Annotated in this window: 127 protein-coding genes, 7 tRNA genes, 6 pseudogenes and 2 riboswitches (2 of these 142 running past the window's edge); of the genes and pseudogenes, 106 read left to right on the top strand and 34 right to left on the bottom strand. The window is 42.5% G+C overall.

What is annotated here, in order from left to right; translation table 11 throughout:
• Positions 1–549, bottom strand: partial view of a copper resistance CopC/CopD family protein gene (locus V6D42_RS17345; protein ID WP_333514064.1) — the 5' portion only. 1,077 nt of this gene lie to the left of the window's left edge; 549 of the gene's 1,626 nt are visible here — the first part of the coding sequence; it begins with the start codon at positions 547–549; its stop codon lies off the left edge, out of view.
• Positions 550–583: 34 nt separating this feature from the next.
• Positions 584–1,156: a copper uptake transcriptional regulator YcnK gene (gene ycnK / locus V6D42_RS17340; RefSeq protein WP_326201341.1), complete on the bottom strand. Its 573-nt coding sequence runs from the start codon at positions 1,154–1,156 to the stop codon at positions 584–586.
• A gap of 161 nt (positions 1,157–1,317) precedes the next feature.
• On the opposite strand from ycnK, the gene V6D42_RS17335 reads away from it, so the two are divergent.
• From V6D42_RS17335 to V6D42_RS17305, 7 genes are all read left to right on the top strand, one after another.
• Positions 1,318–1,671, top strand: coding sequence for a hypothetical protein (locus tag V6D42_RS17335; RefSeq protein ID WP_326201338.1), 354 nt, complete (start codon positions 1,318–1,320; stop codon positions 1,669–1,671).
• A 367-nt stretch (positions 1,672–2,038) separates the two neighbouring features.
• Positions 2,039–3,472, top strand: coding sequence for a PTS mannitol transporter subunit IICB (locus V6D42_RS17330; protein ID WP_333514063.1), 1,434 nt, complete (start codon positions 2,039–2,041; stop codon positions 3,470–3,472).
• 24 nt (positions 3,473–3,496) lie between these two features.
• Positions 3,497–3,928, top strand: coding sequence for a PTS sugar transporter subunit IIA (locus V6D42_RS17325; protein WP_059291950.1), 432 nt, complete (start codon positions 3,497–3,499; stop codon positions 3,926–3,928).
• A gap of 1 nt (position 3,929) precedes the next feature.
• The gene (locus V6D42_RS17320) at positions 3,930–5,051 is read left to right on the top strand and encodes a mannitol-1-phosphate 5-dehydrogenase (protein ID WP_333514062.1); all 1,122 of its coding nucleotides are present in this window, start codon (positions 3,930–3,932) and stop codon (positions 5,049–5,051) included.
• A gap of 87 nt (positions 5,052–5,138) precedes the next feature.
• The gene (locus tag V6D42_RS17315) at positions 5,139–6,203 is read left to right on the top strand and encodes a tartrate dehydrogenase (protein WP_333514061.1); all 1,065 of its coding nucleotides are present in this window, start codon (positions 5,139–5,141) and stop codon (positions 6,201–6,203) included.
• A gap of 123 nt (positions 6,204–6,326) precedes the next feature.
• Positions 6,327–6,887, top strand: a complete 561-nt coding sequence (sipU, locus tag V6D42_RS17310) for a signal peptidase I sipU (RefSeq protein WP_333514060.1) — start codon at positions 6,327–6,329, stop codon at positions 6,885–6,887.
• A gap of 69 nt (positions 6,888–6,956) precedes the next feature.
• Positions 6,957–7,337 (top strand): 3-hydroxyacyl-ACP dehydratase FabZ family protein, encoded by a 381-nt coding sequence (locus V6D42_RS17305; protein ID WP_333514096.1) that lies wholly within the window; start codon positions 6,957–6,959, stop codon positions 7,335–7,337.
• A gap of 37 nt (positions 7,338–7,374) precedes the next feature.
• Here the strand turns inward: V6D42_RS17305 and V6D42_RS17300 are convergent, their stop codons facing one another.
• Positions 7,375–7,539, bottom strand: coding sequence for a hypothetical protein (locus V6D42_RS17300; RefSeq protein ID WP_010333048.1), 165 nt, complete (start codon positions 7,537–7,539; stop codon positions 7,375–7,377).
• A 130-nt stretch (positions 7,540–7,669) separates the two neighbouring features.
• Between V6D42_RS17300 and V6D42_RS17295 the strand changes: the two genes are divergently transcribed.
• From V6D42_RS17295 to V6D42_RS17255, 9 genes are all read left to right on the top strand, one after another.
• Positions 7,670–8,419 carry a Cof-type HAD-IIB family hydrolase gene (locus V6D42_RS17295; protein WP_333514059.1) on the top strand — a complete coding sequence of 250 codons (750 nt, stop codon included), beginning with the start codon at positions 7,670–7,672 and terminating at the stop codon, positions 8,417–8,419.
• A gap of 206 nt (positions 8,420–8,625) precedes the next feature.
• Entirely contained in the window at positions 8,626–9,393 is a 768-nt protein-coding gene (locus tag V6D42_RS17290; RefSeq protein WP_333514058.1) for a 5-oxoprolinase subunit PxpA, read from the top strand.
• Positions 9,394–9,410: 17 nt separating this feature from the next.
• On the top strand, positions 9,411–10,625 hold the full coding sequence (locus V6D42_RS17285; protein WP_333514057.1) for an NRAMP family divalent metal transporter: 1,215 nt from the start codon (positions 9,411–9,413) through the stop codon (positions 10,623–10,625).
• A 5-nt stretch (positions 10,626–10,630) separates the two neighbouring features.
• Complete coding sequence (locus V6D42_RS17280; RefSeq protein ID WP_268471677.1) at positions 10,631–11,422, top strand: putative hydro-lyase; 792 nt, start codon at positions 10,631–10,633, stop codon at positions 11,420–11,422.
• 44 nt (positions 11,423–11,466) lie between these two features.
• Positions 11,467–12,189 (top strand): 5-oxoprolinase subunit PxpB, encoded by a 723-nt coding sequence (pxpB, locus tag V6D42_RS17275; RefSeq protein ID WP_333514056.1) that lies wholly within the window; start codon positions 11,467–11,469, stop codon positions 12,187–12,189.
• Between the two features lie 2 nt (positions 12,190–12,191).
• Entirely contained in the window at positions 12,192–13,199 is a 1,008-nt protein-coding gene (locus V6D42_RS17270) for a biotin-dependent carboxyltransferase family protein (RefSeq protein WP_333514095.1), read from the top strand.
• Between the two features lie 16 nt (positions 13,200–13,215).
• Entirely contained in the window at positions 13,216–13,968 is a 753-nt protein-coding gene (locus V6D42_RS17265) for an IclR family transcriptional regulator (protein WP_326231913.1), read from the top strand.
• A gap of 63 nt (positions 13,969–14,031) precedes the next feature.
• Positions 14,032–14,673, top strand: coding sequence for a GDSL-type esterase/lipase family protein (locus V6D42_RS17260; RefSeq protein ID WP_333514055.1), 642 nt, complete (start codon positions 14,032–14,034; stop codon positions 14,671–14,673).
• A 172-nt stretch (positions 14,674–14,845) separates the two neighbouring features.
• Positions 14,846–15,091, top strand: a complete 246-nt coding sequence (locus V6D42_RS17255; RefSeq protein ID WP_333514054.1) for a YczI family protein — start codon at positions 14,846–14,848, stop codon at positions 15,089–15,091.
• A gap of 2 nt (positions 15,092–15,093) precedes the next feature.
• On the opposite strand, the gene V6D42_RS17250 is transcribed toward V6D42_RS17255, so the two are convergent.
• Entirely contained in the window at positions 15,094–15,384 is a 291-nt protein-coding gene (locus V6D42_RS17250) for an antibiotic biosynthesis monooxygenase family protein (RefSeq protein ID WP_010333058.1), read from the bottom strand.
• A 151-nt stretch (positions 15,385–15,535) separates the two neighbouring features.
• On the opposite strand from V6D42_RS17250, the gene V6D42_RS17245 reads away from it, so the two are divergent.
• The 4 genes from V6D42_RS17245 to V6D42_RS17230 all read left to right on the top strand — a co-directional run bounded on the left by V6D42_RS17245 (position 15,536) and on the right by V6D42_RS17230 (position 22,537).
• Positions 15,536–17,542, top strand: a complete 2,007-nt coding sequence (locus V6D42_RS17245) for a penicillin-binding transpeptidase domain-containing protein (RefSeq protein WP_333514053.1) — start codon at positions 15,536–15,538, stop codon at positions 17,540–17,542.
• Between the two features lie 97 nt (positions 17,543–17,639).
• On the top strand, positions 17,640–18,542 hold the full coding sequence (locus V6D42_RS17240; protein WP_333514052.1) for an aldo/keto reductase: 903 nt from the start codon (positions 17,640–17,642) through the stop codon (positions 18,540–18,542).
• 188 nt (positions 18,543–18,730) lie between these two features.
• On the top strand, positions 18,731–20,815 hold the full coding sequence (locus tag V6D42_RS17235) for a BglG family transcription antiterminator (RefSeq protein WP_333514051.1): 2,085 nt from the start codon (positions 18,731–18,733) through the stop codon (positions 20,813–20,815).
• A gap of 210 nt (positions 20,816–21,025) precedes the next feature.
• The gene (locus V6D42_RS17230) at positions 21,026–22,537 is read left to right on the top strand and encodes a class I adenylate-forming enzyme family protein (RefSeq protein WP_333514050.1); all 1,512 of its coding nucleotides are present in this window, start codon (positions 21,026–21,028) and stop codon (positions 22,535–22,537) included.
• A gap of 17 nt (positions 22,538–22,554) precedes the next feature.
• Here the strand turns inward: V6D42_RS17230 and V6D42_RS17225 are convergent, their stop codons facing one another.
• A complete protein-coding gene (locus tag V6D42_RS17225; RefSeq protein ID WP_333514049.1) occupies positions 22,555–23,151 on the bottom strand; it encodes a class I SAM-dependent methyltransferase in 597 nt (198 codons plus the stop codon).
• A 151-nt stretch (positions 23,152–23,302) separates the two neighbouring features.
• Between V6D42_RS17225 and V6D42_RS17220 the strand changes: the two genes are divergently transcribed.
• From V6D42_RS17220 to amj, 5 genes are all read left to right on the top strand, one after another.
• A complete protein-coding gene (locus V6D42_RS17220; protein WP_168746957.1) occupies positions 23,303–24,163 on the top strand; it encodes an SDR family oxidoreductase in 861 nt (286 codons plus the stop codon).
• Between the two features lie 14 nt (positions 24,164–24,177).
• Positions 24,178–24,681, top strand: a complete 504-nt coding sequence (gene lyxE / locus V6D42_RS17215) for a D-lyxose ketol-isomerase (RefSeq protein ID WP_045383391.1) — start codon at positions 24,178–24,180, stop codon at positions 24,679–24,681.
• 90 nt (positions 24,682–24,771) lie between these two features.
• Positions 24,772–25,323: a GNAT family N-acetyltransferase gene (locus tag V6D42_RS17210; protein ID WP_333514048.1), complete on the top strand. Its 552-nt coding sequence runs from the start codon at positions 24,772–24,774 to the stop codon at positions 25,321–25,323.
• Between the two features lie 77 nt (positions 25,324–25,400).
• Positions 25,401–25,823, top strand: coding sequence for a pyridoxamine 5'-phosphate oxidase family protein (locus tag V6D42_RS17205; protein WP_333514047.1), 423 nt, complete (start codon positions 25,401–25,403; stop codon positions 25,821–25,823).
• A 508-nt stretch (positions 25,824–26,331) separates the two neighbouring features.
• A complete protein-coding gene (gene amj / locus V6D42_RS17200) occupies positions 26,332–27,141 on the top strand; it encodes a lipid II flippase Amj (protein ID WP_333514046.1) in 810 nt (269 codons plus the stop codon).
• 38 nt (positions 27,142–27,179) lie between these two features.
• On the opposite strand, the gene V6D42_RS17195 is transcribed toward amj, so the two are convergent.
• The 4 genes from V6D42_RS17195 to V6D42_RS17180 all read right to left on the bottom strand — a co-directional run bounded on the left by V6D42_RS17195 (position 27,180) and on the right by V6D42_RS17180 (position 28,798).
• Complete coding sequence (locus V6D42_RS17195; RefSeq protein WP_333514045.1) at positions 27,180–27,617, bottom strand: carboxymuconolactone decarboxylase family protein; 438 nt, start codon at positions 27,615–27,617, stop codon at positions 27,180–27,182.
• A 126-nt stretch (positions 27,618–27,743) separates the two neighbouring features.
• The gene (locus V6D42_RS17190) at positions 27,744–28,034 is read right to left on the bottom strand and encodes a DUF3817 domain-containing protein (RefSeq protein WP_010333070.1); all 291 of its coding nucleotides are present in this window, start codon (positions 28,032–28,034) and stop codon (positions 27,744–27,746) included.
• A 102-nt stretch (positions 28,035–28,136) separates the two neighbouring features.
• The gene (locus tag V6D42_RS17185; protein WP_333514044.1) at positions 28,137–28,601 is read right to left on the bottom strand and encodes a DUF6773 family protein; all 465 of its coding nucleotides are present in this window, start codon (positions 28,599–28,601) and stop codon (positions 28,137–28,139) included.
• Positions 28,598–28,798, bottom strand: a complete 201-nt coding sequence (locus V6D42_RS17180; protein WP_101864010.1) for a helix-turn-helix transcriptional regulator — start codon at positions 28,796–28,798, stop codon at positions 28,598–28,600. The genes V6D42_RS17185 and V6D42_RS17180 overlap by 4 nt, the downstream gene beginning before the upstream one ends.
• Positions 28,799–28,948: 150 nt before the next feature.
• Here V6D42_RS17180 and lrpC point away from each other — a divergent pair, with 150 nt between their 5' ends.
• The 10 genes from lrpC (at position 28,949) to V6D42_RS17130 (ending at position 43,438) form a co-directional block, all read left to right on the top strand.
• Entirely contained in the window at positions 28,949–29,383 is a 435-nt protein-coding gene (gene lrpC / locus V6D42_RS17175; RefSeq protein WP_333514043.1) for a transcriptional regulator LrpC, read from the top strand.
• Positions 29,384–29,447: 64 nt separating this feature from the next.
• Positions 29,448–31,631: a DNA topoisomerase III gene (locus tag V6D42_RS17170; RefSeq protein ID WP_333514042.1), complete on the top strand. Its 2,184-nt coding sequence runs from the start codon at positions 29,448–29,450 to the stop codon at positions 31,629–31,631.
• 200 nt (positions 31,632–31,831) lie between these two features.
• A complete protein-coding gene (locus tag V6D42_RS17165; protein ID WP_333514041.1) occupies positions 31,832–32,926 on the top strand; it encodes a lipoprotein YdaJ in 1,095 nt (364 codons plus the stop codon).
• Positions 32,907–33,758, top strand: coding sequence for a diguanylate cyclase domain-containing protein (locus V6D42_RS17160; protein ID WP_333514040.1), 852 nt, complete (start codon positions 32,907–32,909; stop codon positions 33,756–33,758). Before V6D42_RS17165 ends, V6D42_RS17160 begins: the two co-directional genes overlap by 20 nt.
• Positions 33,748–35,478, top strand: a complete 1,731-nt coding sequence (locus V6D42_RS17155) for a DUF2334 domain-containing protein (protein ID WP_333514039.1) — start codon at positions 33,748–33,750, stop codon at positions 35,476–35,478. Before V6D42_RS17160 ends, V6D42_RS17155 begins: the two co-directional genes overlap by 11 nt.
• A complete protein-coding gene (locus tag V6D42_RS17150; RefSeq protein ID WP_333514038.1) occupies positions 35,471–36,733 on the top strand; it encodes a glycosyltransferase family 2 protein in 1,263 nt (420 codons plus the stop codon). Before V6D42_RS17155 ends, V6D42_RS17150 begins: the two co-directional genes overlap by 8 nt.
• A 5-nt stretch (positions 36,734–36,738) precedes the next feature.
• Entirely contained in the window at positions 36,739–38,850 is a 2,112-nt protein-coding gene (locus tag V6D42_RS17145; protein ID WP_333514037.1) for a cellulose biosynthesis cyclic di-GMP-binding regulatory protein BcsB, read from the top strand.
• Positions 38,851–38,986: 136 nt separating this feature from the next.
• A riboswitch (cyclic di-AMP (ydaO/yuaA leader) is annotated at positions 38,987–39,131 on the top strand.
• Positions 39,132–39,319: 188 nt separating this feature from the next.
• Positions 39,320–41,143, top strand: coding sequence for a potassium transporter KimA (gene kimA, locus V6D42_RS17140; RefSeq protein ID WP_168746966.1), 1,824 nt, complete (start codon positions 39,320–39,322; stop codon positions 41,141–41,143).
• A 55-nt stretch (positions 41,144–41,198) separates the two neighbouring features.
• The gene (locus V6D42_RS17135; protein WP_333514036.1) at positions 41,199–41,651 is read left to right on the top strand and encodes an NUDIX hydrolase; all 453 of its coding nucleotides are present in this window, start codon (positions 41,199–41,201) and stop codon (positions 41,649–41,651) included.
• A gap of 62 nt (positions 41,652–41,713) precedes the next feature.
• Positions 41,714–43,438 carry a pyruvate oxidase gene (locus V6D42_RS17130; RefSeq protein ID WP_333514035.1) on the top strand — a complete coding sequence of 575 codons (1,725 nt, stop codon included), beginning with the start codon at positions 41,714–41,716 and terminating at the stop codon, positions 43,436–43,438.
• A gap of 214 nt (positions 43,439–43,652) precedes the next feature.
• Here the strand turns inward: V6D42_RS17130 and V6D42_RS17125 are convergent, their stop codons facing one another.
• The 4 genes from V6D42_RS17125 to V6D42_RS17110 all read right to left on the bottom strand — a co-directional run bounded on the left by V6D42_RS17125 (position 43,653) and on the right by V6D42_RS17110 (position 46,328).
• Positions 43,653–43,922: a hypothetical protein gene (locus tag V6D42_RS17125; RefSeq protein ID WP_010333081.1), complete on the bottom strand. Its 270-nt coding sequence runs from the start codon at positions 43,920–43,922 to the stop codon at positions 43,653–43,655.
• Positions 43,923–44,030: 108 nt separating this feature from the next.
• On the bottom strand, positions 44,031–45,308 hold the full coding sequence (locus V6D42_RS17120; protein WP_168746967.1) for an Nramp family divalent metal transporter: 1,278 nt from the start codon (positions 45,306–45,308) through the stop codon (positions 44,031–44,033).
• A 232-nt stretch (positions 45,309–45,540) separates the two neighbouring features.
• Positions 45,541–45,798, bottom strand: a complete 258-nt coding sequence (locus V6D42_RS17115; RefSeq protein WP_010333083.1) for a GlsB/YeaQ/YmgE family stress response membrane protein — start codon at positions 45,796–45,798, stop codon at positions 45,541–45,543.
• A 77-nt stretch (positions 45,799–45,875) separates the two neighbouring features.
• Positions 45,876–46,328, bottom strand: coding sequence for a DUF2188 domain-containing protein (locus V6D42_RS17110; protein ID WP_326204201.1), 453 nt, complete (start codon positions 46,326–46,328; stop codon positions 45,876–45,878).
• A gap of 117 nt (positions 46,329–46,445) precedes the next feature.
• On the opposite strand from V6D42_RS17110, the gene V6D42_RS17105 reads away from it, so the two are divergent.
• From V6D42_RS17105 to V6D42_RS17085, 5 genes are all read left to right on the top strand, one after another.
• Positions 46,446–47,264, top strand: coding sequence for an EcsC family protein (locus tag V6D42_RS17105; protein ID WP_326204200.1), 819 nt, complete (start codon positions 46,446–46,448; stop codon positions 47,262–47,264).
• Positions 47,265–47,393: 129 nt separating this feature from the next.
• Entirely contained in the window at positions 47,394–47,765 is a 372-nt protein-coding gene (gsiB, locus tag V6D42_RS17100) for a glucose starvation-inducible protein GsiB (RefSeq protein ID WP_010333086.1), read from the top strand.
• A gap of 139 nt (positions 47,766–47,904) precedes the next feature.
• Positions 47,905–48,246 (top strand): cupin domain-containing protein, encoded by a 342-nt coding sequence (locus V6D42_RS17095; protein WP_333514034.1) that lies wholly within the window; start codon positions 47,905–47,907, stop codon positions 48,244–48,246.
• Positions 48,240–48,602 (top strand): YdbC family protein, encoded by a 363-nt coding sequence (locus tag V6D42_RS17090; RefSeq protein WP_326204196.1) that lies wholly within the window; start codon positions 48,240–48,242, stop codon positions 48,600–48,602. The genes V6D42_RS17095 and V6D42_RS17090 overlap by 7 nt, the downstream gene beginning before the upstream one ends.
• Positions 48,603–48,739: 137 nt before the next feature.
• Positions 48,740–49,126, top strand: coding sequence for a VOC family protein (locus V6D42_RS17085; protein WP_333514033.1), 387 nt, complete (start codon positions 48,740–48,742; stop codon positions 49,124–49,126).
• A 41-nt stretch (positions 49,127–49,167) separates the two neighbouring features.
• On the opposite strand, the gene V6D42_RS17080 is transcribed toward V6D42_RS17085, so the two are convergent.
• Both V6D42_RS17080 and dctB read right to left on the bottom strand, forming a co-directional pair.
• Positions 49,168–49,989: a manganese catalase family protein gene (locus tag V6D42_RS17080; RefSeq protein WP_010333090.1), complete on the bottom strand. Its 822-nt coding sequence runs from the start codon at positions 49,987–49,989 to the stop codon at positions 49,168–49,170.
• Between the two features lie 84 nt (positions 49,990–50,073).
• The gene (gene dctB / locus V6D42_RS17075) at positions 50,074–51,126 is read right to left on the bottom strand and encodes a C4-dicarboxylate TRAP transporter substrate-binding protein DctB (RefSeq protein WP_333514032.1); all 1,053 of its coding nucleotides are present in this window, start codon (positions 51,124–51,126) and stop codon (positions 50,074–50,076) included.
• Between the two features lie 70 nt (positions 51,127–51,196).
• Here dctB and dctS point away from each other — a divergent pair, with 70 nt between their 5' ends.
• From dctS to V6D42_RS17030, 9 genes are all read left to right on the top strand, one after another.
• Complete coding sequence (gene dctS, locus V6D42_RS17070; RefSeq protein ID WP_333514031.1) at positions 51,197–52,804, top strand: two-component system sensor histidine kinase DctS; 1,608 nt, start codon at positions 51,197–51,199, stop codon at positions 52,802–52,804.
• Positions 52,794–53,474: a response regulator gene (locus V6D42_RS17065; RefSeq protein WP_333514030.1), complete on the top strand. Its 681-nt coding sequence runs from the start codon at positions 52,794–52,796 to the stop codon at positions 53,472–53,474. The genes dctS and V6D42_RS17065 overlap by 11 nt, the downstream gene beginning before the upstream one ends.
• Positions 53,475–53,593: 119 nt before the next feature.
• On the top strand, positions 53,594–54,859 hold the full coding sequence (gene dctP, locus V6D42_RS17060; RefSeq protein WP_010333094.1) for a C4-dicarboxylate transporter DctP: 1,266 nt from the start codon (positions 53,594–53,596) through the stop codon (positions 54,857–54,859).
• A 148-nt stretch (positions 54,860–55,007) separates the two neighbouring features.
• Positions 55,008–56,060, top strand: a complete 1,053-nt coding sequence (locus V6D42_RS17055; protein ID WP_333514028.1) for an AI-2E family transporter — start codon at positions 55,008–55,010, stop codon at positions 56,058–56,060.
• Between the two features lie 48 nt (positions 56,061–56,108).
• Positions 56,109–56,240, top strand: a riboswitch (cyclic di-AMP (ydaO/yuaA leader).
• Between the two features lie 72 nt (positions 56,241–56,312).
• On the top strand, positions 56,313–57,551 hold the full coding sequence (locus V6D42_RS17050; RefSeq protein WP_333514027.1) for a dicarboxylate/amino acid:cation symporter: 1,239 nt from the start codon (positions 56,313–56,315) through the stop codon (positions 57,549–57,551).
• A 90-nt stretch (positions 57,552–57,641) separates the two neighbouring features.
• Positions 57,642–58,568, top strand: coding sequence for an ABC transporter ATP-binding protein (locus V6D42_RS17045; protein ID WP_333514026.1), 927 nt, complete (start codon positions 57,642–57,644; stop codon positions 58,566–58,568).
• Positions 58,561–59,328, top strand: coding sequence for an ABC transporter permease (locus V6D42_RS17040; RefSeq protein ID WP_333514025.1), 768 nt, complete (start codon positions 58,561–58,563; stop codon positions 59,326–59,328). The genes V6D42_RS17045 and V6D42_RS17040 overlap by 8 nt, the downstream gene beginning before the upstream one ends.
• Positions 59,329–59,423: 95 nt before the next feature.
• On the top strand, positions 59,424–59,759 hold the full coding sequence (locus V6D42_RS17035) for a hypothetical protein (protein WP_003225151.1): 336 nt from the start codon (positions 59,424–59,426) through the stop codon (positions 59,757–59,759).
• A 128-nt stretch (positions 59,760–59,887) separates the two neighbouring features.
• Positions 59,888–61,030 (top strand): acyl-CoA dehydrogenase family protein, encoded by a 1,143-nt coding sequence (locus V6D42_RS17030; protein WP_333514023.1) that lies wholly within the window; start codon positions 59,888–59,890, stop codon positions 61,028–61,030.
• Between the two features lie 28 nt (positions 61,031–61,058).
• Here the strand turns inward: V6D42_RS17030 and fbpB are convergent, their stop codons facing one another.
• A complete protein-coding gene (gene fbpB, locus V6D42_RS17025; protein ID WP_010333101.1) occupies positions 61,059–61,205 on the bottom strand; it encodes a Fur-regulated basic protein FbpB in 147 nt (48 codons plus the stop codon).
• Positions 61,192–61,357: pseudogene (locus V6D42_RS17020) on the bottom strand (Fur-regulated basic protein FbpA). The gene fbpB and the pseudogene V6D42_RS17020 overlap by 14 nt, the downstream one beginning before the upstream one ends.
• A gap of 248 nt (positions 61,358–61,605) precedes the next feature.
• Between V6D42_RS17020 and V6D42_RS17015 the strand changes: the two are divergent.
• Entirely contained in the window at positions 61,606–62,478 is an 873-nt protein-coding gene (locus V6D42_RS17015) for a cation diffusion facilitator family transporter (RefSeq protein WP_333514022.1), read from the top strand.
• A gap of 14 nt (positions 62,479–62,492) precedes the next feature.
• On the opposite strand, the gene V6D42_RS17010 is transcribed toward V6D42_RS17015, so the two are convergent.
• Complete coding sequence (locus V6D42_RS17010) at positions 62,493–62,813, bottom strand: thioredoxin family protein (RefSeq protein ID WP_333514021.1); 321 nt, start codon at positions 62,811–62,813, stop codon at positions 62,493–62,495.
• 153 nt (positions 62,814–62,966) lie between these two features.
• Here V6D42_RS17010 and V6D42_RS17005 point away from each other — a divergent pair, with 153 nt between their 5' ends.
• From V6D42_RS17005 to V6D42_RS16985, 5 genes are all read left to right on the top strand, one after another.
• Complete coding sequence (locus V6D42_RS17005; protein WP_168746982.1) at positions 62,967–64,052, top strand: D-alanine--D-alanine ligase; 1,086 nt, start codon at positions 62,967–62,969, stop codon at positions 64,050–64,052.
• Positions 64,053–64,126: 74 nt separating this feature from the next.
• The gene (locus V6D42_RS17000; protein ID WP_333514020.1) at positions 64,127–65,500 is read left to right on the top strand and encodes a UDP-N-acetylmuramoyl-tripeptide--D-alanyl-D-alanine ligase; all 1,374 of its coding nucleotides are present in this window, start codon (positions 64,127–64,129) and stop codon (positions 65,498–65,500) included.
• 422 nt (positions 65,501–65,922) lie between these two features.
• The gene (cshA, locus tag V6D42_RS16995; protein WP_168746984.1) at positions 65,923–67,407 is read left to right on the top strand and encodes a degradosome RNA helicase CshA; all 1,485 of its coding nucleotides are present in this window, start codon (positions 65,923–65,925) and stop codon (positions 67,405–67,407) included.
• Positions 67,408–67,588: 181 nt separating this feature from the next.
• On the top strand, positions 67,589–68,068 hold the full coding sequence (locus tag V6D42_RS16990) for a PH domain-containing protein (protein WP_333514019.1): 480 nt from the start codon (positions 67,589–67,591) through the stop codon (positions 68,066–68,068).
• A complete protein-coding gene (locus V6D42_RS16985; protein ID WP_333514018.1) occupies positions 68,058–69,539 on the top strand; it encodes a PH domain-containing protein in 1,482 nt (493 codons plus the stop codon). The genes V6D42_RS16990 and V6D42_RS16985 overlap by 11 nt, the downstream gene beginning before the upstream one ends.
• On the opposite strand, the gene V6D42_RS16980 is transcribed toward V6D42_RS16985, so the two are convergent.
• Positions 69,536–70,135, bottom strand: a complete 600-nt coding sequence (locus V6D42_RS16980) for a rhomboid family intramembrane serine protease (RefSeq protein WP_333514017.1) — start codon at positions 70,133–70,135, stop codon at positions 69,536–69,538. The genes V6D42_RS16985 and V6D42_RS16980 overlap by 4 nt on opposite strands.
• A gap of 94 nt (positions 70,136–70,229) precedes the next feature.
• On the opposite strand from V6D42_RS16980, the gene acpS reads away from it, so the two are divergent.
• The 14 genes from acpS to V6D42_RS16910 all read left to right on the top strand — a co-directional run bounded on the left by acpS (position 70,230) and on the right by V6D42_RS16910 (position 81,143).
• Positions 70,230–70,595, top strand: coding sequence for a holo-ACP synthase (gene acpS / locus V6D42_RS16975; protein WP_333514016.1), 366 nt, complete (start codon positions 70,230–70,232; stop codon positions 70,593–70,595).
• 165 nt (positions 70,596–70,760) lie between these two features.
• Positions 70,761–71,777, top strand: coding sequence for a LolA family protein (locus V6D42_RS16970; protein ID WP_333514094.1), 1,017 nt, complete (start codon positions 70,761–70,763; stop codon positions 71,775–71,777).
• A gap of 116 nt (positions 71,778–71,893) precedes the next feature.
• Positions 71,894–73,063 carry an alanine racemase gene (gene alr, locus V6D42_RS16965; protein ID WP_333514015.1) on the top strand — a complete coding sequence of 390 codons (1,170 nt, stop codon included), beginning with the start codon at positions 71,894–71,896 and terminating at the stop codon, positions 73,061–73,063.
• Between the two features lie 117 nt (positions 73,064–73,180).
• A complete protein-coding gene (gene endB / locus V6D42_RS16960; RefSeq protein WP_003225183.1) occupies positions 73,181–73,462 on the top strand; it encodes a type II toxin-antitoxin system antitoxin EndoAI in 282 nt (93 codons plus the stop codon).
• A 4-nt stretch (positions 73,463–73,466) separates the two neighbouring features.
• Positions 73,467–73,817, top strand: coding sequence for a type II toxin-antitoxin system endoribonuclease NdoA (gene ndoA, locus V6D42_RS16955; protein ID WP_003156187.1), 351 nt, complete (start codon positions 73,467–73,469; stop codon positions 73,815–73,817).
• 116 nt (positions 73,818–73,933) lie between these two features.
• Positions 73,934–74,758, top strand: coding sequence for an RsbT co-antagonist protein RsbRA (rsbRA, locus tag V6D42_RS16950; protein ID WP_333514014.1), 825 nt, complete (start codon positions 73,934–73,936; stop codon positions 74,756–74,758).
• 4 nt (positions 74,759–74,762) lie between these two features.
• Positions 74,763–75,128, top strand: coding sequence for an RsbT antagonist protein RsbS (rsbS, locus tag V6D42_RS16945; protein WP_010333115.1), 366 nt, complete (start codon positions 74,763–74,765; stop codon positions 75,126–75,128).
• A 3-nt stretch (positions 75,129–75,131) separates the two neighbouring features.
• A complete protein-coding gene (gene rsbT / locus V6D42_RS16940) occupies positions 75,132–75,533 on the top strand; it encodes a serine/threonine-protein kinase RsbT (protein ID WP_010333116.1) in 402 nt (133 codons plus the stop codon).
• An 11-nt stretch (positions 75,534–75,544) separates the two neighbouring features.
• Positions 75,545–76,552 (top strand): phosphoserine phosphatase RsbU, encoded by a 1,008-nt coding sequence (gene rsbU / locus V6D42_RS16935; protein WP_010333117.1) that lies wholly within the window; start codon positions 75,545–75,547, stop codon positions 76,550–76,552.
• 61 nt (positions 76,553–76,613) lie between these two features.
• Positions 76,614–76,943: an anti-sigma factor antagonist RsbV gene (gene rsbV, locus V6D42_RS16930; protein ID WP_333514013.1), complete on the top strand. Its 330-nt coding sequence runs from the start codon at positions 76,614–76,616 to the stop codon at positions 76,941–76,943.
• Complete coding sequence (gene rsbW / locus V6D42_RS16925) at positions 76,940–77,422, top strand: anti-sigma B factor RsbW (RefSeq protein WP_010333119.1); 483 nt, start codon at positions 76,940–76,942, stop codon at positions 77,420–77,422. The genes rsbV and rsbW overlap by 4 nt, the downstream gene beginning before the upstream one ends.
• Positions 77,388–78,176: an RNA polymerase sigma factor SigB gene (gene sigB / locus V6D42_RS16920; protein WP_333514012.1), complete on the top strand. Its 789-nt coding sequence runs from the start codon at positions 77,388–77,390 to the stop codon at positions 78,174–78,176. Before rsbW ends, sigB begins: the two co-directional genes overlap by 35 nt.
• The gene (rsbX, locus tag V6D42_RS16915) at positions 78,176–78,775 is read left to right on the top strand and encodes a phosphoserine phosphatase RsbX (protein WP_010333121.1); all 600 of its coding nucleotides are present in this window, start codon (positions 78,176–78,178) and stop codon (positions 78,773–78,775) included. Before sigB ends, rsbX begins: the two co-directional genes overlap by 1 nt.
• 208 nt (positions 78,776–78,983) lie before the next feature.
• Positions 78,984–81,143: a Tex family protein gene (locus tag V6D42_RS16910; protein ID WP_333514011.1), complete on the top strand. Its 2,160-nt coding sequence runs from the start codon at positions 78,984–78,986 to the stop codon at positions 81,141–81,143.
• A 9-nt stretch (positions 81,144–81,152) separates the two neighbouring features.
• On the opposite strand, the gene cmpA is transcribed toward V6D42_RS16910, so the two are convergent.
• Positions 81,153–81,266, bottom strand: a complete 114-nt coding sequence (cmpA, locus tag V6D42_RS16905; protein ID WP_003225207.1) for a cortex morphogenetic protein CmpA — start codon at positions 81,264–81,266, stop codon at positions 81,153–81,155.
• 102 nt (positions 81,267–81,368) lie between these two features.
• Here cmpA and V6D42_RS16900 point away from each other — a divergent pair, with 102 nt between their 5' ends.
• The 9 genes from V6D42_RS16900 (at position 81,369) to V6D42_RS16860 (ending at position 83,393) form a co-directional block, all read left to right on the top strand.
• Positions 81,369–81,821: a SprT family protein gene (locus tag V6D42_RS16900; protein WP_333514010.1), complete on the top strand. Its 453-nt coding sequence runs from the start codon at positions 81,369–81,371 to the stop codon at positions 81,819–81,821.
• A 122-nt stretch (positions 81,822–81,943) separates the two neighbouring features.
• Positions 81,944–82,018: transfer RNA gene (locus V6D42_RS16895), tRNA-Asn, on the top strand.
• Positions 82,019–82,023: 5 nt separating this feature from the next.
• Positions 82,024–82,114: transfer RNA gene (locus V6D42_RS16890), tRNA-Ser, on the top strand.
• Between the two features lie 29 nt (positions 82,115–82,143).
• Positions 82,144–82,215 (top strand) — tRNA-Glu (locus tag V6D42_RS16885).
• 12 nt (positions 82,216–82,227) lie between these two features.
• Positions 82,228–82,302 (top strand) — tRNA-Gln (locus tag V6D42_RS16880).
• A 27-nt stretch (positions 82,303–82,329) separates the two neighbouring features.
• Positions 82,330–82,405: transfer RNA gene (locus tag V6D42_RS16875), tRNA-Lys, on the top strand.
• 11 nt (positions 82,406–82,416) lie between these two features.
• Positions 82,417–82,498 (top strand) — tRNA-Leu (locus tag V6D42_RS16870).
• A gap of 77 nt (positions 82,499–82,575) precedes the next feature.
• A tRNA-Leu gene (locus V6D42_RS16865) sits at positions 82,576–82,659 on the top strand.
• Positions 82,660–82,898: 239 nt separating this feature from the next.
• The gene (locus tag V6D42_RS16860; RefSeq protein ID WP_333514009.1) at positions 82,899–83,393 is read left to right on the top strand and encodes an arsinothricin resistance N-acetyltransferase ArsN1 family A; all 495 of its coding nucleotides are present in this window, start codon (positions 82,899–82,901) and stop codon (positions 83,391–83,393) included.
• Between the two features lie 33 nt (positions 83,394–83,426).
• Here V6D42_RS16860 and V6D42_RS16855 read toward each other — a convergent pair whose 3' ends face one another.
• Positions 83,427–84,722, bottom strand: a complete 1,296-nt coding sequence (locus tag V6D42_RS16855) for an NAD(P)-binding domain-containing protein (protein WP_333514008.1) — start codon at positions 84,720–84,722, stop codon at positions 83,427–83,429.
• Between the two features lie 60 nt (positions 84,723–84,782).
• Positions 84,783–85,103: an ArsR/SmtB family transcription factor gene (locus V6D42_RS16850; RefSeq protein ID WP_333514007.1), complete on the bottom strand. Its 321-nt coding sequence runs from the start codon at positions 85,101–85,103 to the stop codon at positions 84,783–84,785.
• A gap of 181 nt (positions 85,104–85,284) precedes the next feature.
• Between V6D42_RS16850 and V6D42_RS16845 the strand changes: the two genes are divergently transcribed.
• From V6D42_RS16845 to arsC, 3 genes are read left to right on the top strand one after another with little or no spacing between them, the layout of a single operon-like run.
• Positions 85,285–85,632: an ArsR/SmtB family transcription factor gene (locus V6D42_RS16845; protein ID WP_333514006.1), complete on the top strand. Its 348-nt coding sequence runs from the start codon at positions 85,285–85,287 to the stop codon at positions 85,630–85,632.
• 11 nt (positions 85,633–85,643) lie between these two features.
• Positions 85,644–86,942, top strand: coding sequence for an arsenic transporter (locus tag V6D42_RS16840; RefSeq protein WP_333514005.1), 1,299 nt, complete (start codon positions 85,644–85,646; stop codon positions 86,940–86,942).
• Between the two features lie 21 nt (positions 86,943–86,963).
• On the top strand, positions 86,964–87,383 hold the full coding sequence (gene arsC, locus V6D42_RS16835) for an arsenate reductase (thioredoxin) (protein WP_333514004.1): 420 nt from the start codon (positions 86,964–86,966) through the stop codon (positions 87,381–87,383).
• Between the two features lie 187 nt (positions 87,384–87,570).
• On the opposite strand, the gene V6D42_RS16830 is transcribed toward arsC, so the two are convergent.
• Positions 87,571–88,128 (bottom strand): recombinase family protein, encoded by a 558-nt coding sequence (locus V6D42_RS16830; RefSeq protein WP_333514003.1) that lies wholly within the window; start codon positions 88,126–88,128, stop codon positions 87,571–87,573.
• A gap of 217 nt (positions 88,129–88,345) precedes the next feature.
• Between V6D42_RS16830 and V6D42_RS16825 the strand changes: the two genes are divergently transcribed.
• The 8 genes and pseudogenes from V6D42_RS16825 (at position 88,346) to speE (ending at position 93,077) form a co-directional block, all read left to right on the top strand.
• Positions 88,346–89,812, top strand: a complete 1,467-nt coding sequence (locus V6D42_RS16825) for a SulP family inorganic anion transporter (protein ID WP_333514002.1) — start codon at positions 88,346–88,348, stop codon at positions 89,810–89,812.
• Between the two features lie 17 nt (positions 89,813–89,829).
• Complete coding sequence (locus tag V6D42_RS16820; protein ID WP_333514001.1) at positions 89,830–90,249, top strand: universal stress protein; 420 nt, start codon at positions 89,830–89,832, stop codon at positions 90,247–90,249.
• A gap of 498 nt (positions 90,250–90,747) precedes the next feature.
• A pseudogene (locus tag V6D42_RS16815) lies at positions 90,748–90,980 on the top strand (lysozyme family protein); the annotation flags it as partial.
• Positions 90,966–91,124: pseudogene (locus V6D42_RS16810) on the top strand (tetratricopeptide repeat protein); the annotation flags it as partial. The pseudogenes V6D42_RS16815 and V6D42_RS16810, both read left to right, overlap by 15 nt.
• Positions 91,081–91,200: a phosphatase RapI inhibitor PhrI gene (gene phrI, locus V6D42_RS16805; protein WP_010886415.1), complete on the top strand. Its 120-nt coding sequence runs from the start codon at positions 91,081–91,083 to the stop codon at positions 91,198–91,200. The pseudogene V6D42_RS16810 and the gene phrI, both read left to right, overlap by 44 nt.
• An 82-nt stretch (positions 91,201–91,282) precedes the next feature.
• On the top strand, positions 91,283–91,663 hold the full coding sequence (locus tag V6D42_RS16800) for a hypothetical protein (RefSeq protein ID WP_333514000.1): 381 nt from the start codon (positions 91,283–91,285) through the stop codon (positions 91,661–91,663).
• A 2-nt stretch (positions 91,664–91,665) separates the two neighbouring features.
• Entirely contained in the window at positions 91,666–91,968 is a 303-nt protein-coding gene (locus V6D42_RS16795; protein ID WP_333513999.1) for a hypothetical protein, read from the top strand.
• 278 nt (positions 91,969–92,246) lie between these two features.
• Positions 92,247–93,077: a polyamine aminopropyltransferase gene (gene speE, locus V6D42_RS16790; RefSeq protein ID WP_333513998.1), complete on the top strand. Its 831-nt coding sequence runs from the start codon at positions 92,247–92,249 to the stop codon at positions 93,075–93,077.
• Positions 93,078–93,152: 75 nt separating this feature from the next.
• Here speE and V6D42_RS16785 read toward each other — a convergent pair whose 3' ends face one another.
• Positions 93,153–93,467, bottom strand: a complete 315-nt coding sequence (locus V6D42_RS16785) for a DMT family transporter (RefSeq protein ID WP_333513997.1) — start codon at positions 93,465–93,467, stop codon at positions 93,153–93,155.
• The gene (locus V6D42_RS16780) at positions 93,467–93,811 is read right to left on the bottom strand and encodes a DMT family transporter (protein ID WP_333513996.1); all 345 of its coding nucleotides are present in this window, start codon (positions 93,809–93,811) and stop codon (positions 93,467–93,469) included. Before V6D42_RS16780 ends, V6D42_RS16785 begins: the two co-directional genes overlap by 1 nt.
• A 147-nt stretch (positions 93,812–93,958) precedes the next feature.
• Here V6D42_RS16780 and V6D42_RS16775 point away from each other — a divergent pair, with 147 nt between their 5' ends.
• From V6D42_RS16775 to V6D42_RS16755, 5 genes and pseudogenes are all read left to right on the top strand, one after another.
• Positions 93,959–94,798, top strand: coding sequence for a MerR family transcriptional regulator (locus V6D42_RS16775; RefSeq protein ID WP_333513995.1), 840 nt, complete (start codon positions 93,959–93,961; stop codon positions 94,796–94,798).
• A 77-nt stretch (positions 94,799–94,875) separates the two neighbouring features.
• On the top strand, positions 94,876–95,781 hold the full coding sequence (gene speB, locus V6D42_RS16770) for an agmatinase (protein ID WP_333513994.1): 906 nt from the start codon (positions 94,876–94,878) through the stop codon (positions 95,779–95,781).
• 469 nt (positions 95,782–96,250) lie between these two features.
• Positions 96,251–96,471 (top strand): annotated as a pseudogene (locus tag V6D42_RS16765) (lysozyme family protein); the annotation flags it as partial.
• A pseudogene (locus tag V6D42_RS16760) lies at positions 96,459–96,548 on the top strand (hypothetical protein); the annotation flags it as partial. The pseudogenes V6D42_RS16765 and V6D42_RS16760, both read left to right, overlap by 13 nt.
• Before the next feature lie 192 nt (positions 96,549–96,740).
• Entirely contained in the window at positions 96,741–97,265 is a 525-nt protein-coding gene (locus V6D42_RS16755; protein WP_333513993.1) for an NAD(P)H-dependent oxidoreductase, read from the top strand.
• Between the two features lie 411 nt (positions 97,266–97,676).
• On the opposite strand, the gene V6D42_RS16750 is transcribed toward V6D42_RS16755, so the two are convergent.
• Positions 97,677–98,084: an SMI1/KNR4 family protein gene (locus V6D42_RS16750; protein WP_333514093.1), complete on the bottom strand. Its 408-nt coding sequence runs from the start codon at positions 98,082–98,084 to the stop codon at positions 97,677–97,679.
• Positions 98,085–98,398: 314 nt separating this feature from the next.
• On the opposite strand from V6D42_RS16750, the gene V6D42_RS16745 reads away from it, so the two are divergent.
• Both V6D42_RS16745 and V6D42_RS16740 read left to right on the top strand, forming a co-directional pair.
• Positions 98,399–98,632: a helix-turn-helix transcriptional regulator gene (locus V6D42_RS16745; RefSeq protein WP_003240464.1), complete on the top strand. Its 234-nt coding sequence runs from the start codon at positions 98,399–98,401 to the stop codon at positions 98,630–98,632.
• The gene (locus tag V6D42_RS16740; RefSeq protein WP_333513992.1) at positions 98,629–98,985 is read left to right on the top strand and encodes a DUF2178 domain-containing protein; all 357 of its coding nucleotides are present in this window, start codon (positions 98,629–98,631) and stop codon (positions 98,983–98,985) included. Before V6D42_RS16745 ends, V6D42_RS16740 begins: the two co-directional genes overlap by 4 nt.
• Positions 98,986–99,184: 199 nt before the next feature.
• On the opposite strand, the gene V6D42_RS16735 is transcribed toward V6D42_RS16740, so the two are convergent.
• Complete coding sequence (locus tag V6D42_RS16735; protein ID WP_333513991.1) at positions 99,185–100,213, bottom strand: fatty acid desaturase; 1,029 nt, start codon at positions 100,211–100,213, stop codon at positions 99,185–99,187.
• Positions 100,214–101,051: 838 nt separating this feature from the next.
• On the opposite strand from V6D42_RS16735, the gene cspC (V6D42_RS16730) reads away from it, so the two are divergent.
• Entirely contained in the window at positions 101,052–101,255 is a 204-nt protein-coding gene (gene cspC / locus V6D42_RS16730; RefSeq protein ID WP_010333136.1) for a cold shock protein CspC, read from the top strand.
• A gap of 739 nt (positions 101,256–101,994) precedes the next feature.
• Positions 101,995–102,198 carry a cold shock protein CspC gene (gene cspC / locus V6D42_RS16725; RefSeq protein ID WP_010333137.1) on the top strand — a complete coding sequence of 68 codons (204 nt, stop codon included), beginning with the start codon at positions 101,995–101,997 and terminating at the stop codon, positions 102,196–102,198.
• Positions 102,199–103,140: 942 nt separating this feature from the next.
• Here the strand turns inward: cspC (V6D42_RS16725) and V6D42_RS16720 are convergent.
• The gene (locus V6D42_RS16720) at positions 103,141–103,602 is read right to left on the bottom strand and encodes a CarD family transcriptional regulator (protein ID WP_326139668.1); all 462 of its coding nucleotides are present in this window, start codon (positions 103,600–103,602) and stop codon (positions 103,141–103,143) included.
• 362 nt (positions 103,603–103,964) lie between these two features.
• Complete coding sequence (locus tag V6D42_RS16715) at positions 103,965–104,348, bottom strand: VOC family protein (protein ID WP_193660144.1); 384 nt, start codon at positions 104,346–104,348, stop codon at positions 103,965–103,967.
• Positions 104,349–104,801: 453 nt separating this feature from the next.
• On the opposite strand from V6D42_RS16715, the gene V6D42_RS16710 reads away from it, so the two are divergent.
• The 3 genes from V6D42_RS16710 (at position 104,802) to V6D42_RS16700 (ending at position 107,032) form a co-directional block, all read left to right on the top strand.
• Positions 104,802–105,179: a hypothetical protein gene (locus tag V6D42_RS16710; RefSeq protein ID WP_333513990.1), complete on the top strand. Its 378-nt coding sequence runs from the start codon at positions 104,802–104,804 to the stop codon at positions 105,177–105,179.
• Between the two features lie 276 nt (positions 105,180–105,455).
• Complete coding sequence (locus V6D42_RS16705; protein ID WP_333513989.1) at positions 105,456–105,929, top strand: hypothetical protein; 474 nt, start codon at positions 105,456–105,458, stop codon at positions 105,927–105,929.
• Positions 105,930–106,438: 509 nt separating this feature from the next.
• A complete protein-coding gene (locus V6D42_RS16700; RefSeq protein WP_333513988.1) occupies positions 106,439–107,032 on the top strand; it encodes a YdeI/OmpD-associated family protein in 594 nt (197 codons plus the stop codon).
• A 202-nt stretch (positions 107,033–107,234) separates the two neighbouring features.
• On the opposite strand, the gene V6D42_RS16695 is transcribed toward V6D42_RS16700, so the two are convergent.
• From V6D42_RS16695 to V6D42_RS16685, 3 genes are all read right to left on the bottom strand, one after another.
• The gene (locus tag V6D42_RS16695; RefSeq protein ID WP_333513987.1) at positions 107,235–107,942 is read right to left on the bottom strand and encodes a hypothetical protein; all 708 of its coding nucleotides are present in this window, start codon (positions 107,940–107,942) and stop codon (positions 107,235–107,237) included.
• 4 nt (positions 107,943–107,946) lie between these two features.
• Positions 107,947–108,072: a hypothetical protein gene (locus tag V6D42_RS16690; RefSeq protein WP_333513986.1), complete on the bottom strand. Its 126-nt coding sequence runs from the start codon at positions 108,070–108,072 to the stop codon at positions 107,947–107,949.
• A gap of 182 nt (positions 108,073–108,254) precedes the next feature.
• Positions 108,255–108,899, bottom strand: coding sequence for a YczE/YyaS/YitT family protein (locus V6D42_RS16685; protein WP_333513985.1), 645 nt, complete (start codon positions 108,897–108,899; stop codon positions 108,255–108,257).
• Between the two features lie 114 nt (positions 108,900–109,013).
• On the opposite strand from V6D42_RS16685, the gene V6D42_RS16680 reads away from it, so the two are divergent.
• The 4 genes and pseudogenes from V6D42_RS16680 to V6D42_RS16665 all read left to right on the top strand — a co-directional run.
• Positions 109,014–109,466 carry a MarR family winged helix-turn-helix transcriptional regulator gene (locus tag V6D42_RS16680; protein ID WP_333513984.1) on the top strand — a complete coding sequence of 151 codons (453 nt, stop codon included), beginning with the start codon at positions 109,014–109,016 and terminating at the stop codon, positions 109,464–109,466.
• Positions 109,467–109,489: 23 nt separating this feature from the next.
• Positions 109,490–110,008: a GNAT family N-acetyltransferase gene (locus V6D42_RS16675; protein WP_333513983.1), complete on the top strand. Its 519-nt coding sequence runs from the start codon at positions 109,490–109,492 to the stop codon at positions 110,006–110,008.
• A gap of 23 nt (positions 110,009–110,031) precedes the next feature.
• On the top strand, positions 110,032–110,655 hold the full coding sequence (locus tag V6D42_RS16670; protein ID WP_333513982.1) for an FMN-binding negative transcriptional regulator: 624 nt from the start codon (positions 110,032–110,034) through the stop codon (positions 110,653–110,655).
• Between the two features lie 17 nt (positions 110,656–110,672).
• Positions 110,673–110,846, top strand: a pseudogene (locus V6D42_RS16665) (MFS transporter); the annotation flags it as partial.
• 171 nt (positions 110,847–111,017) lie between these two features.
• Here the strand turns inward: V6D42_RS16665 and V6D42_RS16660 are convergent.
• Positions 111,018–111,908 carry a DMT family transporter gene (locus V6D42_RS16660; RefSeq protein WP_333513981.1) on the bottom strand — a complete coding sequence of 297 codons (891 nt, stop codon included), beginning with the start codon at positions 111,906–111,908 and terminating at the stop codon, positions 111,018–111,020.
• Positions 111,909–112,397: 489 nt separating this feature from the next.
• Between V6D42_RS16660 and V6D42_RS16655 the strand changes: the two genes are divergently transcribed.
• The gene (locus V6D42_RS16655; RefSeq protein ID WP_333513980.1) at positions 112,398–113,030 is read left to right on the top strand and encodes a type 1 glutamine amidotransferase family protein; all 633 of its coding nucleotides are present in this window, start codon (positions 112,398–112,400) and stop codon (positions 113,028–113,030) included.
• Positions 113,031–113,406: 376 nt separating this feature from the next.
• On the opposite strand, the gene V6D42_RS16650 is transcribed toward V6D42_RS16655, so the two are convergent.
• Positions 113,407–113,427, bottom strand: the end of a protein-coding gene (locus V6D42_RS16650; RefSeq protein ID WP_333513979.1) for a DMT family transporter. Its footprint extends 843 nt past the window's final position; 21 of the gene's 864 nt are visible here — the last part of the coding sequence; the start codon falls outside the window, past its right edge — the gene reads right to left on this strand; the stop codon is at positions 113,407–113,409.

Genomic DNA, 113,427 nt, shown 5'->3' with positions numbered 1-113,427 from the left:
GATGACAAGCAAACGCTTCGTCCGTTTGGCGAGGTTTTTTCCGTCCCCTTTATACCAGAAGAGATGGAAGAAAACGGTCCCGATAAACAGAGAAAAGGCTGTATACAGAATGGCACGATCTGCAGCTGTTCCCGGATTAAGCGCTGAGCTCGATGTTTTCTGGCTGCTGAACCCTCCTTCCGCTTTGCCGATGCTGAACGGAATGACGCCGGAAACAGGGTGCCCGTCTGCCGAAACGGCATTCCATTCCGCTCTGTACACGTCATGAGGCAGATTTTTTTTCAGCTTCACGGTCATGATGTGATTGTTGTCTTTTTTGATTTCTGTTTTGTCCGTATCCACCCGGTCACCGTCTGAATTATAGACTTTAATGTAGTGAAAGCCTTCTTCAACAGGTTCATTAAATTCAATGTCCACCTGTGCGGGAGCGCTTTTTAATTCACTGTTTTCTCCGGGTGAAGATTTGACAATATAGGCGTGAGCAAAGCTTGTTTTCGGCAGGAAAACAAGAAAAAGCAGAAGGAAGATCCACCATCTGTTTCGTTGCATTACTCAGACACCACCTTCCGCTAGTTATGTTGTGTTATTTCTTGGTGCAGGTGCAGCGTTTTTTTCTGTCCCGTAGCATGTCTTCCAGCGCTTGATCGAAAGTGCGGACGGCTCCGCCGAATCCTTTTTGAAACCGTTCAGCATGGTCAAGAGTCGCAAACGGTATGGCCTGCGGCTGGCAGCAGTGCAGATTTAATTCGGCGTTTACAACAAAATAAGCCGAAGCGGCACTGACCGTAGTTTGTAACAGAAAGTCTCTGCAAATCAAATGAGAAACCTCTTCCGTTTTATCTGCATACCGCAAAAACGCGCAATGTGCGCAGCACAGCTGTTCAATGTCTTGTGTCACCGTGATCAGCTGGACCGAATAAGCTTGATTCGCTGGCTTCAGGCAATAGCTGCACATGTGATCAGTCTGAGGCGCTCGGACTGGGAGTGTGATGCCGCCGGCTGTTTTCATCACCTGGTTTGATTGGACGAGCTGATTCACATCTCTGTATACCGTCATTTCTGACACACCGAACCGTTGACTGATATCAGAAATTCTTAGGGCGCCTTCTTCTTTCAGCCACTCAAGTATGTGCTGCTGTCTATTAATCGGAAGCATTCATACATCCCCTTCATTAAGATCTTCTTAAGCGTAGAGGATTTCAGAGACCGAGACAAGTATGCTGATGATAAAAAATGTGAAAATGTGTTGAACGGTAACAAAACGAAACATAATGGTCTCTGGTATAATGGACATATGAATGGAGAGTGAAATACCATATGAAAGAAACTGTATGCCCGAACTGCGGCAAACCTTTGACAGGCGATATGGTCAGATCGTCGAATGTCCCGTGCCAATTTCGCTGCGGACACTGCCGGGAACGGCTTTATGAATATAAAGTATCAGCACCGATTATGCTGGTATCATTAGCAGTCATCGTGCTGCTCATTTATCTGATGCTGCTCCTTCGCAATGCGGCAGGCTCAATGATTCCGGCTGTTCAGCATGTGCCGATGGCTGTTTTTGCACTTGTGTGCGCCTATCCCGTTTTTATTGTAAGTGAGCGGATGATCGCAAAGTACGTAATTCAAAACGGAAACATTATTTATAGAGGAAAGAGAAAAGGCTCCTGATATCAGGAGCCTTCAGCGTGTCGACAAACCCTCGCATTCGTTGTCAGGCCTGCGCGTCGGTGCTCACGAATTAGAACATTCGCTGTGCTCCGATGCTCGTCCTTCCTAGACTTCAAGGGTTTTCAATCACGCTGAGAAGATGACAAAATGCTAAAATGAAAACCATTTTAGCATTTTGTCAACAATTTGTAGGCTCCTGATACCAGGAGCCTTTTTATTTTTAAAAAATTGTCACACCCATGTGCCAAAGTCCTCTTTACTTTCAATTGTATAGGGACTGTAAGCGTTTTAATATAGAGTCAAAGGGAAGCATCATTCTCTGACATTATCATTCTTTTAGCGACAAACAAAACAGGGAGGTTTATATATGCAGCAAGAACAGCAGCAAGGCGGCATGAAAGTGAAAGTTCAGCGTTTCGGCAGTTATTTGAGCGGAATGATTATGCCAAATATCGGCGCGTTTATCGCTTGGGGCATCATTACCGCGCTGTTTATTCCGGCGGGATGGTTTCCGAATGAACAGCTGAATACACTTGTCAGCCCGATGATTACGTATTTACTGCCGCTTTTGATAGCGTATACAGGCGGAAAAATGATTTACGACCACCGCGGCGGAGTCGTCGGAGCGACAGCGGCGATCGGTGTGATTGTCGGATCGGATATTCCAATGTTTTTAGGTGCAATGATCATGGGGCCGCTTGGCGGATACCTCATTAAACAGATTGATAAATTGTTCAAGGATAAAGTCAAACAAGGCTTTGAAATGCTGATCAACAACTTTACGGCAGGGATAGTCGGTGCGGCTTTGACGATTCTCGCGTTTTACGCCATCGGTCCGGTTGTCCTGACGTTAAACAAATTGCTGGCAGCTGGTGTGGAAGTCATTGTACACGCTAATTTGCTGCCTATTGCAAGTATTTTTGTAGAGCCGGCGAAAGTGTTGTTCCTAAATAACGCCATTAACCATGGAATCTTAAGCCCAATCGGAATCGAGCAGGCAGCCCAAACGGGAAAGTCGATTCTGTTCTTAGTAGAAGCAAACCCTGGGCCAGGACTCGGCATTTTACTCGCGTATATGTTCTTTGGCAAAGGATCTTCAAAATCAACGGCTCCTGGAGCGGCAATCATTCACTTCTTCGGAGGGATTCACGAAATTTACTTCCCGTATATTTTGATGAAACCGGCCTTGATTCTGGCAGCGATTGCGGGCGGAGCAAGCGGACTCCTAACGTTCTCTATCTTTAATGCCGGTCTAGTTGCAGCTTCGTCACCGGGCAGCATTATCGCATTGATGGCAATGACGCCAAGAGGCGGATACCTCGGCGTATTGGCGGGTGTATTAGTAGCTGCGGCTGTTTCGTTCATCGTATCAGCAGTGATCCTGAAATCCTCAAAAGCAAGCGAAGAAGACCTCGCTGCCGCAACAGAAAAAATGCAGTCCATGAAGGGGAAGAAAAGCCAAGCAGCAGCTGCTTTAGAGGCGGAACAAGCCAAAGCAGAGGAAGCGTCTGAGCTGTCTCCTGAAAGCGTGAACAAAATTATCTTTGCGTGTGATGCGGGAATGGGATCAAGTGCGATGGGGGCATCCATCTTAAGAAACAAAGTGAAAAAAGCGGAGCTTGACATCAGTGTGACCAACACGGCCATTAACAATCTGCCAAGCGACGCGGATATTGTTATCACCCACAAAGATTTAACAGACCGCGCGAAAGCAAAGCTGCCGAACGCGACGCACATCTCAGTGGATAACTTCTTAAACAGCCCGAAATACGACGAGCTGATTGAAAAGCTGAAAAAGTAATCTTATAGAAAGAGAGTGATACTCATGCAAGTACTCGCAAAAGAAAACATCAAACTCAATCAAACGGTTGCAACAAAAGAAGAAGCGATCAGATTGGCCGGCCAAACACTGATTGACAACGGCTACGTGACAGACGATTATATTGAAAAAATGTTTGAACGGGAAGAAACATCTTCTACCTTCATGGGGAATTTTATTGCCATTCCCCACGGCACAGAAGATGCCAAAAGCGAAGTGCTTCACTCAGGAATTTCTATCATTCAAATTCCTGGCGGAGTAGAGTATGGAGAAGGAAACACAGCTAAAGTCGTATTCGGCATTGCCGGAAAAAATAACGAGCATTTAGACATTTTGTCAAACATCGCCATCATCTGCTCAGAAGAAGAAAACATTGAACGCCTGATTTCTGCGAAAAGTGAAGAAGATTTGATCGCGATTTTCAACGAGGTGAACTAGCATGATTGCCTTACATTTCGGTGCGGGAAATATCGGGAGAGGCTTTATCGGTGCGCTGCTTCACCACTCCGGCTATGAAGTGGTGTTCGCGGATGTAAATGACACGATGGTCGGCCTCCTTAATGAAAAACGGGCATACACTGTTGAACTCGCAGAAGAAGGGCGTTCGTCAGAGGTGATCGGCCCGGTCCGCGCCATCAACAGCGGCAGCCAGCCGGAGGAGCTGTATCGGCTGATCAATGAGGCGGCGCTCATCACAACGGCGGTCGGCCCGAATGTGTTAAAGCTAATTGCTCCGTCCATCGCAGAAGGTTTAAGACGGAGAAGCTGTACTGACACGCTGAATATCATTGCCTGTGAAAATATGATTGGCGGAAGCAGCTTCTTAAAAAAAGAAGTATACAGCCACTTAACAGAGGCGGAGCAGGAGGCTGTCGGCAAAACTATCGGATTCCCGAATTCCGCCGTTGACCGAATCGTGCCGATTCAGCATCATGAAGATCCGCTCAAAGTGTCGGTTGAGCCGTTCTTTGAATGGGTCATCGACGAATCAGGCTTTATCGGGGAAACACCGGCAATAAAAGGTGCGCTGTTTGTTGATGATTTAACGCCGTACATCGAACGAAAGCTGTTTACCGTTAATACCGGCCATGCTGTAACGGCCTATGTCGGCTATCAGCGCGGATTAAAAACGATAAAAGAAGCGATCGATCACCCGGAGATCCGCCGAGTTGTTCACTCGGCGCTGCTTGAAACCGGTGATTATCTCATCAAAACGTACGGATTTAAGCAATCAGAGCACGAGCAATATATTAAAAAAATCATCGGCCGCTTTGAGAATGAATTTATCACTGACGATGTGACCCGTGTGGCGAGATCGCCGCTCAGAAAGCTTGGAGAAAATGACAGGCTTGTAGGTCCGGCGAAGAAAATCAAAGCGCCGAATGCACTGGCTGAAGGCATTGCGGCGGCGCTGCGATTCGACTTTGCCGGTGATCCGGAAGCGGTCGAGCTGCAAGCGCTGATCGCGGAAAAAGGATACAGCGGAGTGCTTCACGAGGTATGCGGTATCCCGTCCCATGAACCGCTCCATGCCATCGTTTTAAAAAAACTGAATCAATAACCGACCCGTGACAGCACGTCACGGGCTTTTTTTACCATCTCGCAATCTAGTATAATAGAAAACGCTTACGATAACAGGGGAAGGAGAATGGCGATGAAACAATTCGAGATTGCGGCAATACCGGGAGACGGAGCAGGAAAAGAAGTTGTGGCGGCTGCGGAGAAAGTGCTTCATACAGCTGCTGAGGTGCACGGAGGTTTGTCATTCTCATTTACGTCATTTCCATGGAGCTGTGACTATTACATGGAACACGGCGAAATGATGCCTGAGGACGGAATACATACACTCACTCAATTTGAAGCGGTATTCTTAGGGGCAGTTGGAAATCCGAAGCTTGTTCCCGACCATATCTCATTATGGGGGCTGCTCCTGAAAATCCGGAGAGAACTCGAGCTTTCTATTAATATGAGACCTGCCAAACAAATGGCGGGCATTACGTCGCCGCTTCTGCATCCAAATGATTTTGACCTCGTGGTGATTCGCGAGAACAGTGAAGGTGAATACAGTGAAGTCGGCGGACGCATTCACAGGGGCGATGATGAAATCGCCATCCAGAATGCCGTGTTTACCAGAAAAGCGACAGAGCGAGTCATGCGCTTTGCCTTCGAATTGGCGAAAAAACGGTGCGGCCATGTGACAAGTGCAACAAAGTCTAATGGCATTTATCACGCGATGCCGTTTTGGGATGAAGTCTTTCAGCAGACTGCCGCTGATTACAGCGAGATTGAAACGTCATCCCAGCATATTGATGCGCTGGCCGCTTTTTTTGTGACGCGTCCGGAAACGTTTGATGTCATTGTGGCAAGCAACCTGTTTGGTGATATTTTAACCGACATCAGCTCGAGCCTGATGGGAAGCATCGGCATTGCGCCGTCTGCGAACATCAATCCGGACGGCAAATACCCGTCTATGTTCGAACCGGTTCACGGCTCAGCTCCCGACATTGCCGGTCAGGGTCTTGCCAATCCAATCGGCCAAATTTGGACAGCGAAGCTGATGCTTGACCATTTCGGAGAGGAAGAGCTGGGGGCAAAGATCCTCGATGTGATGGAACGAGTAACGGCTGACGGCATCAAAACACGCGACATTGGCGGGCAAAGCACAACGGCTGAGGTCACGGACGAAATCTGTGCGCGGTTAAGAAATCTATAACCATGTAGGCCGGGGCGAAGTTGCTCCGGCCACTTACAACATTTCAACAGATTCCTAACCAAGAAGATCCCAAATGCTGTATAATGACATGGAATTCTTTAGGAAGGTATCAGGTGAAAGAAGTTGAACGCAAAAACGATCACATTAAAAAAGAAATCAAAAACCAAATTTATTGTACTCAGTATCGCATGTATCCTGGCTTTCATATTCATGATTAGAATGGCATTTTATATTCCCTATCTTGTTGAAGGTTCATCAATGGCTCCGACGCTAAAAGACTCAGAACGGATTTTGGTGGACAAAGCAGCCAAATATACAGGCGGATTTCAGAGAGGCGACATCATCGTGATTCATGACGAAAAGAGCGGCCGTTCATTTATAAAACGGTTAATCGGCTTGCCGGGCGACTCAATTATCATGAAGGATGATCAGCTATACATAAACGGTAAGAAAGTCGACGAACCGTATCTAAAGGAACATAAACAAGAAATGCAAGCGTTAGGGGAAAATCTCACGAATAATTTTGAAGCTGAGGTGCCTTCCGGCAAATATTTTGTCATGGGAGATAACCGTCTCAATTCGGTGGACAGCAGAAATGGAATAGGTATGCCTTCTGATGAAGATATCATTGGTACTGAGTCTCTTGTCTTTTATCCGTTCGGTGAGATGAGACAAGCAAAATGAATACATACGCAAAAAAGAGATGATGCTTGATGAAATGAAAGAAAGGGTGGAGAAATGGTGAAACCTGATATGCTGCCTCATCGCTATCCGTTTTTGTTTATTGATGGCGTGATTGAAAGTGAGCCCGGGAAACATGCAGCTGCTTATAAGCTGGTCAGTGAGAACGACTGGTTTATCACGGACATGCAAACAGAAATGCCGTTTTCACTTGTGATTGAAGCACTTGCGCAAACCGCGGCTTTTACAGGGATTACAGATGAGAACAGCTTGGGCTTATTGTCATCCGTGAAGAAAGCGGAAAAGCTGGGCGCGGCCGTACCGGGCGACCGGCTTGATCTATCGTTTGAAGTCACACGAAATCGCCGCGGGTTTGTGTTTGGACATGCGAAGGCGTCAGTGGGCGGGCGGCCTGTTGCGGAAGCTGAAATCGGCATCTATATTGAAAAATGAAAAAAACCCTTCACAACGATTTTTGTGAGGGGTTCTATTATTTCGTATCGTAATCTCGTTCACTTTGTGAGTCATCTCTTTGCTGGCGTTTGTGTTTTTCATCATTCATGTTTTCCTTCAGCTCTTCATTCGGTATCGGATCGGTTAAGTCATTATGTTCGGGATTTTCATTTGGGCGGTTCTGCTGTTTTCTTTCTTTCATGTTTGATCACCTCACTATTTGTTTTCCTCTTATCAGTGCACCTCAAACATGTGAAATCGCTTTTTTGTTCTGCTCGGTGTAATGTATTAGAATAGAAAGAAGCACAATTAAGATAAAGAGAGGTACATATATGTCTGTTCAAAGAGAAAGTGTAGATATCAAGCTGATCGCAATTGATATGGATGGAACGCTGCTGAATGAAGAGCAGCTGATCTCGGATGAAAACCGTAAAGCCATTCGTGAAGCAGAGGATAAAGGCGTGTATGTGGTGATCAGCACGGGCCGTACGCTGATGACGTGCCGGGAACTGGCTGAGTCGCTGGAGCTGTCGTCTTTTTTAATCACGGCTAACGGAAGCGAAATCTGGGATTCGAATTTTCATTTAGTGGAACGTAAGCTGCTCCACACGGATCATATCAAAATGATGTGGGATTTGCGGAATAAACATAACACCAATTTCTGGGCTTCAACCGTTAACAAGGTGTGGAGAGGCGAGTTCCCGGAAAACATCACCGATCATGAATGGCTCAAATTCGGATTTGACATAGAGGATGACGATATTCGAAACGAAGTGCTGGCGGAGCTTAGAAAAAATAAAGAGCTCGAAATCACAAACTCAAGCCCGACAAACATTGAGGTTAACGCGCTCGGCATCAACAAAGCCGCAGCCCTTGCGAAGGTTTCTGAAAAACTCGGCTTTACGATGGAACATGTCATGGCGATGGGCGACAGCTTGAATGATATCGCGATGATCAAAGAAGCGGGGCTGGGCGTAGCGATGGGCAATGCTCAAGACATCGTGAAAGAAACGGCTGATTGGATCACTGACACAAATATAGAAGATGGAGTCGCTAAAGCGATACGCCATTGGGTACTATAAGAAAAAGAGTCCTGAGATAAGGACTCTTTTTCTATTTAATCAGGGAGAGTTTCTTCTAGGTCCATGGTAGGTTTTCTAACAAATTTATTTCACAAACTAATATGATTGAATATAATGAAATAAAGTTCAAAAATTCGGAATAGTCGTTCCGAATTTCGGAACAATAAAATACATAAAGCAATCGTTTGCTTGGCAGGAGGGATTCTGTGTTTCAAGTTGATTTAAATTGTGATTTAGGGGAAAGCTTCGGAGCCTATACGATAGGTCTTGATCAAGATATTTTAGAGTTTGTCACATCGGCGAATGTCGCATGCGGATTTCATGCAGGGGATCCCGGTGTCATGCGGAAAACAGTTGCCCTTGCTGCTGAAAAAGGCGTGAAAATCGGCGCGCACCCGGGACTTCCGGATTTGCTCGGCTTCGGCCGCCGGAATATGGCGATTTCTCCAGAGGAAGCGTATGATCTTGTGGTTTATCAAATTGGCGCCTTGTCAGGATTTTTAAAAGCGGAAGGGCTTCACATGCAGCACGTCAAGCCGCACGGCGCTTTGTACAATATGGCTGCAGTCGATCAGAAGCTATCGGAAGCCATTGCAAAAGCCGTCTACAAGGTTGATCCAGGACTGATTCTTTTCGGCCTTGCTGAGAGCGAGCTTGTAAAAGCGGGAGAACGGATCGGGCTGCAAACAGCAAGCGAAGTATTCGCCGACAGAACATACCAAGCGGACGGCACACTGACACCGCGCTCCCAGCCGGACGCACTCATTGAAAGCGATGATGCCGCCGTCACTCAGGTGATCAAAATGGTGAAAGAAGGGGCGGTCAAATCTCAGCAAGGCCAAGATGTGTCCTTAAAAGCAGATACGGTTTGCATTCACGGAGACGGTGCCCATGCGCTGACGTTTGCGCAAAAAATCCGAAAAGAGCTTACATCGGCCGGAATCGAAGTGACTGCTATTTCAGCCCAGAAGTAATAGAAGGAGGAAAATAGATGGAGCAGCAGAAAAAAACAGCAGGGAAAAAAACGGGCAGCTGGTCATTGCTCATGGGTGCCGCCTTCTTAATGGCAACATCAGCAATTGGCCCGGGATTCCTGACACAAACCGCAACATTTACAAACACACTCGCAGCGAGCTTCGGTTTTGTTATTTTAATTTCTATTATTTTGGATATCTTCGCTCAAACCAACGTATGGCGCATCATCGCGGTCTCAGGAAAAAGGGGCCAGGAGATTGCGAATATGGTGCTTCCCGGACTGGGATATTTCATCGCTATTCTCGTCGTGCTTGGCGGACTTGCCTTTAATATCGGGAATATCGGAGGGGCTGGGCTCGGACTTCAAGTCTTGTTCGGCATTACACCAGAAACAGGCGCCTTAATCAGCGCCGTCATCGCAATTCTGATTTTTGTCATCAAGGAAGCAGGAAAAGCGATGGACCGTTTTACGCAAATCGCGGGGTTTGCCATGATCATCTTAACGCTGTACGTCGCAATCTCGTCTGCGCCGCCAGTCGGACAGGCTGTGGCAAACACATTTGCCCCTGAACATATCAGTATATTCGCAATTGTCACATTAGTCGGCGGGACCGTCGGAGGATATATCACATTTGCCGGCGGACATCGTTTGCTTGATGCTGGGATTAAAGGCAAGGAATCCATCCCCCAGGTGACAAAAAGCTCAGTTATCGGCATTTTAATTACATCCATCATGCGAATCGCCCTTTTCTTAGCTGTGCTCGGTGTTGTTTCAAAAGGCCTGCACATTGACGAAAGCAACCCGGCCGCCTCTGTGTTCCAGCTGGCAGCGGGAAATGTCGGTTATAAAATTTTCGGATTGATCATGTGGTCAGCAGCCATTACGTCCGTTATCGGAGCCGCTTATACGTCTGTTTCGTTTTTTAAAACCTTTTCTCCAAAAATTGAAAAGAATTCACGCGGCATTATTATCGGATTTATTGTCGTTTCCACATTAGCCTTCGTCACCATCGGCCAGCCGGCGAAAATTCTCGTGCTTGTCGGATCTTTGAACGGCTTGATTCTGCCGATTGCGCTTGGAACGCTGCTCATTGCCGCATATAAGAAAAACATTGTCGGTGATTATAAGCATCCGCTTTGGCTAACAGGCTCAGGTGCACTGGTTGTCATCGTCATGGCGATTATGGGCATCTACACGTTATTTACACAACTTCCTCATTTGTGGAGCTGATAAGAATGGATCATTTGAACAAGATGGCGCCAAGAGATGTGCGCGCTCTCATACGAGAAGGGAAAATAAACGGCCCGACCGCCGGAATGTCCGGCGGTTATGCTCAAGCGAACCTTGTGATTTTGAAAAAAGATCTGGCATTTGACTTTCTGCTGTTTTGCCAGCGGAATCAAAAGCCCTGTCCGGTGCTGGATGTGACGGAATCCGGTTCGCCTGTGCCGTCGCTTGTTGCGCCAGATGCTGATATCAGAACGGATTTTCCAAAATACCGTGTATACAGGCACGGTGTTTTGACGGAGGAAGCATCTGATATTACGCCATACTGGGAGGACAATTTTGTCGGTTTTCTAATCGGATGCAGTTTCTCTTTTGAACAGGCGCTGATCAATAATGGAATTCCCGTCAGACATATCGACGAGGGGACGAACGTTCCAATGTACAAAACGAATATAGATTGTGTTCCGGCGGGGCCGTTTCATGGGCAGATGGTTGTCAGTATGAGACCGGTTCCTGAACGGCTCGCTGTACGCGCCGCACAGGTGACCTCGCGTTTTCCGGCTGTGCACGGAGGACCGATTCATATCGGCAATCCAAAAGCGATCGGCATACAGGATCTGGGCAATCCGGATTTCGGAGATGCCGTTTCTGTTCGTGAAGGCGAGGTTCCTGTATTTTGGGCATGCGGGGTCACTCCGCAAGCTGTGGCTATGAATGTAAAACCTGAAATGGTCATCACACATGCGCCGGGGCATATGCTTATCACAGATATTCGAGACGAGTCGCTTGCGGTGCTGTAACCTCTCGTCCTCCTGATGAACGAGAAATAAACGAGGTGAGAAAGATGACTGAACGATTACAATTCGAACAGCTCGGTGATTCTGCAATGATGATCCGATTTGGAGAAGAAATAAGCGAGCAAGTAAACGGTCTTGTCCATGCCGCTGCCGCTTATATAGAAGAACAGCCGTTTCCGGGATTCATTGAATGTATCCCGGCTTTTACGAGTCTTACCGTATTTTATGATATGTATGAAGTGTACAAGCATTTGCCTCAAGGCATCAGCTCACCTTTTGAGAAGGTGAAACGCGATGTTCATGAGCGGCTTGGAGAATTAACGGCTGATTATGAAAGCAGCCGCCGCGTCGTTGAAATTCCCGTCTGCTATGGCGGTGAATTCGGGCCTGATTTAGAAGAGGTGGCCCAGATCAATCATCTGACACCCGAAGAAGTCATTGAGATTCATACAGGCGGCGAATATGTGGTGTATATGCTGGGCTTTGCACCGGGGTTTCCTTTCTTAGGCGGTATGTCCAAACGTATCGCAGCTCCAAGGAAATCGTCGCCAAGACCATCAATTCCCGCCGGATCAGTCGGAATTGCGGGACTGCAAACAGGCGTTTATCCGATTTCGACACCGGGCGGCTGGCAGCTGATTGGCAAAACGCCGCTCGCTCTATTCCGGCCGCAGGAAAACCCGCCGACGTTATTAAGAGCAGGAGATATTGTTACATTTGTCCGCATCTCAGAGGATGACTATCACGCCTATAAGGAGGAGTCCAATTGAGCATGAAAGTGTTAAAGCCCGGACTGCTCACAACGGTTCAGGATATAGGCAGAACGGGGTATCAAAAATACGGCGTGCTGGCAAGCGGCGCCATGGACACGGTGTCGCTTCGAATCGCCAATCTGCTGATCGGAAACAGCGAAAAAGAAGCCGGCCTTGAAATTACGCTGATGGGTCCCGGCCCGTCGCTTTATGTGTCAGAACCAACGCTGATTGCCGTAACAGGAGCGGACTTTACTCTGCGTGTGAATGATGAAGAAGCACCTCTTTGGAAACCTGTGCTCGTTAAGGAAAACAGCACGATCACCTTTGGCCCCTGCAAACTCGGCAGCCGTGCTTATGTAGCGATAGCCGGCGGCTTCAATGTACCTGCTGTCATGGAAAGCAAAAGCACGTATGTCAGAGCGGGAATCGGCGGATTTCGCGGAAGAGCGCTTCAGAAGGAAGATGAACTGCCGATTGGTGAACTGTCATTTCTTTCGAAAACCATCGTCTCCCGTATGAGCCAACACCTTGGTCAGCGAGGATTTGCAGCGCCGAACTGGTCAGTCAGCCGATACAGATTTCTGCCGTTAAAAAAGAATCCGGTGATCCGAGTGCTGGAAGGAAAACAATTCTCTTTTTTCACAGAAGAATCGAAAACAAGGTTTTATGAAGAGACGTTTCGTGTCACTCCGCAGTCCGATCGGATGGGCTACAGGCTCAAAGGGGAACCGCTTGAATTGAAGGCGCCTCTTGAGATGGTGTCAGAGGCGGTTACATTTGGAACAGTTCAGGTGCCGCCTGACGGCAATCCGATTATCCTTCTTGCAGATAGGCAAACGACGGGAGGTTACCCGAGGATCGCTCACATCATTTCAGCTGATCTTCCGATTGCCTCGCAAATCATGCCGGGCGAGCACGTCCAATTTGAGCCTGTGTCCCTTCAGGAAGCGGAAGCGCTTTTCATTGAACGGGAAGAGTATCTAAAAGAACTGAAAACAAGAATGAAAATGGAATGGCTGACATAACAAAGGGGATGGAATGATGCAGAATAAAAACAAAACCGTAGTAAAATCTATGGCGCTGCTCAATTTGTTTTTGCATGAACCAAGCCTTACTTTAAGCGAACTCGTTTCCCTATCAGGAATGCCGAAGACCTCTGTTCACCGAATGGTCAGCTCACTGGAAGAAATGGGGTTCCTCAATCGAGACCCATCGGGCGTTTATACGCTGGGATTGGTGTTTTTGGAATTCGGTCAGCTTGTCGCGGACAGACTCGATATCAGAAAAATAGCCAAGCCTGTGATGGAGGAGCTTTGCCGTGAAGTGGATGAAGCTGTTCAATTGATTATGAGGGACGGAAACGAAGCAATCTACGTGGAGAAAATTGAAGGGACACAGACCGTTCGCCTGTACACTGCAATCGGCCGGCGTTCTCCTTTGTACGCAGGAGCATGTGCCCGCAGCATTTTGTCCTTTCTGCCCCGTGAAGAAATTGAAGCGTACATGAAACAGACAGAGCTCATTCCGATCAGTTCAGGGACCATTACAGATCCGTCAAAGCTTCTTGAGGCGATTGATACCTCGGTGCAAAACGGCTATACCGTCAGCTATTCCGAACTCGAAAATTATACGGCGGCCATTGGTGCGCCGATTTTTAACCATCATCACCAGGTGGCGGCAGGTATCAGTATTGCAGGGTTTGAAGCGAGATTTACAGAAGACAGGCTGCCGTACTTAACGGAAAAAGTAAAACAAGCCGCTTTGCAGATATCCAGAAAAATAGGGTATCCATAAGTAGCCGATCTTTTCTCTTCTGCGTACATTAACGTATCGACGTTCATGAGTGGAGGAAAGATCATGGTGCTTCAATATACAGCGCTCGGAGATTCTTTAACGACGGGGAGAGGCTCTGGGCTGTTTTCTGCCGGATTTGTCCAGCGCTTCAGGGGCATGATGGAAGCCGATCTGACATCAAAAACAGCCGTATCGGTTTTCGCCAAATCCGGCCTTGATACAGAGGAAATCCTCGGCCTCCTGTCATATCCCTATGTTCAAAAACAAATTCAAGCCGCTGATATGATTACGATCACAGGATGCGGAAATGATCTGATTGAATCTGTATTATCCTATCAATCTTCTCAGGATGAAACGATTTTCAGCCGTGCGTCCGCGCATTGTCATGAGAATTTTGAAAAGATGATTGCCCAAATCGCCAAAATCAAAGGGGCCGATCCATCACCTTACGCCATCCGTGTTTTTAATTTATACAATCCGTTTCCCGGCATTGGCATTGCTGATCAATGGATTACTTCATTTAATTCACATTTAAAAACGCTGGCCTCAGCGCCTCATGTTAAAATCGCTGACGTTTACAGTGTCTTTAAAGGGAAAGAGCAGGAATACCTGTCTTTCGACGGTGTCCATCCGAATAGCAGCGGCTATCAGGCAATGGCCGAAGTGCTTCGCGGAATAGGTTATCCAGAATTATCAGTTTCATAGAAAACGCGCCTGATCACTGGCGCGTTTTTTTATATGAATTCAAATATTAAAAGAAACTTAAATTTCCCCGTCTCATGTTCTATATACAAAAAAAGTGCGCTAGAATAATGGAGGGCAAAGGCAAATATAGGCATAACGCTCAATATTTCGTATATCAGGAAGGATGGTCCTTTTGTTTCGCATTTTTAAAATGTCTTTTGCGGTTATCATTATCATACTGGCGCTTATCGCTTTTAACTATACGGAACACACCTCTGTTATCCAATCGGTCATGCTCGTTTTTCTGGGCGCGGTCATGTTTATTCAGGGACTTGAAGAACGCAAAAAAGAAAACGACAGCTCAGGAGCATTTAACATCTATACTGCCGTTTTCGTTTGGTCTGTTTCTCTCATCAGTTTTACGCTTTATATGATATAAATCTATGATACATCCAGAAAATGCTCAACCGTCGGGAACGGCGAATAAAACTGATGCAGCAAGGCTTTCCACTCTTTGTACTCGGAAGACCCGCGAAAGCCTTCAGTGTGGTCCTCAAGCGTTTCCCACTCTACGAGCAGCAGGTACTTATGTGTTTCTTCCATGCATTTTGATAAAGAATGTGTGATATAGCCCTTCATTCCGGCAATGATCGGCGCCGCCAGCCGGAACGCCTCCTCAAATTCTTGTTCGAGTCCCTCTTTAATATGAAGCATAGCTGCTTCTCTGACCATGCGATCCCTTCTTTCCCTCTTTTTAAATAGTTTACAGGAAACGAAAGGAGAATTCTGAAAAATCGATGAACCTTTTCCTTCATTTTCAAAAAAATCTTGCACGTACTAATTCATTTAAGAGAAAATAACAAGTGGAAGGCAGGGGAAAGTCATGTGTAAAAAGTGTATTCTACTATTATTTCTATGTATCGGGCTGATCGGATTAATCGGATGCTCCAAAACAGATTCACCAGAGGACCGAATGGAAGCATTCGTAAAACAGTGGAACGATCAGCAATTCGATGACATGTATCAAAGCCTGACCAAAGATGTAAAAAAAGAAATCTCCAAAAAGGATTTCGTCAGCAGATATAAAACCATCTATGAGCAGGCAGGCGTAAAAAATCTGAAAGTCACTGCGGGAAAAGTGGATGAGGATGATAAAGACAATAAAACGATGAAGCACATCCCATACAAAGTCAGCATGGACACAAATGCGGGCAAAGTCAGCTTTAAAAATACCGCTGTGCTGAAAAAAGAAAAAACAGATGACGAGGAGTCATGGAATATAGATTGGGACCCATCGTTTATTTTCAAACAGCTGGCTGATGACAAAACCGTTCAAATCGCCAGCATTGAACCGAAACGCGGCCAAATCTACGATAAAAACGGGAAAGGCTTAGCCGTCAACACAGATGTTCCGGAAATCGGAATTGTTCCCGGAGAGCTAGGAGATAAAAAAGAAAAAGTCATAAAAGAGCTCGCGAAAAAACTGGATGTAACTGAAGATGACATCAATCAGAAGCTGAAACAAAGCTGGGTCAAAGATGATTCATTCGTGCCGGTCAAAAAAGTAAAACCGGACGAAGAAAAATTAGTGTCTGAAGTGACGTCATTAAAAGGCGTCACAAGAACAAATGTCAGCTCACGCTATTATCCGTATGGCGAAAAAACAGCCCATCTGACAGGCTACGTTCGCGCGATTACGGCGGAAGAACTGAAGAAAAAGAAAGACGGAACGTACAGCGATACGTCAAACATTGGAATTTCAGGTCTTGAAAATGTGTATGAAGACAAGCTCAGAGGCACAACAGGATGGAAAATCTACGTTCCGCAAACCGGCGAAGTCATCGCTGAAACGAAAGCGAAAGACGGTGAGGATCTACACCTCACAATTGATATCAAAACACAAACAAAGCTCTATGACGAACTGAAGGATGACAGCGGAGCGGCAGTCGCACTGCAGCCGCAGACAGGTGAAACACTGGCTCTTGTCAGCGCGCCTTCTTACGATCCAAACGGATTTATTTTCGGATGGAGCGATAAAGAATGGAAAAAACTAAACGAAGACAAAAACAATCCGTTTTCTGCGAAATTTAACAAAACATATGCGCCAGGGTCTACGATTAAGCCGATCGCTGCTGCCATCGGCCTGAAAAACGGTACGCTTAAAGCGGCGGAGAAGAAAACAATCAAAGGTAAACAGTGGCAGAAAGATTCAAGCTGGGGCGGCTATTCTGTTACACGGGTGTCTGACAGCCTAGAGCAAGTGGATTTGGAACATGCCCTGATCACGTCAGACAATATTTACTTTGCACAAAACGCGCTTGATATGGGTGCGGACACCTTTACAAAAGGCATGAAAACATTTGGGTTTGCAGAGGATATTCCATATGAATTTCCAGTCCAGCAATCATCGATCGCAAACGGCAAGCTAGATTCAGACATTTTGCTTGCGGATACAGGCTACGGACAGGGACAAATGCAAATGTCTCCGCTTCACCTAGCGGCAGCTTACACGCCATTTGTCGATAATGGAGACCTCGTGAAACCGACGCTTATCAAGAAAGAGTCACAAACCGCTGATGTCTGGCACAAACAAGTGCTCACGAAAGAAGGAGCCGCCGACATTACAAAAGGGTTGAAAGGCGTAGTCGAAGATGAACGCGGGTCAGCGTATCAGCCTGTCGTAAAAGGAATCACTGTGGCTGGAAAAACAGGAACAGCCGAACTGAAAAAATCAAAGGATGATAAAGACGGCACCGAAAATGGCTGGTTCGTCGGCTATGACTATAAAAACAAAGACCTGCTTGTCGCGATGATGATTCAAAATGTTCAAGATCACGGCGGCAGCCACTACGTAGTCGAAAAGGCAAAAAAGCAATTTCAATCGAAATAAAACCTTTTTAACGGGAGTGAAAGGAAAAAGGGCGTCTGAGGCCGAATGATCTAGTAAGGGGCAAAAACCCGGTTTATTAAGAAAAGAGGGATTTTGCATGCAGCGTATTCATTTGGCGGAGGATCTTCAATTTTCAAGAGTGATACACGGGCTTTGGCGTCTGAATGAGTGGAACTATTCAGACGCTGAGCTGCTCAATCTCATTGAGTGGTGTGTCGATCAAGGTATCACCACCTTTGATCATGCGGATATTTACGGGGGCTACACGTGCGAAAAACGGTTTGGAAATGCTCTTGCTCTTTCACCCGGATTAAGGGAAAACATAGAGCTGGTCACAAAATGCGGCATCGTTCTTGAATCACCTGAACGCCCTGCTCACAGATCGCATCATTATAATACAAGCAAAACTCATATTCTAGCGTCTGTTGAACAGTCGCTTTTGAATCTCAGAACGGATTATATCGATGTGCTGCTGATTCACAGACCGGATCCGCTCATGGACCCGGAAGGAGTGGCTGAGGCGTTTCATGCGCTGAAAAGCTCCGGCAAGGTCAGATATTTCGGTGTTTCGAACTTTAAAGGCCATCATTATCGGATGCTGGAATCGTATCTGCCTGAAAAGCTTGTGACCAATCAAATTGAGCTTTCCGCATATGAATTAGAAAATATTCAGGACGGCACATTGAATCTGTGTCAGGAAAAACGGATTTCTCCGATGGCCTGGTCGCCGCTTGCAGGCGGTAAAGTGTTCGCCGGAAACACGGAAAAAGATCGGCGCATTCGCACGGTGCTTGAAACCGTTCAGGCTGAAATCGGTGCTGCCTCATTGGACGAGGTGATGTACGCATGGCTATTCACGCATCCGGCCGGCATCATGCCGATAGTCGGAAGCGGAAAACGCGAGCGTATTTCCGCCGCGGAAAACGCCTTGGCGTATAAGCTTGATCAGGATCAGTGGTTCCGTATTTATACAGCCGTACAAGGCCACGATATACCATAAAGAAAAAGCATCAGCATAACGGCTGATGCTTTTTCAATATTGTCACACCGCTTAGTGCCAAATTCCCATTTATAAGTGATTGAATCCTATATGAAAGCGTTTTATATTATTAAAGAAAACCTCTTTTTCCTCTTTCTATATCTCCATGCGACCTCATCCGCACATCACGAATGTCTGGAGGCCTTTTTATGTATATGACTGCAAGAGAACAAAAGCTTTTAAAGCATTTATTATTACTGAACCGATATGTAACCGTAACGGAGCTGGCTGAGGTGATGGAGGTCAGCACCAGAACCATTCACAGGGAGCTGAAATCAATCAAGCTGCTGATGGAGACTGTGGGGCTCAAGCTCGATAAACAGCCCGGCAAAGGCTTGAAGGTGCTAGGGAATCCCGAAGATAAACAAAAGCTGCTCACCGAGCTGTCACATGAACAGCATGAATACAGCGCGGATGAACGAAAACTGCTGATTCTCTGTTCGCTATTGGAGTCCCAAGAACCGGTGAAGCTGTACACCCTCGCTCATGATTTGCAGGTCACCAATGCTACGGTCAGCTACGATTTAGATGAGCTGGAGAAATGGATTTCTCCATTCGGATTAACACTGATTCGAAAAAGAGGCTTTGGCATCCAGCTCATGGGGCCGGAGAACGCGAAACGAAAAATTGTCGGCAATCTGATTGTGAACCGCCTCGACATCCAAATGTTTTTGGAAGCGGTTGAATTAAACATTAAAGGAAAAGCCGATTCCTCCGAGAAGATGTTCGGGGTTGTCAGCAAAGGCGAGCTGTTAAAAATGGAGCGGATTTTATTCCAGCTGAAAGAAAAAATCGCATTTTCTCTATCTGACAGCTCCTATATAGCGCTTGTCGTTCATCTGACGTTTGCGATCGAACGCATTAAACTTGGCGAAACGATCAGCATGGAAGAGAGCGAGCTTGATGAACTCAAAAGTGCAAAAGAATACAGCTCCGCTCTGGAAATCGCGGGTGAGCTTGAACGTGCTTTCGGCGTGACAATCCCGGAAGCGGAGGTCGGCTATATAACGATCCACCTGCGAAGCGCCAACCGCAAATACAAAACAGAATACAGAGCACAGGAAATAGAGCTTGAAACAGCCCTGCAAACAAAACGGCTGATCGCTTTTATTTCAGATAAAATCAGAATGGATCTGACGAAAAACTACTCTTTATATGAGGGCTTGATTGCCCATTTGGAACCGGCCATCAGCCGCATGAAAGAAAACATCGATATTTATAATCCACTGAAGGAACAGATCAAGCGCGATTATTTTCTGCTGTATATGGCGATAGAAGAGGGTGTGGAGAAATTTTTCCCGGACATGTCCTTTTCCGATGATGAAATTGCCTTTATCGTTCTACACTTCGGTTCAGCGCTTGAAATCAAAAAAGAAGAAGCTAAAGTGAAAGCCCTTGTTGTCTGCTCAAGCGGAATTGGTTCTTCGAAAATGCTTGCTTCAAGATTGAAGAAAGAGCTGCCGGAAATTGAATCGTTTGATATGTCGTCACTGATCGAGCTGAAGGACCGCGACACTCAAGCCTATGATATGATTGTGTCCACTGTGCCAATCCCTTATCAAGACATCGACTATATTATGGTCAGCCCGCTTTTAAATGAGGAAGACGCAAACCAGGTGAAGCAGTATATCAAGCGGAAAATCCCGCTCATTCTTGAGAAAAGAAGAAGCCCGAAGGAAGAGACGCGGCAAGCCGACATCCCTGACATGCTGGCAGCGGCGGAAAGCATCGGACGATACATGGCGGTCATTCAAGACGTCTTGCGCCATTTTTCACTTACTGAAATGAAAACAAAGCCGGATCACGGCGTGCTGCTGTTTGAGCTTTTTCAACAGCTGAAAAAGGATGGCCTCATCCGAGATCCTGAAAAAGCGGCTGATTGCCTTGCAGAACGCGAAAAACAGGGGGGATTGGGCATACCCGGTACAAACATGGCGCTTTATCATCTCAAAAATGATCATATCGTCCTGCCTTTTTTCAAAATGTACGATCTCAGCACATCTTTTGAAGTCAATGGCATGGACGGAAATACCCTCAGTATGACGAGAATTCTCGTCATGATGGCGCCGGCCACATTATCAGCAGAAGGCTCAGAGGTTTTGAGTGCGATCAGCTCTGCCATTATTGAAAGCGAAGAAAGCATGGCGGGCTTTCAGGAGGAAGGGGAACGAGAACTGTATCAGCGTTTAAACCGCATCTTTTTCAATTGGATGAAAGAAAAAAACATCCCGTAATCACACATTTCACACGCCAAAAAAAGGCGTGTGTTTTTGTATGGATGCAGAACAAAATAAAAAAATGCGGGACTATTTTATCATTCTGTAATGGAATAGTTCCAAAATGAAATAGTTTTACAAGTTATCTTTTTTGGGTTAAAATGGGTGAGGTAAGGAAGATAATCTAACCAATTATAGAGGATTCAAGAGATATAGGAGATGACCAATATGGAAACATTACAGCATCTGATTCTGCATGACATGCCGGATAGCGAAGAAATAGAAGCTGTAAAAAGCGGAGCTCACACGCTGACATACGCAGCATATCGCAAACGAATCAATCAGCTGGCGAATGCTCTGCTTCAAAAAGGAATTCAAAAAGGCGACCGTGTGGCATTGTTATGCAAAAACGGCCACCCCGCATCGACACTTATGTTTGCCGCACTTGAAATCGGCGCCGTTGTTGTACCTGTCAGCTGGCAGCTGAAACCATACGAGATGACAGGCATTTTAAAAGCAAGTGAACCGAAAGCATTGTTTTACGGATCAGAATTTAAAGAGACAATGGATGAAGTGCTGCCTGAGCTGTCTTCTGTGTGTTTGATCATGGAAACAGGTACAGCGTATGAGACATCTCCAGTGTTTGAAGCGCTTTTTGCAGGTCCTGATCATTTGCCGGAAGCAGAAATCGTTTCTCCAGATGATACAGCGCTCCTGATGTTTACGTCAGGGACAACAGGGAATCCGAAAAGATGCATGATCACCCATGGCGGTATTTACAATTACGTATCAAAATCAAATAGCTCAAGCGCACGAATGAAAAATCTGCGTTTTCTGGCGTGCCACCCGATTTATCATACGAGCGCACTTATTTGTATCATGCTTGGAACGTTTGCGGGAACCACGTTTATTTTTACAAAGGACCAAGATCCTGTTGATATGCTAAAGGTTATTGAAGAAGAAAAAATTCAAACGATCATGGCCCTTCCTGTGTTTTACACTTATTTGCTAGAGGCGTGGGAAAAACATCAAACCGATCTGTCCTCGCTCATCATTTTGATGACAGGCGGAACAAAAGTGCCTAGCAGCCTGATTCAACGGTATCTTGATATCGGCATACAGCTCGCTCACGGTTACGGAAGCACAGAAGCTTGGGGAATCAGCACATGGGTTCCTGAAATGGGAATGGATAAAGCGGCCTCTGCCGGTAAACCCGTTGCTGATGTTCAAGTCAAGGTAGAAGATCCTGAGACGAGAGAAGCGCTGCCGCAAGGTGAAATCGGAGAAATTGTTGTGCACAGCCCATTCTTATTTAAAGGCTATGAGGAAAACCCTGAAGCGACAGCAAAGGTGCTGCAAAACGGCTGGTTCAGAACCGGAGATTCAGGCTACGTGGATGAGGACGGCTTTATCTTCATCACCGGACGATACAAGGATGTCATTATTTACGGAGGCGACAATGTCTATCCTGATCAGGTTGAAGAAGTCATCCAGCAGATCCCGGGCATCCTTGAAACAGCAGTTGTCGGGATACCGGACCCGCTGTACGGAGAAAAACCAAAAGCCTTTATCGTTACTAACGGCACTCAGGAAATAACGGAAGCGGATGTCATTGCATATTGTAAAGAACGCTTGTCCGCTTACAAAATTCCTGAAATCGAATTCGTAAAGGAACTTCCGAAAAATAATCTCGGCAAAGTAAAAAAAGACGTCTTGCGCAAGCAAGCCGTACATTCATAAAAGAAAAAGCCTGTCATTTATGTGACGGGCTTTTTTGCGGTTGCGCAGACTGAAAGCTCAGGTTTAATGTCTTTATATTGGATATCAATGTCTTTGAAGCCTGCCGTTTTCAGGTCAGTGAGCATCTGTTTTCCGAACGATTCAGTTTTTTCAGGACTGGCATCTGCTTCCCGGGGCTGCATCGTAATGGCCGCTTTGCCGCCGGGTTTTAATGCTTGATAAATCTGTTTGATGCCTTCTTGCTGGTTATTCCAAATCGTATAGTTGTTAACGGAAATGACTTTATCATAATACGCGGCGGGGAGGGGAAACGTTTCAATGCTGCCTTGTATCAGGCGAACACGGTCTGTTTTTAATCTATGTGCAGCCAGCTTCAGCATAGCCTCTGATACATCAAGCCCATGGATATGAACGTTCTTTTCGCGTTTCAGCATCTGCTTCATGCAATAACCCGGTCCAAAACCGACTTCTAGAATGCGGTCTCCGCGTGTTAATCCAAGCTGATCTATTGTCCACTGATTCAGTGTTTTATTTTCAGCAGCCATGATGTATCCGGCAAGTATGCCGAACATCCCCTTCGGTCTGCTGAATTTTTTAGAAAGCATGTTAATCATTCAGCAACCTCCTTTTCACATCATTTTCCTCCTTGCGTTCCATGTGAAACATTTTTCTGATAAAGCATTCCGAAGGTGCTGGACCATGTTTATCCAAAGTAGGCACGAGGTACACAACAAATAGACATGAAAAAAAAGGAGGAGAATCATTATGGCAAACTATCCGAAAGAACTGCCGGCACAAACCCAAAATCGCCAGCCGGGAATTGAAAGTGAAATGAATCCGAGTCCCGTATATGAGTACGAGCATTATAAAGGTGCTGATAAATTAAAAGGAAAAGTCGCACTCATTACAGGCGGCGACAGCGGAATCGGACGTGCGGTATCTGTGGCTTACGCAAAGGAAGGCGCTGACATCGCCATTGTATATAAGGATGAGCAGGGAGATGCTGAAGATACCAAAAAACGCGTTGAACAAGAGGGCGTGAAATGTCTCTTAATCTCCGGAGATGTGGGCGACGAGGAGTTCTGTAATGAAGCGGTTGAAAAAACCGTGAATGAACTCGGCCGTCTGGATATCCTTGTGAACAATGCCGGTGAGCAGCATCCGAAGGAAAGCATCAAAGACATTTCAAGCGAACAGCTTCACCGCACATTCAAAACAAACTTTTATTCACAATTTTATTTGACTAAAAAAGCAATTGATTATATGAAACCAGGCAGTGCGATCATCAATACGACTTCTATTAACCCTTATCGCGGTAATCCGATGCTGATTGATTATACGGCTACGAAAGGTGCGATCAATGCCTTTACAAGAACAATGGCGCAGGCACTTGTCAAAGACGGCATCCGTGTAAATGCGGTAGCCCCGGGACCAATCTGGACACCGTTAATTCCGTCTACATTCTCAGAAGATACAGTCGCTCAATTTGGGCAAAATACGCCGATGGGCCGTCCGGGTCAGCCTGTTGAGCATGTCGGCTGCTATGTGCTGCTGGCATCAGATGAATCATCCTATATGACAGGACAAACGCTGCATGTAAACGGCGGAGACTTTGTGACGACGTAAGAGGGAGTGAGGAAATGAGCATCACAAAAGAAGAAGTAAACAGCTACTATCAAAAAGCTGGTATTGTTTTAACAGATGATGAAGTAGAACAAATTCAGCTCATGGACTACGGCTTGGGAAAAGAACGAAAAGTCGGGCTCCAGCTCTTTGTCTATGTAAATACAGACCGGTATTGTTCAAAGGAACTGGTGCTGTTTCCCGGACAGACGTGCCCGGAGCATCGCCATCCGCCGGTCGGGGAACAGGAAGGCAAGCAGGAGACCTTCCGCTGCCGCTACGGAAAAGTATATCTTTATGTTGAAGGAGAAAAAACGCAGCTTCCAAAGGTTCTTCCTCCACAAGAGGATAGAGAATACTATACAGTCTGGCATGAGATCGAGCTTGAACCCGGCGGGCAATATACAATTCCGCCGAACACGAAGCATTGGTTCCAGGCCGGGGAGGAAGGCGCAGTCGTAACGGAAATGTCTTCAACCAGCACAGACAAACATGATATCTTTACCGACCCTAGAATTTAAGGATGAGGCTTAAAAAGCCCATCCTTTTTTTATATTGAAAAAAACGGAAACACCGTTATAATGGGTAAAAAAGGAAAGAGGGCGAGGGAGATGTTCACCTGCAACGTAAACGAGCACATTACCATCCGGTTATTGGAGCCAAAAGATGCGGATCGGCTGGTAGCAATCATTCATGAGAACCAGCAGCGAATCAGCCAATGGCTATTCTGGGCTGAAAATCCAAGTGATGCCGAAACGTACAGGGAAACGCTCATTCCGGATTGGCGGCGTCAGTATGCTGACCTGAACGGCATTGAAGCGGGGATTCTATATGACGGCAGCTTGTGCGGCATGATTAGCCTGCATAACCTTGACCAAGTAAATAAAAAAGCGGAAATTGGCTATTGGATTGGCGAGGAATACGAAGGCAAAGGCATTATCACTGCCGCCTGCCGAACACTCATCACGTATGCCTTTCAGGATCTGGAATTGAATCGTGTTGCGATCTGTGCGGCTGTCGGAAATCACAAAAGCAGAGCGATCCCGGAGCGCCTCGGCTTTCAAGAGGAAAGAATAGCGAGGGAAGGCATATTCATTAAAGGCAAGTTTCACGACCTCGTCTATTACAGTCTGTTAAAGCGTGAATGGGAAGCAAAAAATTAAAGAGCGCATTTTCTTGTTTAAATCGGTCCCGAATGTGGAAAAGTAACAGCGGAGACGTTAAAAAGGAGTGATTCGAGATGAATCAGCAAGATATTAAACAAAAAGTGCTTGAAGTTCTAGATCACCATAAAGTAGGTTCGCTCGCAACGGTTCAAAAGGGCAAACCGCATTCCCGCTACATGACTTTTTTCCATGACGGGCTGACGATTTATACACCGACAAGCAAAGAAACTCATAAAGCTGAAGAAATTGAGAATAACCCCAATGTGCACATTTTATTAGGGTATGATTGTGAAGGCTTTGGCGATGCGTATGTCGAAGTCACAGGAAAAGCAAAAATAAACAATTCAACAGAATTGAAAGACAAAATCTGGAGTTCTAAATTGGAGCGCTGGTTTGACGGCAAGGATGACCCGAACCTGGTGATTCTTGAAATCGAACCGGAAAATATCAGATTAATGAATGCGGGAGAGAAAACACCAGTCTCACTTGATGTATAAAAAAGTTTGTGTTTTCAGGGGCGATATGTTATCATGAATAGCTAAGCAAGAAAATAAGCAAATAAAAAAGAAAGTAAACTTCTTTTTTCTGTTTTGAGAGAGAAGCTTTTACCGCTTCACAAGCAGCAAACCAGCTGCCCTTATTCTTTTCCTTCATAACAAATCGCCCCTAACGATGAGATGGAAAAAAGACTTTTTTGTTTTACAATTCACACCGGCGCGGCTTCGGAGCCGCAGTGACGATTGAGAGGTAGGGCTTTCGTTGTCTTGTGTTCAAGAAATTTCCATGGTGTTTACTTTCCAGAATGATTCTTCGGAACAATGCTTTAGAATCTAACCCGCCCGACTTGGCGGATGATATAATCTTTATTTGCGTATAGAAAAGAATAAGACAAACCGCTCGGCATACGCCGGCGGTTTTTTATTTTGAAAAAAACAAATCACACATGAAACTTCTGGCTGTTACCTTCAGTCTTATCACTAGGATGAAACTGGAGGAAAGAATACCGTGCATGTTATTACAACACAAGTCGTTTTTATTTTCTGTTTTTTGTTATTGATTCACTCAATAGAGACCCTTGCCTATGCCACAAGGCTTTCAGGGGCCCGGGTAGGGTTTATCGCGTCCGCGCTTTCCTTGTTTAATGTCATGGTCATCGTGTCAAGAATGTCAAACATGGTTCAGCAGCCCTTCACGGGGCACTTAATTGATGATGCCGGAAAAAACGCGCTGGCGCTCGTAGGCGAGCAGTTCCGGTTCCTGATCTTTGGCTCGACGGTCGGGACTATTGTGGGCATTATCCTTCTTCCGTCTTTTGTCGCCCTTTTTTCACGTGCGATCATCCACTTGGCGAGCGGGGGCGGCTCCGTTATTCAGGTCTTTCGGAAAGGATTTTCTAAGAATGGATGTAAAAATGCCTGCTCCTATTTGCGTCTGCCGTCTGCTTCGTATTTGAAGGGGTTTCACATGCGCTTCATTCCAAAACGGCTGTTTGTCATTAATATGCTGATCACGTCCATTTATACAATCGGTGTGCTTTCCGCACTTTACGCAGGGCTTCTTGCACCCGAGCGCAGCACGACGGCGGTTATGGCATCAGGCCTAATCAACGGGATTGCGACGATGCTGCTGGCCATTTTTGTTGATCCGAAAGTGTCTGTTCTTGCTGATGATGTGGCAAAAGGAAAACGAAGCTATGTTTATTTGAAATGGACCTCTGTGACAATGGTGACGTCAAGGGTAGCGGGCACGCTTCTTGCCCAGCTTATGTTTATCCCTGGCGCTTATTATATCGCGTGGCTGACAAAATGGTTTTGATGGCGAAAAGCTGACCTAATGAAAGGTCAGCTTTTTATTTATTCGGCGATGTTGCCCATAGAAATGGCGATTCGGTTCCAGCTGTTAATTTGATTAATGATGAGGATTAAATCAACATATTCTTTTTCATTATAATATTTACGCACCTCTTGATATACATCATCAGGCACACGTTTGTTAGAAATAAAAGTGACATGCTCCGTCAGCAATAATGCTGCTTTTTCTTCAGGGGTGTAAAAACTGCACTCTTCCCAAGCGTTTAATCCGTAAATACGCTGTTCGGTTTCTCCCATTTTTCGGGCATCTTTCGTATGAATGTTAATGCAGTAGGCGCAGCCATTTAATTGTGATGCTCTTATTTTCATTAGCTCTCTTGTCGTCCGGTTAATACCGGACGTATTTGTGTATGCCTCCATTTTCATCATGATTTGTAATCCATCAGGGGCTGTTTGGTCGTAGGGAATCCTCTTCGTCATCATTCCATCTCCTTTCACTACTGTATAATGATGACATGATGGTCGGGTTTAAAAAAGAAATCAGCCTGAAGCAGATTCAAGCTGTTTTCTTAATAGTGGCGGCATCACATCATGCCGCTTTATCGTTTATTTAAAGTTCCTTAATCCGCGGTCATACAAAAAGTTTCCGAATGGGACGAATGCGGCGACGAAACCGGCGGCTGACCATTTTAGCGACCATTTCACAGAGAACGTCACATAGGCCAACACAAGCAAATACAAAATAAACAATCCGCCGTGAACAGAACCGACAATTGTCACCGCAAGAGAAAGGCCTGCCCAATATTTGAGCGGCATGGCGACGAAAAGCAGGATTAAGAGTGACATTCCTTCAATAAAACCCATCGTGCGAAGTCTTCCGATCGGCGTTTGCAGCATAAATCGCCCTCCTCGTGGACACGTTTTCATCTATACTATAAACAATCCGGCGGGCATATATGACAAGTTTCAGAAAATGTTCGGAAAACATTCATATTTGGCTTACTCATCATCCAGCTCTTTGTTTTTTAGAAAAGATCTTCGGAGACTTAAAAAGTTGATGATAAAATAAAAGAAGAAAAACAGAATGGCGAGCATCAATGCTTCCAGCCACTCATTGAGAGTATGTGGATAGCCTGTAAACAGTATACTAATAATAAAAAACATTACACCTGTTGTAAGGCTCGCTGCCATTATTTCTTTTCTTTTTTTTCGGTAGGTCACTTCAGTCGCAATCTCAGGGTGCTCAAGACCTGATAATAAATAGCGAATGAGAATATATCCTGCAAAAACAACAAATCCAACACCGCTTACCATGTACTCCATAGGATCTCGTTGAAGAACAAAACCTCTAATAATGAAATCTATCAGCATTAAGGCAGCAAGTATAAATCCTGCTTCCCCATAAAACTGTGTCATTTTCTTTTCGACATACTCATCTTTAAAAACAAAAAATAATTGCTTCATTGGCAGTCCCCTTCCCAAAATAATTCATCTAGTGTCTTATCCAACGCCTTCGCAATCGCGATGCATAGCTGCAGCGTTGGATTGTACTTGCCTTTTTCAATCAATCCGATTGTTTGTCTTGTCACTTGAACATATTGTGCCAATTGAGACTGGGTCCACCCCTTTTCCACCCGTGCCAGTTTTACGCGATTGGTCATGTTTGCCCCCTGTGTAATATATATATTGCATAATGTTAAATATATATTACTTTTCTGGTGTTTGAAAGTCAATGAAATCTAAATCTTTTATCTTGTCATTTACACAAATTCCCGAGATAATGTGAACAAAAATAAAAGAAGGATTTTGATATGAAACTTGACCAAATTGATCTGAATATCATTGCGGAACTGAAAAAAGACAGCCGTTTGTCCATGAGGGAGCTAGGAAGGAAAATTAAGCTGTCCCCGCCATCAGTCACTGAACGGGTGAGACAGCTGGAATCGTTTGGCATCATTAAGCAATATACGCTGGAGGTTGATCAGAAAAAACTTGGCCTTCCGGTTTCCTGTATTGTCGAAGCAACCGTCAAAAACGGGGATTACGATCGATTCAAAAGCTACATTCAAACGCTGCCGAATATTGAATTTTGCTATCGGATTGCGGGAGCGGCCTGCTATATCCTGAAAATCAATGCGGAGAGCCTTGAAGCAGTAGAAGCTTTCATCAATAAAACAACACCTTACGCCCAAACCGTCACTCATGTCATTTTCTCAGAAATTGATACAAAAAACGGGGGCGGTTAGAGAGTGCTTGGTCAAGTCTGTTATAATAATAGGATGAGCGTGAAAGAAAGAGAAGTGATCAAGCATGTCAAAAACAGTTGTATTAGCTGAAAAACCTTCAGTCGGCCGAGATTTGGCCCGGGTGCTGAAGTGCCATAAAAAAGGGAACGGTTATCTCGAAGGAGATCAATATATTGTCACATGGGCTTTAGGCCATTTGGTGACACTTGCTGATCCGGAAGGCTACGGAAAAGAATTTCAATCATGGCGGCTTGAGGATCTGCCGATTATCCCTGAACCACTAAAGCTAGTGGTCATCAAAAAAACCGGAAAGCAGTTCAATGCGGTGAAATCGCAGCTTACCCGCAAGGACGTCAATCAGATCGTCATCGCGACAGATGCCGGCAGGGAAGGTGAGCTCGTCGCACGCTGGATCATTGAAAAAGCGAACGTCCGTAAACCGATCAAACGGCTGTGGATTTCATCAGTAACGGACAAAGCGATCAAGGAAGGTTTTCAAAAGCTGCGCAGCGGCAAAGAGTATGAAAATCTGTACCACTCAGCCGTTGCCAGAGCAGAAGCGGATTGGATTGTCGGCATTAACGCGACCCGTGCGCTCACCACAAAATTCAATGCCCAGCTTTCATGCGGACGCGTGCAGACGCCGACGCTAGCCATGATTGCGAAGCGCGAGGCGGACATCCAAGCCTTCAAACCTGTTCCGTATTACGGCATTCGCGCAGCGGTCGATGGAATGACGCTGACGTGGCAGGAAAAGAAATCGAAGCAGACGAGAACATTTGATCAAGGCGTGACAAGCCGTTTGCTAAAAGAACTTGATGGAAAACAGGCGGTGGTCGCTGAACTGAAAAAAACAGCGAAAAAAAGCTTTGCTCCTGCGCTTTACGACTTGACGGAACTCCAGCGGGACGCCCACAAACGTTACGGATTTTCCGCCAAAGAAACGCTCTCAGTTCTCCAGAAGCTGTATGAGCAGCACAAGCTTGTCACATATCCGCGGACAGACTCACGGTTTTTATCCAGTGACATTGTCCCAACCTTAAAAGACCGGCTGGAGGGCATGGAAGTGAAACCGTATGCCCAATATGTCACCCAAATTAAAAAGCGCGGCATCAAATCGCATAAAGGCTACGTCAATGATGCTAAAGTGTCAGACCACCATGCGATTATCCCGACTGAAGAGCCGCTTGTTCTCAGCAGTCTCAGCGATAAAGAACGCAAGCTGTATGACCTGATTGCCAAACGTTTCTTAGCTGTGCTGATGCCGGCTTTCGAATATGAAGAAACAAAGGTCATGGCAGAAATCGGCGGAGAAACCTTTACAGCGAAAGGAAAAACCGTGCAGTCACAAGGCTGGAAAGCCGTTTATGACATGGCTGACGAGGATGACGAGCAGGAGGACGACAGAGATCAGACGCTGCCGGCTCTGGAAAAAGGCACCTCGCTCACTGTCCGCACATTAACTGAAACAAGCGGACAAACAAAACCGCCAGCCCGTTTTAATGAAGGGACGCTGCTGTCAGCTATGGAGAACCCAAGTGCCTTTATGCAGGGAGAAGAAAAAGACCTTGTCAAAACGCTTGGCGAAACAGGCGGCCTCGGTACGGTTGCAACGCGTGCCGACATTATCGAAAAACTGTTCAACAGCTTTTTAATTGAGAAAAAAGAAAAAGACATTTTTATCACCTCAAAAGGAAAACAGCTCCTGCAGCTCGTTCCTGAGGATTTGAAATCACCTGCTTTAACGGCAGAATGGGAACAAAAGCTGTCCGCCATTGCGGCCGGAAAATTAAAATCCGCTGTCTTTATTAAAGACATGAAGGCTTACGCGAAGCAAACGGTAACAGAAATCAAAAACAGCAGCCAAACCTTCCGACATGATAACATTACGGGAACGGCATGTCCGGAGTGCGGCAAAATGATGCTGAAGGTAAACGGCAAGCGCGGCACCATGCTCGTGTGCCAGGACCGGGAATGCGGAAGCAGAAAAACGATCGCCAGAAAAACAAACGCGCGCTGCCCGAACTGCCATAAAAGAATGGAGCTTCGAGGCCAAGGAGAAGGCCAGACCTTCGCGTGTGTTTGCGGGCACCGTGAGAAGCTTTCTGTATTTGAAAAACGGAAAAACAAAGACAAAGGGCGCGCTACAAAGCGGGACGTCTCTTCCTATTTGAAAAAACAAAATAAAGATGAACCGATTAACAATGCGTTGGCGGAACAGCTGAAGAAACTCGGTTTGGATAAATAAAAAGAAACCTGTGCGATTCGCACAGGTTTCTTTTTATTGGACTTAGGTCCTGTTTTTTGAAAGTTCAAAAAGGGAAAAAAAAGCTAGTAATCTTCGTTTTTTTCTTTTATAGTTGATATAATTTGTAACATGGCAGTAATAATTTCGTCATATATTGGTGTGCGTCTGATTCGCTTCGGACGACAAAGGGGGACTTGCCTGTGCGGCATGTGTTGGTCGCTGCTATCTTATGTTGCTTATCTATCGGACTTTCCGCAGGGTGCGTTGAAGCTGGAAATAAAATCCTATATCAGTCGGAGGCAGATAGGAATACCCGACCGCTTCAGCCGGCGGAGTATTTCATCTATCACAATCTTATGAATGACCAGGGGCTTATCAAAACGGATTTCTCAGATCAGCCCTCCTATTTATCAGAATCGATTGGCCTGTGGATGGAGTTTTTGGTCAGCAGACAAGACGCCTCGCATTTTCAGGAGCAATATCAGCATCTGACGGATTCTTTTCTTCTGAACCATCACCTGGTGACATGGAAGATACAAAACGGTCAAGCGAGCGGGACAAACGCGCTGATTGATGATATGAGAATCATGGTGTCTCTCGATCAGGCAGCTGCTCTTTGGGGGAGCAGCCAATATGAAAAAACGGCCCGTGATATCGGCACGGCTTTAAAATCATACAACATGTACAATGGGATGTTTACAGACTTTTACGATTCAGCCTCTCAGGCCGCTTCAAAGGACGTGACGCTTTCGTATGTCATGCCCGATGCACTAGCTGTTTTGAAAAAGTATGGAATCATAGACGAAGAAACAGTACAGCGAAATGCCGATGTTCTCTATCTAGCCCCTTTAAAGAATGGTTTCCTTCCAAAAACGTACAGCGCAGCGTCGAAGCAGTACAAATATGACAGTGAAGTAAACGTCATTGACCAGCTCTACGCTGCGTGGCATTTGCCGGAAGGGAATGAAAAAGCCGCTGTGATAGCGGAGTGGGTCAAAAAGGAATTTCAGGCAAACGGAAAGCTGTACGGACGATATTCAGCAGATACGAAGGAGCCTGCCGTCCAATATGAGTCGCCGTCCGTATACGCGTTAGCTGCTTTATTTTTGACAAAACAACATGAAGACAGCTCGGTCATCAAAGCGATTTATGATAGAATGAATGACTTTGAAATTCTTGATCCGGCGAAATCGTATTATGGGGGTTACATGAGCGGCTCTGACACGCACTCGTTCGACAATCTGCTGCCGCTGTTAGCCGAAAGGAAGCTTTTTAATGAAACGATCATTCAATGAATCACAAAAATTATTTGCTTATCTTTCAGGGCTCATCGCAGCCCTGTCTCTGTTTATTTTTTATGTGTCCGCCGAGCAGTCGGAGGGCTTTCTGATCATTTGCATCACATTTGTCGTGATCGGGGCCGGCATTTGGTTCGGTCCGATTTACGCGCTGGCGGTCACTTTAATCGTTCTCTTTGTTCTTGGCACGCTCATGATGTTTTTTCAGACTGGACAGGCTGTGATGTTTTCGGCTGAAGACGGGCTGCGCATGCTGATCGTGTGGGGAATTGCGCTTTTGCTGTTTTCCTTTATGTCAGGAAGAATCCACGATATTGCAGCAGAGCTGCGCCGTTCAGTCAAACGTCTTCAATCTGAAATCAAAAGCTTCGTGGCTGTCGACAGAGTGACGGGTTTTGATAACAAGCAAAGAATGAAACTGGAATTGTCAGAGGAAATCAAACGGGCGGAGCGCTACGGCAATTCCTTTGTCTTTTTGCTGCTTCATATGCAATATTTCAAGGAATTTAAGTCTTTGTACGGAGAGAAAGAGACCGACCGCCTCTTTCAATTCGTCAGCCTGCAAATCAGGTCAAGCGTCCGGGAAACGGATAAAAAATTCCGCCCCTCTGACGAGCGCTTCGGCATTGTGCTGACACACACGCCGGCTGAACATATGCCGGCCGTTCTGGCAAAGCTGAAAAAACAGCTGGACACGTATCAGCTGACAAACGAAAAGTATGTGTCGCTTACGTTCCATGTCTGTTATTTACCTTATCGAAGAGATATAAGGACGGCTGATCAATTTTTAGATGAACTGGAAAACGAGATGATGATGAATGAACTTTAGAAGAATAACGCTACTCTGCGTGACCGTTCTGATGCTGACAGCTATTGCTTCTTTTCCCGTTTCGGCCCAAGCAAAGGGGCAGGATGACGGTATTCTCATCATCTACTCAACCTTGGACGGCAAAGAGTCGCCTCAAGTCAAAATGCTCGATTTATGGGCCGGCCATTTTACATCTCATGTCACGGTCAGAAAAGATTCGGATGTTACAGCATCTGATGTGAAAGGCAAAGAACATGTTATCTATTACGGGCAAACGAAAAGAAAGCTCAGCAAAAAACTGGTGTCCCTCATCAGCGGCGTAAAAAAACCTGTCGTCGCCATCGGCTATAATGCCGGACAAATCAGCCAATTTTCCGGCCTCTCCTTAACCCGCAAAGAACATGTCTATCAGATTCACAGCAGCACGGAAAAAAACGATGTCTCCTTAGAGAGCGGGCTTCACGTGCTGAGCGTATCAGGCCTGAAAGGAAAGGCGCTGTATACCTTTACATCTGGTGACGGCAAAGCGCGTCCGTTTATATGGAAAACGGAAAAATCAAATGTGTATATCGGCTTGACCAATCTGTTAAATGACAATCTGATTGTGGCGAAAGAGCTTCGAGAAGCATTTGGAGAGAAGGCTGGAACCACGCTTTTATATTTGCGGCTGGAGGATATCAGCCCGATGTCTGATGAAACCTTGCTGCTTCAAGCCGGTACATATCTGTACAAGAGACATGTGCCTTTTATCCTGTCAGTCATTCCGGTATATCTGAATCCGGAAACAGGTGATAAAGTGTATTTGTCTGATAAACCGAAGATGGTCAAGGTATTGAAAAAACTGCAAAGCATGGGCGGCAGTATCATTGTTCATGGCTACACACACGCCTATCGCCACAGTGAAACAGGAGAGGGCTTCGAGTTTTGGGATGCCAAGGCGGACCAGCCAATCACTTCGGAAAATGCCGATGACACCCCGTCCATTTTGGAAAAGGAACAGGCTTTTCCGAATGAACAGGCCTATAAGAGCTATTTGAAGCCGTTTCAGGAAAAGGAAGAAACATATACAAGGCAAAAGCTGACGCACGCCATTGAGGATTTAACCTCGGCAGGGCTTTATCCGCTGGCATTTGAAGCCCCGCACTACACGATGTCTGAGTACGGCTATCAAATGGCTTCACAGTATTTTTCAAGCATGTTTGGGCAGGTGCAGCTCAGCAATACAACATGGAAAACCTCCGGCGCATCCCCGTTTGTGACCAAACCAGCTATGCTGCATGGGATGACGCTGTATCCGGAAACAATCGGTTTTGTCGATACATCAAAACAAAACCCGCTCGGCGATATGGAGGAGCACATCTCACAGATGATTGATTTTGAAGGCGGAGTGGCCGGAGGGTTTTATCACCCGTATCTTGGGATGAAATATTTGCCTGAGCTTGTTGACCAGATGGAACGCATTCCGGACAGTGAATGGCTTGATTTGAAGAAAACGAAACAAACCGTCAAAACAGACAAAGTGGAAATTCGTACAAGCGGTGACGGAACGATTCAGGTGAAAAACGGCGTAAGCGCCGTCGGCGAGTTTTTCGACCACCATCGGCAAACCCCGTTGGAAAAGGCGTTATGGATTCTCTCCGCAGTTGTGCTCTTGTTTGTCATCATGTTTGTCAGCTATACGTTTTACTTGAGAGCCACATTAAAAAAACGAATGTTTAAGGAGAGAAGAAGCCTTGGGTAATATGCTGTTCTTTATCTCGCTGAGTTTAATATGGGTCATGCTTCTCTATCACATGTTTCTCATGCAGGGCGGATTCCGCCACTACATGACCTTCGAGCGGAACATTCCGAAGTGGAGAGAAAACATGAAGGAATTGCCGAAGGTCAGTGTGCTCATCCCGGCCCATAATGAAGAAGTTGTCATTCGGCAGACGCTGAAGGCTATGGTGAATCTTTATTATCCGAAGGACCGGCTGGAGATTATTGTGGTAAACGATAATTCTTCAGACGGGACGGGTGATATCGTCAATGAATTTTCCCAGAAATACGATTTTATCAAAATGGTGATCACAAAACCGCCTAACGCCGGAAAAGGCAAATCCTCGGCGCTCAACTCCGGTTTTGCTGAATCGAACGGTGATGTCATTTGTGTATATGACGCCGACAACACGCCTGAAAAAATGGCCGTGTATTATCTTGTTCTCGGTCTGATGAATGACGAGAAGGCAGGCGCAGTGGTGGGGAAATTCCGTGTCATCAATGCGGCAAAAACGCTGCTGACGAAGTTTATCAATATTGAAACGATCTGTTTTCAGTGGATGGCGCAGGGAGGCAGATGGAAGTGGTTCAAAATCGCTACCATTCCCGGAACCAATTTCGCGATCCGCAGAAGCATTATTGAAAAGCTCGGGGGCTGGGATGATAAAGCGCTGGCTGAAGATACCGAGCTGACCATCCGGGTGTATAACCTCGGCTATCACATCCGCTTTTTCCCGGCTGCTATTACTTGGGAGCAGGAGCCGGAAACGTGGAAGGTGTGGTGGCGCCAGCGGACGAGATGGGCGCGCGGCAATCAATATGTCGTCCTGAAGTTTTTGGCGCAGTTTTTCAAACTGAAACGAAAACGGATTATCTTTGACTTGTTTTACTTTTTCTTTACGTATTTCCTGTTTTTCTTTGGCGTGATCATGTCAAACACGATATTTGTGGTCAATCTGTTTTATGATTTGCATTTGTCGGTCGGGTTTTTGGCAATGATCCTTTGGATTTTGGCGTTTTTCTTATTTATGACCGAGGTCATGATTACGTTAAGCATCGAAAAAACAGAAATGAACAGGCAAAACTTCTTTATCGTATTTCTGATGTACTTTACGTACTCGCAGGCATGGATTGTGCTCGTGATCTATTCTTTATTCGTAGAAATCAAGCACCGTATATTCAAGCAGGAGGTCAAATGGTACAAGACAGAACGATACAATCAACATAAAAGCGGGTGACCTTTTTGAAACAACTACTTATTTTTCTTACAAGCATTATGCTGCTGGCAATGACCGGACAAGCGGCCTTCGCCCAAGAGATGCAGGTCGAAGGCTCTCTTCTAGGCAAAAGCAGCCGTGAACAAGCCAAACAGCAGGTGCTGACAAGCGATCTCGTGACACTGTACGGATCAAAAGACAGTGCGGAACTGACGTATCAGATCCCCGCAGGCGCCTCTTACGGCAGCCAGCAATTGGTGATTGAATACGAGGCATCGGATCTATTAATTTCTCCTTCTTCGTTAACGGCTGTGATTGACGATGAACCGGTAAAAACGGTAAAGCTAAACGGGCATTCAAAACGGAAAACACTGAAGCTGAACTTGACCAAAAGCCAGTCCAGCCAAGGTTATCACAGCGTATCACTGAAATTTTACGGCGTCATGAAAGAGGGCGTCTGCGTCAGACAGGATACGTCCGGCAACTGGATCAAAATTTTTCCGGACAGCCGCCTGACACTGGCGGACAGCAGCGAAGCGAAGGGAACGTCACTTGAACATTACCCATACCCATTTGCCCAGTCGGGTAATACAGCGGAAGAGACTGCTATTGTCATTCCGGATAACCCGAGTTCGGCAGAAATTGAAGCGGCTGTCAAAACAGAAGGATTCCTGAAAACTGCGGACAGCAGTGTCAGCATTTCGTTTGTGAAGGAATCTGAAGTGAAGCAAATCGACAAGCCGACCATTTTCATCGGTGAGGACAAGCATTGGAACGGCAAGGTGAAAAAGCTGATCAAACAAGCCGGCTTACAGGCAAAAGGAGAAAAACTTCTGCTTGCGGAGCGCGTGCTGAAAGCGCAGGGCAAGCAGCAGCCGGTTCTGTTTGCTCAAGCGGCGTCTGATGATGTGCTCTCAGAAAAAATTAGCGTCATCACTGATCAGACTTACACCGGCCAGCTAAGCGGCGAAACACTTTCTATTGGCAAGCTTCAAAAGGCTGAAAAGCAGGAAAGCAATAAGCTGACCCTTGAGAAATTCGGGGCAGAAGATATGACTATTGGAGCTGACAAAACATCTTCAGCGCATTATTTTTATCCGGCTTCGGCGGTGATAGATCAAAACCAATCAGCCAAGCTGTCGCTTAAGCTAAAGAAATCGGAAACGATTCAAGCAGCCGCCGCAGAAAGCGATTCATCCTCTCAAGCAGCAGAGCTGAAGGTCCTCATCAACGGGCAGCCGCATTCGGTCCGCCTCAATGAATTAGGAAAAGAAGATAAAAACGGATACTATCATGTCACGCTGAAAGTAGACCCTAAGCTGCTGCAGAAAAACCGCTACATTGATATGCAGTTTATCACCACGGGCTTAAAGGAAAACAACCCTTGCAATACAACCGACGAAGAGAAATGGGTCTTTATTGATAAAAGCAGCACATTGTCTTACACCGTCAAAGGCACAGCTCCGTCAGCGAATTTTCAGGAGTGGCCGCTTCCTTACGCCGGAAATCAGGAACAGGCTACACTGATTGTGCTTCCTGACAGTGTGAGCCAACCTAAGCTTAAAGAGCTTTCTCTCGTTACTGATTCCTTCGGAAGCGAAGCCCAGCAATCTTTTACAGTAAGGAAAGCATCTGAAGTCAAAGCGGATGACGCGAAAGGCCGGAACTTAATTTTCATCGGCGGTGTCAGCCAGTTCTCTCTTTTGAAAGAGAAATCTTCTGAGCTGCTCGTGCCTCAAGCGAAAAACGGCTCGTTTGACGTGTCGGGCTTTGAAATGCTGAACGAGACAACGAAACAAATGGCATTTACCCAGGCATCTTTATGGGATTCAAATTATACGATGGCTGTTTTTGCGCCGCTGAAAGAAAATGGTGCAGCCGTCACAAAAGAAATGATCAGCTTTTTGAACAGCAATGATGACACGGCGACCGTCATCAATGAAACAAACAGCCAGCAGGTGTTTACAAACCACCAGCAGCTCAAATCGGAACCAAACAGTTCTGAAGCAGAAAAAACAGCCCAAGATCAAGGCCAAAAACTGCTGTATATCGGCGTGCTGGCTCTCATTATGGTGATTGCGGCATGCTTCATTTGGGTCACCGTTAGACGAAGAAAAAGAAGGATAGATAGAGAATAAGACAGAGGCTGATACCAGCCTCTGTTTTTTTGTTTTTGGATCAAATTTTCCATTTGTGGAACCTGTCATTTTATTTTTTTCTCCCGGCCGATAAGCCTCTTTACAACATACGTAAACGGGAGTATGATCTCTTTTAGAAAACAAATCGCTTAATCTGAAAACAGAGCGGGGGACCCATTTTGGCGGCATTTTGCCGCTCGGGGTGAATCCTTTTTAGGTAGGGCAAACTCTCATATGCCCGAATCCGTCAGCTAACCTCGTAAGCGTTCATGAGAGGAGATGAATGAAACCTGTGTTCGATGTTAAGGCACAGGGGCATCCGTTTGCCTCTGTGTTTTTTGCTGTTCAATTTTCAGAATGTAAATCGCATACAGAGACATCATAGCAGAAAGGACTATTATAAAATGTGAGAACAGATGCGGATGGTTTATTGTTTTAATGAAAATGAAATTAAAAGGGGAAGACATCGATGTATCATTCCATCAAACGTTTTTTGATTGGGAAACCGTTAAAATCACAAGCAGCAGGAGAACAAAAACTGACAAAATTAAAGGCACTTGCCATGCTCTCCTCAGATGCTTTATCATCTGTCGCTTACGGAACGGAACAAATTCTTATCATATTGGCGGCGGTAAGCGCTGCTGCATTTTGGTATTCCATTCCGATAGCGGTCGGCGTACTCATTTTGCTGCTCGCGCTGATTCTCTCATACAGGCAAATTATTTACGCTTATCCGCAGGGCGGCGGGGCGTATGTTGTATCAAAAGAAAACCTCGGCGAAAAGCCCGGGCTGATTGCAGGCGGTTCATTGCTCGTCGATTATATATTAACTGTAGCAGTAAGTATTTCCGCAGGAACGGACGCCATCACCTCGGCGTTTCCGGCACTGCATGATTATCATATACCCATTGCTGTTTTGCTGGTTTTAGTAATTATGATTTTAAATCTGCGGGGGCTGTCAGAATCAGCATCAATACTTGCCTACCCGGTCTATCTGTTTGTGGCGGCTCTTTTCATCCTGATTGCCGTTGGTTTATTTAAGCTTATGACAGGGCAAATCGATCAGCCTGTCCACCATACACCGATCGGCACACCGGTAGCCGGCATTACGCTGTTTTTGCTGCTAAAGGCTTTTTCATCCGGCTGCTCCGCGCTTACCGGAGTTGAAGCGATCTCCAACGCGATTCCAGCCTTCAAAAACCCGCCTGCGCGAAACGCGGCGAGAACGTTGGCTATGATGGGGATCTTGCTTGCGGTTCTGTTTGCCGGTATCACAGTACTTGCATACGGTTACGGGACGGCTCCGAAACCGAATGAAACGGTCATTTCACAAATTGCGTCGGATACCTTCGGAAGAAATGTGTTTTACTATGTCATTCAGGGTGTGACATCGTTAATTTTGGTCCTTGCGGCGAATACGGGTTTCTCAGCTTTCCCGCAGCTTGCCTTCAATTTGGCGAGAGACCAGTACATGCCGCGCATGTTTACAGTAAGAGGCGACCGCTTAGGCTTCTCAAACGGAATTATCTTTTTAGGCGTTGCCTCAATTGTGCTGATTCTGTTATTTGGAGGACAGACGGAGCACTTAATCCCGCTATACGCGGTCGGTGTGTTTATTCCATTTACGCTTTCGCAAACAGGAATGTGCATCAAATGGATCAAACAAAAACCAAAAGGCTGGATTGGAAAAATGCTGATCAACTCCTGCGGCGCATTGATATCGTTTATGGTTCTGTCCATCCTGTTTGTCACGAAGTTTAATGTCGTATGGCCTGTTTTGATCTTTATGCCGATCGTCGTTTTTTTGTTTTTTGCGATTAAGAATCACTATACGGCTGTCGGTGAGCAGCTTCGTATCGTAAACAAACAGCCGGAAGAAATCAAAGGTACGGTCGTGATTGTGCCTGTAGCCGGTGTCACGACCGTCGTGCAAAAATCCATACAATACGCAAAGTCACTGTCAGATCAGGTCATTGCCGTTCACGTATCGTTTGACAGAGAGCAGGAAAAGAAAGTGGAAAAACGCTGGGAAGAGCTGGATAATGGAGTGCGTCTTGTCACGCTTCACTCTTCGTACAGAAGCTTGATCCATCCGTTTGATAAGTTTTTGGAAACTGTTGAAGCAAAAGCAAAGAAGAAACAGTTTTCTGTCATGGTGCTGTTCCCGCAGTTTATAACAAAAAAACGCTGGCACACCATTCTGCACAACCAGTCAGCGTTCCTGCTGAGAGTCCGGCTGTTCTGGAAAAAGGACATAATCGTTGCCACATTGCCGTATCATTTTAAAAAGTAAGCAGCTCAGACCAAGGGACATCCCTTGGTCTTTTTTAAATAAAGGGGGAATGGCGATGTATACGGAAGGGGCATTTGTTATAGTGACAAACGCAAAGCGGCAAATTCTGCTGGTCAAACGAAAAGACGTTCCTTTATGGGATTTGCCGGGCGGACGGGTTGAATCAGGAGAAACCCCGGAGGCAGCGGCAATCCGGGAGGTAATGGAAGAAACGGGATATATGATAGAGCTTTCCGGGAAATTGGGTATCTATCAAAGACCTAAGTTTCAGGACGAACAGGATGTGTTTGCAGGGAACATAACAGGCGGACAAGCGATAGAAAACAGCATGGAAACGGCCGGTTTGAAGTGGTTTTCGCCAGAGCGTCTGCCGCTTTTGATGGTGCCAAACCGGAAAATGCAAATCGGAGATTTTCTAAACGGCGCCGCGGGCATCGAGTGTACCGTCAAGGACAACAGTTTTTTGGCGGCCCTAGACCTGTTCAGAAGGAAATACAGCAAGCGATAGTTGCCTCCGGGTTTTAAACGACTCCCCCTGTGGTATTGAAAAAGGAAAAAGGAGGATACGGCATGGCACACAAAACAGCAGGACAAACAATGACAGAACTGCTTGAACAATGGGGAGTTGATCATGTTTACGGCATCCCCGGAGACAGCATTAACGAATTTATTGAGGAACTCAGACACGAAAGAAATCAATTGGAATTCATCCAAACCCGCCATGAAGAGGTGGCAGCGCTGGCAGCCGCGGCTGAGGCAAAACTCACCGGCAAGATCGGTGTCTGCCTGTCAATTGCAGGGCCGGGTGCGGTGCACTTATTGAACGGTTTATACGATGCAAAAGCGGACGGCGCCCCTGTGCTTGCGATTGCAGGTCAGGTTTCCTCAGGTGAAGTCGGGCGGGACTATTTTCAGGAGATTAAGCTTGAGCAAATGTTTGAAGACGTGGCAGTGTTTAACAGGGAGGTACATAGCGCGGAGTCACTGCCGGATCTGTTGAATCAGGCGATCCGCACTGCCTACAGTAAAAAAGGCGTTGCGGTATTAAGTGTGTCAGATGATTTGTTTGCGGAGAAAATCAAACGGGAACCCGTTTATACATCACCGTTGTATATGGAAGGGAATCTTGAACCGAAAAAAGAACAGCTTGTGACATGCGCGCAATACATTAACAAGGCGAAAAAGCCGATCATTTTGGCGGGACAGGGAATGAAAAAGGCGAAGCGGGAGCTGCTGGAATTTGCGGATAAAGCAGCGGCGCCGATCGTCGTCACGCTCCCCGCAAAAGGCGTTGTTCCCGATAAGCACCCGCACTTTCTCGGTAACCTTGGGCAGATTGGGACAAAACCGGCCTATGAGGCAATGGAAGAATGCGATTTGTTAATCATGCTCGGCACCTCGTTCCCGTATCGTGATTACTTGCCGGAAGACACACCGGCAATCCAGCTTGACTCAGACCCGGCGAAAATCGGCAAACGATATCCGGTAACAGCGGGGCTTGTCTGTGACTCGGCTCTCGGTCTGCGCGAACTGACGGAGTATATTGAACGGAAGGAAGACCGAAGATTCCTAAATGCCTGCACTGAACATATGCAGCATTGGTGGAACGAAATCGAAAAAGATGAAACTGAGGCGACAACACCGCTTAAACCCCAGCAGGTCATCGCACGTCTTCAGGAAGCAGCAGCAGACGACGCGGTGCTGTCTGTAGATGTCGGCACTGTCACCGTCTGGATGGCGCGGCATTTCAAAATGAACGCGAACCAGGATTTCATCGTTTCCAGCTGGCTTGCGACAATGGGCTGCGGCCTGCCGGGAGCTATAGCGGCGAGCTTGTCTGAACCGGAGCGCCAGGCCATCGCAGTCTGCGGTGACGGAGGCTTTTCCATGGTCATGCAGGATCTCCCGACCGCAGTCAAATACAAGCTCCCGATTACTGTCGTTATTTTAAACAATGAAAATCTCGGCATGATTGAATATGAACAGCAGGTCAAAGGCAACATCGACTATGTCACAAAACTTCAGAATGTTGACTATGCCGCATTTGCAGAAAGCTGCGGAGCAAAAGGCATCAAGGTGACCAGAGCGGAAGAGCTTGCGCCGGCCTTTCATGAGGCGCTTCACTCCGATCAGCCGGTCGTTGTTGACGTCATGATCGGAAATGAACCGCCGCTGCCCGGCAAGATCACCTATGGACAGGCAAAAGGCTTCAGCAAATACATGCTGAAAAACTTCTTCGAAAACCAAAAAATCGAAATGCCGTCATTGAAGAAGAGCTTAAAACGGTTATTCTAAAAAAACAGGGGCCCGGGAAGGCCCCTGTTTTTTGGGTTTTATTGAATCATAAAATCGGTTGTTTGAACCTTTAAAATGCCTCGTATACTTAATGGGATCAACATTTTCGCCGTGCCCAAAACGGACACAAGGACAAATGCATCTGCTTTTTAAAGCAAAAAGATCAGCGCATTTGTCCTTGTCTGTTTCATTCAAAATTAATGTCTCTATAAGCTTATTTCCCTTTTTTCGAAAGCCCAAAAAAGAAAGGAAAAGCAGAACCAACTAATAAAGTGCCGAATAAAAACATGCCGCCGATAAACACGTGAAAATTAGCGCCACCGGCTGTAAAAGCGGTAATTAAGGAAATGATACTGAGCACCACCATGGCGATGCCAGGCGCGATTCTCATTTTTTTACCTGTTGATTTATAAGCGATAACAGAACATAAAATTCCGATTACAATAGGTACAATCCACAAATAAAACAGAATAAATACTGACATTATCAAAACTCCGATTTTTTCTTCTATCATAACAAATTTCTGTAAAAAATGATATCAATGAGCTTTGAAGCCAAAATTAAAAACCGGCTCTATCAGCCGGTTTTTTTTCTAACGGAACGTATCGACGATCAAAAACACATTCAAAGCAACAATCAGTACAGCGATCAGCCAAGAAACAACTGTTACCCATTTGGCATTGATCAGCGAACCCATAATCCGCTTATTGCTTGTGAACATAATAAGCGGAATTAAGGCAAAGGCAATGCCGAAGGAAAGAACCACCTGGCTCAGCACAAGAGCCGACGTCGGATTGACGCCTGATGCGATGATCAAGATCGGCGGAATGATTGTGATGAACCGCCGTACATACAGCGGGATGCGGTAATTGATAAATCCCTGCATAATCACATCGCCTGAAAGTGTTCCGACAGACGAACTGGACAGGCCCGCAACCAGCAGGCCAATTCCGAATAGCACGGCTGAAACAGGGCTGACAAGATGACCGAACTGCTGAAACGCGACATCAAGATCCTCGACAAACAGCCCGTTTTTGAAGAATAATGCTGCAGCCACAATCAGCATACTCGCATTAATAGCCCCTGCAATCAGCATCGCTATTAAAATATCAATAAATTCAAATCTGAAGATTTTCTTCCGTTCGGCATCTGTTTTGCCGACAACCCGCCGCTGTGTGAGGGCAGAGTGTAAATAAATGGCGTGCGGCATAACGGTTGCGCCGAGAATCCCTGCGGCAAGAAGAACGCTGTCGGTCCCGTGAAATGTCGGAACGAAAAGCCCCTTCATCACTGAGACGGCATCAGGCTTTGCGAAAAAGGTCTGCAGCGCAAAGGCGATGACCACTACAAACAGCATGCCGGCAATACCGGCTTCAAGTGAACGATAACCGCGGCGCTGAAGCTCCAAAATCGCGAAAGAGCCGATCGCCGCAATAATAGACGCTTCGAGCATCGGGATGCCAAACAGCAAATACAGTCCCAGCGCAGCTCCGATAAATTCCGCCAGATCAGTCGCGATAATGACGAGCTCGCCTTGAATCCATAAGCCGATAGAGACGGGCTTAGGAAATTCCTCACGAGCGACCTCAGGCAGGTTTTTGCCTGTCGCGATACCAAGTTTGGCGGAGAGTGATTGGATCAAGAGCGCCATGATATTAGAAAATAAAATCACCCATAGCAGCATATATCCATATTTAGAACCAGCTGATATATTTGTTGCGAAGTTACCGGGATCGATATAGGCAATAGCTGCAATAAACGCCGGGCCTAAAAAAGGCAGTAGTCCTCTGAATCCTCTGCTTTTCCCGTCAAGCGCATCTTGGACTGCTTTGGAACGGGGAGATTGTGCTGTGATGTCCTTATTCATCATGTACTCACCTGAATTCTAATTGTTTTTGCCATACAACAAAGAGTTTCCTTAAACCAAATTATTTTATCTACATCATATGACCATCCCGATTTCTTGTCAACCAATGATGATCAAAAATTACTCTTAAATTTTTCCCTGTTATGTAACATGATATGTAGGGCATCTGATAAGGGTCCATACATAAAAAGACATCGTTTCTGTATGAAACGATGCCTCCTGAATAATCTAACATTTAGGCTTCCTTCCGCAATCCGCGGAATACGAGGCTCAGTAAGAATACGAAGATCGCTGCCCCGATAATTGCCGGAATAATGGCAAATCCTGCAAGGCTCGGTCCCCAAGTTCCGAGCAGGCCGTGCCCGATCCATGCGCCGATCAGACCTGCAATCATCGAACCGAAGATTCCTCCAGGCATGCGATTGCCGACAATGGCGCTTCCGATTAGTCCAATTAAGATAGCAATAACTAATGAAACCAAAAAGCTAAGCATGATATTCACCTCTCCTTAATGATTTATATATCAATAACCGTTCTAGACAAATCCGAAACGTACAAAAGCATATTTGCTTATGAGTCTGTTTTTATCTTTCTCTGTACACTGCCGTCAGCCAAATGAACAATTACGTTTGTGCCTTTATGCTCAGCAATTTCCTTTGCCCTTTCAATTGCTTCTGTTTTCGTATCCTTGATGTCAGATACACGTTTGGCATCCTCAGCTTTGACGGCCCAGCCATTTTTATGCTTAATGACATGTTCCGCCTTATTCATCAGCTCGGGTCTGGCGTCATCGTTTGCCTCCTCATCGCGTTCTGTTTCATCATCATGTTTGAGAAAGTCGTCAATTTCCTTTTTTGAGGCGTTTTCCGCCCATTCCTTTGCTTTGCTCGTCGCAATCGGAATGGCGCGTCCGTCCTCATAGCCTTCATCAATCATGGCATTCGCGATTTCAATCGCCTTTTTCTTCACAGGCTTCTCGAGATTTTTCAGTGAAGCGGGGTAATTCTTCATAGACCAAGGCATTTCCATCACTCCTTCTGCTTTTATAAAAAGGGTACCCGCAGGTGAAAAATAAAAACGTTTTAGAGAAAAATGAAGGTATACTATATAGTAGAAAAACGGAAGGGAAGTGCGAGTTGGGTGACAACAGAACGAAAAGAAGACTTACATCAGCAATTAAAAGAAATAGAGAAATGGGAAAAGGAGCAGCAAAAAGTCTGGTTTTGGGAAAAACTCAGCCGTCTCCCGTTTCAGCTGCTGGACAAGCTGACGCCGGAATTCATTCAGAAAAAGATCGGCAAGCTTTTGGATGAGGTGGGCACCTTTGTTCAGACTGGAGGTCAGTACCTGACATCGGAAAAACAGATTATCAAAACGTTTCAAAAGAAACTGCCCGAGCAAACCTTTGAATCACTGGATGACGTACAGAAAGCGCCTCTGGCTGTTATGGATGATGTTGCTGAAGCGATGGGCAAAAACAGAATCAATGCTGCAACCGTTCAGGGAGCAACCACGGGTGTAGGCGGCGTATTTACACTGGCGGCAGACATTCCGGCTGTGCTCGGTTTATCATTAAAAACGCTGCAGGATATCGCAGTGGCCTATGGCTATAATCCAAAGGAGAAAAAAGAGCGGGTCTTCATCGTAAAATGTTTGCAGCTTACTTCAGCAGATGTTGTCGGTAAAAAATCCATTCTGAAAGAATTAAAAGACTATGATCAGGACCGTACATATAAGAATGTCGCTTCCCAAGTCCAAGGCTGGCGGGAAGTGGTTTTAGGCTACCGTGACACCTTTGGCTGGAAAAAGCTTTTTCAAATGGTGCCGATCGCGGGTATGGTCTTTGGCGCGGCAGCCAATCGCTCGACATTAAATGACATTACCGAAACAGGCATGATGCTCTATAAAAAGCGGCGCATCCTCGAGCGGCTCAAAGAAACAGTACAGAATCATGAATAGAAGAAAAGCAGACGGGCACCGCGTTCCGTCTGCTTTTTTCAGTCATAACACACCCAATGTGTTTTGTTTGTTTAAAAGAAATGACAGCGGGAATACAACAACCAACACCAATTAAAGGAGGAATTCAAAATGGCACAAGATAACAAAATGAGCAGAGAAGAAGCAGGTAGAAAAGGCGGAGAAACGACTAGCAAAAACCATGATAAAGAATTCTATCAAGAGATTGGTCAAAAAGGCGGAGAAGCCACTAGCAAAAACCATGACAAAGAATTCTATCAGGAAATCGGCGAAAAAGGCGGAGAAGCCACTAGCAAGAATCATGACAAAGAGTTCTATCAAGAGATCGGTGAAAAAGGCGGAGAAGCCACTAGTGAAAATCATGACAAAGAATTCTATCAAGAAATCGGCCGTAAAGGCGGAGAAGCGACAAGCAAAAATCATGATAAGGAATTCTACCAAGAAATTGGCTCAAAAGGCGGAAATGCCCGCGACAACGACTAACTAAGTAAAGCATAAAAGGCAGACAACCTGTAGATAAAAAGCGATCCGGCGCAGCAGCTGGATCGCTTTTTATTTTGGGTATTTTCTCAATTTATGCCAGTATTGCGGTACAATAAGTGAAAAAAAGGGGTTTTCGCTAATGTCCGAGATGCAAAATGTGCTCGCCATCGCTAATGAAGTCAAAGAAAAACACGCCAATTTTTCAATCTCAGAGGTCAACGACCACTGTGTGCGCCTCGCTGTGTTTACAGGAGAATATGACTGGCACCATCACCCTGACTCAGATGAATTATTCATTGTTCTTGAAGGTGAGCTGCTGATCGATTTTAAGAACAAAGAAACCGCGGTACTCAAAGCGAATGACAGCCTGCTGATCCCAAAAGGAACGGTTCACCGCACGCGCTCTTACGTCAGAACGGTGAATCTCTGTATCGAGCATATACAAGCGAAAACAGTCATGATAGAGGAATTGCCATGCTGATTAAAAGGATTGTATGTGAAGTAGACGCTTCAAATGCTAAAGCATTTGCAAACGCGCAGTCACAGTGGGGAGCACTATCACATGTAAATGGCTTCATCAAACAGACCGGCGGATGGCGGAAAACAGCAGATGGGCTATTCACCGCAGAAATCATCAGCGTTTGGGAAAACAGAGCTGCCTATGATCATTTTATGGAGAACGAACATGACGTTATCTATGAAGAAATTGGGCAAAAGGCTACGTTATATTCAATAGAAGTGGCGCTTACCCAGGTTGATGCAGAGGGGGTCGCTTTCTTATTTGAGAACCGGGAAATTGAATACGAGCCTGGATGGACCGTGACAAAAGCTTATTGATGGGAAATCGCCCTCAAAAAAAGAGGATAAGCTGATTTTATCGCTTATAATAACAATAAAGATATTCTCCTGTTATTTTGATTGAATTAGAATGAAGAAAATGGCATTCACTTGTACAATCAGGGGGATTAATTCGGATGACTTTTCATTTTCATGAAATTGACCATATTCAGCTTGCGGCTCCTAAAGGCTGTGAAACTGCTGCAAGACAATTTTACGGCGGGATATTAGGCTTTAAGGAAATTGAAAAACCAGATGAGTTAAAAGCCCGGGGCGGAGTCTGGTTCACTTTTGGGAACAGACAATTGCATATCGGGATAGAAGAACCTTTTGTCCCGGCTAAAAAAGCACACCCTGCATTTGAGGTTTTGAATATAGAAGGCTTAAAAGAACATGTAAAATTAAATGGAATTGCAATTGTTGAGGACAATAAACTTCCGGGAGCGGACAGATTCTATATTTCAGATCCATTTGGCAATCGTCTGGAGATGCTTGAGTGGCATACAACGCGCAAAAAAGGATAGATCACGGTTAATGATGATCTATCCTTTTTATGATAGTGTCTTTACTCACGTCCTGGAAGTGTATCATGAACAAAAGGCGGTGCTGGTTTTAACTCCGGTTTTTCTCCAAACGCTTTAGCTTCTTTCACATATTCAAAGGCTTCTCCATCTGGCGCTTTCTCCTTCAACCAGTTTTGCTCGGCACTTTCTTCACCTTCAGAGAAATTGATCAACTGATGCGAGAACTCTTGTTTTTCGAGTGCTTTCGGGAATGTCCCCGGCACAATCGGGCCTTCCTGTGCTTCTAATTCTTTAATGGCGGCGAGCCATTGGTTTTGGTGCATCGTGTCACGCGCCAGCAGGAAGCTGAGCATATCTTTGACGCCTTTGTCATCCGTCATTTCAAACAGGCGTGCGACCTGCAGACGGCCTTGTGATTCCGCATTCAGATTGGCGCGGAAGTCTGCCAGCAGGTTTCCGCTTGCTACGATATAGCCGCCGCTCCAAGGTACGCCTGTACTGCTTTCCGGCATGGCGCCAAGTCCTGATACAATGGCATGGTGAGGGTTCATGCCGCCCAGGATGGAGCCGATGACCGGATCTTCAGCGGCTTTTTCCTGCTGATCAAGCGGGGCATCCTCAAGAAGTCTGGCGATCATCGTAGCGATCATTTCAACATGCCCGAGTTCCTCAGTTGCCGTATCCATCAGCAAATCCTTGTATTTTTCATTTCCTCTTGTATTCCAGCCTTGAAATAAGTATTGCATGGCAACAGAAATTTCTCCGAATTGCCCGCCTAAAATTTCTTGCATTTTTTTAGCGAATAATGGATCTGGACGATCTGGTTTAGCAGGATGCTGCAGCATTTTTGTGTGCTTAAACATGTACCCATCTCCTTTTTCGTTTGTCTCTTTTTATATTTCCGATCGTATGAAAGATAAACGAAACACAGCGTATCGAGATGGGAACTATGAATCTTTTCGCAGCTCCAAAAGCTCCTGAATCAGATTACGGCCGAAGATGGGCTCGTACTGCCGGTAAACAGGATCAAGGCGCTTCATCCATTCTTTTTTCTCTTTATCTGACAGCTCATAAATATGTATAGTAGAATTCTTTTTAATTTCTTCCAGCTGTTCCTTGTTCATTTGTTCGGCATACGTTTCATTCCACTCCGTCGTCTCCTTCATCGCTTCAGTCAAAATACGCCGTGTTTCTGGTGTTTGCGCCTTCCAGAAATGTTCATCAGTCATGACAGCGTAGCCGAGATAACCGTGGCTGCTTATTGTCAAATAGTCCTGAACATTATAAAATTTTTTAGAATAGATGTTTGAGATTGTATTTTCTTCGCCATCGACTATATTGTTTTCTAACAGCTGAAAGGTAGAATTGAAGGATTCCTGATGAGGCGTTGCGCCAAGCAGCTTGAACTGATCCTCTATCACATCGCTTTGCATAATGCGCAAATCTTGCCCTTTTAAATCACCCGGTGTTTTGACCGGCCCTTGATTTGTCGTGATTTGTTTAAAGCCGTTTGTCCAATAGGCCAGTCCTTTTAGTTGGTTTTTCTTTAGAGAATCAAACAGCTGTGTGCCGATGCTTCCGTTCAGCCCTTTTTTGACGGCATTGTAATCTGTAAATGCATACGGCAGATCCAGCACCCCCCATTCAGGAGAGAGCATGCCGAGCTTCGAAGTGGAGGGGGCGATAAATTGAACATCGCCGTTTTGCAATGCTTCAATTTCTTCAATGTCCGAGTACAGGCTTCCATTCGGAAATACTTCAATTTTTATTTTCCCGCCTGATTTTTCGTTCACCAAATCAGCGAATTTATTGGCGGCCAGCCCTTTTGGCGTATTTTCAGCAACGACATGGCTGAATGTAAACACAATTTGATCCTGCAGCCCTTCCTGGTCGTCATCATAAACGATCTCTTTATTGCCGGTATGATCATGGAATCCGATAAATAAAGCGGTTGCAATTCCAGCGATCATCAGACCGAGACATGCAAGCAAACTCTTCACGAAAAGCCCTCCCTTTATGTTAAGGATAATGGGGGCAATGCCATTCGTAAAGACCTGAAAGGAGAAGCTGATGAACAAAAAGAAGCTCTCAATCCGCTGGAAAATCACAATCCTCTCCTACATACTCGTCATTTTCTCCTTTTTGATCGGCGGCATTGTGCTCATAGGCAATATTCAGCATACAGAGGAAAGGGAGCTGAAAAAACGGCTGATGAATACGGCTCGGACGGTGTCGGAGATGACCGAAGTGAAAGAGGCATTATCGCGAAAAGAACAAACAGAAGCCGTCCGTCATGCGGTTGAAGAGATCCGTATGATCAATGAAGCAGACTACATTGTCGTCATGGACATGGATCATATTCGTTATACTCATCCTGTCAGCGCAAACATCGGAAAAAAGTCAAAGGGTGCAGATGAAGAGGCGGCGTTTGCGGAGCACATTTATTTCTCAGAAGCAACAGGCGAGATCGGGACGGCTGTGCGGGCCTTTTATCCGGTAAAGGATCAGGATTTGAATCAGATCGGAGCAGTACTCGTCGGAAAAACACTGCCGGGGATGGCTGATATATTGTTTCATTTAAGAAGGGATATCGCCTTCATTGTAGTGCTGACACTCGGATTCGGTCTGGCGGGTTCGTTCCTGCTGGCCCGTCATATCAAAAAACAAATGTTTCAGCTCGAGCCCCATGAGATTGTCCGGATGTATGAAGAGCGAACCGCTACCTTTCACTCTATGAACGAAGGCGTGATCGCCATTGACAACCGGCATATCATCACAATATTTAATGAAAAAGCGAAACAGATTTTTGAGGTGCAGGGCGATCTGGTCGGAAAGGTGATTTGGGATGTGCTCAAGGATTCGCGCCTGCCTGAAATCGTGGAGCGGAACAAAGCGGTTTATAATGAAGAAATTCGTGTCAGCGGAAAGGTCATCATGAGCAGCAGGATTCCGATCGTCATGAAGAAAAAAGTCATCGGCGCCGTCGCGATTTTTCAGGACAGAACAGAAGCGGCCAAGATGGCAGAGGAATTGACGGGTGTCAAAAACTTTGTCGAAGCGCTCCGCGTCCAAAATCATGAGCATATGAACAAGCTTCATACCATCGCAGGCCTGATTCAGCTCGGCAAATCTGAAAAAGCGCTGCAGTTGGCGTTTCAGACTTCAACCGAGCAGGAAAACGTCACTGAATTTCTGCATCGCTCCATTCAAAATGACGCCGCGGCGGGGCTTTTGTTAAGTAAAATCAGAAGGGGAAAAGAACTCGGCATTGCTGTGCATATTGATGAAAACAGCAGCCTGCAGCAATTTCCCGAGCATGTCGACCAGCATGATATCGTCGTGCTTCTCGGCAACCTGATTGAAAATGCCTTCGGCTCGTTTGAAACTGTTCAGTCTGATGATAAACGAATTGACATCAGTATAGAACAAACGGAGGATATCCTAGCGATATTAATAGAAGATAACGGATGCGGGATTGAACACACACATATGCCGTACCTTTATGAAAAAGGATTTACTGTGAATAAAACAGGCGGCACAGGCTATGGCCTCTATTTAGTCAAGCAAATAACAGACAAAGGGTCGGGTGCGATAGAGGTCGATTCACACCCGGGACAGGGCACGTCTTTTTCAATCGTTTTTCCGATGAAGGGAGAGGAATCGCAGCATGACTCGTAAGGAAATCAAGGTTTTGCTCATTGAAGACGATCCGATGGTTCAGGAAGTAAATAAGGATTTCATCACAACCGTTAAAGGCTTTACCGTCTGTGCGCAAGCGGGAAACGGGGACGAGGGCATCAAGCTGATCAAAGAAAAGCAGCCTGAACTCGTGATTCTGGATGTATACATGCCGAAAAAAGACGGAATCAAAACCTTGCAGGAGATCAGAAGGCAAAAGCTTGAGGTAGATGTCATCGTCGTATCCGCTGCAAAAGACAAGGAAACAATTTCTCTTATGCTGCAAAATGGGGCAGTTGACTATATCTTAAAACCGTTTAAGCTCGAACGTATGAGACAGGCGCTTGAGAAATATAAGCGGTATAAACAAAAAATAGACGAAAACGACACACTGTCCCAGGATCAGCTCGATGCCATCCTCAATATCCCGCAGCAGACCGTACAGGATCTGCCGAAGGGATTGAATCATTTTACGATGAATGAGCTTATTGCTTTTTTGAAGCAGCAAACTTCGCCACTTTCTGCTGAAGAGGTTGCCAAGGCTCTCGGCATCGCCAGAGTGACAGCGAGGCGCTATCTTGATTATCTCGAAAAGAACGGAACGATTCAGCTTGATGTTCAATACGGAGGAGTCGGACGCCCTGTCAACCGCTACATATTTAATATGTAAATCCGAGACCAAAAAGACCAAAATGTCCGTTATGAACATAAACTTCCCCGTTCCTTATGAAAACGCTATCATTCTAGTAAGAAAGACACAAAGGCGACTAGGACAGGGGGAGGAAGAATATGAAACTGTTTAAAAATTTAACAGTTCAAGTCATAACCGCGGTCATCATCGGGGTCATTGTCGGATTGGTTTGGCCGGATGTCGGCAAAGAAATGAAACCGCTTGGCGATACCTTTATCAACGCTGTGAAAATGGTAATCGCTCCAATCATTTTCTTCACAATCGTTCTCGGGATTGCAAAAATGGGCGATATGAAGAAGGTTGGAAAAGTAGGGGGAAAAGCATTTATTTATTTCGAGGTTGTTACGACCCTTGCACTCATTATCGGTTTATTTGTCGTTAATATTATGAAGCCTGGTGCGGGCCTCGATTACAGCAAGCTTGAAAAGGGAGATGTCTCACAATACACGCAAAATGGCGGTCAGGGGATCGACTGGGTTGAATTTGTCACACACATCGTACCGTCCAACATGGTTGATGCCTTCGCGAAAGGGGACATTTTGCAGGTCTTATTCTTTTCCATTCTTTTCGGAGTCGGTCTAGCGGCGTTAGGTGAAAAAGGGAAAAGCGTCATTGATTTCTTTGATAAAATTTCACATGTCTTTTTCAAAATTATCGGCTATGTTATGCGTGCGGCTCCCATCGGCGCATTCGGAGCGATGGCGTATACGATCGGGCACTTCGGACTCGATTCCATCAAACCGCTTGCCAGCTTAATGCTGTCTGTGTATATCACAATGTTCCTGTTTGTGTTTGTCGTTTTAAATATCATCTGCAAGCTATACGGATTCAGCCTTTGGAACTACCTGCGCTTTATCAAAGATGAGCTTCTCATCGTGCTCGGCACAAGCTCATCAGAATCAGTTCTTCCGAGAATGATGGATAAAATGGAGCGCTACGGCTGTTCAAAATCAGTCGTCGGGCTAGTTATTCCGACCGGCTATTCGTTTAACCTAGACGGAACATCCATTTATTTATCAATGGCGACTGTCTTTCTGGCTCAAGTGTTTGGAGTGGATCTCAGCATCGGGCAGCAAATAACGATTATCCTCGTTCTGATGCTGACTTCGAAGGGAGCAGCCGGTGTGACAGGAAGCGGATTTATCGTTCTTGCGTCAACCCTCTCAGCCCTTCAGGTCATCCCGCTTGAGGGCCTTGCGCTTCTGCTCGGTGTCGACCGTTTCATGAGTGAAGGAAGAGCGATTGTGAACCTGATCGGAAACGGAATCGCCACAATCATCGTTGCAAAAAGTGAAAAAGAATTCGATGAAGCAAAAAGCGTAGAGGCTGTGGAAGGCTTGAAAAAAATGAAAACAGCAGTTTAAAAAAAGAGCGGCCCATCCATGGGGCCGTTTTTTTCATTGTTTAGAAATTATTAAGGTGTGGACAGAGACCTCAGCATTTTTTTGTTATATAATTTACAAATGGATACTATATTGAATGAAGGACGTTTGTCCTAACAGGAGTGTATAAATGGCCGCTTTAGTAAAATTTTTTCAGCACCCGGGAGTAAGGCGTTTTTCCATCTTTGTCGTGTTAACTGGTGTGTTATATCTATTTAAGAGCATGATCAACTTAATATTGCTGACCTTCATTTTCACATTTCTTATGGATCGTTTGGAGCTTGTCGTCCGGCAGTTTTTAAGCCGGTTCTTCCGCGTGAGCCAGCGGGTTGTCATTACGTTTCTCTACATTTTGCTGGCCGTGCTGCTTACAGTCGGAGGGTTTGTGTTTTATCCGGTCGTTGCCGCACAGATTCAGCAGCTAATCAAGCAGATTAAACATATTGCGTATCATCCAAGCAGCATTCCTTTCTTTGATGAGATCACAAGTGTTTTCGGAGATATTAATATCAGTTCGTATGTCAAAGAGGGTTTCAATGTACTTTATACGTATCTGGCCGATATCAGCACATTCGGCTTGCAGATCATGATGGCGCTCATTCTCAGCATGTTCTTCTTATTTGAGAAAAAACGGCTGTCTGAATTTATGGAGCAGTTTAAAACGAGCAAGCTTGCTGTGTTTTATAATGAGATTGCTTTTTTCGGAGGAAAATTCGCGAGAACGTTCGGCAAGGTGCTTGAGGCACAATTTATCATCGCCCTCGTGAACTGTATACTGACTTTTATTGCGCTCTCGATTATGCACTTCCCTCAGCTGTTGGGACTCTCCATCATGGTTTTCTTTCTTGGATTGATCCCGGTAGCAGGCGTTGTCATCTCCCTGATTCCGCTCAGTATTATTGCGTACAGCACAGGCGGCGCAATGTATGTGCTTTACATTGTGCTTGTCATATTCGCCATCCATGCGATTGAGACATATTTCCTCAATCCGAAGCTGATGTCAGCGAAAACAGAGCTGCCGATCTTTTTCACATTTACAGTCCTGATTTTTTCTGAGCATTTTCTAGGCATTTGGGGCTTAATTATCGGAATTCCGATCTTTGTATTTCTTCTTGATATTCTTGATGTGACGAACAAGGAAGATGGGCCCAAAAGATTCCGAGAAAAAAGTAACAAAAAATAGTTTACAAAATTGGATCTTTTCTGTATAAATAAACTACATCATACAATAGTAAGCCACACGCTTAATCCTTTTTAAAAGGAGTGGGGGACCCAATCTTTTGGGGTTTATTTTTCATCTGAAAAACGGACATCTCTTCGTCCGAACCCGGCAGCTAACCTCATCAGCGTGAAGAGAGAATCCTGTGGTTTTATGATACATCCAAAGCCCGCGGGAGTCTCTCGCGGGCTTTTTTTCAAAAAAGGAGGAATGCGGATGAAACTTGCAACAAAGATTATCATTGCATTGGTTCTGGGCGCCGTCACGGGAATTATTTTGAACGTAACATCACCTGAATTATTTGAAAATTTTAATAAGTTTGTATTTGGCCCTCTTGGCACCATCTTTTTAAACCTCATCAAAATGCTTGTCGTACCGATTGTTTTTTTCTCTCTTACATTAGGAGTTGCCGGGCTTGGCGATCCTAAAAAGCTTGGCAGAATCGGTGTGAAGGCCATTTCTTATTTTCTCATCACGACAGCGGTGGCGATTACGATCGGGCTTATACTGGCGCTTGTCATTAAGCCGGGTGAGTTCGGCACTTATGATGTCTCATCCGCTAAATTTGAGGCAGAAGAAGCACCGAGTATTGCTGACACACTTCTGAACATGATACCGGCCAATCCCGTTCAAGCGATGACAGAAGGAAATATGCTCCAAATTATCGTGTTTTCCATTTTTGTCGGACTCGGGATTACGATGCTAGGCAAAAAAGCAGATATGCTTTTGAAAGTCGTTGAGCAGGGCAATGAACTGATGATGTATCTGGTCAACCTAGTCATGAAGTTTGCGCCATACGGCACGTTTGGTCTCATTGCGACAGCTATTGGCAGCCAGGGATTAAGTGCAATAAAAGCGATGGGGCTGTACATGATTGTTGTTACGCTGTCTCTTGTCATACATGCAATCGTCACTTACGGTTCAACAGTGGCCCTTTTAGCAAAAAGAAATCCGATTACGTTCTTTAAAGATTTCTCAGAAGTTATGGTCGTCGCGTTCAGTACCTCCAGCAGCAATGCAACCCTGCCGGTATCAATGGATGTGGCGCAGAAAAAATTAAAAGTGCCTGAGCCGATCAGCAGCTTCGTCCAGCCGCTCGGCGCGACAATTAATATGGACGGAACAGCCATCATGCAAGGGGTAGCCACCGTCTTCATTGCGCAGGTGTTCGGGCATGATCTGACATTTACGCAGCTGCTGATGGTGATACTGACGGCTGTGCTAGCAAGTGTCGGCACCGCGGGTGTACCGGGTGTAGGCTTGATTATGCTCGCCATGGTGCTTCAATCTGTCGGACTCCCTGTTGAGGGCATTGGATTAATACTCGGAATTGACCGCCTGCTTGATATGCTCCGCACAGTGGTCAACACAACAGGAGACGCGGCCTGTGCCGTCATCATTACAGAAACAGAAAAGAACAAACAGACGGAGCAAGCACCGACTCTATCGGTTTAACCAAACATTTGGAAGCAACAAATGCTATAATACAAACAGTGCCTATTTTTAGGCACTGTTTATTTTTTGTCGAAAAAGGAGGAAGGCTTTATGGCTGAGCCGATTTTACATATTGAAGGCCTTGATAAAAAAATAGGGTCTAAACAGATTTTAAAACAGATCAGCATGGACGTCAGGCAGGGAGAGATTATCGGTCTTCTCGGTCCGAACGGTTCCGGAAAAACGACACTCATCCGCATCATCGTCGGGCTGTTAAAACAAAACAGCGGAAGCGTAGCCATCAACGGATTCAAGCATGACACTGAGTTCGAGCAAGCGATGGAAGCTGTCGGTGCGATTGTGGAAAACCCTGAGTTTTACCCGTACCTGTCAGGCTGGGAAAACCTCAAACATTTTGCAAATATGCACAAAAAAATAGATGATGAAAGACTGGACGAAGTTGTGGAACGAGTCGGGCTGACATCAGCAATTGATGATAAGGTGAAAACCTATTCACTCGGCATGCGCCAGCGTCTCGGCATTGCTCAGGCCATTCTTCACCGGCCGAAGCTTCTCATTTTAGATGAGCCGACAAACGGTCTTGATCCTGCCGGTATGAAGGATTTTCGCGACCATATTAAGGAGCTCGCCGAAGAGGAAGGAACAGCGGTTTTATTCGCCACTCATTTATTGCGTGAAGTTGAAGACCTGTGTGACCGTGTCATCATCATACAAAAAGGCGAGATCAAAGCAGAAGTGAGCCTGAATGGAGCCGGTCAGAAAACGGAAAAAGCCGTTATTGAAGTGCAGTCGGCGGAAAAAGCGATCGCTTGGCTGGTGGGCAATGGGTACACAGCTGAACGTAAAGACGGCTCCATCGTGGTGGATATAGCGAAAGAAAATATACCAGAGCTGAACCGCTCACTAGTCGGACAAGGACTGAACGTATTTTCAATTATGGCTTATACGCAGTCACTGGAAGATGAATTTATAAAAGCGACAACCGCTCATCAAGAGGAGGGAGAAGAGCTTGTCTAAATTAATATGGAATGAACATATGAAACTCTTTAATCGAAAAGTCACATTTGTTTCGCTTATATTGATGGCCGTTTTTCAATTTTTTATGGCGCTGATCATTAAACGGATCGTCATCAGTGCCGGAACTGACGAAAACTTCATCGGCTACTTTTCCTATACACCGAGCCTGAATATCTTGCTGCAGGCGTTAACCATCGTCATTGCAGCGACGATTATTTCTAATGAATTTGATAAAAAGACAATTAAATTTCTGCTCATTCGCCCGGTCAAGCGGCAAAAGGTTTTTTGGTCGAAATTAATGACAGTTATAATGGTCAGCTTCTATCTTTATCTGGCATACTACATTCTGGCTTTATTATTCGGTCTTGTCTTTTTTGGCACGTCCGTGACATCTGAATCAAAAACATTGTTCATCAACACATTAGAGCTAATCGGCACAAACTGGCTTGAAGCGGTGCTGATGGGATTATTCGGTTTGCTTTGTTCATCACTGTTCCGCAACAGCGCCATTTCAGTTGTCGTTTCCTTTGTCGTTTTATATGGAGCAAGTTCACTTGTGCAAATCATGAAGCTGTTTGAAAACAAATGGGGAAGCTTTTTGCTTTTTGCAAACACGGACTTCACTCAATACAAAAGCGGACAAACGGCTCTGTTTTCAGGCATGACACCATTGTTCTCTGTAGGGATCCTTTTAATTCATGCTGTTTTCTTCATTGCCGTTGCCTGGTGGAGCTTCTGCAAACGGGATGTTCGAATCTAAAGGCAAGGAATGACATTTTTGTGAAAAAGCTCACGTAAATCAATATCAACCGATGTTTTGGTTTATAATAAAGGTACTGACGGAGGTGTCTCGAATTGAGAAACTTTATTACCGCTTTACCGATTGTATTGCTGCTTGGATTCTCATTTGTGTCATTTATGTTCCAGTTTGAACATCTTGTGTATTTCAGGCTCGCGCTGGGGTTGTTTTCTCTCGTGGGGCTGTACATGATATATAAAATGAAGACGGGTATCCGTTATTTTATCATTTATCTGTATGCAAGCTGGATTGTGCTTGCGGCAGTTACGGCCTTTGAAGAGCCGATTTTCTCAAGCTTTTTCTTCGGCGGATTGGTCATGACAATGGGTTACCTGACTTATATGCTCATTTATCTCGGTATGAAACAAGACCGGGATGCAAATCCGGTTTAAACACGCTGTTCCCTCGGGAACGGCGTGTTTTTCTATAGTGGACAAATTGTTAACAGTTGCGGAATCATGGCTGGAAATCTATAATACATATTAAATTTATCGGAATTGAAAAAATGGGGGGCTGCCGGATGTCATTATATGTACGGAACGAAAAACAGCGGCAATGGATAGAGAAAATAGGACAGCTAGCGGATGAATTTCAGCAAACAGCCGCTGAGGATGATGAACAGGGACGATTTCCTGCCGAAAAAATCCAAAAACTGCGTGATTCGGGATATACGGCGATAACCGTTCCGAAATCCCATGGAGGAGCAGGAATGTCTGTTTACGACATGCTGCTTTTTCAAGAGCGGCTTGCACGGGGAGATGCTCCTGCAGCTCTGAGCATCGGCTGGCATTTAAGCGTGATGGGAGAGCTCGGAGAAGGAAACAGCTGGGATGAAGATGTGTTTGCGTTTATCGCAAAGGAAGTTCAAAACGGCGCCGTGATCAATAGAGCAGCGACAGAAGCGAAAACCGGGAGCCCGACCAGGGGAGGACGCCCCGGGACTGCTGCCGTCAAAAAGGACGGCAAATGGGTGGTGAATGGAAGAAAAACGTTTACGACAATGTCGCAAGCGCTTGATTATTTTTTAGTAACAGCATGGATTGAAGAAAAACAAACAACAGGTGTGGTGTTGGTTCATAAAAATGATCCTGGTGTATCAATTGAAGAAACATGGGATATGATGGCGATGCGGGCTACTGGCAGCCATGATCTTGTATTAAACGAAGTAACGCTCGATGACAATAAACTGGTGGAACTGCTTCAAGGGCCGCGGGGAGCAATGCCAAACGGCTGGCTCCTCCATATTCCGGCGGTTTATCTTGGTGTGGCTCAGGCTGCCAGAGACTATGCGGTGCGTTTTGCCTCTGAGTATTCACCAAATAGTTTGAAAGGGCCGATCAAGGACGTTCCGGCCGTTCAGCAAAGAACAGGCGAAATGGAGCTTGAACTGCTGAATGCCAAGCATTTTCTTTTTCATGCGGCTGAATTGTATGACGATCCGGAGCGCCGCCCTTACTTGAAGAATGAGCTCGGTGCGGCAAAACATATCGTCACAAACGCCGCGCTTTCTGTTGTAGACAAAGCGATGAGAATTGTCGGGGCCAAAAGCCTTGAACGCAGCAATCCGCTTCAGCGCTATTACCGGGATGTGCGCGCAGGTCTCCATAACCCGCCGATGGACGACGCGGTTATTCAAAAGCTGGCCGCAGAAGCCTTTCATTAAATAAAAAAGAGCCTTTGCCGGCTCTTTTTTATGTATTGTTTTGTTCCTGAAGATTCTTCTGATGCTTGCGGTCAATTCTGTCGTAAATGACGTTCATCAGCTTTGGGTTGCCCATGATCGCCTCTTTGTTTTCCTGGATCAGCTGTTGGTAGGTTTTTATTTTACGCTTTGGCATGCCCTGGCGCCTCCTGACAATGTTTTATATTCACTTTCCAGCTCCATCAGTGACAATTCATATAAATGTCGCGTTGACTTTTTGTATATACCATTCTGTATTAACAGATGAATGAGATGTTTTTTTCTGATTTCTGCAGACTGAGGTGTCATTGTGTCACCAACCTCCAATCAATCGATATTGATAATCATTATCAATTAACATCAGTATACAATGTCCGCCACAGCCTGTAAAGGTGAAAACAGTCCTATTCTTTCGTCAGTAAGCAAACCTTCAACATATCGACAAAAAGTTTCCCGGGCAATAATTGCTGTCGAAATTTCCCTTCCCGTTGAGAAGAGCTGCTGCTATTTTTCATGTTTTTACCCATACTATGTAATAGAATGGAGGCTGGTATTCAATGGGGAGGACAGATAATCTTAAAAAGGGAGAAAAAGGAGCAGTCCTCAATATTTTGGCATATATCATTCTTGCTGCTGTTAAGCTGACAATCGGAATATTGTATCATTCTGAAGCACTGAGAGCAGACGGATTAAACAATGGGACAGATATTGTGGCATCAATAGCGGTGCTGATCGGACTGCGTATTTCCCAAAGGCCGGCTGACAGCGACCATCCATATGGCCATTATCGGGCTGAAACAATTTCGTCCCTTATTGCGTCTTTTATTATGATGGCTGTCGGGATTGAAGTGTTAATCGGCGGAGGAAAAGCGATTGCGGGCGGCACCTCAGAAACGCCGAGCCTTATCGCGGCGTGGACGGCTTTAGGCAGTGCGGTGTTTATGTACGGCATCTATTTATATAACAAAAGGCTCGCAGCATCCATTAAAAGCTCTGCACTTATGGCGGCGGCGAAAGACAGCAGGTCAGACGCATTTGTCAGTGCCGGAGCATTTATCGGTGTCATTTCTTCCCAGCTGCAGCTGGCTTGGATAGACCCGGTTACGGCTTTTGTGATCGGAATCATCATTTGTAAGACAGCCTGGGATATCTTCAAAGACGCTTCGCATTCATTAACGGACGGGTTTCACTTGAAGGACCTTGAACCTTATAAACAGACTGTCGGCCGGATAGAAAATGTGCATCGTCTTAAGGATGTGAAAGCGCGATACTTGGGCAGCACAGTACATATAGAGATGGTCATTACAGTTGATCCGAAGCTGACAGTAGAGGAAGGCCACGGGGTCGCAGATGAGGTGGAAAACAAAATAAAACATGAACACGATGTCACTCATGTTCATGTTCACGTAGAGCCCGACGACACAAAATAGGGCTGCTTATCGAATTAGCTTATATGTTCTGATAAGAATTCAGTCACTTCTTCAGGCGTTTTGGCATTGGCGCTGTGAAGATGGCCTGTTTTTTGTCCATTTTTGAAAATGAGCAGGCTTGGAATACCCATCACCTGATATGTTTCAGCCGGTTCAGGAAGCTCGTCCTTATTCAGCTCGTACCAATCGTTTTGATTGTACGTTTCCAAAATATCGCCGATGAACATATTCATGCGTGTGCAGTCAGGGCACCAATCAGCATAAAACTTTACGATGATTTCTTTATCAGATTGAATCAGTTCATTAAATTGTTCTTTTGTTGTGATTTTTTTCATATGTCACATCTCCTTTTCAATGCCATTTTAATATAAAATAAAAAGGAATTACATACAAATGCATTCAGCTTCAGCATGCCCAAAAATAATTAGATCATTTTCTTGTGAAAGTGATAAGATAGTAAAGATGAATTGTAGTGGGGGGAGTATCCATTGAAAACAAGTCTAGGATTAGTGTACGGCGGTAAGTCAGCCGAACATAATGTTTCGCTTCAGACAGCTCTGGCTGTAACAAAAGCGCTAAATACTGAGAAGTTTGATATACATCCAATTTATATAACTGAAAAAGGCGAATGGATAAGAGGCGCACGTTTAACAGAGCCTGTTTCCAACGTAAAAATGCTTCAGCTTGAGCAGGGCGGAACCGCTTTTTCTCCATCTGCTCTCAACCAGGAGATGTTTCCGCAGGAAGTGTCACAGCAAAATGAAGCAATTGATGTCGTATTCCCGCTCCTGCACGGCCCGAACGGAGAGGACGGAACGATTCAGGGAATGCTTGAACTTTTAAATATTCCTTATGTCGGCAACGGCGTGCTTGCTTCCTCAGCTGGTATGGATAAAGTTGTCATGAAGCATTTGTTTGCACAAGCCGGCCTTGCACAGGCGAAATACACAGCCTTCCTTAAAAAAGACTGGACTCGTTCTCCTGAAGAAAGCTGCGAGCAGGTAGAACAAGAATTGGGCTATCCTTGCTTCGTGAAGCCGGCCAACCTTGGTTCAAGCGTCGGAATCAGCAAATGCCGCAATCGTGAAGAACTGCAAAAAGCATTTGAGCTTGCGTTCCAATATGACCGGAAAGTCGTGGTAGAAGAAGGCATCAACGGCCGCGAAATTGAAATCGGCGTTCTCGGAAATGATGATCCTAAGTGCTCTGCAGTGGGAGAAATCGCACCTAAGACTGATTTCTACGATTACAAAGCGAAATACGAGGATGGAGACACCGATCTGATTATTCCTGCGTCTGTAACAGATGAGGAATACGCGAAAATCAGTGAGATGGCCATCAGAGCGTTTAAATCAATTGACGGCTCAGGACTTGTCAGAGCGGACTTTTTCCTGACAGCTGACGGCGAAGTGCTGATCAATGAAGTAAACACGATGCCTGGTTTTACACCGTTCAGCATGTTCCCGCTTCTCTGGAAAGAGGCCGGAGTGGAATACGCTGACCTCATTGAACAGCTTGTAGAACTGGCTAAAGAACGCCACGCTGAAAAACAATTGATTAAACATACATTCTAAATGGAAACTGACACTGCCGGTAAAAGGGCAGTGTCTTTTCCCGTATACCACCAAAAGAAAGAGAGTGACCTTACTTGATTAAGCGAACCGTAAAGAAAATTGCCGAAATGGTCAAAGGCACACTAACAAACCCGCAATATGAAAATACAGTCATTCATGGAGTAGCTACAGATACAAGAAAGCTGGAAAGCAATCAGCTTTTCATCCCGCTGAAAGGGGAACATTTTAACGGCCACACTTTTGTGCCGCAAGCTTTTGAAGCTGGTGTGTCTGCCGTTCTGTGGAACCGCTCTGAACCCAATCCGCCCGAGAATCAAGCCGTGATTTTAGTGGAAGATACTTTGTCAGCGCTCCAGCAGCTTGCAAAAGCTTATTTACAGGAGCTCGGCACACGTGTCATCGGGGTAACAGGAAGCAATGGCAAAACGACGACCAAAGACATGATTCACGCTGTCCTGCAAACGCGGTACCGCGTTCATAAAACAGGAGGGAATTTCAACAATCATATCGGGCTGCCGCTTACAGTGTTAGCGATGCCTGAGGATACAGAAATTGCCGTATTGGAAATGGGAATGAGCGCAAAAGGAGAAATTGACCTCCTGACGCGCTTGGCAAATCCGGATGCGGCAGTGATAACAAATATCGGCGAATCCCACATGCAGGATCTTGGTTCAAGAGAAGGCATCGCGGAAGCGAAACTGGAAATTATCAACGGCCTGAAAGAAGACGGTGTGCTGATTTATATCGGAGACGAACCGCTTTTGCAAAAGGCTTACAGCTGCCAAACGAAAACATATGGTACTGGAGCGCAAAACGATTATCAGCTGCAGGATGTCAGCCAGAGTGAAGCGGGGACCCATTTTACGATCAAAGGCATAGAAAAACCGTTTTTTATCCCTATACTAGGCAAGCATAATGTAATGAACGCCATGGCGGCAATTGCCGCAGGGGTTTATTTCGGCATCGCGCCTGAGGATGCGGCAAAAGGGTTAAGCAGCCTGAAGGTCACTGGCATGAGACTTGAATTGATGAAAACAGACAGCGGCATTTCTATTATTAATGACGCTTATAACGCGAGCCCGACGTCGATGAAGGCTGCGATCCAATTGACAGAAAGCCTTGAAGGATACGGGAAGAAAATGGTCGTGCTCGGAGACATGCTTGAACTCGGCGATCTTGAAGAAACGTTCCATAAAGAATGCGGCGCTGTGATTAGCCCGGACAAAATTGACCTCGTCTTTACGTATGGAAAACTTGGGGCATTTATCGCGGAAGGTGCGATGGAACATTTTGATAAAGAGCGCGTCTGCCACTTCAGCGAGAAAAAAGATCTTACTCAGGCCCTGAAGAATAAAGCGGCAAAGGGAGATTTGATTTTATTCAAAGCGTCAAGAGGTATGAAGCTTGAAGAAATCGTTAAAGATTTAATGGAGAGCCCGTTTTCTTAAAAAATCCTGCGGAAAAAAGCAGATTGCAATCATAAAATAAAAATGATGTGCAGACACTAATGTATGCCGGCCCGAAATAATTTATGTATGACTGGCTCAGGCTATGGTACAATAATGACAGGTTTATTTCGCGATACGAAAATATGTGTACGGACCGCCATCCGCTGACCTTAGGTTTTCCGCGGACACAAGGAGCGGGATTGGGCATGTCCGGCATATTTGGTTAGCAGGTTAGCGAGCGCATTCAAAATGCTGATCTGCTTACCGCGTTATTGAAAAACATGTAGTGTAATGGTAAGATAAAACTTAAAGTAATTCGGGCTTTGTATACGTAAGGATCCTGTCCTTTTTCCATGGAGGGCAGTTTTTAAGTGGTAAATCACGACATTACTGAAACAGCAATTAGAAGGAGTTTGAATAATTTGACTATAACGTTTCAAGATTTTCAATTAAGTTCTGATCTCATGAAGGCAATTAACCGTATGGGATTTGAAGAAGCAACGCCGATTCAGGCACAAACGATTCCGCTCGGACTTTCAAATAAAGATGTCATTGGACAAGCGCAAACAGGAACAGGTAAAACAGCTGCGTTTGGTATACCCCTTGTTGAGAAAATTAACCCCGAGTCTCCTAATATTCAAGCAATCGTAATCGCACCAACCCGTGAACTAGCCATTCAAGTATCTGAAGAATTATATAAAATCGGACAAGATAAACGTGCGAAAGTTCTTCCTATTTACGGTGGACAGGATATTGGACGACAAATCCGGGCGTTAAAGAAAAACCCGCATGTCATTGTCGGAACACCAGGACGTCTTCTTGACCACATTAACCGCCGCACGATTCGTTTAAACAACGTAAATACAGTTGTAATGGATGAAGCGGATGAAATGCTGAATATGGGGTTCATCGACGACATTGAATCTATTCTTTCAAATGTGCCGAGCGAGCATCAGACGCTTTTGTTCTCAGCTACAATGCCAGCGCCGATCAAACGCATTGCAGAGCGTTTCATGACTGAGCCTGAACACGTAAAAGTAAAAGCAAAAGAAATGACTGTTTCTAACATTCAGCAGTTCTATTTGGAAGTGCAGGAACGTAAAAAGTTCGACACACTGACTCGTCTTCTTGACATTCAGTCTCCTGAGCTTGCGATTGTATTCGGACGTACCAAACGCCGTGTTGATGAACTGGCAGAAGCCCTGAACCTTCGCGGATATGCAGCTGAAGGAATTCACGGTGATTTAACGCAGGCGAAACGTATGGTTGCGCTTCGCAAATTTAAAGAAGGTGCAATCGAAGTACTTGTTGCAACTGATGTTGCAGCTCGCGGACTCGATATCTCAGGTGTTACACACGTGTACAACTTCGACGTGCCTCAAGATCCTGAAAGCTATGTTCACCGTATCGGAAGAACTGGCCGTGCAGGTAAAACAGGTATGGCGATGACGTTTATCACACCGCGTGAGATAAGCATGCTTCGCGCAATTGAACAAACAACGAAACGTAAAATGGACCGCATGAAAGAGCCGACACTAGATGAAGCGTTAGAAGGCCAGCAGCAGGTTACAGTTGATCGTCTTCGTACGACAATCAGCGAAAACAACTTGAACTTCTACATGACAGCGGCAGCTGAGCTGCTTGAAGATCATGATGCAGTGACAGTGGTTGCAGCGGCTATCAAAATGGCTACAAAAGAGCCGGATAGCACGCCTGTTCGCTTAACAGACGAAGCGCCGATGATCGGCAAACGCTACAAAAACCAACGCACTTCTAAACGCAGAGACGGACAAGGCGGCGGCTACCGTGGCGGTAAAGGGAAAAGCAACAACCGTTCTTCCTATGATAAAAAGCGTTCAAGCGATCGCCGTTCTTCAGGCGACAGACGCCAGAAAAAATCATACTAATTCTGTAAAGAATATAAGAGCCTAAAACATGAGTTGTTTTGGGCTTTTTTTATGTTCAAATGCATGACCATTAAGCAAACTTTCAGCTGACGGAACCGTTTTTTCTATGTATGCTTAAAGATGAAACTTTTTCTGCATAAGTGCGTATAAGTAACGATGATAAAAACGGGAGGTAGGTATTTTGAGAGAGCAGCCAAAAAACCAAATCAGTCCAGACGGATTAAAGGTTTGGCGACTTCAAGAGATAATAATATCCGCTGTCTGCTTGCTTATTGTCATAGCAGTTGCAGTGTTAAGTTATTTTTTTCATTGGCCTTACTGGATCAGCGGCGTGCTCGGCGCAGTTTGGCTGCTGGGTTCGGTCGTGACGGTTTATCTCATTCCAAAGGTCCGGCACAAAGTGTGGCGTTACGAAGTTCATGATAATGAAATAGACATTCAATCGGGTATCTTTGTTGTGACACGCGTGATCGTACCGATGGTCAGGGTCCAGCACGTAGACACCTCACAAGGGCCGTTATTAAGAAAATACAATCTGGCAACAGTGAAAATCTTTACGGCGGCAACTGTGCATTCAATTCCTGCTTTAGAGATGGAGGAAGCGGATCAGCTGAGAGACTCCATATCGCGCTTGGCAAGGGTGACTGACGATGATGTCTGAACCGAAGCGCCTTCACCCGGCGGCAGTCATTTTGAATTTATCCCATACCATTATTCAAACGATAAAAAATATCATTCTGCCATTCTTTTTTGTGTATATCGTCAACTCTAATCACACTGTCCGTTTTTACGGAGCCATCGCGCTCGGTGTTTTGTTCATCTGGCTCGTGGCAGCAAGCATTATCAAATGGAGAAAGTTTTCCTATCGAATCGAAGATGATGAATTTAGAATCGAAGAAGGCCTGTTTGTAACGAAAAAGAGATACATATCGATTGACCGGATTCAGACAATGAATACGAGTGCGGGAGTGGTCCAGCAAATTTTCAAGCTTGTCAAACTGCAAATTGAAACGGCTGGAGGCGGCAAAGAGGCGGAAGCAGTATTATCGGCTATTTCAGTTGAAGAAGCTGAAAGAATTAAAGAAGCCGTATTTAAGAAAAAAGCAGAAAGACATTCAATCGATACCGGGGAAGGCCTGTCAGAAGCTAAAGAGGCGGTCCCGGATGCGGAGCCGCAGGTGAGCTATAGCATGAATGCAAAAGAATTACTCATGGCCGCTTCAACATCCGGAGGGATCGGCGTAATTATCTCTGCTGTATTTGCGCTCATTTCTCAGCTGGACGAGGTGCTGCCGATGGATTGGCTCTTCAAGAAATTCTCCTTTCTGCAGCATGCCAACATAGGCATATACGCCGTGCTTATCTTTATCGGTTTATTTATCACCTGGATGCTCAGCATAGCCGGCATGATGTTCAAATATGCTAACTTTCAAATCATTAAAAAAGAGCAGGAATTGGTAATCTCAAGGGGTATTATTGAAAAACACCAAGTCACCATACCGCTTCGAAAAATACAAGCCATCAAAATAAAAGAAAACATCATCCGCCAGCTTTTCGGTTTTGCGACGGTGTCAATCGTCAGCGCAGGCGGCGGAGGAGACCCGGAAAAAGCAGAGGGCGCGTCGACCATTCTGTTTCCGATGATTCACAAAAAAAAGCTTCCCGGCATGCTGCGTACTTTTACACCGGAATACACGCTGGAAGAAAATCGCCGCCATCTGCCGCGGCGCGCATTGAAGCGGTACTTATTCCGCTCAACCATTTTTTCCATTTTTTTAATTATTCCACTCTGTATTTTCTTTCAGCCATGGGGCTATTTCTCGATTGTCCTGCTGCCGATTGAGTTGTTTTTCGGGTATCTTGCCTATAAGGATGCGGCCTGGGTGATCAGCGGAGACCGTCTCCAGCTGACATCGAGGTTTATCAGCAGAACGACTGCAATTGTGTTGAGAAAGCGAATGCAGGTATGCAAAGCGAGCCAATCTTATTTTCAAAAGAAGGGGAAGCTGTATACTCTTTCCACCTCGGTAAAATCGTCAAGCCATATGGAAGAATTAACGGTGAGAGATGTGGGAGAAGAGGATGCAGATTTCATTTTAAATTGGTACTCATATGAAAAAGCGGACGGTTAATACCGCCGCTCTTTTTTTTGCACACATAAAAAAGACAGGAGAAACCCGCCGCAAAGTCCAAACAGGTGGGCCATCATGTTAATATTGGAGTTGATAAACGACATGAGAACGGCAAAGGCAAGCAATGTGAGAATCATTTTGGAATTGTCCTGCCCGATCAGCTCTTTACGATAAAGAACCATAAACAGATAAACGCCGAACAGCCCGAAAATCGCGCCAGAAGCCCCGACATGCAGATAATCCAGCGGTTCTGTAAAATACGTGCCGATGTTTCCGATCATTCCGGAGCCTGCATACACAAGAAGGAAACGTGCTTTTCCAAGCATTCGTTCCAGAGCCGGTGCAAATAAAAAGATGGACATTGAATTAAACAGCAGATGGGTAAACCCTGCGTGAAGGAAAATCGGCGTGACCAGCCGCCACCATTCTCCGTTAGCGACGCCAAGGTTATAGCCTGTGAGAGCGTCTCTCCACAACGCGACTGAAGGGACAGGAAGTGAAAAGAACAGCCAGAGAATGGCCTGAGCAGCCAATATAAAGGTGACAACGGGATAAAGCCTGACAAAGGTTTGAAAGTTTTCAGTCCGTATAAACATGCCGAGCCCCATTTCTTCATTTTGGTATTTCTATAGTAACACGTTTATGAGACAAACCATTCAAATAGTACGAGCGCAAAGGTGGTTGTAAAATATGATTTACGGTATAGGATTAGACATCATTGAACTTAAGCGGATCGCTTCAATGGCCAATCGCCAGAAACGATTTGCCGAGCGCATTTTAACAGGCTGCGAGTTTGCTCAGTATCAGGAGCTTTCTGAGAAAAGAAAAATCGAATTTCTCGCAGGAAGATTTGCGGCAAAAGAAGCTTTTTCGAAAGCATACGGCACAGGAATAGGCAAGCACCTAAGCTTTCATGACATTGAAATTACAAAAGATTTGAATGGCAAGCCTTTTATTGTTTGCGCAAAGCTGAGCCAAGCCGCCGTTCATGTATCAATCACTCATGCGAAGGAATATGCGGCTGCGCAGGTTGTCATTGAAAGGTTGTCAAGCTAGTCTGCATATTAGGGACACCCCTCTCATATATTTGATAATGCATTAAGGGAGACGAGTTGTTTGAGGCTTTTATGGTACGCCTCTGTTCTGTTTAAACGTTTACCGAGCGTACCGTTAAAGTCAAACAAGCGATTTCTTCCTTTTACATCAATTGAGAAAAAGGGGTTGAAAAAGGTGAGAAAAAGCTTTGTTTTGCTTTTAACGGGACTGCTGGCTGTCCTTATTCTTTCTGCCTGCGGACAAAAATCACAGGAAGATGTCGTTACCGGGCTGGACGAGAAGGCGAAAGAATATACCTCGTACAAAGCAAAAGCAAAAATGACCATTGAGACAGGGAGTGACCCGCAAGTATACAATGTGGAAATTTGGCACAAAAAACCGTCTCTGTACCGGGTCTATCTGGAAAATCCGAAAAAGGACCAAAACCAAGTCATTTTACGAAACGAAAACGGAGTATTTGTTCTCACACCGTCTTTAAATAAGAGCTTCAGATTTCAAAGCGACTGGCCAAACAACAGCAGCCAAGTCTATTTGTTTGAATCGCTAGTGAAGGATATTCAAAACGATTCGGATGCAGTCTTCACTTCAAAAGAATCAAAATACGTATTTGAAACAAAAACGAACTATCAGCATAACAAAATGCTTCCGACACAAGAAATCACATTTAACAAGAAGGACATGAGCCCGTTATCTGTCAAAGTGATGGATACCGACCGAAAAGTGATGGTGAAAGTAGAGTTCAGCAGCTTCCAATTCAATAAGCAATTCGACAAAGAGTCCTTTGATGAAAAGAAAAATATGACCCTTTCTCAAATGGATGTCGCCACTAGTGCGAAACCTTCCGACTCTTTTGCCATTAAAACGCCGCTTGAACTGCCGCTAGGCGTAAAACTGCTTGAAGAAAAAGATATTTCAACGGAAGATGGCAAGCGCGTCATCATGACTTACGGCGGAGAAAAATCGTTTACCTTAATTCAGGAGAAAGCCCAGGTTGCGAAAGCTTCCTCCTCAGTTACGCTGAACGCGGAACCGGTTAACCTTGGCTACACAATCGGCGCCTTATCAGATGCCTCGCTAACATGGACTTACGAAGGTGTGGATTATCTTCTGTCATCTAAAGATCTGTCACAAGAGGAGATGGTGACAGTCGCCAAAAGCATGCAGGGACAATCATCCAAATAATCTCCTAAAGGCCGAATACAATTTGGCCTTTTTTTCGTCAGGCAGAATTTCACTTTGCCCTATAATTTTAGTATGATATGTAAATGATATTGAATAAACGCTAGGAAGTGTCATAAATGAGCACAAAACCTTTTTACAGAGATACGTGGGCGGAAATTGATCTGTCCGCGATTAAAGAAAATGTCAGTAATATGAAAAAACACATTGGTGAACAGGTCCACCTGATGGCGGTTGTGAAAGCAAATGCCTATGGACATGGGGATGCAGAAGTAGCGAAGGCTGCTCTTGAGGCAGGTGCTTCATGCTTAGCCGTGGCGATCTTGGATGAAGCGATTTCTCTTCGCCAGCGGGGCCTGACAGCGCCGATATTGGTGCTCGGTGCGGTGCCTCCGGAGTATGTGAAAATCGCAGCGGAATACGACGTGACTTTAACGGGGTATTCTGTTGAATGGCTTCAAGAAGCTGCTCGCCACCTCAAGAAAGCTTCCCTTCATTTTCATCTGAAAGTCGATACGGGAATGAACAGGCTCGGCGTGAAAACAGAAGAAGAGATTCATCACGTGATGACCATTCTGGAACGAAATCCGGGCTTAAAATGCAAAGGGGTCTTCACTCATTTTGCGACTGCTGATGAAAAACAAAGAGGCTACTTTTTGATGCAGTTTGAACGCTTTAAAGAATTGATTGCTCCTCTGCCTTTAAAGAAACTGATGGTTCACTGCGCCAACAGCGCCGCCGGACTGCGTCTGAAAAAAGGCTTTTTTAACGCGGTCAGATTTGGGATCGGCATGTACGGTCTTCGTCCGTCAGCGGAAATTACCGATGAAATCCCGTTTAAACTGCGACCCGCATTCACCCTGCATTCGACCCTGTCGCATGTCAAAAAGGTACACAAAGGGAAAAGTGTCAGCTACGGGGCGGAATACACAGCGGAAAAAGACACGTGGATCGGAACGGTACCCGTTGGTTATGCGGACGGCTGGCTCCGCAAATTAAAGGGAACAGAGATACTCGTAAAAGGAAAACGGCTGAAAATCGCCGGCCGAATCTGCATGGACCAATTTATGGTGGAGCTCGATCATGAATATCCGCCTGGCACAAAAGTCACTTTAATCGGCAGCCAGGGGGATGAATATATTTCCATGGATGAGATCGCAGGCAGGCTCGAAACCATTAACTACGAGGTGGCTTGTACAATAAGTTCGCGCGTCCCCCGTATGTTTTTGGAAAATGGGAGTATAATGGAAGTGAGGAATCCTTTATTGCAGGGGAATACAAGCAAATAGCTCATGTCACGATAGAGAATTTTTAAAACAGCTTTGCTTGATGAGTGAATAATGGTATCATTATCACTGGATGGATAAAAGAGTCGTATCCGTAAGTTTGGTGGAGGTGTATGTTTTTTGTCTGAATCCAGCGCAAGAACCGAAATGAAAATCAGCTTGCCCGAAAACCTAGTAGCTGAATTGGATGGTGTAGCGATGCGGGAGAAACGAAGCAGAAACGAACTGATATCACAAGCAGTGAGAGCCTATGTCAGCGAACGAACAACTCGTCACAACCGTGATTTGATGAGACGCGGCTATATGGAAATGGCGAAGATCAACCTGAATATTTCTTCCGAGGCTCACTTTGCGGAGTGCGAGGCTGAAACGACAGTTGAGCGCTTAGTCAGCGGAGGATAATCATTTGATTGTGAAACGCGGCGATGTTTATTTTGCTGATTTATCTCCTGTTGTTGGCTCAGAGCAAGGCGGGGTGCGCCCGGTTTTAGTGATCCAAAATGACATCGGAAATCGCTTCAGCCCAACTGCTATTGTTGCAGCCATAACAGCCCAAATACAGAAAGCGAAATTACCAACCCACGTCGAAATTGATGCAAAACGCTACGGTTTTGAAAGAGATTCCGTTATTTTGCTGGAGCAAATTCGGACGATTGACAAGCAAAGGTTAACGGATAAGATTACTCATCTGGATGATGAAATGATGGATAAGGTTGATGAAGCCTTACAGATCAGTTTGGCACTCATTGATTTTTAGTAATATTTGCCTAGTTGCTCAAATAGAGCAACTTTTTTTGTTTTCAAAAAAAATTAACGATATAATAGTGGAATAACGGAAAAAATATGTTGTTTTTTATCGGGAGGTAAGCGAATTTGATGTCGAACCAGACTGTATACCAGTTCATTGCCGAGAATCAAAATGAACTGCTCCAACTGTGGACTGACACACTAAAAGAATTAAGCGAGCAAGAATCCTATCAGCTGACTCACCAAGTGTATGAAAATATATCTAAAGAATATATCGACATTCTGCTCTCATCTGTTAAGGATGACAGTGCTGCTGAAAGCCAAATCAGCGAACTGGCGTTAAGAGCTGTCCAAATCGGACTCTCTTTAAAGTTTCTGGCTACGGTGCTAGCTGAATTTTGGAAGCGTCTCTACACGAAGATGAACGATAAGAGATTGCCAGATGAAGAGAGTACGGAATTAATCTGGCAGATCGACCGCTTTTTCAGCCCGATTAATACTGAGATTTTTAACCAATACTCAATTTCATGGGAAAAAACAGTATCACTGCAAAAAATTGCGCTGCAGGAGCTATCTGCGCCGCTCATCCCGGTGTTTGAAAACATCACCGTAATGCCGCTGGTCGGAACAATTGATACCGAACGAGCAAAAAGAATTATGGAAAACCTTCTTAACGGCGTTGTTAAACACCGGTCGCAAGTCGTGTTGATAGACATTACAGGTGTTCCTGTCGTTGATACGATGGTTGCCCACCATATTATTCAGGCGTCTGAAGCTGTAAGGCTTGTCGGAGCGAAATGCCTGCTCGCCGGAATACGGCCGGAAATTGCTCAGACAATCGTCAACCTGGGCATTGATTTATCCCAAGTTATAACTAAGAATACCCTGCAAAAAGGAATTCAAACAGCATTGGAACTGACGGATCGAAAAATCGTTTCATTGGGGGAATAACATTGTGAGACATCCGAAAATCCCGATCTTGAAACTGTATAATTGCTTATTAGTATCTATTCAATGGGAACTAGATGATCAAACCGCATTAACCTTTCAAGAAGACTTATTAAATAAAATATATGAAACAGGTGCTAACGGAGTCGTGATTGACCTGACATCTGTAGATATAATAGATTCATTTATCGCTAAAGTGCTGGGCGACGTCATTACAATGTCTAAGTTAATGGGGGCAAAAGTTGTCTTAACCGGCATTCAGCCTGCCGTTGCAGTTACGCTGATTGAACTTGGAATTGCACTTGAGGAAATCGAAACTGCACTCGACTTAGAGCAGGGGCTTGAGACATTGAAGCGGGAATTGGGGGAATAGCGAATGAACGACCAATCCTGTGTAAAAATCATGACAGAATGGGATATTGTGGCCGCCAGACAACTGGGACGAAACGTTGCAAAAGAGCTGGGTTTCGGCACGGTAGACCAGGCAAGGATCACAACGGCTATATCAGAATTAGCCAGAAACATTTATTTATATGCCGGCAAGGGCCAGATTGGGATTGAACAGGTCACAGATAGAGGAAAAAAGGGCCTGAAAATTATAGCGGAAGACAAAGGGCCGGGGATTCCAGATATCCGTAAAGTCATGGAAGACGGGTTTTCCACGTCAGGCGGACTCGGAGCGGGACTTCCCGGTGTGAAAAGGCTGATGGATGAATTCAGTTTAAATTCCGTAACGGGGGAAGGTACAGAGATACAAGCCATTAAATGGCTTCGGTAGGAGGTAAGAAAGTGGATTTTAGGGAGGTTATTGAGCAGCGGTATCATCAGCTGCTTAATCGATATATAGCCGAATTAACGGAAACATCTTTATATCAGGCCCAAAAATTCAGCCGAAAAACAATCGAGCATCAAATTCCTCCGGAAGAAATCATCAGCATTCACCGAAAAGTGCTGAAGGAGCTGTATCCAAGTCTCCCGGAAGATGTTTTTCATTCGCTGGATTTTTTAATAGAAGTCATGATTGGATATGGAATGGCTTATCAGGAGCATCAAACCCTTAGAGGGATACAGCAGGAAATCAAATCAGAAATTGAAATTGCAGCTAATGTACAGCAGACGCTTCTGGGAACAAAAATTCCGGAGGAAGAAGCGCTGGACATTGGCGCGATCAGTGTGCCCGCCAAACAGATGAGCGGTGATTATTACCATTTTGTTAAAGACAAAGAGTCCATTAATATTGCCATTGCTGACGTCATCGGTAAAGGGATTCCGGCAGCTTTATGTATGTCTATGATTAAATACGCAATGGATTCTTTGCCGGAAACAGGCATTCACCCATCACAGGTGCTGAAAAACTTGAATCGCGTTGTTGAACAAAACGTTGATGCCAGTATGTTTATTACGATGTTTTATGCCAATTACAATACGGACAATCATCGATTTACATACGCTTCAGCGGGACATGAACCGGGATTTTACTATTCTCAAAAAGATAATACATTTTATGATTTAGATGCTAAAGGGCTGGTTCTCGGAATTTCGCAAGATTATGACTACAGGCAATTTGACAAGCAACTTGAAAAGGGAGATATGATTGTTTTATTTTCTGACGGTGTTACAGAATGCAGGACGGAAAACGGTTTCTTGGAGCGTCACGATATACAGAAGCTCATTGAGGAACATATGTGTTGTGATGCCCAGGAAATGGTCAAAAACATTTATGACAGCCTCCTCAAATTGCAGGATTTTCAGCTTCATGATGATTTTACGTTAATTGTTTTAAGAAGAAAGGTTTAGCGTTCGCCGGCCGTGGGTATATAACTATTAGTTATTTAAAGGATAATTTGAGGTGATACGAATGAATATAAATATTGATGTGAAACAGAATGTCGATGATATACAAGTAAACATTGCTGGAGAAATTGATGTGTATTCAGCGCCGGTTCTAAGAGAAAAGCTCGTTCCTCTGGCGGAACAAGGTGCAGACTTAAGGATTTGCCTGAAGGATGTCAGCTACATGGACAGTACCGGACTTGGCGTCTTCGTAGGCGTTTTTAAAACAGTGAAAAAACAAGGCGGTTCCCTCAAGCTTGAAAATCTGTCTGACCGGCTGATCCGTCTGTTCGAAATTACTGGTCTTAAGGACATCATTGATATTTCAGCAAAGTCAGAAGGTGGAGTGCAATGAATAACAAAGCTGATTACATCGAAATGAAAGTGCCGGCCCAGCCTGAATACGTAGGGATTATACGGCTGACTCTGTCTGGTGTTGCAAGCAGAATGGGCTATACGTACGATGAAATTGAAGATCTGAAAATCGCAGTGAGCGAAGCTTGTACAAATGCGGTTCAGCACGCTTATAAAGAAGACAAAAACGGGGAAGTGTCAATACGATTCGGCGTGTTCGAGGATCGTTTGGAGGTCATTGTGGCAGATGAAGGCGACAGCTTTGATTTTGATGAAAAGCAGCAGGATCTTGGGCCGTACACACCTTCACACACAGTCGATCAATTATCAGAAGGAGGGCTCGGTCTATATTTAATGGAAACGCTCATGGATGAAGTCAGAGTGCAAAACAACTCCGGCGTCACCGTAGCGATGACAAAGTATTTAAATGGGGAGCGAGTTGATCATGACACAACCATCAAAAACTACGAAACTAACTAAAGATGAAGTCGATCGGCTCATAAGTGATTACCAAACAAAACAAGATGAACAGGCGCAGGAAACGCTTGTGCGGGTGTATACGAATCTGGTTGATATGCTTGCGAAGAAATACTCAAAGGGCAAAAGCTTCCACGAAGATCTCCGCCAAGTCGGCATGATCGGGCTTCTCGGCGCGATTAAGCGCTATGATCCCGTGGTGGGCAAATCGTTTGAAGCTTTTGCGATCCCGACCATAATCGGGGAGATTAAACGTTTCCTCAGAGATAAGACGTGGAGCGTTCATGTTCCGAGACGAATCAAAGAACTGGGGCCGAGAATCAAAATGGCGGTCGATCAGCTGACGACAGAAACACAAAGGTCGCCGAAAGTGGAAGAGATTGCTGAATTCCTCGATGTATCAGAGGAAGAGGTTCTTGAAACCATGGAGATGGGCAAAAGCTATCAAGCCTTATCTGTTGATCACAGTCTTGAAGCAGATGCGGACGGAAGCACAGTCACCATTCTCGATATCGTCGGTTCACAGGAGGATGGATATGAGCGGGTGAACCAGAAAATGATGCTGCAGAGCGTGCTTCATGTCCTTTCAGACCGTGAAAAACAAATTATAGACCTAACGTACATTCAAAACAAAAGTCAAAAAGAAACTGGGGACATTCTCGGTATATCTCAAATGCACGTCTCGCGTCTGCAGCGCAAAGCTGTGAAGAAGCTCAGAGAGGCCTTGATTGAAGATCCCTCCATGGAGTTAATGTAATGATCCAGGTTGAAGAAAACGAGCATATTCAAACCCTTGTATACCAACTGAATAAAGAAGGAAAATCGATTTGCGGTGACAGTTTTTTTATGAAAGCTGATGATCAAGAATTAATTTGTGCGGTAGCTGACGGACTTGGAAGCGGATCGCTTGCCAACGAATCTTCTTCAGCAATCAAAGACTTAGTGGAAAACTATGCGAACGAAGACGTACAAAGCATCATCGAACGCTGTAATCAGGCGATGAAAAACAAAAGAGGGGCTACAGCTTCTGTTTTGAAAATCAACTTTGAACAAAGGCAGTTTACGTACTGCTCCGTCGGAAATGTACAGTTTATTCTGCATTCCCCGTCTGGTGAAAGCTTTTATCCTCTCCCGATTTCAGGCTATTTATCAGGCAAGCCGCAAAAATACAAAACGCACACCGCTACCTATGAAAAGGGTTCTAAGTTCATTATACATACAGATGGACTCAACGTACCCGATATCCGCTCCCACTTAAAAAAAGGCCAATCGGTAGAAGAAATATCAAATTCGCTGAAAATGTATACGACATCTAGAAGAGACGATCTGACATATATTCTTGGACTGCTGTCCTAGGAAAGTAGAAAAAAGAAGCTGGGAAAGCCGGCTTCTTTTTTTGTAGTGGACTATTAATAAGCCACTTACGGAACTTTATGAGCGGCGGTTTACAGAAACTTTTAAAAATGAATAAAGATACAGGCAGCATCATCTGTCTTTTTTTATGTGTTTTTTTCTGTTTTTGATACACTAGAGAAAGAACGACAAAATTGGAGGCTATGGTTACATGGAAACGTCAGCCCTTTTGAAACAGCAAATTGCGAAAGAAATAGGTTTATCACAAAAACATGTTGAAAGCGTCATCCGCCTGCTTGAGGACGGCAACACAGTTCCGTTCATTGCCAGATATCGAAAAGAGCAGACGGGTTCAATGGACGAGGTTCAGATCCAGACCATTTCTGAACGATGGCAATACATACAAAACCTGAATCAGCGAAAAGAAGAAGTGATCAGGCTAATCGCTGAGCAGGATAAACTAACAGATGAATTAAAACGCAAAATTGACCAATCCGTAAAACTTCAGGAAGTAGAAGACCTCTACCGCCCGTATAAACAAAAGCGCAAAACGAAAGCGACAGTTGCCAAAAGCAAAGGTCTTGAGCCGCTTGCTGACTATATCATGACCCTTCCGCAAGATGACCGCCTTGCAGAAACAGCAGACCAATATATCAGCGAAGAAAAAGAAGTGTTCACCAGAGAAGAAGCCATTGAAGGCGCCAAGCATATTATTGCGGAACAAATCTCGGACGAACCGAATTTCAGAAAATGGATTCGCCAGGAAACCTTTAAAAAAGGAACGATCAAGTCAGCTGCCGGAAAATCAGCAGACAGAGATGAAAAAAACGTCTACGAAATGTACTACGAGTATGAAGAGCCAATCGCAAAGGTCGTTCCGCACAGAGTGCTTGCCATGAATCGCGGCGAAAAAGAAGACATTTTAAAGGTGTCTATCGAACCGCCAGCAGATCACATTAAGACTTATTTAGAAAAACAAATCATCAAAAACCGCTCAACGTCTGTAAAAGACATTTTGCAGGAAACAATTGAAGACAGCTACAAAAGACTGATTCAGCCTGCCATTGAACGTGAAATCAGAAAAGAGCTGTCAGAAAAAGCAGATGAACAGGCGATTCATATTTTTTCTGAGAACCTCAGAAAGCTTCTCCTTCAGCCGCCGATGAAAGGCAAGACGGTTCTCGGTGTAGATCCGGCTTTCCGAACAGGCTGTAAGCTGGCAGTGTCAGATGAAACCGGGAAAGTCTTAAAAATTGATGTGATTTACCCGCATGCACCTGTCAAAAAAACGAAGGAAGCTCATGAGAAAGTGAAAGCGATTCTAGAAGAGTATCAAGTGGAAATGGTGGCGATTGGAAACGGCACGGCCTCCAGGGAGACAGAGCAATTCATTGTGAATGTGCTGAAGGACACGCCGCGTGATATTTATTATGTGATTGTCAATGAAGCGGGGGCAAGCGTCTATTCGGCTTCTGAGCTTGCCAGAGAAGAATTCCCTGAGCTTCAGGTCGAGGAACGCAGTGCAGTATCCATCGCACGGAGAGTTCAAGATCCGCTTGCGGAACTTGTCAAAATTGATCCGAAATCTGTAGGTGTCGGACAGTATCAGCATGACGTCAGCCAAAAACGCTTAAATGAATCCCTGCGCTTTGTCGTTGAGACAGTGGTAAACCAGGTAGGAGTAAATGTCAACACAGCTTCCGCGGCGCTGCTTCAGTATGTAGCGGGATTATCAAAGTCCGTAGCGGGCAACATTGTCAAAAAGCGGGAAGAGCTCGGTAAATTTTCGAATCGAAAAGAACTGAAAGATATTCCAAGGCTCGGCGCGAAAACCTATGAACAATGTATCGGCTTTTTAAGAGTGCAGGAAGGGACAGAGCCTTTGGACAGAACAGGGATCCACCCGGAAAGCTATAAAGAAACAAAAACGCTTTTGAAAAAGCTCGGTGTTTCAACAGAGCAAATCGGCACGGCGGAATTGAAGGACAAAATTAACAAATTAGAGCTTTCTGAAACAGCAAAAGAACTGGGAATCGGTGAAATTACGCTCAAAGACATTTGTGAACAGCTGACAAGACCTGAACGTGATCCGCGTGATGAGGTGCCTAAGCCTCTGCTGAAAACAGACGTCCTTCAACTGGAGGATCTGAAAGAAGGAATGGAGCTGCAGGGCACCGTGCGCAATGTAGTGGACTTCGGAGCGTTTGTTGATATCGGAGTCAAACAGGACGGGCTTGTGCACATTTCAAAACTCAGCAATCAATTCGTCAAGCATCCGCTTGATGTTGTATCCGTCGGTGACATCGTGACGGTTTGGGTTGACGGTGTCGATGTGCAAAAAGGCAGAGTATCACTGTCTATGGTAAAATAAAAGCACTGCTTACGAGCAGTGTTTTTTCCTATAGAAATACCAGCATTGATTCAGCAGTTTAATTTGATAATTATCTTTTTCAAGGAACGCTTTTTGCATCTGTTTCTTCAGCCAATTTGGCATAGGCTCATTCCTCCTCAGCTTTTATATAAGAGGGGCGGTGATTACCCTATTGTATGCGAACAGTGAATTGTCCCGTTCAATGTTTTTTTAGTGAGGTGCACCATGGATAACAAAGAGCTGCAAAAGCTTACAGAGGATATTTCCAACACATTTTTCAAAAAACCGTTTCGACATCAGGCTGTTTTCAACGACAGACTTAAAACGACCGGCGGAAGATACCTGTTAACCTCTCATAACATCGAATTGAACAGAAAATATTTGATTGAGCACGGCAGAGAGGAACTGATCGGCATTATCAAGCATGAGCTGTGCCATTATCACCTTCACCTTGAAGGAAAAGGATACAAGCACAGGGACAGAGATTTCAGAACGCTTCTCCAGCAAGTCAATGCGCCCCGCTTCTGTACGCCTCTAAAGAAAAAAACAGAAAGCAACAAAACATATAGGTATATATGTACGGCTTGCGGCCAACAGTATATAAAGAGACGCGCCATGAATCCTGACAGATACAGATGCGGAAAATGCCGCGGGAAAATAAAAAGAATTTTTTCGTAAAAAAGGTTGACGAAACTGGCAAGCCTATGTTACATTATAAAAGTCGTCACGAGAGATAAATAAAAAACATTTCCTCTTGACTCTGAATGACAAACCTGATATAATGAATCTTGTCTCATTATTCCACAGTAGCTCAGTGGTAGAGCTATCGGCTGTTAACCGATCGGTCGCAGGTTCGAATCCTGCCTGTGGAGCCATATTTGGAGAAGTACTCAAGTGGCTGAAGAGGCGCCCCTGCTAAGGGTGTAGGTCGCGTAAGCGGCGCGAGGGTTCAAATCCCTCCTTCTCCGCCATAAGATTGCGATATAAGTTCTCAACCATCGGCCCGTTGGTCAAGCGGTTAAGACACCGCCCTTTCACGGCGGTAACACGGGTTCGAATCCCGTACGGGTCATTCCATTTTCGTTGGGCTATAGCCAAGCGGTAAGGCAACGGACTTTGACTCCGTCATGCGTTGGTTCGAATCCAGCTAGCCCAGCCATTTTTATTTTTTGAAATTAAATAGTAAGAGCCATTAGCTCAGTTGGTAGAGCATCTGACTTTTAATCAGAGGGTCGAAGGTTCGAGTCCTTCATGGCTCACCATTTGTCTTTTTGCGGGTGTGGCGGAATTGGCAGACGCGCTAGACTTAGGATCTAGTGTCTTACGACGTGGGGGTTCGAGTCCCTTCACCCGCACTTTATTTACAAAGTGCACGCAAATTGGTTTTACTAGGTTAAGAGCCTGAAAACCAGCACAACATTTTAATAGTCACGCGGTCGTGGCGGAATGGCAGACGCGCTAGGTTGAGGGCCTAGTGGGTGAATAACCCGTGGAGGTTCAAGTCCTCTCGGCCGCATCAATGATACCAAGGGTTTTGACGTCCTTGGTATTTTTTTGTGCTTGTTTTTAGATTGTCTGCTGCCCACAAACTGCCCACTTACCTAAAGTAAGTTATCTTTTTAAATTATTAGGATAGGTGTTCATGAAACATTTCTTGTTGTTTTGATATTTTCCTTTAAAGTGGCAGGTAGTGTTTATATACTTGATTAATCAAAAAAAATTGATTAAAATGTAAAAAAAGAAAGGGGATATGGGATGCTTCTTATAAGAACTGCAAAAGAATCGGATGTAAATAGAATATTAGATATTTATAACCAAGGCATAGCTGATCAGATTGCTACATTAGAAGTAGAAGAAAAAGATATTGATTATATGGCAAATTGGTTTTCTAATCGTGAAGGGAAATATAAGGTCCTTGTTGCTGAAATAGACGATTGTGTAGTAGGGTGGGTTTCTCTAAATCCATATTCTCACCGTTGCGCATACCAAGGTGTTGCTGATTTATCTATATATATTGATCGTAATCATCGAGGAAAAGGTATAGGTAAAGAACTTTTGTCGAATATTGAAAAAGAAGCAATTAAATCCAAGATACATAAGATCGTGTTATTTACATTTCCTTTTAATCAATTAGGGCAGGGTTTATATGCTTCAATGGGGTATCGCGAAGTTGGTATATTTAAAGAACAAGGGAAAATCGACGGTCATTATGTAGATGTAATGGCAATGGAGAAAATACTTACAAAGTAAACAGGTCTCTAAAGAGAGACCTGTTTTTTTATATTAATCACAACAGCAGGATGTTTTAGCAACAGAAGGTTTTGGTGTTAGTTTACAAACTCCTGTTTCAGGTAGTTTTAATTCCACACGTTCAGCAGATTCCTTATCACCAGTGATATATGCCACAACAGAGCGAGCCTGCTCGTAACCAGTAGCTAATAAGAATGTCGGTGCTCTTCCGTAACTTTTTGAGCCAATAATATAGAAGTTTTTTTCAGGCTGTCTTAATTCTTTTTCGCCATGTGGTCGAACAGTTCCGCAGCTGTGGATATTAGGATCAATTAAATTAGCCAAATCTGGCACGCACTCTAAAGCAGAATCAAATGTATGGCGAATTTCTTTTAAAAACTGAAAATCTGGTCTTGCACCTGTATTCGCAATAATTTCGTCTACATCCTTAATTATTTTTTGTTCCTGTTGCTGGTATCCAAAAATATTTAATTTACCGTCAGATGTGGGTGCGATATTTTCAATGAACGATGAAGGGTACGATTTAATAAGTCCATTTTCTAAGATGCCCCGTAATTTTATCCCTAATTGCCCTCTAGCAGGCAACTGATCATTTCCTTCTCCCCCGAAAACTTCTGTAATATCCTGTTTTCTTAGAATCCAGATGATCTCTGTATTTTCAGTTTGCTCTTTTAACTGTGTTAAATCTAGCAAAGTATTTACAGCTGAATGACCACTCCCAACAACTGCAACAGTCTTATTTTTATATCGATTTCGATCCCGATTTAAAATATCTGGAATCCCATAATAAATCTGATTAGAAATCCTTTTTTCAGCATCAGTTATGAGTCCTTCAGCGTTTATTGGATTTGGATTTTGCCAAGTACCTGTAGCGTCAATAACTGCTTTTGCCTCATATATTTTCTCTTCAGTGTTGTTTACTTTCACTCGAACGATAAAGGATGCTTGATCTCTGCCTTTTGTTTTGACTTTATCAAACCCTTTTTTTCCAACATGAAGAACAGGGCTGTTCACATGGATATAAGGTTTCAATTCAGGCAGTTCCGTTAGTGGTTTTAAGTATTTGGAAACAATCTCTTCTCCTAGTGGGAGTTCATCTTTTGGAGGAAGAGGAATATCGTGTTTTTGTAATAATTCTTTTGCTGCTTGGTCTATATTATATTCCCAGGGTGAAAACAGCCGTACATGCCCATAACTTAAAAAGTTGGTTCCGATTTCTTTTCCTGATTCAAACAGAATAAATGATTCGTTTCTTTTAACAAGATGAGCTGCTGCCGCAATTCCTACTGGTCCTCCTCCAATAATGGCTACTGGTAATGTTTTTTTCATAATATGTATCCCCCTATAAATCAATTTTTTTTGATATATAAATTGAAAATAATTCCCTTCCTAGCGAGAAGGGCGGAATAAACAGCATAATTCTGCTGATAGCAAATGGTTTATTTCTTTTTCGTTCAAGGAGTAATAACTCCATGTACCTTTTGTTTCTTTTGTAATTAAGCCTGCATCTAATAAAATTTTTAAGTGATAAGATAATTTAGATTGTGGCATCTGAATTTCATCGATTAAATCACATACACAGGTAGAGCCACGGTCACAAAGAATGTGTAACAAATGAAGCCTTTTTTTATCAGATAATGCTTTAAACTTTTTTTCGTAATGTTCAAAGGTCTCTTGCAACTGTTTATTCTCTAGAGGTATTTGTAGCATTTTGAAGTCCTCCGCTGGTTGATTAATCAATTAATTTTGATGTACTAATCATAAGTGAAATTAGAAAGGAAATCAAGAAAAAATCAATTTTTTTTGATGATTAAATTCCTACTTGTTTATATAAGCGTTGACTTATATTATTTTCTTATTATACAATGTGCGCAAGGAGGGGGGAGGAGAAATGACTACTCAATCTAATCTTGAAGCTGTTAATGTGGTACATTGCTTAAAAATTTTAAGTGATCAAACGAGGCTCGTAATAATGAAACTTCTTCAAAATAAGGAATACTGTGTTTGTCAGTTAGTTGATATGTTTCAAATGAGTCAACCTGCTATTAGCCAGCATCTCAGTAAATTAAAAAAAGCAGGACTTGTACATGAATCTAAAAAAGGGCAATGGCGGTTTTATTCTATAAACCAATCTTGTCCGGAGTATGATTTGATACTGTCTATTCTTAATAAGATTGATTGTCGCGATACGTTGTTACAGTCAATTAAACAAAAAGAAACTCAGGTTTCTTGTCGTTAGGAGGTTCTAAGTTGTTATCGATAATCTTAGCTGCACTTATTTTTGTGCTGACTCTTGTATTTGTTATTTGGCAGCCAAAAAATTTATCTATTGGCTGGTCAGCTTGCGGAGGCGCTGTATTAGCCTTAATTGCAGGGGTTGTTAATTTTCAAGATGTTATAGAGGTGACGGGAATTGTTTGGAATGCAACATTAGCGTTTATTGCGATTATCATTATTTCTCTAATTCTCGATAATATAGGTTTCTTTGAATGGGCAGCCTTACATATGGCTAAGGCAGCCAAAGGTAATGGTGTGCTGATGTTTGTTTATGTGACGATACTGGGGGCAATTGTTGCAGCGTTTTTTGCGAATGATGGTGCTGCTCTTATCTTAACTCCAATTGTTTTGGCTATGGTTCGAGCCTTAAATTTTCAAGAAAAATTGGTTTTTCCATTTATTATGGCAAGTGGGTTTATAGCAGATACTACATCCTTACCACTAGTTGTCAGTAACCTTGTCAATATTGTATCAGCAGATTTCTTTCACATTGGATTCATTGAATATGCATCCAGAATGATTATTCCAAACCTGTTCTCGCTTATTGCGAGTATCATTGTTCTTTACCTTTTCTTTAGAAAAAGCATTCCAAAACGTTATGATCTTTCTGAAGTTAAAAAGCCTGTGGAAGCTATAAAAGATCAGAAAATGTTTCGTATTTCTTGGGTTGTTTTAGGAATCTTGTTAGTTGGCTACTTTATAAGTGAACTGTTTTCAATACCTGTTTCCATTATAGCTGGTATTATTGCTATCTTATTTCTCGCAATGGCTCAAAAGAGTTCAGCCGTTCAAACGAAGCAAGTTCTTAAAGGCGCACCATGGGCAATTGTATTTTTCTCAATAGGTATGTATGTTGTCGTATATGGATTACGAAATGCAGGTTTAACAGATGTTCTATCTGATATTATCCAAGCTGTTTCTAACCAAGGATTGTTCGTGGGTACTATTGGGATGGGCTTTATTGCAGCTATACTGTCTTCTATTATGAATAATATGCCTACCGTTATGATCGATGCATTAGCGATTGCCGGCACAGATGCACATGGGATAGTGAAAGAAGCATTAATATATGCAAATGTGATAGGCTCTGACTTAGGACCTAAAATAACACCAATTGGTTCACTGGCTACACTTTTATGGTTACATGTTCTATCTCAAAAAGGTGTGAAAATTTCTTGGGGAACATACTTTAAAACAGGAATTATCTTAACAATCCCAACACTATTTATTACACTTGTTGGTCTTTATATTTGGCTTATGATTATTCATTAAACTTTCAAGGAGAAGATGAAAATGTCAAAGAAAACAATTTACTTTTTATGTACTGGAAACTCTTGTCGCAGTCAAATGGCTGAAGGATGGGGTAAAAAATACCTTGGAGATGAGTGGAATGTATACAGTGCAGGAATTGAAGCACATGGATTAAATCCGAATGCTGTCAAAGCTATGAAAGAAGTTGGTATCGATATCTCTAATCAAACGTCAGACATTATTAATCCTGATATTTTAAACAATGCTGATTTAGTTGTTACACTTTGTGGTGATGCAGCTGATAAATGCCCGATGACGCCTCCTCATGTAAAGCGTGAGCATTGGGGATTTGATGACCCAGCAAAAGCACAAGGCACAGAGGAAGAGAAATGGGCATTTTTCCAAAGAGTTCGTGATGAAATAGGGGATAGGTTGAAGGAATTTGCTGAAACAGGTAAATAGAATGGAATGTTTTCTTTACAAAGGATGCATTTTTTAAATGTGTCCTTTTATAAATATAACAAACGTACATTCTTGCCCTGAATCACATCATTGTAATTAAACGTACACGCTCTATTCTTTTAGAAAAAAAGAGCAGACAATTATGGCTGTCTGCTCCAAGTTTTTAATTTCAAAGAAAAAATAAAAATCAATCAAATTCATTCCAATTATCTAAGTATCGGTATAATGTTGTTTTACTGATACCCGTCTCTTTAGTAATTTGCTGAATGGTATACTTTTTGCTTCGATACATCTCCATAGCACGGCGGACATTATGGTCAGGTTTTCTCGGACGTCCTGTATTTTTCCCCTTTAATTTTGCCTCTTGAATTCCAACCTTTGTGTTTTCACTAATAATATCAAATTGAAATTCGCTGACTCTTTCTAAAAAATCGAAGAAAATGGAGCCGCCTATTTTTGAGGTGTCCACTTTATCTAAAATTGAAATAAAGTTGATTTGTTTTGTTTTGAAGAATTGAATGATATCAATTAGGTTTTTTGTAGAGTCAGCAATACTGTACAACTTATAAATGACTATGGTATCCCCGATATTTAAACTTCTACATAATGACTCAAATTCTGGTCTGTTTTTTGCTGAATTTGTTTGTTCAATATAGATTTTTTTACAGTTGAATTCTTTAAGTGCGGCTAGCTGTTTTATTACATCCTGATCTTGACTAAACGGACGCGCATATCCAAAAATCAAATCATCAACCCCTGATGAATTTTGTATATTTTATTATAACAAAATAAGATGGATAGCGCAGAGTGTACCGTTAGTTCCAAAAAAGATCCATTTTGGTACAAAAAATTGTAGACATTTGAATTCTTGTTTGTTACATTTTAAATAGTTACAAACGGACCTGACTTCTATGAGAGTTAGAAGTCAACAAAAATAATCATAAAGAGGTGTACTGTATTTTATGTTAAAAAAATTAAATATGGAGTGGTTCTCAAATATAAAAGGGGACTTATTAGCTGGTATTGTCGTTGCTTTAGCATTAATACCTGAAGCCATTGGTTTTTCCATTATTGCAGGAGTTGACCCTATGGTAGGCTTGTATGCATCATTTTGTATTGCCGTGGTGATTTCCTTTGCAGGAGGAAGACCTGCTATGATTTCTGCGGCTACAGGGGCTATGGCTTTGTTAATGGGAACATTGGTGAAGGATCACGGGTTACAGTATCTGTTTGCTGCTACGATACTGACAGGTATTATCCAAATCATATTTGGGGTTCTGAAAGTGGCGCGATTAATGAAATTTGTACCTCGTTCGGTTATGGTAGGTTTTGTTAATGCGCTGGCCATTTTGATTTTCATGGCGCAAGTTCCTCATTTTGTTGGAATATCCGGTATGACCTATGTGTTTGTCGGCATAACATTAGCCATTATTTATTTGTTCCCGTTTATTACAAAGGCTGTTCCAAGTCCTTTAATAGCGATTGTATTTCTCACAGTCGTTTCTATTTGGGGTCACTTTAATGTTCAAACAGTTGGAGACTTAGGGACAATTAAACAAGCCTTACCAAGCTTTTTAATTCCCGATGTTCCATTAAACTTTGAGACGCTGTCAATTATCTTCCCGACTTCTATTGCTCTAGCTGTCGTTGGTCTGCTTGAGTCACTATTAACGTCTTCAATTGTTGATGACATGACTGACACAGATAGTAATAAAAACCGGGAAAGCCGAGGACAAGGCATTGCCAATATCGTTGCTGGATTTTTCGGCGGTATGGCTGGATGTGCGATGATCGGTCAATCTGTTATTAACGTAAAATCTGGAGGGAGAGGGAGACTGTCAACCTTTACGGCTGGTGTGTTCCTCATGTTTTTAATACTCGTTTTAGGTGAATGGGTTGTTCAAGTGCCTATGCCTGCTTTGGTTGGTGTTATGATTATGGTTTCAATCGGAACATTCGATTGGTCTTCGCTACGAACACTTAGAAAAGTTCCACTCACTGATACAGTTGTCATGATTGTTACTGTGATTACAGTTGTAGCTACAGATAATTTATCCATTGGTGTAATTGTAGGAGTCATATTAAGTGCCATATTTTTTGCTTCTAAAATTTCAAGAGTAAGGGTCGATATCACTTCTGTTTCAGATAAAGAAGTTGTTTATGATATTAAGGGTCAAGTGTTCTTTGCTTCTGTTCAAGATTTTGTGAATTCATTTTCATATGAAGATGTAAAAGAGCGTATCGTGATGAACTTTTCCGAGGCACATATTTGGGATGATTCAGGTGTCGCGGCAGTGGATAAAGTGGTCTTGAAATTCAAAGAACATCATGCAGAGGTTAAATTAGTTGGCTTAAACGAGTCAAGCCATAATTTGATTGAAAAGCTTGCTACTTACAATAATCCTAACGCACAGCCGTCAGGTCATTAAGGGGAAGGTGAAGGGGTATGTATAAAAATATCTTGTTGGCAGCTGATGGATCAGAACATTCATTTCGATCAGCAGAACATGCAATCCGTTTAGCAAAACTGGTACCTGATTCAAGAGTGGAAATCATTTATGTTAAGGACTTTTCAAAAGCAAAAAGTGAAGTGCTTCATACTTCAAGTACTGAAGAATTGGAAATGGAAAGACGTAAGAAGTTAGACCCGGTTATAAAAAAATTTGATCAAGCTGGTGTACAACATGATTTAATAATGAAACATGGAGAACCAGGACCTACAATTGTCTCTTATGCAAATGAAAATCAATTTGATATGCTCATAGTAGGCAGCAGGGGATTGAATTCATTACAGGAGATGGTGTTGGGCAGTGTAAGCCATAAAGTTGCTAAACGTGCGAACTGTCCTGTGCTGATTGTAAAGTAATTGTTGAACAAGTCGATTAAGAATAAAATCGGCTTGTTTTTTTGTGTAGCCATATGAACTGGACACCAATGAAATATATTAATTAACACTGTCTGTTTATGAAAAGCACTACTTCATTTTTACAAGGAAAATCAATAATATAAAAAAGGGTAGTACGGACGTTTATTGTTTGTGCTCACCATTTTTTAACCATAATTCATATAAACGTATGGAAATGATGGCAAATGAATATAAGGAATGTAATGAAAATAAGCTTTCATAACCAATGATATGGATTTACTATGTTGAGGGCCTAGTGGGTGAATAACCCGTGGAGGTTCAAGTCCTCTCGGCCGCATCCCAATAATACCAAGGGTTTTAGACCTTTGGTATTTTTTTGTTTATTTTTAAATGATCTGCTGGTGTCTCTACAATGATGATGGTTTATTTGTTTTATACTGAAATAATTTATTATTCACCACATGCAATAGTGGTTATAACCATTTCACTAAAGCAGGAGGCGGCGGAGATGGCGAATATGAAACGGTTGGCATTGCACCGGGAATTGGAAAGAATTTAGGGCTGTGTTTGAAAAATACGTCCGTCAGAAAGGTGTTTTTGACCAAGTGAATATTATTATGGCGCTCACCATGCAGGAAAGTGGTGGGCGTTCTTTAGATATTATGCAAAGTTCCGGAAGTATTGGCTTACCTTCTAACTCCATAACTGACCTAGAATACTCGATTGAAGTCACTGATTATCTTCATGAACAAGGAAATTTAATGCTCTTTAATGAATATTATCTTATGAGTATTGAAGCAAGACGAAAAATTAAAAAAGGGGAGATTATTAATGAAAATCAGCCGGATTCTATTGGCAGCAGTGATTTTAAGTAGTGTATTTTCAATAACTTATCTGCAAAGTGATCATAATACTGAGATCAAAGTTGCCGCAGATAGGGTAGGGGCATAGGTTGCTAAAATAATTAGAAAAAGCTTAATCTTTTTGATTAAGCTTTTTTATAAAAGATAGATACGAAAAGAAGGAAAGTGAAATGGAATACTCATTATTAGAAAACGGCATAGATTCATTAAAGAAAGCTAAAACTAACATAGAAGAGTTTGAGAAGTATCATCAGGAAAGTAGTTATCACTTTTTAAAAGATGCGATTATATTTCTTAATCATGGAATAGAAATTTTATTGAAATACATATTGTCAAAGCAAAATGAATCATTAATATTTACTGATATAAATTTATATATGGAAGCAAAAGAAAAGTTAAAGAATGAAAGTAAGGGTAAGAAAAACCCGTTTGAATTTAATAACAAGCGAAACGTTTTTGACGTTGATTTGGGCAACGGCAATAAAAAGAAACAATTGTATAAAATTAATTTGAATGAAGCAATTAAAAGAATTAAGTTTTATTTGATATAGATATGCCAGAAGATGTTGAGACGGCAATAACTCTTATTAATGACTATCGAAATCATATAACACATCATTCAATCATTTTAGATGAACCCAGTGTTAATGAGTTAGTTGAGAAGATAAAATTTTTATATAGTCATATACTTGATTTTTTCCAAGAACATATCACAGAAAGAAACGTAATGAAGGAAGTGGATGCGGAGAGATACCTGTATACAAAGCAAGAATGGGAACAATATCAAAGAGAATTGGAAGATTTTCATTATGAGAGGGCAATGAGTCGTATATCGCTAGATGCTGATGAAATGTAGTGTTAATTGGTCTCAGTAAGGTGCCCAATTTGTGCCCAGAATTCATGATAAATGATGAAAATAGGTGTAAATAAAATATATAGATGCTTAGAATAAAGGCTTTTGTAACCCATGATATGTTTTTACTAGGTTGAGGGATTGAGGGGCTATCTAAAGAAGAAAACATACCAAATAATACTGGTATGTTTTTTTATGTTTTTAGTCTTATAATATTGACTTTTGTGTAACACAAAAGATTATACTGAAAAATGATTTTTAACAGAAAAGGGTGGAATCATATGAGTTTATGGTTTACTGAAAAACAAACAGATTCTTTTGGTATAACAGCTAAAGTGAAAAGAACTCTGCAGTCTGAAAAAACGGAGTTTCAACAGCTTGATATATTTGAAACAGAAGAATTCGGAAATATGCTCACACTTGATGGAATGGTGATGACTACAGAAAAAGATGAATTTGTATATCACGAAATGATGGTACATGTTCCGTTATTTACTCATCCAAATCCAAGAAAAATCCTTGTAGTCGGAGGAGGGGATGGTGGTGTCATTCGTGAAATATTGAAACACCCATTAGTTACTAGTGTAGTTCAAGTAGAAATAGACAGTAAAGTAGTTGAGTACTCTAAAAAATATCTTTCAGGGTTTGCTGAGAATATAGCTGATACGCGTTTTGATTTGCGAATTGAAGATGGTTATATGCATATTCTTGAAAGTGAAAATGAATATGATGTAATTCTAGTCGATTCAACTGAACCGGTTGGACCAGCTGCTAATTTATTTACGAAAGGTTTTTATGCCGGTATATCAAAAGCATTGAAAGATGATGGCATATTAGTTGCTCAATCTGATAATCCATGGTTTAAAGGTGATCTCATTCAAACGGTTATCAAAGATGTAAAAGAGATTTTCCCTATTACTAAATTATACACTTGTAATATACCCACTTATCCAAGTGGTTTATGGACTTTTACTATGGGCTCAAAAAAGCATGATCCTTTAAATATTGATAAAGATAGATTTTATGACACTGGAAGCAAATATTATACAAAGGAAATTCATAACGCAGCGTTTGTTTTGCCTAAGTTTGTAAGTGATTTATGTAATGATTAAATCTAAAAACACTTAAACAGTGATTAAAAAAGGCATACTGTAACAAGTATGCCTTTTTTAAATGAAAATTTTAGACTAAGAAAGCAGTTTTAACCCAATAGCCGCACATAAAATCATTGAGATGAAGAGGATTCTCCGCCATTCTTTAGGTTCACCGTATATAAACATCCCGACTAATGCGGCTCCAACTGTCCCGATGCCAGTCCAGATAGCGTAAGCGGTACCCATAGGGATACTAGTCATAGCTTGTGAAAGGAAGAAGAAGCTTAATGTGAATGCTACAATGAGGACACATATGGATTTAATATCTTTCCGGATGACAAAGCGATTAATCCCGGAAACTCCAATAACTTCACATAAGCCGGCTAATATTAAAAGCAACCAAGCCATTATTCATGTCCTCCTTCCGGCTCTGTTGAGTCTTTAGTTATGAGTTTCAATCCAATTACTCCTGCCAGAAGCAATAAGATTAATAATATTTTTATGAGTTGAAAAGGTTCTCCAAATAAGAGCATTTCAGCTGTAACAGTACCAGCCGTACCTATTCCAGTAAATACTGCATATACAGTGCCTACTGGTAATTTATTTGAGGCAATAATTAATAGCCAGAAACTTAAAACGATTGCTACAATCGTTAATATCCATTCAATCAAATTTGTTGAATGTTTTAACCCAGACACCCAGCCGATCTCCAAAATTCCGGCAACTAATACATAGAACCAATTGCGATTCATAACGATCCTCCTTAGATATTTAATTAAAGATTTACTTAAGATCAAGTTATATCAAGATAACTGTTATTAACATAACCCTTTGTGTAACAAAAAAGTCAAGAAAGTCTGAACATATCATGATGAAGAATAAAAGAAGGTGAAAAGACATTGTTAAAAGAGCTTTTATCAATTAGTGAGATGGCTAAATTAAGAAGAATAACTGCTGAAACGTTAAGACATTATGATCGTGTTGGGCTATTTAAACCTGCATATATTGACCCGAATACGGGTTATCGTTTTTATTCGATTTATCAATATGAGGTTCTTGGGACAATAAAAGAATTGCGTCAAATTGGTATGACTCTTGAAGAGATCAAAATTTTTTTAACAGAAAGAAATACGGAAAAATCAATCAGAATCCTAAAAGAAAAACATAAAGCATTGCAAAGAAATATAAAAGAATTAATCGATCTAGAAAAAAGTATAAATGAAAAGATAGAAAATTTTCACAGGGTATCTGAGGAAGGGGTGCTCCCGGGGATAAAAATCTATTCCTTAGAAGAACGGTTTTTCATTACGAAAAACACGAAAATATCAAATGATTTAGAACTAAGTTATGGGGTTATTGAAATTGAGAATCTGATGCTGGAGAAAGCACCACTTGTCGCAAGTAATCGTTTAGGGGTTTTAATTGAAGAGGAGGATCTTCTTTCAAATCATTATTCAGCGCCGACAACTTTAATTGCTAGAACCAATCATATAAAAGATATCCCTGAGGAATATGTGATTCGTATACCAAAGGGGGAATTTGTGTGTTTAAGACACTACGGAGAAATATGGGATAGAACGGATAGTTTAACCCAATTGATAGCCTTCATCAAAGAACAGGATTACAAACTTGCTGGGAATGCACTTCAAATGGTTCAAGTGGATATTTCAATAACAGATGAGCCGAACGAAGCTATGTTTGAAATTCAAATTCCTGTAGTGAAACATAAAAAACGTTAGTTAAAGTTGTATGGTTGACATTTGGGTCGCACAAGAGTTTATGCTATCAGCATATTAGCAAAGGAGGGATTTATATAATGGAAAAGAAACAATTTTTAGCGTACTCAGGCCTTCCGACTTTTTGGAGAACTCCACAAACAAGAGATGTAACAAACGTAGATATAGCGGTTATGGGGGTCCCTTTTGATGTAGGTGTTTCAAATCGTCCAGGCGCTCGATTTGGACCAAGATCTATTCGTCAGATGTCATTGCATGCGGGGAATTTTCTTTATCCTTATAAGTATGATGTCAAAGAAAAGTTGAACATTATTGATTACGGCGATGTTGGAGCAAATATCGGTGAAAATTCTACAAAATTAATGATTGACGAAACTTATTCTCATGCTTCTAAGATATTAAAGTCAGGAGCGAAATTACTAACATTAGGCGGAGATCATACTATCCCTTATGGTTTGGTTCGAGCTGCCTATGAGAAGCATGGTAAGATTGCGCTTCTTCATTTTGATAGTCATCAAGATTCTCTGTCTGGAAATGATGGTGAAATATTTCATGGTACATTTGCAAATGATATAGCGGAAATTGGTTATGTTGATGCTTTGAGATCAGTACAAGTGTTTATTAGGACCAATATGCCGAATGATCAAAATTATAATATCATATACGCAAATGAAGCCTTGGAAATGTCTACAGAAGAGTTAGCACAAAAAATTAAGAGCATTATTGGAAATATGCCTGTCTATATAACGTTTGATATAGATTCACTTGACCCAAGTGTTGCACCCGGTACAGGGACACCTGTTGTTGGTGGACCGGATACTTACAATATAAGACGGTTACTGCAGGAATTAGCTGGGTTAAATGTCGTTGCGGCTGATCTTGTGGAAGTCTCTCCAATGTATGATGCTGGCGAGGTCACATCATTAGCATCTGCGACAATTGCCACTGATTTGATATATTTACTAGCGCAAAATATTAAAAGATAAATAGAATTAAAACATCTTAAGGCTGTTTTTCGATTTCTGGTCAGGAGCAAGTATAATAAGATGTTTAAAAAGTTTACTCTTAAAAGATCATCGTGGGAAGTGCATAACAACCAATTATTCAGCGGTTTAATTATCCTAAAAACAGTGCCCAATTTGTGCCCAGAATTCATAAAAAATGATGAAAATAGGTGTAAACAAAATAAACAGATGCTTTGGTTAAAAGCTTTTGTAACCCATGATAGGTTTTTATTAGGTTGAGGGCCTAGTGGGTGAATAACCCGTGGAGGTTCAAGTCCTCTCGGCCGCATCTCAATAATACCAAGGGTTTTTAGACCTTTGGTATTTTTTTTGTTTATTTTTAAATGATCTACTGGTGTCTCTACAATGATGATGGTTTATTTGTTTATACTGAAATAATTCATTATTCACCGTATGCAATAGTGGTTATAACCATTTCACTAAAGTAGGAGGCGGCGGAGATGGCAAATATGAAACGGTTGGCATTGCACCGGGAAGTGGAAAGAATTTAGGGCTGTATTTAAAAAGTACGCCCGTCAGGAAGGTGTTTTTGATCAAGTTATGGCGCTCACCATGCAGGAAAGTGGTGGGCGTTCTTTAGATATTATGCAAAGTTCCGAAAGTATTGGCTTACCTCCTAACTCCATAACTGACCCAGATACTCGATTGAAGTCACTGATTATCTTCATGAACAAGGAAATTTAATGCTCTCTAATGAATATTATCGTATGAGTATTGAAGCAAGACGAGATTATTCTGTTATATCGGATTTCTACAAAACAATGTCTTAAGTTATCATTGATTTGGGTGCCCAATTAGTGCCCTGAATTCATGAAAAATGATAAAATAAGTGTAAATAAAGTGGCTATTTTAAAATTAGAATCAATTCATTATCGTAAAAGCAAAAATAACTAATCGGCGAAGAAAGGATGATCAGTCAAATGAAAACATTAGTTATCGTTATACACCCTAATTTGGAAACGTCTGTTGTCAACAAAACCTGGATGAATCGTTTAAAGCAAGAGAATGACATTACGGTTCATGACCTGTACGGTGAATACCCTGATTTTATCATTGATGTAGAAAAAGAGCAGCAGCTCCTGTTAGATCATGAGCGTATCGTTTTTCAGTTCCCAATGTATTGGTACAGCAGTCCCGCGTTACTCAAACAATGGGAAGATGATGTGTTAACACATGGCTGGGCTTTTGGAACTGGAGGAACGAAATTGCATGGAAAAGAACTACTCTTAGCTATCTCCCTAGGCGCACCGGAATCTGATTATCAAGCAGGCGGAGACTATAATATCACGATCAGCGAGCTTATCAGACCGTTTCAAGTCACTGCTAACTATATAGGAATGCGTTTTCTTCCTGCGTTTACACAATATGGGACACTTCACCTTTCAAAAGAAGATGTTAAGAACAGTGCGGAGAAATTGGTTGACTATCTTAAAGCTGAGCGTTGATTCGGTATTCGCGAGGGAAGCTGAAACAAATTATGTGTTGTGAAAATAAGGGTTTGTAATAGATTTTAATAAAATTAATTTCAAAGTTACATCGAATACTGAAATCAGGGGAGCATAGAGCGAGGGCTTAAAATTAATGACAGCAGGGCAATGAGTACATATTTCTTGATGAAATGTAGAGTTCCTTGGTCTCTAATCGGTGCCCAATTTGTGCCCAGAATTCATGAAAAATGATGAAAATAAGTATAAATAAAATAAACAGATGCTTTGAATAAAAGCTTTTGTAACTCATGATATGTTTTTACTAGGTTGAGGGTCTGCCTTAGAAAACCATACCAAAACATCTTGGTATGATTTTCTATGTTATAATCATTCAATTCACAAATAACTTCATTTTGAGAATAGTAAAGATTAATCTTCCCAATCCTCATCTTCATCTAAGTCCTCTTTACCTTTTTCAAGTCGCTGAAGAAAAAATTCAAGAAAATGACTTGCAGCAGTATAACCATATCCTTCACTGTTATCCCAAAGAATAACCGGACACCCTCCATCTACCATTTTGTTTGTATCAAGACAATAAGAGAATTCATCTATATGCTCTATAACAACAAGACCTGGTATAAGACCGTAAAATGTTCTGTATTCTTTTGTTTGCTCTACAACTTCAGCGCCTTCAGAGTCATAACCAAGGATCATTGTTCCGTATGCACCACCAGAACCATACTCTTTTAAAAACCATTTATAACTTTCGGGGAGAGAAACTTCAAGTTCTTCTTCTATCTCATGAATCTCTTTCTCGCTGACTCCTCCAGTGATAATAGAGAATTCTTTGTTTTCTCCATAAAATTCACCTCTTACTGTTGTTTTTCAAATTGTTGTGCTCTCCATCACCCGATTTCATTACTATAACCGTTTTTCCACCACTGAATATTAAAGCGTACCACTAAAAATAATTACATCTGATCGATAAGTGAACCTGACGGAATCATGAATTTCGCCAGGTTCTTTCTGTGTTCTGGGTCATGTTAAATCAAAGTAATTTAGGTAAACATAAAGGTATTTTATATTTTTGTATAAGTTTACTTTACTATTGTATAAGGTCAGTTTATAATTTGGTTCAAGAGGTGATTGTCATGAAGAAAGATTTTGGTGATTCGATCTCAAATAAGGTTTATGAATATCGTGTACTTGCCAGATTGTCTCAGCAAGAATTAGCAAAGAAAGTCGGGGTTTCCAAACAAACCATCTTTGTAATGGAAAAAGGAAATTATGTTCCGACTCTGCTGTTAGCTTTTCGAATTGCCGAATTTTTTAATGTGGATGTAAACGAGATTTTTACTTATGAGAAAGGAAATGATCAAAAATGAAAGTGAATTCGATCACAGATACTATCACTAACGCAATTTTTTCTCCTTTAAGGTCTTGGGCTGAACATTCTCCGGGTAATTGGAGTATTCTTATTGGTAGTGGGTTTGTATTGCTTGTAGTCGGATTGATTCTGACATTCGTATTTACTAAAAAAATGGGTAAGACTGACGAAAGAACAAACCAAATCGCTTTAAAAGGTAGCCTCTGCACGTTATGTGCACTAATTTTTTGCGACTTGCTTTTCCCAAAAGAATATATGTGGCAAGTTTTCTTCTTATTTAAGTATTCTATTGCATTCTTCGCTTCAGGAATCTATCTAGCCGTTCGATATAAAAAAGATTTTTTAAACTAAAGAACTAAATGGAAAAATGTAAATTCAATTATCAATAAATATAGTGGCTCTGTAGTTTTAATTATTTTTAGAGAGGAATTTTTGTTGCAAGTGTATGTGGCATTAAAAAAGTGCTGACCCCTGCACAAAACTTGTTGCGCGAGTCTGCACTTTTATTCTTCAAGATACACTGTCCCTTATCTCGATTAAGGGAGTGTATTTAATCCGTTTTTAGCCGCACTGATACTTGGCTTTTAGAAGCTTTTTTTAAATGGCTAAAACCAACAAATTTTTTGCCTTCTTCATCCCATAGTCGGAATTTTAACGACTTAAGACTTGTGGCCAGTGTAATGGTCGGAACGTTTTGCAATGGTTCAGTGTTGTTATGTACTTCTTCAAGCTTATAGTTTGGGACTCTCGGGCTTAAATGATGGACATGATGGAAACCGATGTTGCCTGTTAGCCATTGCATGATTCTTGGAAGCTTATAAAAAGAGCTTCCTTCCACTGCTGCTTTTACATATTCCCAATGCTCATCTTCTTCAAAGTAAGAATCCTCAAACGTATGCTGAATATAAAACATCCAAATTCCGAGGGATCCCGATACCATAAAAATTGGCGCTTGAACCAGCAGGAAGTTTTGCCAGCCGATAGCCCAACATAAAAGTGCTGCCAAAGCGACGATCCCCAGATTCGTTACATACGTATTTATCCGTTCTTTGCGTTTTGCCCCTTTACGATTAAAACGATTGGTAATCCCGAAGACGTAAATCGGCCCAATAATAAACATGACAAACGGATTTCTGTACAAACGGTACATGATTTTTGTCTTCATTGAGGCTTCCTTATACTCCTCAACAGTCAGTACCCAAATATCGCCTGTACCGCGTTTGTCCAGGTTGCTGCTTGTCGCATGATGGACAGAATGGTCGTGTGCCCAATGATCAAAAGGATGCAGAGTTAGAATTCCTGTTATTGTTCCAAGGATTCGATTCGCCCTTCTGTTCTTAAAAAAGGAATAGTGGCAGCAATCATGAAAGATGATGAAGGTTCTCACCAAAAACCCGGCCGCAACGACAGAAATGGCTAGTGTAAGGAAATAAGAAATCGACAAGCTCTTATATGCCAAAAACCATAACAGGAAAAATGGTACCAATGTGTTAATGATTTGATAAATACTTTTTTGTAAATCGGACTTTTCGTAAGGGGTAACCAGTTTTCTCAAAGTCCTTAGGTTTTCTTTACTCATTTATTAAAGTTTCCCCTTCCCTAATGTTCTTAATCTCAGTATAGAAAACGTTTTATTCCCTTTGAAGTCCCAGCTGTCATACTCCATATATGATAAGTATCATGGTTTTGTTATAACTTGCCAGTCAGCTAAGGATCCTTTTCAAGTGCTGTCAAATGGAGCGATTTTTCAATCCGTCTGTAAAATAATCGGAAATGCGAAATTGATTTCCAGCTTAACTAAATCTTTATTAGCAGGGACAGCCTGGAAACAAAAGTCGTATAAAGATTATACCCATCTCTTTATCGAGCCAAACTCTTTCCTTGCTCTCCTATGGGAATCGGTTTATTTAGACCGTGAACCTTGATTGAGAAACAAACATGGTAATGAAGAAAAGGAAGATGATTTGAGATCAAGTTTTATTTTTTTAAGAGGATCTTGGCAAATGGGGATATACCATGGTGACGTTTGTAAACATCTGCAGAAAATAAAGCTTTACCAGTGAACAGTCCTGTTTTTAGCACTTGAACAAGAATCGGCTGAGCTTTGGAAAGAAATTCTTAACAATCAATAATGAAGTACGATTAAGCAAAGAAAAGGGTTGAAGCCACTCGCGACTCATTTTCACGGTGTTTTCAAACCATAGTTATTGAAGGCCTCTTTTTCTGAATGTTTAACAAATAATGCCACGAATAAAACAATAATATTAATTTGCATTTATTTCCGTTTCGTGTTATTCTAAAGAAGAATTATTTTTGTTCGTGTAAAGGATAGTATGAATATTGACTTTTCGTCTTGATGATACTTTGGGCAGGGATAGTAATTAAAATGTGCGGTAATGCACTAGGAGGCAACAAAAATGGAACAAGGTACAGTTAAATGGTTTAATGCAGAAAAAGGTTTTGGATTTATCGAACGTGAAAATGGAGACGACGTATTCGTACACTTCTCTGCAATCCAAGGTGACGGATTTAAATCGTTAGACGAAGGTCAAAAAGTAACGTTTGACGTTGAGCAAGGTGCTCGTGGAGCTCAAGCTGCTAACGTTCAAAAAGCTGCTTAATCTTAAAACGTTTATAGAAACAGGCTCTTTATATGGGGGCCTGTTTTTTTACGTTCTCTATAATACTAAAACTCAAAAAAAAACCCTACTCAACGTGTGAGTAGGGAGATGTTACAAGGTAATAGCAAAAGATTTAACGCTTCAAAGGTTTGTTTATAGTATAACACACTGGATTGACAATATGCGGAATGTATATAAATTATTTATTTTTCTTTTCGAATACAAGTACATACTATTCTTCCTTTTTTCAAAACCGGTGGAGATCGGTTGATTTAGACCGTGAACATTGATTGATTGAGACCATTAATACGAATTGAACAGGCTAAACAATGAATGACAGTTTGGAGACATCTGCAGAAACAAAGCTTTACTAGTGAACAGCCCTGTTTTTAAAAGAATATCTTGCACTTGAACAAGAAACAGCTGAACTTTTTTAAAAAAATTTTGGGGTTTCAAACCGTAGATATAAATAAGCCGTCTTAGACCATGTTATAAATTGGATGCGGGATTATTGACATTTTCTATTTAGCTTACGCTTCTGCACAGAATCCAATCTTTATCAAATATGCATGATGAAAACGATAATATTTAATTGCAATTATTTCCGAATCGTGCTATGATAAAGAAAGATTATTTTTGTTCGTGTAAAGGATAGTATGAATATTGACTTTTCGTCTTGATGATACTTTGGGCAGGGATAGTAATTAAATGTGTGGTAACACACTAGGAGGCTACAAAAATGGAACAAGGTACAGTTAAATGGTTTAATGCAGAAAAAGGTTTTGGATTTATCGAACGTGAAAATGGAGACGACGTATTCGTACATTTCTCTGCAATCCAAGGTGACGGATTCAAATCGTTAGACGAAGGTCAAAAAGTAACATTTGACGTTGAGCAAGGTGCTCGTGGAGCTCAAGCTGCTAACGTTCAAAAAGCTTCTTAATCTTAACTCGTTTATAAAAACAGGCTCTTAATATAAGAGCCTGTTTTTTTGCGTTCTCTATAATACTAAAACTCAATAAAAAACCCTACTCAACGTGTGAGTAGGGAGATGGTACAAGGTAATTGAAAAAAGATTTAACGCTTCAAAGGTTTCTTTACAAGTATAACATAATGGATTGACAATATGCGGTAATGTATATAGGTTATTTATTTCTTTTCAAACACACCTGCATCTTATCAGGATTTTAAAAATCATAGGCCAACGCTATGTGTCTTGTACCAACCGCCAAAAGTGCCACGCTAAACGGGAGTCATCCATGATGATAATTCCGACACTCTCCTTCCTTTAATCCATCACATCAGAAGAAGTTTATGTATATTCTCTTATTATCAACGGTGAACAAAAAGGACCATCCCTTTTGTAAAGAATCATCCTTTTTTTAGGTATTCTTGAAATTAAAATAACATTTCATAAGACTCAGCAATATTTTTACGTTGACCATATATTTAGATGTTACCAACCCGCGTATCTCTTTTATGAAAAGAAAATAAACAATCACAATTCACTGTCGCAGTGGATATAAGAAATTCTTAAAAATAGAGGGGAGATTGATTGATTTTTTCTAGAAATAATCACTTAGCTATTCCTAACACGATGAAAGCCCTACCTCTCTTCCATCCTTACGGCTCCTTGTCCGTGCCAGTGTGAATCAGGATTACAAAAATCAAGTGACTAATTTATCGAGTTTTTTGATAAAACTTCAAATGTTTGTAGAAGAAATTTAAATAATAAAAATGAATTAGTTTGTAGGGATAACAAAAGAGGTTAATGTTCTAAAAGTACGTTGAAGAAGTAGAACGTCTGAAATGACTACATTTGATCATAACATTCTGAAAAATTCAGGATGTTTATTGGAATGCCATACATTTTCTATAATTAACTTTAACAGAAACTTTTTATTTGATTTTCAGTGATTCCTTTAATTACTTCCAGTTCACTAATCAAAAATTCATATGCATTATCCAACATTTTTTTTTCGCTTGAATTAAGTGCTTTTTCTTTCTTCATACGCATTAAATCACGTACAACTTCAGCGCCTTCTTGTATTTCACCCGTTTTTATTTTGTTCGTGTTTACTTGATACCTCTGTTTCCAAGGCAGTAACCGATCTGATTCTCCATGCTTAAAAATGTGTATAATACGTTTTAAAGCAAGTATATCAGTAACTGGTCGTATACTTGAACTCAATATTTTACGCGTCGGAATCATAACTGTCATATTACTGATTGACATTTTTATGACATAATACTGTTGTTTTTCCTCTAAAAATTCTTTTTCTTCAATGGCTTCAATTATTCCTGCTCCGTGCATTGGATAAACAATGTTATCGCCAATTTGAAACATATCATCCACCTCCATATATGGTAACCTTTTTAAGCTTACCACATATGAAGGTATAATATCAAATATTTAATAATAACATGATAATATTTTTATTGTCAATAACTTTTTGAAAAAAATCAAATCGAGCAAAAACAACATCAAAACAATAGGGAACGTGTCGTATTCCCAATAAAGGAAATGTCAATTGGTCCGTGTATATCCTGAAACCTCGCCGATTTAACATAGATCAGTTTTTCATTGAAAATGTGTTATGAAATCTCCTTTAGGAATTCAAGACTTGGCATCAATGACATGTTTGCTGGTCTAATATGGGCACAAATTTAGTCAAGGAGTAGACCATGTGTTTACTCCTCGTCCTGAAGTTACTTCTGTATGATCTGAATAAGGTTGCCGCATGTATCGTCGAATACAGCTATTGTGACTTCTCCCATTTTTGTCGGCTCCATAGTGAACGTCACGCCTTTTTCCTTTAATCGTTTGGACTCTTTTTGAATATCTGTAACGCCAAACATTGTTGCTGGGAAGCCCTCGGCGAATATCTTCTTTTGATACTCCTTAGCGGCAGGATGTTCATTTGGTTCGAGTAAAAGCTCGGTTCCTTCTTGATCATCTTGAGAAACAAGCGTTATCCACCTGAATTTACCCATGGGAACGTCCTCCTTTTTTACAAACCCCAGTTTTTCTGTATAAAACGCCAGTGCCTTGTCTTGGTCTTGTACGAATATACTGGTAACAATGATTTTCATACTGTTTTTGCCTCCTTTGATATGTATGACGCATGGTACTGGCTGCAAGCAAACAACCCACACATTTGTCAGAAGTCCTGTTCCGAGTGTCATGAAACAAATGTATTCCTACATGAATTAGGGAAATCGTGCACTCAAAACTTAAGAGCGTATTAAAACGAAGCTTCCTAACAAAGACTTTATTTACTTTAACTTATGTTGGAGCTAAATGACAAAATTATGTTGATTTGAAATACTTTAGGGAAGAGGGTTTTATTATCGATAAAAGTCATGATAAGAAATACTCAGTGAAATTCAACATATTAGAGGGGGTATTTTTTTCTAATGATGAAACTCAACTTCTACTCATTTCATATGGTTATTTACTAATATGTAAATTTATGTATTAATAGTAAGGAGTGATAAATAGGATGCCCGTTTATAGGTACATGTATAAAAAAAGGAGTCATAATAATGTTAAAAAGATTTCTTCTGGTTTTACTTACACTGATTATGTCTATAGTTGTTATACTAGTGGCTGCTAAAAATTCCCCTGGAGATAATGTCATTTCATTTGATGAGCCTATGATCTTAATGATATCCATTGGGATCGTTGTCTTTTTATTCATCCCTCCATTAGCCATGTCCTTTTTTGGTAACATGGTTGTAAGAATAATATCTGGAGTATATCAGTGCTTTATCGTTTTCACTTTTCTGGGGATGATTCCAATTGGATTTCTTATTCCCAATGGCTTTTTGACAATTCTTGTTTCTATTGCAGGAACTTTAGTCAGTATAACAAGTGTTGTAGTAACCTTATTAATTGGTAGGAATAAAGAAGTTAAATCTTAATAATGAAAAGCTTATCGCTAATATCGAGGAAAGAGGCCTTTCATTGATCAGTGACACTCACATGATCGTGATAAAATGCTTATGCTCCTTGGAACTCATTGTCATGCAAATCACCAACAGCCTCCAATGCTTTTCTTATAGCAAAGATTCTGCTTCAAAAACCTTCATTTTCCAATCTTTTCTATGAGTTTATATCCTAATGTTACTACTAATTATTCATATTAGAATATAATAAGTTTATATCCTATATATTATATATAAAGATTGGAGTTAAAAGTGAAAAAAAGTAAGCTTATTTTAGTAAGTATTGTTTCTGTTGCACTGCTAGTTTTTTTAGCATGGTTTATTTATGCTGGCACCCACCAACCTCCTATATTGAAGGGGAATTCAAAAGATGGAAAATGGAGTGTTATCTATTCTCCTGAAAAAGACATAGATCTTGCAAGGCAAGACTTATGGGCGGTTCATATTACATGGAAAAGGGATTCTGAGTTTTCAGTAAAAGAGGTTATGTTTAAGGAAAATGGTGTTGTTGAGGCATCAGGTGACGCAACAGATGAACCAAAGAATGCGAAAGAAATAGCAGTAGCGATAATGGCAGATCCACCAAATACGACCAATAATTATCAGGTAGACGTCACTTGGGAAGAGAATGGGAAAACACAAAAAGACATTATTCAAGTAAATAAAGAAATCAAACGTTCATTTGTTATTCCTAATGTAATAAAAAGAATTTTAAGTTTAGGATAATGCTCTTGTTTAATCTTAATTTTTTACCTTAACTGATGGTTGTTCCTAAGTAAACATCAATGATACCAAGGGTTTTGACTACCTTGGTATTTTTTTTGTGCTTGTTTTGAAATTGTCTACTGCCCACTTACCTAATGTAAGTCATTTAAACGGTCAGCAGTTTCTCTTTGTTTGTTGAGGAAACAAAAACATCTATTGTCGTTGTTATAAAAGCGTCCGAGTCTTTTTCAATGTTGCATATACTTTATCTTAATTTATTGAATACATGATTTAGACGGAACCTATATAATTGATGATAGGAGAATAAAACAAATACGGTGATGTCAAAGATAAAATTGACAGGACATCATATAAGTGCTCAATTAAGTGGAAGGAATGAAGGAAGAAAAATCAAGAGCGTGATATCTAAATAGGTGAAGAGCCTAAAAAATTGTTAGAGGAAAGTACGATCAAACCGGTGAAGTTAACGTAATGAAAAAGCAAACTGTTTGGAAAAGAGGGGGACCCTAATGACAAATCGTAGAACGAATCCTAAGGTTGATGAATTTTTAAGTAAAGCTGAAAAGTGGAAGGAAGAATATGAGCGGTTGAGAAATATCGTTCTTGATTGTGAGCTGACTGAAGAATTTAAGTGGATGCATCCTTGCTATACGTTTAATAAAAAAAACATCGTTTTAATACATGGATTTAAAGAATATTGTGCGCTTCTGTTCCACAAAGGCGCCTTGTTGCAGGATGCCCATGGGATTCTCATCCAACAAACGGAGAATGTACAGGCGGCGCGCCAGATTCGGTTCACCAATGTTCAGGAAATAGCTGATATGGAACCCATCTTGAAAGCCTATATAAAGGAAGCCATTGAAGTTGAAAAAGCCGGTTTGGAAGTGAATGTTAAAAAGAATACGGAATACATCATTCCAGAAGAACTTCAAAATAAATTCGATGAATTTCCTGCTTTGAAAACGGCTTTTGAAGCATTGACCCCGGGACGGCAAAGAGCATACATTCTTTATTTTTCTCAAGCCAAACAACCCAAAACTCGAGAGTCAAGAATTGAAAAATATATGAAGAAAATTCTCGATGGAAAGGGATTAAAGGATTAGTATATTCGTGAGGAAGGCATTTTGCTAGGTGAGATTTCTATGAATCTGTCATGAAAGAAGCATTGAAGGATGAAGGCAATACCAAGAATTTTGGGTTCCTTGGTATTTCTTGTGTCACAAAAAAATACAGAGGGGCGGTTCAAAGTATGAAAGAACCGCCCCATATTTTATTTGGCATTTTCGTGAATAAAACGATGACTGATTAATGGATAGCCATTATATCAATGAGGCGCTTAATTTTTTCACTGTCTCCTGTATCAACGTACACTGTTTCTGTATTTTTTATTATATTCTCAGTCACTTCCCGCATTACGCCTTTACTTATATCATCAGAGGAATCCCAGCGTAAAGGAACATTGTATACTTTAATCGTGCCATCGCCATTACCGCTATAGGTTACCGAGCCATCCACTAAACGAGAGCCTGCTAACTGGATAACATCTTCCGGATAGCGAGCACTGGTGTCATCATTTGGATTGATTGGTTCGCCAGCCGAAATATGTCGCACATTCAATTCATCAATCTCTTGATTTGCTCCTAGCTGCAACCAAACTCTGGCATATTCGATTTTCTCAGAGGGATATTCCGCTAATACATTGTCTTTTTGGCTTTTCTCTTCATTTCTTATTTCTTCTGAAGAGGTTTCTTGTGATTCATCTGTTGAGGATTCTTTTGAAGCATTTTTATTTGAATCATTTGTAACGGATTCTTCCCATGCCGTTGTTGTTTCTGATTCATCCTTGCTTATTTGATTGTTATCTTCAGTTTCAGTTTCATTATTATTTTCTTCAGATTGTAATGAAGGATCATTATTTGATTTTTCTTCCTTACCGCCCATACATCCAACGAGCAATAAGACGAGCAGCATCAGGACAGCATTACAATAAAAAATATTTCTCAGTTTCTTCATTATTTCATTCCTCACCATCATCAACAGCCTTACATGCTCTTCTAGGATTAATCAGTTGATTTTTCAGTTTTTTATAATTTTTTTTTCGGTTTTTAGCTTCAGAAAATAAAGACGTAGCTTCAGATACCATCATTGTCCAATCCTTTCAGTTAGTTATACCTAATATTACCATGGAATAGAAATGAAAGTTCGAAAAAATTATAGGACAGGGAACGAATGCTAGATCAATCGAGTAAATCTCGACAGCTTTTTGAAATGATGACCACACGATATACGGGTGGCATTTCATTGAGTAATCCCCTATCTTATCAATTATATTGAATGCTTTTTATTTATTTCATCATTTGGTGATGTACTAGAGTGTGTTAATATGCGGTCTAATATTTGTTCTGTAAATGGCATAAAGAAATTAAGGATTATTCCTCCTAAACAAACGGTTAATAAAGTCCCGACGCCAACTGGCCCATTTAAAATCATGGCAGCTATCAAGAATAAGAGGTAAATGAATGTTCTCGAAAAAAAGATATTTGTTCTGGTTAATTCTTTTATGATGAATGTTAATCGGTCAACTGGAATCGGTGCAAAATTTGTGTGCAAATAGGTTGCAGTTCCTAATCCTATAACAACTAAGCCGATTCCAAAACAAATCACTTTGCTGTACCATAGGTCAGGTGTTAACAAATTGTGCAATAAAAAAAGCCACATATCAATGCCAATCCCCGTTATAAATGCTGTTAATATCCCCAAAACTTCCGGTCTTTGTCTATTTAAAATTGAATTATAGCATATCAATATGAACGCTATTATGATTTCCCAGCTTCCCACTGTAAGCCCCACATTTTTAGACAGTCCTACAACAACTGCATCAAAGGGTGAAGTTCCAAGGTTTGATTGGATAGTGAAAGAAATACCAAGGGTTAAAATGAAAATTCCTAATACATAAACAATATATTTCACTGTACTCGACCTCTTTTTTGTTCATTTTATTGCAAATACAACAAAGTTAATTTATATTCAATATATGGCATCTTTGTTGTATTTGCAACAAAGATATGTACTAAGGAGGTCATGATGAAGGAAATTCTTCGCGAAATCGGAATGATTGCCAGGGCATTAGATTCGATAAGCAATATAGAATTTAAAGAATATAACCTCACAAAAGGGCAGTATTTGTACCTTGTCCGAATATGTGAAAACCCAGGAATCATTCAAGAAAAGTTAGCTGAAATGATTAAAGTAGACCGAACAACCGCAGCTCGTGCCATAAAAAAGCTTGAAATGAATGGTTTTATTAAAAAGATGGATGATGAACATAACAAAAAGATAAAAAAGCTCTTTCCAACAGAAAAAGGGAAAGATGTGTTTCCCGTTATAAAAAGAGAAAATAATCATTCGAATAGTGTCGCATTAGCGGGGTTTTCTGAAAAAGAAGCAGAAACCATTTTTGACCTTCTTCAAAGAATCAGAAAAAATGTAGAAGTTGACTGGGAATATGTAAAAAAGGGGAACAAGAGAGATTATTAATTTTAAAAGGAGCATATATGAGCATGAGTATAAAACTAAAAAAGTGCAGCCATGAAGATTTAAAAATACTCCAAGAAATAAGTGTTGAAACGTTCAATGATACATTCAAAGATCAAAATTCACCAGAGAATATGAAAGCTTATTTGGAACGTGCATTTCATTCTAAACAATTGGAAAAGGAATTATCCAATACCTCTTCACAATTCTATTTTGTTTATTTGAATCATGAAGTCGCTGGATATTTAAAGATCAATACCAACGAGGCTCAGTCTGAAGAAATGGGTGATGAATCGCTAGAAATCGAGAGGATTTATATCAAGAACAAATTTCAAAAACATGGTCTTGGGAAACATCTGTTCAATAAAGCTGTGGAAATGGCGCTGGAATCTAATAAAAAGAAAATCTGGCTAGGCGTATGGGAAAAAAATGAAAATGCTATTGCTTTTTATGAAAAAATGGGGTTTGTCCAAACTGGAACCCACTCTTTTTATATGGGTGATGAAGAACAAATAGACTTTATCATGATCAAAACACTCGTATAACTTTTTATGAAAGGCGGGTTTATATGTATATTCCAAAATACTATAAGGTGACAAATGTTGATGACATTTGGGACTTTGTTCAAAACAACTCATTTGGCACAATTGTCACAACAGCACAAGGGAAACCAATTGCCACCCATTTGCCATTGCAGTTAATGAAAGAGGGAGATACTTACTATATTACGGGGCATATTGCTTATGGGAATCCTCAATGGAGAACATTTGAAACCTGTGAAGATGTGCTTGTTATGTTTCAGGGACCGCACGCTTATATCTCTTCCTCTTGGTATGAAAAGGAAAATGTCCCAACGTGGAACTATCAAGCCGTACATGTCTACGGTACAGCCATCATTTTGAACGAAGAAGAGTTAAAACATGACCTGACAATGTTGCTGCAAAAATATGAAAAACACCGTAAGAATCCAGTTTTATGGGATAAGCTTTCTCCTCAGCTCTTAGAAAGTCAACTGAAAGGTATTGTCGGATTTAAGATGAAGGTGGGAGAAATTCAGGCTTCCTATAAATTAAGTCAGAACCGAAATGAAAAGGATTATATGAATATCATTGATCAATTACGAAATGAAGGAGATTCAAATTCAAAACAAATGGTAGAACTGATGGAAAAGCGATTAAAAGATGAAATATAAGTCCACTTTTATTAGCGAACTTTGGATTAATCAATAGTAATCAAATTTTTGATTCTACAGAGCCTTCAACTTGTGTGAAAGTTCAAGGAACACTTGATGTTTTTATTCCATTAGCGGGTGCTTCTGGCGGGGCTCTTTCGGGGTTGTTGATCTTTAATACAAGTTATGCCCTGCTATCTCGGAGTGATTGATTCTAATCTATTTTTTTATGCACTTCACGTAGAGCATTTCCTATTAATATCTCATCAGGTTTAACAAGTGACAATAGTAATAGAAATAATCAGCACCTAGTTTGGGTCAAGTTCCAAACAAAAGAAGCAAAACAGCGGGTCACAAATGCTTCCCACTGTTTTGTCCGTTACTTAGCTGATGTTTTCTTTAATTGTTTTGGAAAATGTGATTGATTTATTCTCGCTAACAAATGTTGAGCCTAGAAGGAGTGCGCCACCTAGCATTTGAACAATGGTCATTTGTTCTTGCAGGATAATGGCAGAAATTAATATAGCTACAAATGGGTCTACATAGCTTAGCATAGCAATACTCTGTCCTTTTAATTTTTGCATACCCGAGAAAAATAACCAAAATCCAATCCCAGTGTTTACAATCCCTAAAATGATGATAAAAGGAACGGATGATCTAGATACTCCAAAGATACCGAATCCTTCTGTGAAAAACACATATGGCAAGAGCAGGAATGCTGTTAATCCAAGTTGGATGATTGTAATCTCCAACCTGCCCATGCGGTGTATACATTTATTTAGTAACATCAATGCAGCGTAAAATGCAGCCGCAACTAATCCAAAGAAGATCCCAAGCAGGTCATCTGTTCCAGATGCACTTATGCCATTTCCAACAATTAAAACCATGCCTATGATCGCTACACCAATACAAACCATTTTTTTGACAGATAATTGTTCCTTAAGGACAAATGGTGAGAGGATCATGACAAACACAGGTGCAAAGTAATACCCTAGTGTTGCATTAGTAAGTGTTGTATGATCGTACGATTGATAAAGAAAGATCCAATTTCCTCCTAATGCAATACCGGAAAGAAATAAGATATAAGCATTCGCTTTAACTAATTTCCATGGAATGGTTTTCTTCATCATCATGAACACGACTATTAAAAATAGACATCCAATTGAACTGCTTAGTAAAGCTGTTTCACTCGAAGACAAATCAATGTATCTTACAACTAAACCCATTGTGCCGAATATGATCATTGATAATATAAACTGAATCTTAGATTTCATTGTCTACTCCTTCGAATCTGCGAAACAGCTTATATTTCGCAGATTCTTAATCTGTTTTATATATAAGCTTATTCACTGCTGATTCAACAGCTGGAGTAAACGGCGGTGGCGGTGAAGTTGAAAATGGCTTCCAAGTGTATAGAGTTGTATTTGAGTGTAGCATGCGAATCCTCCTATTTATATTCGTATTTTTAAAAAACTGGATATGACGAAAAGATAGTTATAACTAGATTATACATGAAATTTTTTCTTGAAAGATATGAATGTTTCATATTTGATTACGGCTCATAATATAACTTCAATTGGATAATAACTCTTTCCGAAACCCCACACAAAGAGGAACCCTTGTTGCAGAACGTTTCTGCTAAAGGTCTCTTTTCCGGAGTAAGCAACTATTTCTGCATTGATTTTTCAGATATACAAAAATAAAACTTATTTACTTTTATCATATTATAATAGGCTATATCAATAGGATCGGAGTGTGATTGGATGCAAACGAAAAAAGTTTATCTTTATGTATGTAATACAATGTCAGATTGGGAATATGGATATTTGATTGCTGAACTAAACTCAGGAAGATATTTCAAAAAAGATGCAGCACCTTTAAAAGTAGTTACAGTAGGAGCTAATCAAGAAATGATTACTACGATGGGAGGTCTGAGCATAAAACCAGATATTTCTGTTGATGAGTGTACCCTTGAGAATAAAGATCTTTTCATTTTACCTGGAGGGAATACTTGGGGAGAAGATATTCATCAGCCTATCTTGAAAAAAGTTGGCGAAGCTTTAGAACTTGGCACTATTGTTGCTGCAATTTGCGGTGCAACGGAGGGCCTCGCGAATATGGGATACCTAGATTCTAGAAAGCATACAAGCAATGATGTAGCGTATCTTAAAATGGTCTGCCCTCATTATAAAGGAGAAACATTTTATGAGAGGGAGCCTGCGGTATCAGATGAGAATTTGATTACTGCATCAGGAGTAGCTCCTCTGGAATTTGCGATGGAAGTACTGAAAAAATTAGATGTATTTGCGCGAGATACATTATATTCATGGTATAACCTCAATAAGACTCATCAGCCTGAATACTTCTACCAATTAATGAATTCAATAGAGAGATGATCGAAATCATTCAACTGAGTTTTTCGATGACAAACTTATTTTAATAACAATTGATGTATTGTAATAAAAACAAGCCACTTAACCCGAAAACATTTAGGTTTCTCCACCTCCATTGTTATGTGGCATACATGCCCATAACACCACTACTACGGAGTGTAAAAAAAATAAGCATTGATTTAGGGGGCTAGTAGGTGAATAATCCATGAAGGTTCAAGTCCCTCGGCCGAAACAAAGATACCAAGGGTTGTAGACCCCTGGTATCTTTTAATGTTCTCTTAGATTTTGAGTTTTTTTCCTTTTTGTTCCACTTGTTACAACATTCAGTTAAAGTAAAACGGGATAAACAAAGGTTTTCCCCGTTTTTGCATAGTCTATCTTACTTTGCGAATCGCCGAGC

Source organism: Bacillus sp. 0909A (genome assembly GCF_036765115.1).
Lineage (GTDB): Bacteria > Bacillota > Bacilli > Bacillales > Bacillaceae > Bacillus > Bacillus mojavensis.
The sequence above is the reverse complement of the archived record's forward strand: the minus strand, read 5'-3'. Positions and strand labels throughout refer to the sequence as shown.

Bases quoted from the DNA above. Each gene is read 5' to 3' on its own strand.
- V6D42_RS16800 (WP_333514000.1), top strand. From the start codon at position 91,283: ATGGAATACTCATTATTAGAAAACGGCATAGATTCATTAAAGAAAGCT.
- V6D42_RS17045 (WP_333514026.1), top strand. From the start codon at position 57,642: ATGGCTGAGCCGATTTTACATATTGAAGGCCTTGATAAAAAAATAGGG.
- V6D42_RS17220 (WP_168746957.1), top strand. From the start codon at position 23,303: ATGGCAAACTATCCGAAAGAACTGCCGGCACAAACCCAAAATCGCCAG.
- V6D42_RS16690 (WP_333513986.1), bottom strand. From the start codon at position 108,072: ATGGTATCTGAAGCTACGTCTTTATTTTCTGAAGCTAAAAACCGAAAA.
- V6D42_RS17205 (WP_333514047.1), top strand. From the start codon at position 25,401: ATGAATCAGCAAGATATTAAACAAAAAGTGCTTGAAGTTCTAGATCAC.
- V6D42_RS16735 (WP_333513991.1), bottom strand. From the start codon at position 100,213: ATGAGTAAAGAAAACCTAAGGACTTTGAGAAAACTGGTTACCCCTTAC.
- fbpB (WP_010333101.1), bottom strand. From the start codon at position 61,205: ATGCCAAAGCGTAAAATAAAAACCTACCAACAGCTGATCCAGGAAAAC.
- V6D42_RS16860 (WP_333514009.1), top strand. From the start codon at position 82,899: ATGCTTCTTATAAGAACTGCAAAAGAATCGGATGTAAATAGAATATTA.
- V6D42_RS16755 (WP_333513993.1), top strand. From the start codon at position 96,741: ATGAAAACATTAGTTATCGTTATACACCCTAATTTGGAAACGTCTGTT.
- V6D42_RS17010 (WP_333514021.1), bottom strand. From the start codon at position 62,813: ATGAAAAAAATCACAACAAAAGAACAATTTAATGAACTGATTCAATCT.
- V6D42_RS17270 (WP_333514095.1), top strand. From the start codon at position 12,192: ATGAAAGTGTTAAAGCCCGGACTGCTCACAACGGTTCAGGATATAGGC.
- cspC (WP_010333137.1), top strand. From the start codon at position 101,995: ATGGAACAAGGTACAGTTAAATGGTTTAATGCAGAAAAAGGTTTTGGA.
- gsiB (WP_010333086.1), top strand. From the start codon at position 47,394: ATGGCACAAGATAACAAAATGAGCAGAGAAGAAGCAGGTAGAAAAGGC.
- V6D42_RS17250 (WP_010333058.1), bottom strand. From the start codon at position 15,384: ATGGTCAGAGAAGCAGCTATGCTTCATATTAAAGAGGGACTCGAACAA.
- V6D42_RS16745 (WP_003240464.1), top strand. From the start codon at position 98,399: ATGAAGAAAGATTTTGGTGATTCGATCTCAAATAAGGTTTATGAATAT.
- V6D42_RS17265 (WP_326231913.1), top strand. From the start codon at position 13,216: ATGCAGAATAAAAACAAAACCGTAGTAAAATCTATGGCGCTGCTCAAT.
- V6D42_RS17305 (WP_333514096.1), top strand. From the start codon at position 6,957: ATGCTGCCTCATCGCTATCCGTTTTTGTTTATTGATGGCGTGATTGAA.
- ycnK (WP_326201341.1), bottom strand. From the start codon at position 1,156: ATGCTTCCGATTAATAGACAGCAGCACATACTTGAGTGGCTGAAAGAA.
- kimA (WP_168746966.1), top strand. From the start codon at position 39,320: ATGTATCATTCCATCAAACGTTTTTTGATTGGGAAACCGTTAAAATCA.
- lyxE (WP_045383391.1), top strand. From the start codon at position 24,178: ATGAGCATCACAAAAGAAGAAGTAAACAGCTACTATCAAAAAGCTGGT.
- V6D42_RS17195 (WP_333514045.1), bottom strand. From the start codon at position 27,617: ATGACGAAGAGGATTCCCTACGACCAAACAGCCCCTGATGGATTACAA.
- V6D42_RS16700 (WP_333513988.1), top strand. From the start codon at position 106,439: ATGACAAATCGTAGAACGAATCCTAAGGTTGATGAATTTTTAAGTAAA.
- V6D42_RS17170 (WP_333514042.1), top strand. From the start codon at position 29,448: ATGTCAAAAACAGTTGTATTAGCTGAAAAACCTTCAGTCGGCCGAGAT.
- V6D42_RS17245 (WP_333514053.1), top strand. From the start codon at position 15,536: ATGTGTAAAAAGTGTATTCTACTATTATTTCTATGTATCGGGCTGATC.
- alr (WP_333514015.1), top strand. From the start codon at position 71,894: ATGAGCACAAAACCTTTTTACAGAGATACGTGGGCGGAAATTGATCTG.
- V6D42_RS17055 (WP_333514028.1), top strand. From the start codon at position 55,008: ATGGCCGCTTTAGTAAAATTTTTTCAGCACCCGGGAGTAAGGCGTTTT.
- V6D42_RS16720 (WP_326139668.1), bottom strand. From the start codon at position 103,602: ATGTTTCAAATTGGCGATAACATTGTTTATCCAATGCACGGAGCAGGA.
- V6D42_RS16855 (WP_333514008.1), bottom strand. From the start codon at position 84,722: ATGAAAAAAACATTACCAGTAGCCATTATTGGAGGAGGACCAGTAGGA.
- V6D42_RS16980 (WP_333514017.1), bottom strand. From the start codon at position 70,135: ATGTTTATACGGACTGAAAACTTTCAAACCTTTGTCAGGCTTTATCCC.
- V6D42_RS17285 (WP_333514057.1), top strand. From the start codon at position 9,411: ATGGAGCAGCAGAAAAAAACAGCAGGGAAAAAAACGGGCAGCTGGTCA.
- rsbV (WP_333514013.1), top strand. From the start codon at position 76,614: ATGAATATAAATATTGATGTGAAACAGAATGTCGATGATATACAAGTA.
- V6D42_RS17280 (WP_268471677.1), top strand. From the start codon at position 10,631: ATGGATCATTTGAACAAGATGGCGCCAAGAGATGTGCGCGCTCTCATA.
- V6D42_RS16785 (WP_333513997.1), bottom strand. From the start codon at position 93,467: ATGGCTTGGTTGCTTTTAATATTAGCCGGCTTATGTGAAGTTATTGGA.
- V6D42_RS17030 (WP_333514023.1), top strand. From the start codon at position 59,888: ATGTCATTATATGTACGGAACGAAAAACAGCGGCAATGGATAGAGAAA.
- V6D42_RS17180 (WP_101864010.1), bottom strand. From the start codon at position 28,798: ATGACCAATCGCGTAAAACTGGCACGGGTGGAAAAGGGGTGGACCCAG.
- V6D42_RS16780 (WP_333513996.1), bottom strand. From the start codon at position 93,811: ATGAATCGCAATTGGTTCTATGTATTAGTTGCCGGAATTTTGGAGATC.
- V6D42_RS17260 (WP_333514055.1), top strand. From the start codon at position 14,032: ATGGTGCTTCAATATACAGCGCTCGGAGATTCTTTAACGACGGGGAGA.
- V6D42_RS17050 (WP_333514027.1), top strand. From the start codon at position 56,313: ATGAAACTTGCAACAAAGATTATCATTGCATTGGTTCTGGGCGCCGTC.
- rsbW (WP_010333119.1), top strand. From the start codon at position 76,940: ATGAATAACAAAGCTGATTACATCGAAATGAAAGTGCCGGCCCAGCCT.
- V6D42_RS16825 (WP_333514002.1), top strand. From the start codon at position 88,346: ATGTTAAAAAAATTAAATATGGAGTGGTTCTCAAATATAAAAGGGGAC.
- pxpB (WP_333514056.1), top strand. From the start codon at position 11,467: ATGACTGAACGATTACAATTCGAACAGCTCGGTGATTCTGCAATGATG.
- V6D42_RS17155 (WP_333514039.1), top strand. From the start codon at position 33,748: ATGAACTTTAGAAGAATAACGCTACTCTGCGTGACCGTTCTGATGCTG.
- V6D42_RS16655 (WP_333513980.1), top strand. From the start codon at position 112,398: ATGCAAACGAAAAAAGTTTATCTTTATGTATGTAATACAATGTCAGAT.
- V6D42_RS16740 (WP_333513992.1), top strand. From the start codon at position 98,629: ATGAAAGTGAATTCGATCACAGATACTATCACTAACGCAATTTTTTCT.
- V6D42_RS16675 (WP_333513983.1), top strand. From the start codon at position 109,490: ATGAGTATAAAACTAAAAAAGTGCAGCCATGAAGATTTAAAAATACTC.
- V6D42_RS16820 (WP_333514001.1), top strand. From the start codon at position 89,830: ATGTATAAAAATATCTTGTTGGCAGCTGATGGATCAGAACATTCATTT.
- V6D42_RS16910 (WP_333514011.1), top strand. From the start codon at position 78,984: ATGGAAACGTCAGCCCTTTTGAAACAGCAAATTGCGAAAGAAATAGGT.
- V6D42_RS16680 (WP_333513984.1), top strand. From the start codon at position 109,014: ATGAAGGAAATTCTTCGCGAAATCGGAATGATTGCCAGGGCATTAGAT.
- V6D42_RS16985 (WP_333514018.1), top strand. From the start codon at position 68,058: ATGATGTCTGAACCGAAGCGCCTTCACCCGGCGGCAGTCATTTTGAAT.
- cmpA (WP_003225207.1), bottom strand. From the start codon at position 81,266: ATGCCAAATTGGCTGAAGAAACAGATGCAAAAAGCGTTCCTTGAAAAA.
- V6D42_RS17300 (WP_010333048.1), bottom strand. From the start codon at position 7,539: ATGAAAGAAAGAAAACAGCAGAACCGCCCAAATGAAAATCCCGAACAT.
- V6D42_RS16850 (WP_333514007.1), bottom strand. From the start codon at position 85,103: ATGCTACAAATACCTCTAGAGAATAAACAGTTGCAAGAGACCTTTGAA.
- rsbX (WP_010333121.1), top strand. From the start codon at position 78,176: ATGATCCAGGTTGAAGAAAACGAGCATATTCAAACCCTTGTATACCAA.
- V6D42_RS17330 (WP_333514063.1), top strand. From the start codon at position 2,039: ATGCAGCAAGAACAGCAGCAAGGCGGCATGAAAGTGAAAGTTCAGCGT.
- lrpC (WP_333514043.1), top strand. From the start codon at position 28,949: ATGAAACTTGACCAAATTGATCTGAATATCATTGCGGAACTGAAAAAA.
- V6D42_RS16695 (WP_333513987.1), bottom strand. From the start codon at position 107,942: ATGAAGAAACTGAGAAATATTTTTTATTGTAATGCTGTCCTGATGCTG.
- V6D42_RS17095 (WP_333514034.1), top strand. From the start codon at position 47,905: ATGTCCGAGATGCAAAATGTGCTCGCCATCGCTAATGAAGTCAAAGAA.
- V6D42_RS17115 (WP_010333083.1), bottom strand. From the start codon at position 45,798: ATGCTTAGCTTTTTGGTTTCATTAGTTATTGCTATCTTAATTGGACTA.
- V6D42_RS16660 (WP_333513981.1), bottom strand. From the start codon at position 111,908: ATGAAATCTAAGATTCAGTTTATATTATCAATGATCATATTCGGCACA.
- V6D42_RS16710 (WP_333513990.1), top strand. From the start codon at position 104,802: ATGTTAAAAAGATTTCTTCTGGTTTTACTTACACTGATTATGTCTATA.
- dctS (WP_333514031.1), top strand. From the start codon at position 51,197: ATGAACAAAAAGAAGCTCTCAATCCGCTGGAAAATCACAATCCTCTCC.
- V6D42_RS17325 (WP_059291950.1), top strand. From the start codon at position 3,497: ATGCAAGTACTCGCAAAAGAAAACATCAAACTCAATCAAACGGTTGCA.
- V6D42_RS17240 (WP_333514052.1), top strand. From the start codon at position 17,640: ATGCAGCGTATTCATTTGGCGGAGGATCTTCAATTTTCAAGAGTGATA.
- V6D42_RS17235 (WP_333514051.1), top strand. From the start codon at position 18,731: ATGTATATGACTGCAAGAGAACAAAAGCTTTTAAAGCATTTATTATTA.
- V6D42_RS16845 (WP_333514006.1), top strand. From the start codon at position 85,285: ATGACTACTCAATCTAATCTTGAAGCTGTTAATGTGGTACATTGCTTA.
- V6D42_RS17335 (WP_326201338.1), top strand. From the start codon at position 1,318: ATGAAAGAAACTGTATGCCCGAACTGCGGCAAACCTTTGACAGGCGAT.
- V6D42_RS17090 (WP_326204196.1), top strand. From the start codon at position 48,240: ATGCTGATTAAAAGGATTGTATGTGAAGTAGACGCTTCAAATGCTAAA.
- V6D42_RS17190 (WP_010333070.1), bottom strand. From the start codon at position 28,034: ATGCTGCAAACGCCGATCGGAAGACTTCGCACGATGGGTTTTATTGAA.
- phrI (WP_010886415.1), top strand. From the start codon at position 91,081: ATGAAAATCAGCCGGATTCTATTGGCAGCAGTGATTTTAAGTAGTGTA.
- V6D42_RS17185 (WP_333514044.1), bottom strand. From the start codon at position 28,601: ATGAAGCAATTATTTTTTGTTTTTAAAGATGAGTATGTCGAAAAGAAA.
- V6D42_RS17210 (WP_333514048.1), top strand. From the start codon at position 24,772: ATGTTCACCTGCAACGTAAACGAGCACATTACCATCCGGTTATTGGAG.
- V6D42_RS17080 (WP_010333090.1), bottom strand. From the start codon at position 49,989: ATGTTTAAGCACACAAAAATGCTGCAGCATCCTGCTAAACCAGATCGT.
- V6D42_RS17120 (WP_168746967.1), bottom strand. From the start codon at position 45,308: ATGATGAATAAGGACATCACAGCACAATCTCCCCGTTCCAAAGCAGTC.
- V6D42_RS16900 (WP_333514010.1), top strand. From the start codon at position 81,369: ATGGATAACAAAGAGCTGCAAAAGCTTACAGAGGATATTTCCAACACA.
- V6D42_RS17320 (WP_333514062.1), top strand. From the start codon at position 3,930: ATGATTGCCTTACATTTCGGTGCGGGAAATATCGGGAGAGGCTTTATC.
- V6D42_RS17065 (WP_333514030.1), top strand. From the start codon at position 52,794: ATGACTCGTAAGGAAATCAAGGTTTTGCTCATTGAAGACGATCCGATG.
- V6D42_RS17125 (WP_010333081.1), bottom strand. From the start codon at position 43,922: ATGTCAGTATTTATTCTGTTTTATTTGTGGATTGTACCTATTGTAATC.
- V6D42_RS17225 (WP_333514049.1), bottom strand. From the start codon at position 23,151: ATGATTAACATGCTTTCTAAAAAATTCAGCAGACCGAAGGGGATGTTC.
- speB (WP_333513994.1), top strand. From the start codon at position 94,876: ATGGAAAAGAAACAATTTTTAGCGTACTCAGGCCTTCCGACTTTTTGG.
- cspC (WP_010333136.1), top strand. From the start codon at position 101,052: ATGGAACAAGGTACAGTTAAATGGTTTAATGCAGAAAAAGGTTTTGGA.
- V6D42_RS17130 (WP_333514035.1), top strand. From the start codon at position 41,714: ATGGCACACAAAACAGCAGGACAAACAATGACAGAACTGCTTGAACAA.
- V6D42_RS17295 (WP_333514059.1), top strand. From the start codon at position 7,670: ATGTCTGTTCAAAGAGAAAGTGTAGATATCAAGCTGATCGCAATTGAT.
- V6D42_RS17315 (WP_333514061.1), top strand. From the start codon at position 5,139: ATGGCGATGAAACAATTCGAGATTGCGGCAATACCGGGAGACGGAGCA.
- V6D42_RS16670 (WP_333513982.1), top strand. From the start codon at position 110,032: ATGTATATTCCAAAATACTATAAGGTGACAAATGTTGATGACATTTGG.
- dctP (WP_010333094.1), top strand. From the start codon at position 53,594: ATGAAACTGTTTAAAAATTTAACAGTTCAAGTCATAACCGCGGTCATC.
- V6D42_RS16715 (WP_193660144.1), bottom strand. From the start codon at position 104,348: ATGAAAATCATTGTTACCAGTATATTCGTACAAGACCAAGACAAGGCA.
- V6D42_RS17160 (WP_333514040.1), top strand. From the start codon at position 32,907: ATGAAACGATCATTCAATGAATCACAAAAATTATTTGCTTATCTTTCA.
- V6D42_RS16795 (WP_333513999.1), top strand. From the start codon at position 91,666: ATGCCAGAAGATGTTGAGACGGCAATAACTCTTATTAATGACTATCGA.
- arsC (WP_333514004.1), top strand. From the start codon at position 86,964: ATGTCAAAGAAAACAATTTACTTTTTATGTACTGGAAACTCTTGTCGC.
- V6D42_RS17135 (WP_333514036.1), top strand. From the start codon at position 41,199: ATGTATACGGAAGGGGCATTTGTTATAGTGACAAACGCAAAGCGGCAA.
- rsbT (WP_010333116.1), top strand. From the start codon at position 75,132: ATGAACGACCAATCCTGTGTAAAAATCATGACAGAATGGGATATTGTG.
- V6D42_RS17110 (WP_326204201.1), bottom strand. From the start codon at position 46,328: ATGCCTTGGTCTATGAAGAATTACCCCGCTTCACTGAAAAATCTCGAG.
- speE (WP_333513998.1), top strand. From the start codon at position 92,247: ATGAGTTTATGGTTTACTGAAAAACAAACAGATTCTTTTGGTATAACA.
- V6D42_RS17230 (WP_333514050.1), top strand. From the start codon at position 21,026: ATGGAAACATTACAGCATCTGATTCTGCATGACATGCCGGATAGCGAA.
- acpS (WP_333514016.1), top strand. From the start codon at position 70,230: ATGATTTACGGTATAGGATTAGACATCATTGAACTTAAGCGGATCGCT.
- V6D42_RS17015 (WP_333514022.1), top strand. From the start codon at position 61,606: ATGGGGAGGACAGATAATCTTAAAAAGGGAGAAAAAGGAGCAGTCCTC.
- sigB (WP_333514012.1), top strand. From the start codon at position 77,388: ATGACACAACCATCAAAAACTACGAAACTAACTAAAGATGAAGTCGAT.
- V6D42_RS17085 (WP_333514033.1), top strand. From the start codon at position 48,740: ATGACTTTTCATTTTCATGAAATTGACCATATTCAGCTTGCGGCTCCT.